109 protein-coding genes and 1 tRNA gene (1 of these 110 running past the window's edge) are annotated in these 115,343 nt (G+C 35.8%); 42 read left to right on the top strand and 68 right to left on the bottom strand.

What is annotated here, in order from left to right; all coding sequences use genetic code 11:
• Together IEW45_RS08830 and IEW45_RS08825 are read left to right on the top strand one after the other, a co-directional pair.
• A protein-coding gene (locus IEW45_RS08830) for an HU domain-containing protein (protein WP_229665927.1) crosses the window boundary here: on the top strand, positions 1–625 show its 3' portion. Its footprint begins 314 nt before the window's first position; 625 of the gene's 939 nt are visible here — the last part of the coding sequence; its start codon lies off the left edge, out of view; its stop codon occupies positions 623–625.
• A 76-nt stretch (positions 626–701) separates the two neighbouring features.
• Complete coding sequence (locus tag IEW45_RS08825; RefSeq protein ID WP_188620880.1) at positions 702–1,214, top strand: acyl-CoA thioesterase; 513 nt, start codon at positions 702–704, stop codon at positions 1,212–1,214.
• A 56-nt stretch (positions 1,215–1,270) separates the two neighbouring features.
• On the opposite strand, the gene IEW45_RS08820 is transcribed toward IEW45_RS08825, so the two are convergent.
• The 6 genes from IEW45_RS08820 to IEW45_RS08795 form a co-directional block, all read right to left on the bottom strand.
• On the bottom strand, positions 1,271–2,515 hold the full coding sequence (locus IEW45_RS08820; RefSeq protein ID WP_188620879.1) for a murein hydrolase activator EnvC family protein: 1,245 nt from the start codon (positions 2,513–2,515) through the stop codon (positions 1,271–1,273).
• A 16-nt stretch (positions 2,516–2,531) separates the two neighbouring features.
• On the bottom strand, positions 2,532–3,302 hold the full coding sequence (gene lolB1, locus IEW45_RS08815; protein WP_188620878.1) for a lipoprotein insertase outer membrane protein LolB1: 771 nt from the start codon (positions 3,300–3,302) through the stop codon (positions 2,532–2,534).
• Entirely contained in the window at positions 3,302–4,666 is a 1,365-nt protein-coding gene (locus IEW45_RS08810; RefSeq protein ID WP_188620877.1) for a tetratricopeptide repeat protein, read from the bottom strand. Before IEW45_RS08810 ends, lolB1 begins: the two co-directional genes overlap by 1 nt.
• 1 nt (position 4,667) lies before the next feature.
• Positions 4,668–5,678, bottom strand: coding sequence for a sugar phosphate nucleotidyltransferase (locus IEW45_RS08805; protein WP_188620876.1), 1,011 nt, complete (start codon positions 5,676–5,678; stop codon positions 4,668–4,670).
• 46 nt (positions 5,679–5,724) lie between these two features.
• Positions 5,725–6,159 carry a dUTP diphosphatase gene (gene dut / locus IEW45_RS08800; RefSeq protein WP_188620875.1) on the bottom strand — a complete coding sequence of 145 codons (435 nt, stop codon included), beginning with the start codon at positions 6,157–6,159 and terminating at the stop codon, positions 5,725–5,727.
• Between the two features lie 70 nt (positions 6,160–6,229).
• Positions 6,230–7,690, bottom strand: a complete 1,461-nt coding sequence (locus tag IEW45_RS08795; protein ID WP_188620874.1) for an oligosaccharide flippase family protein — start codon at positions 7,688–7,690, stop codon at positions 6,230–6,232.
• A 134-nt stretch (positions 7,691–7,824) separates the two neighbouring features.
• Here IEW45_RS08795 and IEW45_RS08790 point away from each other — a divergent pair, with 134 nt between their 5' ends.
• A complete protein-coding gene (locus IEW45_RS08790) occupies positions 7,825–9,915 on the top strand; it encodes a prolyl oligopeptidase family serine peptidase (RefSeq protein ID WP_188620873.1) in 2,091 nt (696 codons plus the stop codon).
• A 125-nt stretch (positions 9,916–10,040) separates the two neighbouring features.
• Here IEW45_RS08790 and IEW45_RS08785 read toward each other — a convergent pair whose 3' ends face one another.
• The 17 genes from IEW45_RS08785 to IEW45_RS08705 form a co-directional block, all read right to left on the bottom strand.
• Positions 10,041–11,327 (bottom strand): type II restriction enzyme, encoded by a 1,287-nt coding sequence (locus IEW45_RS08785; protein WP_188620872.1) that lies wholly within the window; start codon positions 11,325–11,327, stop codon positions 10,041–10,043.
• Complete coding sequence (locus IEW45_RS08780) at positions 11,320–12,162, bottom strand: DNA adenine methylase (protein ID WP_188620871.1); 843 nt, start codon at positions 12,160–12,162, stop codon at positions 11,320–11,322. Before IEW45_RS08780 ends, IEW45_RS08785 begins: the two co-directional genes overlap by 8 nt.
• A 144-nt stretch (positions 12,163–12,306) precedes the next feature.
• Complete coding sequence (gene atpG, locus IEW45_RS08775; protein WP_188620870.1) at positions 12,307–13,170, bottom strand: ATP synthase F1 subunit gamma; 864 nt, start codon at positions 13,168–13,170, stop codon at positions 12,307–12,309.
• Positions 13,171–13,290: 120 nt separating this feature from the next.
• Positions 13,291–14,865, bottom strand: a complete 1,575-nt coding sequence (gene atpA, locus IEW45_RS08770) for a F0F1 ATP synthase subunit alpha (RefSeq protein ID WP_188620869.1) — start codon at positions 14,863–14,865, stop codon at positions 13,291–13,293.
• Positions 14,866–14,907: 42 nt separating this feature from the next.
• Positions 14,908–15,438 (bottom strand): ATP synthase F1 subunit delta, encoded by a 531-nt coding sequence (gene atpH / locus IEW45_RS08765; protein WP_188620868.1) that lies wholly within the window; start codon positions 15,436–15,438, stop codon positions 14,908–14,910.
• Positions 15,439–15,444: 6 nt separating this feature from the next.
• Positions 15,445–15,945 (bottom strand): F0F1 ATP synthase subunit B, encoded by a 501-nt coding sequence (locus tag IEW45_RS08760; RefSeq protein ID WP_188620867.1) that lies wholly within the window; start codon positions 15,943–15,945, stop codon positions 15,445–15,447.
• A gap of 94 nt (positions 15,946–16,039) precedes the next feature.
• Positions 16,040–16,231 (bottom strand): ATP synthase F0 subunit C, encoded by a 192-nt coding sequence (atpE, locus tag IEW45_RS08755; protein ID WP_147582315.1) that lies wholly within the window; start codon positions 16,229–16,231, stop codon positions 16,040–16,042.
• 37 nt (positions 16,232–16,268) lie between these two features.
• Complete coding sequence (gene atpB / locus IEW45_RS08750; RefSeq protein WP_188620866.1) at positions 16,269–17,459, bottom strand: F0F1 ATP synthase subunit A; 1,191 nt, start codon at positions 17,457–17,459, stop codon at positions 16,269–16,271.
• Positions 17,460–17,578: 119 nt separating this feature from the next.
• The gene (locus IEW45_RS08745; RefSeq protein ID WP_188620865.1) at positions 17,579–17,968 is read right to left on the bottom strand and encodes a DUF6168 family protein; all 390 of its coding nucleotides are present in this window, start codon (positions 17,966–17,968) and stop codon (positions 17,579–17,581) included.
• A 2-nt stretch (positions 17,969–17,970) separates the two neighbouring features.
• Positions 17,971–18,192 (bottom strand): AtpZ/AtpI family protein, encoded by a 222-nt coding sequence (locus IEW45_RS08740; RefSeq protein WP_188620864.1) that lies wholly within the window; start codon positions 18,190–18,192, stop codon positions 17,971–17,973.
• Complete coding sequence (locus tag IEW45_RS08735; protein WP_188620863.1) at positions 18,173–18,580, bottom strand: bactofilin family protein; 408 nt, start codon at positions 18,578–18,580, stop codon at positions 18,173–18,175. The genes IEW45_RS08740 and IEW45_RS08735 overlap by 20 nt, the downstream gene beginning before the upstream one ends.
• 17 nt (positions 18,581–18,597) lie before the next feature.
• Positions 18,598–21,273 carry a type IX secretion system periplasmic lipoprotein PorW/SprE gene (porW, locus tag IEW45_RS08730; protein ID WP_188620862.1) on the bottom strand — a complete coding sequence of 892 codons (2,676 nt, stop codon included), beginning with the start codon at positions 21,271–21,273 and terminating at the stop codon, positions 18,598–18,600.
• A gap of 151 nt (positions 21,274–21,424) precedes the next feature.
• Complete coding sequence (locus tag IEW45_RS08725; protein ID WP_188620861.1) at positions 21,425–22,120, bottom strand: ABC transporter ATP-binding protein; 696 nt, start codon at positions 22,118–22,120, stop codon at positions 21,425–21,427.
• A gap of 13 nt (positions 22,121–22,133) precedes the next feature.
• Entirely contained in the window at positions 22,134–23,603 is a 1,470-nt protein-coding gene (locus IEW45_RS08720) for a DUF5687 family protein (RefSeq protein ID WP_188620860.1), read from the bottom strand.
• Positions 23,604–23,664: 61 nt separating this feature from the next.
• Entirely contained in the window at positions 23,665–24,375 is a 711-nt protein-coding gene (locus tag IEW45_RS08715; protein ID WP_188620859.1) for a hypothetical protein, read from the bottom strand.
• A complete protein-coding gene (locus IEW45_RS08710) occupies positions 24,368–25,009 on the bottom strand; it encodes a hypothetical protein (RefSeq protein ID WP_188620858.1) in 642 nt (213 codons plus the stop codon). The genes IEW45_RS08715 and IEW45_RS08710 overlap by 8 nt, the downstream gene beginning before the upstream one ends.
• A gap of 2 nt (positions 25,010–25,011) precedes the next feature.
• On the bottom strand, positions 25,012–25,359 hold the full coding sequence (locus tag IEW45_RS08705; protein WP_188620857.1) for a PadR family transcriptional regulator: 348 nt from the start codon (positions 25,357–25,359) through the stop codon (positions 25,012–25,014).
• A gap of 137 nt (positions 25,360–25,496) precedes the next feature.
• On the opposite strand from IEW45_RS08705, the gene IEW45_RS08700 reads away from it, so the two are divergent.
• Positions 25,497–26,549 carry a ferredoxin--NADP reductase gene (locus IEW45_RS08700; RefSeq protein ID WP_188620856.1) on the top strand — a complete coding sequence of 351 codons (1,053 nt, stop codon included), beginning with the start codon at positions 25,497–25,499 and terminating at the stop codon, positions 26,547–26,549.
• Positions 26,550–26,621: 72 nt separating this feature from the next.
• On the opposite strand, the gene IEW45_RS08695 is transcribed toward IEW45_RS08700, so the two are convergent.
• Positions 26,622–27,656, bottom strand: coding sequence for a glycosyltransferase family 9 protein (locus IEW45_RS08695; protein WP_188620855.1), 1,035 nt, complete (start codon positions 27,654–27,656; stop codon positions 26,622–26,624).
• Positions 27,657–27,662: 6 nt separating this feature from the next.
• Positions 27,663–28,268, bottom strand: a complete 606-nt coding sequence (locus IEW45_RS08690; RefSeq protein ID WP_188620854.1) for a DUF4254 domain-containing protein — start codon at positions 28,266–28,268, stop codon at positions 27,663–27,665.
• 68 nt (positions 28,269–28,336) lie between these two features.
• Between IEW45_RS08690 and upp the strand changes: the two genes are divergently transcribed.
• Positions 28,337–28,990: a uracil phosphoribosyltransferase gene (upp, locus tag IEW45_RS08685; protein ID WP_188620853.1), complete on the top strand. Its 654-nt coding sequence runs from the start codon at positions 28,337–28,339 to the stop codon at positions 28,988–28,990.
• A 4-nt stretch (positions 28,991–28,994) separates the two neighbouring features.
• Here upp and IEW45_RS08680 read toward each other — a convergent pair whose 3' ends face one another.
• Entirely contained in the window at positions 28,995–29,453 is a 459-nt protein-coding gene (locus IEW45_RS08680) for a hypothetical protein (protein ID WP_188620852.1), read from the bottom strand.
• 4 nt (positions 29,454–29,457) lie between these two features.
• The gene (locus IEW45_RS08675) at positions 29,458–30,387 is read right to left on the bottom strand and encodes a DUF6427 family protein (RefSeq protein WP_188620851.1); all 930 of its coding nucleotides are present in this window, start codon (positions 30,385–30,387) and stop codon (positions 29,458–29,460) included.
• A gap of 50 nt (positions 30,388–30,437) precedes the next feature.
• On the opposite strand from IEW45_RS08675, the gene IEW45_RS08670 reads away from it, so the two are divergent.
• Positions 30,438–30,668: a DUF6341 family protein gene (locus IEW45_RS08670; protein WP_188620850.1), complete on the top strand. Its 231-nt coding sequence runs from the start codon at positions 30,438–30,440 to the stop codon at positions 30,666–30,668.
• Here IEW45_RS08670 and purD read toward each other — a convergent pair whose 3' ends face one another.
• From purD to IEW45_RS08575, 19 genes are all read right to left on the bottom strand, one after another.
• The gene (gene purD / locus IEW45_RS08665; RefSeq protein ID WP_188620849.1) at positions 30,669–31,940 is read right to left on the bottom strand and encodes a phosphoribosylamine--glycine ligase; all 1,272 of its coding nucleotides are present in this window, start codon (positions 31,938–31,940) and stop codon (positions 30,669–30,671) included.
• 27 nt (positions 31,941–31,967) lie between these two features.
• Positions 31,968–33,335 carry an undecaprenyl-phosphate glucose phosphotransferase gene (locus IEW45_RS08660; protein WP_188620848.1) on the bottom strand — a complete coding sequence of 456 codons (1,368 nt, stop codon included), beginning with the start codon at positions 33,333–33,335 and terminating at the stop codon, positions 31,968–31,970.
• Between the two features lies 1 nt (position 33,336).
• Positions 33,337–34,320: a UDP-glucuronic acid decarboxylase family protein gene (locus IEW45_RS08655; protein WP_188620847.1), complete on the bottom strand. Its 984-nt coding sequence runs from the start codon at positions 34,318–34,320 to the stop codon at positions 33,337–33,339.
• The gene (locus tag IEW45_RS08650) at positions 34,317–35,642 is read right to left on the bottom strand and encodes an O-antigen ligase family protein (protein ID WP_188620846.1); all 1,326 of its coding nucleotides are present in this window, start codon (positions 35,640–35,642) and stop codon (positions 34,317–34,319) included. The genes IEW45_RS08655 and IEW45_RS08650 overlap by 4 nt, the downstream gene beginning before the upstream one ends.
• A 10-nt stretch (positions 35,643–35,652) precedes the next feature.
• Positions 35,653–36,774: a glycosyltransferase gene (locus IEW45_RS08645; protein WP_188620845.1), complete on the bottom strand. Its 1,122-nt coding sequence runs from the start codon at positions 36,772–36,774 to the stop codon at positions 35,653–35,655.
• Entirely contained in the window at positions 36,761–37,963 is a 1,203-nt protein-coding gene (locus IEW45_RS08640; RefSeq protein WP_188620844.1) for an O-antigen ligase family protein, read from the bottom strand. Before IEW45_RS08640 ends, IEW45_RS08645 begins: the two co-directional genes overlap by 14 nt.
• A complete protein-coding gene (locus IEW45_RS08635) occupies positions 37,960–38,760 on the bottom strand; it encodes a glycosyltransferase (protein ID WP_188620843.1) in 801 nt (266 codons plus the stop codon). The genes IEW45_RS08640 and IEW45_RS08635 overlap by 4 nt, the downstream gene beginning before the upstream one ends.
• On the bottom strand, positions 38,726–40,120 hold the full coding sequence (locus IEW45_RS08630) for an O-antigen ligase family protein (RefSeq protein WP_188620842.1): 1,395 nt from the start codon (positions 40,118–40,120) through the stop codon (positions 38,726–38,728). The genes IEW45_RS08635 and IEW45_RS08630 overlap by 35 nt, the downstream gene beginning before the upstream one ends.
• 5 nt (positions 40,121–40,125) lie before the next feature.
• Complete coding sequence (locus IEW45_RS08625; RefSeq protein ID WP_188620841.1) at positions 40,126–41,409, bottom strand: flippase; 1,284 nt, start codon at positions 41,407–41,409, stop codon at positions 40,126–40,128.
• 3 nt (positions 41,410–41,412) lie between these two features.
• Entirely contained in the window at positions 41,413–42,255 is an 843-nt protein-coding gene (rfbD, locus tag IEW45_RS08620) for a dTDP-4-dehydrorhamnose reductase (RefSeq protein ID WP_188620840.1), read from the bottom strand.
• On the bottom strand, positions 42,249–42,800 hold the full coding sequence (gene rfbC, locus IEW45_RS08615; protein ID WP_188620839.1) for a dTDP-4-dehydrorhamnose 3,5-epimerase: 552 nt from the start codon (positions 42,798–42,800) through the stop codon (positions 42,249–42,251). The genes rfbD and rfbC overlap by 7 nt, the downstream gene beginning before the upstream one ends.
• Positions 42,801–42,807: 7 nt before the next feature.
• Positions 42,808–43,668: a glucose-1-phosphate thymidylyltransferase RfbA gene (gene rfbA, locus IEW45_RS08610; RefSeq protein WP_188620838.1), complete on the bottom strand. Its 861-nt coding sequence runs from the start codon at positions 43,666–43,668 to the stop codon at positions 42,808–42,810.
• Position 43,669: 1 nt separating this feature from the next.
• Complete coding sequence (gene rfbB / locus IEW45_RS08605) at positions 43,670–44,686, bottom strand: dTDP-glucose 4,6-dehydratase (protein ID WP_188620837.1); 1,017 nt, start codon at positions 44,684–44,686, stop codon at positions 43,670–43,672.
• Between the two features lies 1 nt (position 44,687).
• Entirely contained in the window at positions 44,688–45,671 is a 984-nt protein-coding gene (locus tag IEW45_RS08600) for a hypothetical protein (protein WP_188620836.1), read from the bottom strand.
• 5 nt (positions 45,672–45,676) lie between these two features.
• On the bottom strand, positions 45,677–47,368 hold the full coding sequence (locus tag IEW45_RS08595) for a DUF6909 family protein (RefSeq protein ID WP_188620835.1): 1,692 nt from the start codon (positions 47,366–47,368) through the stop codon (positions 45,677–45,679).
• A 65-nt stretch (positions 47,369–47,433) separates the two neighbouring features.
• The gene (locus IEW45_RS08590) at positions 47,434–47,874 is read right to left on the bottom strand and encodes a DUF6508 domain-containing protein (protein ID WP_188620834.1); all 441 of its coding nucleotides are present in this window, start codon (positions 47,872–47,874) and stop codon (positions 47,434–47,436) included.
• Between the two features lie 5 nt (positions 47,875–47,879).
• Positions 47,880–49,373, bottom strand: coding sequence for a GH3 family acyl-acid amido synthetase (locus IEW45_RS08585; RefSeq protein ID WP_188620833.1), 1,494 nt, complete (start codon positions 49,371–49,373; stop codon positions 47,880–47,882).
• A 19-nt stretch (positions 49,374–49,392) separates the two neighbouring features.
• The gene (locus IEW45_RS08580) at positions 49,393–49,740 is read right to left on the bottom strand and encodes an SdpI family protein (RefSeq protein ID WP_188620832.1); all 348 of its coding nucleotides are present in this window, start codon (positions 49,738–49,740) and stop codon (positions 49,393–49,395) included.
• A gap of 1 nt (position 49,741) precedes the next feature.
• A complete protein-coding gene (locus IEW45_RS08575) occupies positions 49,742–50,617 on the bottom strand; it encodes a M23 family metallopeptidase (protein WP_188620831.1) in 876 nt (291 codons plus the stop codon).
• Positions 50,618–50,815: 198 nt separating this feature from the next.
• Here IEW45_RS08575 and IEW45_RS08570 point away from each other — a divergent pair, with 198 nt between their 5' ends.
• Positions 50,816–51,010: a Sec-independent protein translocase subunit TatA/TatB gene (locus tag IEW45_RS08570; RefSeq protein WP_188620830.1), complete on the top strand. Its 195-nt coding sequence runs from the start codon at positions 50,816–50,818 to the stop codon at positions 51,008–51,010.
• A 188-nt stretch (positions 51,011–51,198) separates the two neighbouring features.
• Here the strand turns inward: IEW45_RS08570 and IEW45_RS08565 are convergent, their stop codons facing one another.
• The 5 genes from IEW45_RS08565 to IEW45_RS08545 form a co-directional block, all read right to left on the bottom strand.
• A complete protein-coding gene (locus IEW45_RS08565) occupies positions 51,199–53,322 on the bottom strand; it encodes a Tex family protein (RefSeq protein ID WP_188620829.1) in 2,124 nt (707 codons plus the stop codon).
• 61 nt (positions 53,323–53,383) lie between these two features.
• The gene (locus IEW45_RS08560) at positions 53,384–55,945 is read right to left on the bottom strand and encodes an N-6 DNA methylase (protein ID WP_188620828.1); all 2,562 of its coding nucleotides are present in this window, start codon (positions 55,943–55,945) and stop codon (positions 53,384–53,386) included.
• A 43-nt stretch (positions 55,946–55,988) separates the two neighbouring features.
• On the bottom strand, positions 55,989–56,843 hold the full coding sequence (locus IEW45_RS08555) for a cation diffusion facilitator family transporter (protein ID WP_188620827.1): 855 nt from the start codon (positions 56,841–56,843) through the stop codon (positions 55,989–55,991).
• A 106-nt stretch (positions 56,844–56,949) separates the two neighbouring features.
• Positions 56,950–57,378 (bottom strand): ribose 5-phosphate isomerase B, encoded by a 429-nt coding sequence (rpiB, locus tag IEW45_RS08550; RefSeq protein WP_188620826.1) that lies wholly within the window; start codon positions 57,376–57,378, stop codon positions 56,950–56,952.
• A gap of 613 nt (positions 57,379–57,991) precedes the next feature.
• Complete coding sequence (locus IEW45_RS08545; protein ID WP_188620825.1) at positions 57,992–58,231, bottom strand: putative signal transducing protein; 240 nt, start codon at positions 58,229–58,231, stop codon at positions 57,992–57,994.
• 143 nt (positions 58,232–58,374) lie between these two features.
• On the opposite strand from IEW45_RS08545, the gene rnr reads away from it, so the two are divergent.
• From rnr to IEW45_RS08525, 4 genes are all read left to right on the top strand, one after another.
• Complete coding sequence (gene rnr / locus IEW45_RS08540; RefSeq protein ID WP_188620824.1) at positions 58,375–60,570, top strand: ribonuclease R; 2,196 nt, start codon at positions 58,375–58,377, stop codon at positions 60,568–60,570.
• Positions 60,571–60,640: 70 nt separating this feature from the next.
• The gene (locus IEW45_RS08535) at positions 60,641–61,309 is read left to right on the top strand and encodes a head GIN domain-containing protein (protein ID WP_188620823.1); all 669 of its coding nucleotides are present in this window, start codon (positions 60,641–60,643) and stop codon (positions 61,307–61,309) included.
• Between the two features lie 126 nt (positions 61,310–61,435).
• Positions 61,436–62,074, top strand: coding sequence for a GIN domain-containing protein (locus IEW45_RS08530; RefSeq protein ID WP_188620822.1), 639 nt, complete (start codon positions 61,436–61,438; stop codon positions 62,072–62,074).
• Between the two features lie 109 nt (positions 62,075–62,183).
• The gene (locus IEW45_RS08525; RefSeq protein ID WP_188620821.1) at positions 62,184–62,870 is read left to right on the top strand and encodes a LysE family translocator; all 687 of its coding nucleotides are present in this window, start codon (positions 62,184–62,186) and stop codon (positions 62,868–62,870) included.
• Between the two features lie 68 nt (positions 62,871–62,938).
• Here IEW45_RS08525 and IEW45_RS08520 read toward each other — a convergent pair.
• Positions 62,939–63,013: transfer RNA gene (locus tag IEW45_RS08520), tRNA-Cys, on the bottom strand.
• Between the two features lie 80 nt (positions 63,014–63,093).
• Positions 63,094–63,453 (bottom strand): dihydroneopterin aldolase, encoded by a 360-nt coding sequence (gene folB / locus IEW45_RS08515; protein ID WP_188620820.1) that lies wholly within the window; start codon positions 63,451–63,453, stop codon positions 63,094–63,096.
• Positions 63,454–63,586: 133 nt separating this feature from the next.
• Between folB and IEW45_RS08510 the strand changes: the two genes are divergently transcribed.
• The 4 genes from IEW45_RS08510 to IEW45_RS08495 all read left to right on the top strand — a co-directional run bounded on the left by IEW45_RS08510 (position 63,587) and on the right by IEW45_RS08495 (position 66,645).
• A complete protein-coding gene (locus IEW45_RS08510) occupies positions 63,587–65,272 on the top strand; it encodes a glutamine--tRNA ligase/YqeY domain fusion protein (RefSeq protein WP_188620819.1) in 1,686 nt (561 codons plus the stop codon).
• Positions 65,273–65,657: 385 nt separating this feature from the next.
• Entirely contained in the window at positions 65,658–66,029 is a 372-nt protein-coding gene (locus IEW45_RS08505) for a YtxH domain-containing protein (protein WP_188620818.1), read from the top strand.
• Positions 66,030–66,043: 14 nt separating this feature from the next.
• Positions 66,044–66,391: a phage holin family protein gene (locus tag IEW45_RS08500; protein ID WP_188620817.1), complete on the top strand. Its 348-nt coding sequence runs from the start codon at positions 66,044–66,046 to the stop codon at positions 66,389–66,391.
• Between the two features lie 14 nt (positions 66,392–66,405).
• Positions 66,406–66,645, top strand: coding sequence for a DUF6327 family protein (locus IEW45_RS08495; protein ID WP_188620816.1), 240 nt, complete (start codon positions 66,406–66,408; stop codon positions 66,643–66,645).
• 73 nt (positions 66,646–66,718) lie between these two features.
• On the opposite strand, the gene IEW45_RS08490 is transcribed toward IEW45_RS08495, so the two are convergent.
• Together IEW45_RS08490 and gltX are read right to left on the bottom strand one after the other, a co-directional pair.
• Positions 66,719–67,747 (bottom strand): SPFH domain-containing protein, encoded by a 1,029-nt coding sequence (locus IEW45_RS08490; RefSeq protein ID WP_188620815.1) that lies wholly within the window; start codon positions 67,745–67,747, stop codon positions 66,719–66,721.
• A 138-nt stretch (positions 67,748–67,885) separates the two neighbouring features.
• Complete coding sequence (gene gltX / locus IEW45_RS08485; RefSeq protein WP_188620814.1) at positions 67,886–69,403, bottom strand: glutamate--tRNA ligase; 1,518 nt, start codon at positions 69,401–69,403, stop codon at positions 67,886–67,888.
• 191 nt (positions 69,404–69,594) lie between these two features.
• Between gltX and IEW45_RS08480 the strand changes: the two genes are divergently transcribed.
• The 7 genes from IEW45_RS08480 (at position 69,595) to IEW45_RS08450 (ending at position 79,935) form a co-directional block, all read left to right on the top strand.
• Positions 69,595–72,963 carry a hypothetical protein gene (locus IEW45_RS08480; RefSeq protein ID WP_308421041.1) on the top strand — a complete coding sequence of 1,123 codons (3,369 nt, stop codon included), beginning with the start codon at positions 69,595–69,597 and terminating at the stop codon, positions 72,961–72,963.
• Positions 72,956–73,375, top strand: coding sequence for an rRNA maturation RNase YbeY (ybeY, locus tag IEW45_RS08475; RefSeq protein ID WP_188620813.1), 420 nt, complete (start codon positions 72,956–72,958; stop codon positions 73,373–73,375). The genes IEW45_RS08480 and ybeY overlap by 8 nt, the downstream gene beginning before the upstream one ends.
• Before the next feature lie 102 nt (positions 73,376–73,477).
• Complete coding sequence (mnmG, locus tag IEW45_RS08470) at positions 73,478–75,349, top strand: tRNA uridine-5-carboxymethylaminomethyl(34) synthesis enzyme MnmG (RefSeq protein WP_188620812.1); 1,872 nt, start codon at positions 73,478–73,480, stop codon at positions 75,347–75,349.
• A gap of 8 nt (positions 75,350–75,357) precedes the next feature.
• On the top strand, positions 75,358–75,855 hold the full coding sequence (locus IEW45_RS08465; RefSeq protein ID WP_188620811.1) for a hypothetical protein: 498 nt from the start codon (positions 75,358–75,360) through the stop codon (positions 75,853–75,855).
• A 1-nt stretch (position 75,856) separates the two neighbouring features.
• Complete coding sequence (locus IEW45_RS08460; RefSeq protein WP_188620810.1) at positions 75,857–76,717, top strand: class I SAM-dependent methyltransferase; 861 nt, start codon at positions 75,857–75,859, stop codon at positions 76,715–76,717.
• Positions 76,718–76,956: 239 nt separating this feature from the next.
• Positions 76,957–77,544 carry an OmpH/Skp family outer membrane protein gene (locus tag IEW45_RS08455; protein WP_188620809.1) on the top strand — a complete coding sequence of 196 codons (588 nt, stop codon included), beginning with the start codon at positions 76,957–76,959 and terminating at the stop codon, positions 77,542–77,544.
• Positions 77,545–77,655: 111 nt separating this feature from the next.
• Complete coding sequence (locus IEW45_RS08450) at positions 77,656–79,935, top strand: helix-turn-helix domain-containing protein (RefSeq protein ID WP_188620808.1); 2,280 nt, start codon at positions 77,656–77,658, stop codon at positions 79,933–79,935.
• 23 nt (positions 79,936–79,958) lie between these two features.
• On the opposite strand, the gene IEW45_RS08445 is transcribed toward IEW45_RS08450, so the two are convergent.
• On the bottom strand, positions 79,959–81,107 hold the full coding sequence (locus IEW45_RS08445) for a DNA polymerase III subunit (protein ID WP_188620807.1): 1,149 nt from the start codon (positions 81,105–81,107) through the stop codon (positions 79,959–79,961).
• A 251-nt stretch (positions 81,108–81,358) separates the two neighbouring features.
• On the opposite strand from IEW45_RS08445, the gene IEW45_RS08440 reads away from it, so the two are divergent.
• The 5 genes from IEW45_RS08440 to IEW45_RS08420 all read left to right on the top strand — a co-directional run bounded on the left by IEW45_RS08440 (position 81,359) and on the right by IEW45_RS08420 (position 86,435).
• Positions 81,359–82,546: a phosphoglycerate kinase gene (locus tag IEW45_RS08440; protein WP_188620806.1), complete on the top strand. Its 1,188-nt coding sequence runs from the start codon at positions 81,359–81,361 to the stop codon at positions 82,544–82,546.
• Positions 82,547–82,665: 119 nt separating this feature from the next.
• On the top strand, positions 82,666–84,390 hold the full coding sequence (locus tag IEW45_RS08435) for a lytic transglycosylase domain-containing protein (protein WP_188620805.1): 1,725 nt from the start codon (positions 82,666–82,668) through the stop codon (positions 84,388–84,390).
• 16 nt (positions 84,391–84,406) lie between these two features.
• Positions 84,407–85,393, top strand: coding sequence for a DUF4837 family protein (locus IEW45_RS08430; RefSeq protein WP_188620804.1), 987 nt, complete (start codon positions 84,407–84,409; stop codon positions 85,391–85,393).
• Positions 85,390–85,836 carry a GNAT family N-acetyltransferase gene (locus IEW45_RS08425; RefSeq protein ID WP_188620803.1) on the top strand — a complete coding sequence of 149 codons (447 nt, stop codon included), beginning with the start codon at positions 85,390–85,392 and terminating at the stop codon, positions 85,834–85,836. The genes IEW45_RS08430 and IEW45_RS08425 overlap by 4 nt, the downstream gene beginning before the upstream one ends.
• A 299-nt stretch (positions 85,837–86,135) precedes the next feature.
• The gene (locus tag IEW45_RS08420; RefSeq protein WP_188620802.1) at positions 86,136–86,435 is read left to right on the top strand and encodes a GIY-YIG nuclease family protein; all 300 of its coding nucleotides are present in this window, start codon (positions 86,136–86,138) and stop codon (positions 86,433–86,435) included.
• 164 nt (positions 86,436–86,599) lie between these two features.
• Here IEW45_RS08420 and IEW45_RS08415 read toward each other — a convergent pair whose 3' ends face one another.
• The 4 genes from IEW45_RS08415 to rnpA form a co-directional block, all read right to left on the bottom strand.
• Entirely contained in the window at positions 86,600–87,421 is an 822-nt protein-coding gene (locus IEW45_RS08415) for an OmpA family protein (RefSeq protein WP_188620801.1), read from the bottom strand.
• 169 nt (positions 87,422–87,590) lie between these two features.
• On the bottom strand, positions 87,591–89,231 hold the full coding sequence (locus tag IEW45_RS08410) for a S41 family peptidase (RefSeq protein WP_188620800.1): 1,641 nt from the start codon (positions 89,229–89,231) through the stop codon (positions 87,591–87,593).
• Between the two features lie 20 nt (positions 89,232–89,251).
• On the bottom strand, positions 89,252–90,091 hold the full coding sequence (locus IEW45_RS08405; RefSeq protein ID WP_188620799.1) for a DUF4349 domain-containing protein: 840 nt from the start codon (positions 90,089–90,091) through the stop codon (positions 89,252–89,254).
• A 76-nt stretch (positions 90,092–90,167) separates the two neighbouring features.
• A complete protein-coding gene (gene rnpA / locus IEW45_RS08400; RefSeq protein WP_188620798.1) occupies positions 90,168–90,551 on the bottom strand; it encodes a ribonuclease P protein component in 384 nt (127 codons plus the stop codon).
• 97 nt (positions 90,552–90,648) lie between these two features.
• Between rnpA and IEW45_RS08395 the strand changes: the two genes are divergently transcribed.
• On the top strand, positions 90,649–91,344 hold the full coding sequence (locus IEW45_RS08395; RefSeq protein ID WP_188620797.1) for a S24 family peptidase: 696 nt from the start codon (positions 90,649–90,651) through the stop codon (positions 91,342–91,344).
• 282 nt (positions 91,345–91,626) lie between these two features.
• Here IEW45_RS08395 and IEW45_RS08390 read toward each other — a convergent pair whose 3' ends face one another.
• The 4 genes from IEW45_RS08390 to IEW45_RS08375 form a co-directional block, all read right to left on the bottom strand.
• On the bottom strand, positions 91,627–92,151 hold the full coding sequence (locus tag IEW45_RS08390; RefSeq protein ID WP_188620796.1) for a hypothetical protein: 525 nt from the start codon (positions 92,149–92,151) through the stop codon (positions 91,627–91,629).
• 80 nt (positions 92,152–92,231) lie between these two features.
• Positions 92,232–94,139: a M1 family metallopeptidase gene (locus IEW45_RS08385; RefSeq protein WP_188620795.1), complete on the bottom strand. Its 1,908-nt coding sequence runs from the start codon at positions 94,137–94,139 to the stop codon at positions 92,232–92,234.
• Between the two features lie 118 nt (positions 94,140–94,257).
• Complete coding sequence (locus tag IEW45_RS08380) at positions 94,258–95,868, bottom strand: S8 family peptidase (protein ID WP_188620794.1); 1,611 nt, start codon at positions 95,866–95,868, stop codon at positions 94,258–94,260.
• A gap of 79 nt (positions 95,869–95,947) precedes the next feature.
• A complete protein-coding gene (locus IEW45_RS08375; protein ID WP_188620793.1) occupies positions 95,948–96,808 on the bottom strand; it encodes an MBL fold metallo-hydrolase in 861 nt (286 codons plus the stop codon).
• Between the two features lie 197 nt (positions 96,809–97,005).
• Between IEW45_RS08375 and IEW45_RS08370 the strand changes: the two genes are divergently transcribed.
• From IEW45_RS08370 to IEW45_RS08335, 8 genes are all read left to right on the top strand, one after another.
• On the top strand, positions 97,006–97,335 hold the full coding sequence (locus IEW45_RS08370) for a HesB/IscA family protein (RefSeq protein ID WP_188620792.1): 330 nt from the start codon (positions 97,006–97,008) through the stop codon (positions 97,333–97,335).
• Positions 97,336–97,461: 126 nt separating this feature from the next.
• Positions 97,462–98,910 carry a Fe-S cluster assembly protein SufB gene (sufB, locus tag IEW45_RS08365; protein WP_188620791.1) on the top strand — a complete coding sequence of 483 codons (1,449 nt, stop codon included), beginning with the start codon at positions 97,462–97,464 and terminating at the stop codon, positions 98,908–98,910.
• 123 nt (positions 98,911–99,033) lie between these two features.
• Positions 99,034–99,780: a Fe-S cluster assembly ATPase SufC gene (sufC, locus tag IEW45_RS08360; protein ID WP_188620790.1), complete on the top strand. Its 747-nt coding sequence runs from the start codon at positions 99,034–99,036 to the stop codon at positions 99,778–99,780.
• A 49-nt stretch (positions 99,781–99,829) separates the two neighbouring features.
• Entirely contained in the window at positions 99,830–100,192 is a 363-nt protein-coding gene (locus IEW45_RS08355) for a four helix bundle protein (RefSeq protein ID WP_188621136.1), read from the top strand.
• A gap of 57 nt (positions 100,193–100,249) precedes the next feature.
• Positions 100,250–101,569 (top strand): Fe-S cluster assembly protein SufD, encoded by a 1,320-nt coding sequence (gene sufD / locus IEW45_RS08350; protein WP_188620789.1) that lies wholly within the window; start codon positions 100,250–100,252, stop codon positions 101,567–101,569.
• Between the two features lie 171 nt (positions 101,570–101,740).
• A complete protein-coding gene (locus IEW45_RS08345) occupies positions 101,741–103,897 on the top strand; it encodes a TonB-dependent receptor plug domain-containing protein (RefSeq protein ID WP_229665925.1) in 2,157 nt (718 codons plus the stop codon).
• A gap of 3 nt (positions 103,898–103,900) precedes the next feature.
• Positions 103,901–104,977 carry an HmuY family protein gene (locus IEW45_RS08340; protein WP_188620787.1) on the top strand — a complete coding sequence of 359 codons (1,077 nt, stop codon included), beginning with the start codon at positions 103,901–103,903 and terminating at the stop codon, positions 104,975–104,977.
• A gap of 104 nt (positions 104,978–105,081) precedes the next feature.
• Positions 105,082–106,296: a hypothetical protein gene (locus IEW45_RS08335; protein ID WP_188620786.1), complete on the top strand. Its 1,215-nt coding sequence runs from the start codon at positions 105,082–105,084 to the stop codon at positions 106,294–106,296.
• Positions 106,297–107,086: 790 nt separating this feature from the next.
• Here IEW45_RS08335 and IEW45_RS08330 read toward each other — a convergent pair.
• Genes IEW45_RS08330 through IEW45_RS08315 form a run of 4 tightly spaced genes read right to left on the bottom strand, consistent with a single transcriptional unit; the run spans position 107,087 to position 110,855 of the window.
• A complete protein-coding gene (locus IEW45_RS08330) occupies positions 107,087–108,124 on the bottom strand; it encodes a hemin-degrading factor (RefSeq protein WP_188620785.1) in 1,038 nt (345 codons plus the stop codon).
• Between the two features lie 29 nt (positions 108,125–108,153).
• Positions 108,154–108,930, bottom strand: a complete 777-nt coding sequence (locus tag IEW45_RS08325) for a heme ABC transporter ATP-binding protein (RefSeq protein WP_188620784.1) — start codon at positions 108,928–108,930, stop codon at positions 108,154–108,156.
• Positions 108,931–108,937: 7 nt separating this feature from the next.
• Positions 108,938–109,972: a FecCD family ABC transporter permease gene (locus IEW45_RS08320; protein ID WP_188620783.1), complete on the bottom strand. Its 1,035-nt coding sequence runs from the start codon at positions 109,970–109,972 to the stop codon at positions 108,938–108,940.
• Positions 109,962–110,855 (bottom strand): heme/hemin ABC transporter substrate-binding protein, encoded by an 894-nt coding sequence (locus IEW45_RS08315; RefSeq protein ID WP_188620782.1) that lies wholly within the window; start codon positions 110,853–110,855, stop codon positions 109,962–109,964. The genes IEW45_RS08320 and IEW45_RS08315 overlap by 11 nt, the downstream gene beginning before the upstream one ends.
• Positions 110,856–111,075: 220 nt before the next feature.
• On the opposite strand from IEW45_RS08315, the gene IEW45_RS08310 reads away from it, so the two are divergent.
• The 6 genes from IEW45_RS08310 to IEW45_RS08285 all read left to right on the top strand — a co-directional run bounded on the left by IEW45_RS08310 (position 111,076) and on the right by IEW45_RS08285 (position 115,131).
• Entirely contained in the window at positions 111,076–112,290 is a 1,215-nt protein-coding gene (locus IEW45_RS08310; RefSeq protein ID WP_188621135.1) for an aminotransferase class V-fold PLP-dependent enzyme, read from the top strand.
• Between the two features lie 58 nt (positions 112,291–112,348).
• On the top strand, positions 112,349–112,792 hold the full coding sequence (locus tag IEW45_RS08305) for a hypothetical protein (RefSeq protein WP_188620781.1): 444 nt from the start codon (positions 112,349–112,351) through the stop codon (positions 112,790–112,792).
• A gap of 6 nt (positions 112,793–112,798) precedes the next feature.
• The gene (locus tag IEW45_RS08300; protein WP_188620780.1) at positions 112,799–113,218 is read left to right on the top strand and encodes a SufE family protein; all 420 of its coding nucleotides are present in this window, start codon (positions 112,799–112,801) and stop codon (positions 113,216–113,218) included.
• 5 nt (positions 113,219–113,223) lie between these two features.
• Positions 113,224–113,547 (top strand): SUF system Fe-S cluster assembly protein, encoded by a 324-nt coding sequence (locus tag IEW45_RS08295; protein WP_188620779.1) that lies wholly within the window; start codon positions 113,224–113,226, stop codon positions 113,545–113,547.
• 118 nt (positions 113,548–113,665) lie between these two features.
• The gene (locus IEW45_RS08290) at positions 113,666–114,181 is read left to right on the top strand and encodes a DUF2480 family protein (protein ID WP_188620778.1); all 516 of its coding nucleotides are present in this window, start codon (positions 113,666–113,668) and stop codon (positions 114,179–114,181) included.
• 65 nt (positions 114,182–114,246) lie between these two features.
• Positions 114,247–115,131 carry a DUF3078 domain-containing protein gene (locus tag IEW45_RS08285; RefSeq protein ID WP_188620777.1) on the top strand — a complete coding sequence of 295 codons (885 nt, stop codon included), beginning with the start codon at positions 114,247–114,249 and terminating at the stop codon, positions 115,129–115,131.
• The last annotated feature ends 212 nt before the right edge of the window (positions 115,132–115,343 follow it).

Below are 115,343 nucleotides of genomic sequence, written 5' to 3'. Positions count from 1 at the left end.
CAATATAAATAGTGAAGGCAGTTTAGTGTTTACGCCAGATACTCCTGTAAATTACCTTACAGATGCTTTCGGGCTAAGTTCATTTACATCGCCTGCTGTAAAGCGTGAAGAATATAAAGCCGTTGCAGAAGCTATAGAAGAAAAAGCACCTATAGTATTTACTGCTGAAAGAAAGAGAGATTATTCTTTCCTTAAATATGCTGCTATGTTTGCTGTTATTGCAACTGTAGGGGTAGGCGGTTTTAAAATTTATCACGACCAAAAAGTAGAAAACGAAACACTTATAGTACAACAAGCCGTTCAGGAAAAAGTACAACAACAAATACAACAAGCCACATTTTTTATCGGCGGCGATATGCCAACAGTAGCCCTGCCTGTAAAAGAAGAGGTTACTATAAAACCGTATCAAGTAGTTGCAGGTGCTTACAGAAGTGAAGAAAATGCACATACGGCTGTAGTACAGCTAAAAGAAAAGGGTTATGAAAATGCTGTTACCATAGAGCAGAATAAATACGGGCTGTACCCTGTTATATACAACAGCTACACCACCCATGAGGAGGCAAAACAAGCACTTAGGCAAATACGGTATAACGAAAATTACGATGCCTGGTTGCTGATAAAATAATCTTAAAAATACAATCCTCCTCAATCGGGAGGATTTTTTATTTAGTTATAATACTATCTTTGCCAAAAAATATCTTATGGAAGCTAAATACCCATCTGAGTCGGCATGCATAATGACTGACCTTGTACTACCGGGAGAAACTAATCCTTTAAACAACATGTTTGGTGGTGAGTTACTTGCCCGTATGGATCGTGCAGCCAGTATTGCCGCACGCAGACATTCGCGCAGAGTTGCAGTAACAGCATCGGTAAATCACGTGGCTTTTAACCGTGCCATACCACTGGGTAGTGTAGTAACTGTGGAAGCTAAGGTTTCACGCACTTTCAGAACGTCTATGGAGATATTTATTGATGTTTGGATTGAAGACCGTGAATCGGGTATAAGAACCAAAGCAAACGAAGCCATATATACTTTTGTGGCGGTAGATGAAACAGGTATACCTGTAGCAATACCACAAATTAAACCGGAAACAGATTTAGAAAAAGAGCGTTATGCTGCTGCACTCCGCAGAAAGCAGCTAAGTTTAGTATTAGCCGGCAAAATGAAACCCAATGATGCTACAGAGCTGAAAGCACTGTTCAGTAACTAAATAATAAAAAAGGGAAGCTAATTAGCTTCCCTTTTTTATTTATGCTTTTATATCTTCTACAATGGTGTTATCCAGGATTGAGGATTTAAACGCGTAGTGTTTTGAGATATCATGAACTTAAGTATGGTTTTACCGGTATTAGGATTGGTATATACCGTACCTATATTTTGCTTTAACGAAACCTCATCGCCAATATTTACAAAAACATTGCTCAGGTTGTGATAAATTGAAATATAGTCACCGTGCAACACAAGTATTGATTTTGTGCCGGCTATAATTTGCACATCGAGTACCGTTCCTTTAAAAATAGCTCTAACATTAGCATTCTCTTCTGTTGTTATTTCTATCCAGCTATGGTGAATTTCTAAATGGCTGTATACAGGATGCGGTTGTGTACCATATCCCATAGACATGTATCCTTTTTCTACAGGCCATGGTAACTTCCCTTTATTCGCTTTAAAACTATCCGCTACCAATTTAGCTTCTTTAGTAAGCACAATTTTATTAGGGGCAGCCGTAACACCCGAACCTCTGCTGGTAGATTCTTTATTTTCAGATGCTGCTTTTTTATTCGCCTTAGCAATAGCTTCCTTAATAATTTTATCTATTTGTCTATCAATCTCTTTCGCTTCCTGCTGCTTTTTCTTTATATCGGCAGTATATTTACCTTTATCTTTTTTTATAACAGCAATAAGTTTTTCCTGTTCTTTTTTCTCTTCCTCAAGTTCCTTTTTAACTTTAAGATTTTCAGCTATAAGTTGCTCTTTTTCTTTCTTCTGTGCATTTAGCTTTTCTTGTAATGCTTCCAGTTCTGTTTTTTTAGCTCTTATTTCCTCAGCCTGCATTTTCCTGTAATTCGCATACTGCTTCATGTACTGCATACGCTTATATGCCTGCAAAAAGTTATCAGAAGAAAGTATAAACATTATACGGCTTTGTTGTGAACGGCTTTTATAGGCTTTTACCAACATTTCGGCATAATCCTCTTTAAGCACTTTAAGCTCGCGATTTAGTTTATTTATTTTTAACTGATTGGTATAAATTTCGTCCTCCAGTATTTTAGCCTGCTTTTTAGTGTTGTTTATAAGCTTTTCACTAAGCGCTATTTTAGCTTCATTATCGGCTATTTGTGCAAGTACTGATTTCTCTTTTTTGTTTTCTTTACTTAGTAATCCTCTGTATATCTGAATTTCTTTAAGTATAGCTGCTCTTTTCTGCTCCAGTTGCTTTTTTTGGTCAACCTGCGCTGATGCAAATAATGTAACTCCTAAAAAAAGAATTGTAAAAAAAGCCCTTATCATACTTTATAAATCTTGTTTAATTAAGAAAAACCTGCTCATATCCTGCCGGCACACTGTAAGGAAATGAGAAATCTTCATCAAAGGTAACAGTATTATAGTCAATATTTATAGTTACCTTATCTTTTTGTTCCGCTTCTATATTAATACTACCAGGTAGTATAGCTTTTTCATATTCGCTGTGCTCAGGGTACTTTATATCTAGCCTTCTCGCGTCTATACCACCCTGAACAATAATCTCTCTTTTAAGCAGGTAATTACTCCCTTCAAAAAAGAATGTTTTGCTTATGCCGTTACCATTACCCTGAAGTTTATATAAACTGTTTTCTACCTGTGCGGTATATACATCATCTTTTAAGTTGTAAAGTGCCTTACCTATAAGCATATTCTGCACTTTATTATAGTCCAGCTCAGCACCAAGCCACTGGCTTAACATACCATAATCACCCTGAAAGTAAGTACCATTAATTTTTTCGTAATAGCTTACTTCATCCGGTGTTATTAAGGCTTTTGCCATAGTAATACCTAAAAACTTAACACTTACTAAAATTTTTTCATCCTTCTTTATACGAATGTCTGCCGAAAGCCTCTGCCCTGTATGGGGGTCATCATACTTTACACTAGCGCGTATATAAAGCGTTGAAAAGTCTTTTTCGTTTTTATAATGCTCTTTTATTATCTCTTTAGCTGCTTTTATGCTTCCTGCTGCACCTTCACTTAAAACTGCCTGCTTTGTCTTACATGATACTGCCAGCAGTACTATAAGTCCCATAACCATCAACTTCTTCATTATGTTTTCTTTTGTTTAAGGAGTTTTGCAGCTCTTTCCTTAAGTGAATCGCTTCTTTTACTATCGCCTAAACCTTCGCTTGCTATAGCTAACTGATTGTAAAAGCCTGCTTCAAGCTCAGGGTCTTCTACTAAAAAGTCTAAACCGTCTTCCAAGAATGCTTTAGCTTCTTTAAACTGGTTTAACTTGTTAGAAGCAAAGCCCGCAAAATAATATAAGCGGGAATGAATAGGGTATAATTCCAAGTAGTATTCTGCTTTTTCCAGTAACAGTTTATATTGCTCACTTGCTTCAAAACTATACAGTAAAAGTTCTACTGTTTCTATATCATCCGTTTCGGCTTCCAAACTTTTCTCAAAGTACGTGGCAGCACGTTCGTAGTCTTTTTTAGAGTAGAAGAACTTACCTACTTCTTTAGGCACATTTATTTCCTGTGCATCATCAAAGTAGCTTATTGCTTCTTCTAAATTATTGTTGTACTGCGGATTGTTTTTTACGTAAATTAAAAACTCATTAAAAGCGCGATGCTTTATTTTAAGATCGATTTTCTCGCTTTGTAGCACCCTAAATAACGACTCGGAGGCTTTATCGCCTTCATTATCATTAAGGTGGAATTTAAACAAACTTACCTGTGCCCAATCCGAATCAGGTATTGCTTTTTCAAGCCTCTTTGCTACTTCTTCTGCCTTTGCTTCCTGATTGCTTTCGGAATACAGGAATATTAATTCTAAGTAGTTTGATTCTTCCTGAGGATTCTTTTTAATGGCTTCCTCCAGCATCTCTTTTTTAGGCTTCCTAAAGCGCTCCTGACGCATTATTTGCAGCCTGTACATCTCTCGTTTATCTGACTGCCCAACGCTTTCGTCAAGCGAGTCTATTAAAGCTAGTGCTTTTTCAAACTGAGAGGTATACATATAAAGCGAAACAAGGTCTTCCTCGTAAAATTCCTTGCGCCACTTGGTTAGTTTTTGCACAACAGGTATAGCTCTATTCCAGTCCTGTGCGGCATAATATACATCATACAATCCCTGCCAGTACCAACGGTTTTCGGGGTCCAGCTCAGTAGCCTTTTTAAATGCTGCTTCGGCATCTGTATAATGCTTTAATGCCAGTTGGTTTTTGCCTACCTCATTATACAAAAAAGGGCTTTCAGGCTTTAGTTCCATACACTGTTGCAAAGCCTGTAAAGCCTTATCATAATTTTCAATTCCCTTTTGTTTCAGTGCTTCAAAAAAGTGTTCTTCAAACGCAACATCAGTCAACGTAATTTCGTCCGGCTCTTGTTGTTGTGCATGCATAGTTGCAGGGCAAAACACTAAGAATCCCGAAAGTACTAATCCGCTAAAAAGGAATTTAATCTTCATATTAATCTAAAACCGAATAGTCTCCTATGCTAACATTGGTAAACTTACCATTAAATATAGCATTATTACCTATCATGGCATTATCTAAATCGGCATTTTTTATTACTGTATTAGTCTGTACAAGGCTGTTTTTAATAACAGTGTCTTCTACTTTTGTATTGTCTCCCAATGATACATTAGGTCCTACTGTAGCATTTTTAAGCACTACTCCTTCGCCTATGTAACATGGTTGTATTATTTCACTGTTTTCTACCACAGCACTACTTGAAACCATATTTTCGCCATCAGCATGTAAAAAGCCCAGCATTCTGGTATTGGTTTCTACTGTAACATTTTTGTTGCCGCAGTCCATCCACTCATCTACTTTACCCGGAACAAATTTCATACCTTTTTGCTTCATGTTCTCCAAACCATCAGTAAGCTGGTATTCTCCACCCTTCATAATATTGTTATCTAAAAGGTACTGAAGTTCATCTCGCAACGTTTCACCACTCTTAAAGTAGTATATTCCTATTATAGCAAGGTCTGAAACAAATTCCTTTGGCTTTTCAACAAAGTCAACAATTTCTTTATTGTCATTAAGCTGAACAACACCGAAAGCGCTTGGGTCATCTACTTGTTTTACCCATATAACACTGTCCGCTGTAGTATCTAACGTAAAATCAGCACGGAATAGTGTATCGGCATACGCAACTACTATCGGTCCGCTCATAGATTCCTTTGCACACATAATAGCATGACCTGTCCCCAGTGGTTCATCTTGGTAGTATATAGTACCTTTTGAACCTAATTTTTCTGCAATGGCAATAAGGTCTTTTTCTACCTGTGTACCAAAACTTCTGTGAATGATAAAAGCTATTTCTTCTATATCCTGATTGATTACTCCTGCAATATCTTCTACAAGGCGGTGCACAATAGGTTTGCCTGCAATAGGGATTAATGGTTTTGGTACTGTTAGCGTATGAGGACGAAGGCGAGACCCTCTGCCTGCCATGGGGACAATGATTTTCATAATAGTTACATTATTTTCGGTTTGTTTTTGGTTCTAATTTTTTAAGTTATTTCACTCCTGTACTACCGAAGCCTCCTTCGCCACGGTCGGTTGTTGTAAGCACTTCTACTTCCTCCCACTCGGCACGCTCGTGTTTGGCTATTACAAGCTGTGCTATCCTTTCGCCATTTTCTATTACAAATGCTTCATCTGATAAATTTACTAAAATAACGCCTACTTCGCCCCTGTAGTCGGCATCAATAGTACCGGGGCTGTTCAGTACGGTTATTCCTTTTTTAGCTGCCAGTCCGCTGCGTGGGCGCACCTGAGCTTCATAACCTATAGGTAGTTCAATAAATAATCCTGTTTTTACTATAGCACGCCCCATTGGGCTTAATACTACGGGCTCGGTAAGATTTGCCCTTATATCCATTCCGGCAGATGCTATTGTTTCGTAACTTGGCAATGCATGCGCCGAACGGTTAATTATTTTAACTGTCATCCGTGATAATTTATAAACCAAATATCAAAATAGTATTACTAATAACCAAACGTTTATTTTGATTAATTTGTTACCGTTGTTTTATTATTCGTAGTAATGTAGCCTTTTCGTTTAGGTATAAAAACACAGCATAAACCGCTATGAATAAAAAGCCTACCCAATAATTTTCTCTAAAATAGTAAAAGTAAACCAAAGACAAGGTAATAGACAGCCCTAAATAACCGCCAATCTTTTTCATATCATACGGAATAGGGTAATGTTTTTTACCCATAGTGTACGAAAGCACCATCATACAACCATAAGCCGATACCGTAGCAATGGCCGACCCCATATAGCTATAAATGGGTATTAATATAAAGTTGAGTGCCAATGTTACCACTGCCCCTATTATTGAGATATAGGCACCCATTTTGGTTTGGTCAGACAGTTTATACCAAACCGAAAGGTTATGATATATACCTAAAAAGAAATTAGCAATTATAATAAGCGGTACTATTTTCATACCCTCCCAATAGGATGAGTTGTCTATAAAAATGAGTTTTAAAATATCGGCAAATACTACAACTACAATTAATATAACCGAACCGAACACCACAAAGTATTTGGTAATCATGGCATAGGTTTGCTTGGCATTTGCCTCTTTAGCATGGCTGAAAAAGAAGGGTTCTATACCCAACCTGAAAGCAGTGGCATAAAGCGTCATAAACAACGCCAGTTTATAGCAGGCGGAGTACACCCCTACTTCTCCCTTTGCAGTATCTTCGGGTAGTATGTATTCCAGTAAAATACGGTCGAATGTTTCGTTGATGGAGAACGCAATTCCCGCCACCAGTACCGGCAGGGCATAACGCATCATTTTTAACCACAAAGCCTTGTCGAATTTCCATTTGGTTTTCAGGTAGTGCGGTAACAGCACAATTAGTGTGAGTAAACTGGCTATTACATTGGAAATAAATATATACCCTATCTCAAAATTAGGGATATACATTTCGGCGATAAGGCTACCGCGGTAGGAAGCAGCCAGATTAGGCAACCACAGCAGGAAAAACAGGTTAAGCCCTAAGTTTACAGCTACATTACCTATTTTAATAGCTGAATACACCATAGGTTTACCGTCTGCCCTGAGTTTGGAAAACGGAATGATTACCAGTGCATCCAGTACTAAAATCCAGATGGTATAGGTAATATAACGGACGTTTATACCTGCCCAGTCGGCTAGGTGTTGCCGTAACAGCAATGCCACTGCTAAAAACCCTATAGACGACCAAAGCAACGATATGGTAGAGGTTCGCTCTACTTTTTTAGCATCATCCGAATTATAGAAACGAAAAAAAGCGGTTTCCATACCGTAAGCCAAAATAACATTAAACAGTACTATCCACGAGAAGATAATAGATACCTCACCATACTCATCTGTACTGGGCAACACATCCGTATACAGGCGCACTAACAGAAAGCTAAGCATACGGGGCAGCACTGTGGCTAAACCGTATATAGCTGTTTGCTGAAATAGTTTTTTATAGAGACTCAATGGCTAGGGTTACTTTTAATGTAGCACAAAAGTAGAGAATATTTTATTATACCATTAAAATTACGGTTTTACTGCACGCACTTCAAAAAAAATAGAATACCAATTTTTATATTTGCTGAAATCTAATTCATAAAATGAAGTTTTATACACTTTTCTTGCTTTTTTTACCTGTATTCTTTTTTGCGCAAAACTATCCTGAAACTAAAAAGACTCCTGAAAACATAATTTTACATGATACTACTTTCACGGATAATTATACTTGGCTTGAAGATATGAGAAGCCCCGAAGTAGTGGAGTGGATAAACGAACAAAATAAAGTTACAACGTCACATTTAAACACAGTGGTAAACGATGTTTTTCCGCTACCTACTTTACAAAAGTACGAACGCCAGACACGTTTTAGAACACCCCATAAAAAAAGAGATTATTATTACAGTCAATTTCTTTATAACGACGATGAACTTCAAACGCCCTCTTTAGGCTATAGGAAAAAACTTGACAGCCCTATTATTGAATTAGTTAATCCAAACTTCTTTTATGGAGGTAAAACAGTAAATATAGTAGGTTATGAGCCATCAGTAAACTCTAAAACACTGGCTTATAAACTTATGATAGACGGTAGTGACCGCCATGAAATACGTTTTGTTACACTACGCGGAAAAAAAAGCAATGAGGTTATAACCAATGCTAAATTCAGTGGTATGGCATGGAAAGGTGATGATGGTATTTTTTACAGTAAAAACAGTAACTCCCGTCAATTTGGAATTGACTCTACTTATCAGGTATATTATCATAAAATAGGTACTGACGTTGCCGAAGATAAAGTAATCTTTGATGCTTCTGCATTTAAAGGGCAGGTATACTACTTTACAAGCAAAGATGGCTTACGATTATTTTTAGAAGTTGCTACTAAAGATGAGAAAGAGGTAGATTTTTACTATGCTGATCTTACTAAAGATGAATTTGAATTAAAAAAATTTTTAGATGGTGCTACACCCGATTTTGACGTTTCAGGGTATAGAGAAGGTAAAATTTATTATTCTTCCAGAGAATCTAACTGGGGGGATATAAGAAGTTATAATCCGGATAATCCGGCTATAAAAAAAATAGTTGTCCCGCAGTATTATAATCAGCTACTGGAAAGTTCCTATTATTTTGAAAACCGTATTTTGTGTAAGTATCGCGATACAAACGGTAGTTATTTTATGCTGTTTGATTATAATGGTAAGTTTATAAAAAAAATACAAGCCCAAAAGGGACTGGAGGTAAAACTGGCTTCCGGTGAGTATTTTGATAAAGATGTTTTCTTCTACGTTACCTCATACACTATACCTCCTATACTATTTACTTTAAATATTGAGACCGGTAATTATAGTCGTTATGTAAGTAAAACATTCGACAAAACAACAGCCCCTTTCCCTGTGGATTACTTTGAAGTGAAAACAGGCACTTATACCAGCCGAGACGGGACAGAAGTACCTATAACTATAGTACACAAAAAAGGAGTAAATCTTGACGGTAACAACCCTACTTTACTAAAAGCCTACGGAGGGTTTGGTGTTGTAAATACACCTGCTTATGATAACGGGCTTATTTACTTTTTAGAAAAAGGAGGTGTTTATGCCTATGCCGGTGTACGTGGCGGTGGCGAAAAAGGTGTAGAGTGGCACAGAAAAGGAGCAGGAAAAAATAAAATAAATACACTGCATGATTTTATAGATGCCGCCAAATTCCTTATTGCTGAAGGGTATACTAACCCTAATCGGCTAGGTATTACAGGAGGCTCTCAAGGAGGGTTACTTATCGGGTCGGCATTAGTACAACACCCTGAGTTATTTAAAGTCGCAATACCTAAAGTTGGGGTGTATGATATGGCAAAATTCCACCGTTATACCATTGGGCGTTTTCATTATGATGAATATGGTAATCCTGAAAATAAAGAGGACTATTTTGCTATGATGAGTTACAGCCCTTATCATAACATAAAAGAGGATGTCAACTACCCTACCACTCTTATAATTACATCTGATAATGATGACCGTGTTCCGCCGGTACACAGCTATAAGTTTGCTGCACGTTTACAAAACCGCACTGCACAAACAAACCCAATATACCTGAAAACCTTACTTGATTCAGGGCATTATGGCGTTACTACAAACGAAGAAGACAAACTTAAAGATGAAGCAGAGTTTTATAGCTTCCTACTATATCACCTTATGAAATAAAATAAGGTTTAAATAGTAGTAGGCTACGCCTTATATAGCCGTTTGCTGAAAAAGTTTTTTATAGAGGCTAAGGCTAGGATTACTTTTATTGTAGTACAAGAGTAGAGAATATTTTGTTGGAGTTATTACTCCTCAACTTGATTCATAATCCAGTTTATCCAACCAACTATAGTAGATGCTCTTCTATAATAAGTAGACTCCCTATCAATATTATATAATTTCGAACCCTTCATTATTTCTACTATCTTATCTTTAATAGGTAATTCTCCCTCTTTTAAAAAAGTTATTAAAGTTTTTTTGAAAGGCTCATGGGAAACAATTAATCGTAAAAATTCCTTTTGCCTATCGCCCAAACTTATTTCAAATAATTGATAACCTTTATTCGTTAAAAAACATCCTATTTTTCCTGTTTCAGTATCTTTCTTTATTTTAATTATACCTAAGTATCTTCCAGCATTTGAGTAATAGTCAGTTTGTCTTTTATCAAAGTCATATTCTTGAGTAATTTCTTCTTTAGTCATAAAATTCCTCTGTTTTAGCAATTCACAGAGGTTTATTACTCTTTCAAAACTATCAGCTTGTGGAAAAGGCACTTCTGGTTCTTTCACTAAAGGAGTATTCTGTATAATTTCTTCAACAGTTTCGAGATTAAATGTACCCTCTCGAATGGTATATTTTTTATGCTGAACTAATACTAAAGAATTATAATGATTTATATCTTTAAACTCATATTCTCTCAAATCAAATATTCCATTTGAATAAGTCAAGAAAATAGGGCGAACTCTTTTATATATTTTGTCTTCCCATAATTTATATGGATAATAAAGTTGTCTGATTAAAAAGTCATCTGAAATATAATTTTTAGCTTCAATAAGACTTAAGGAATTATCTCCTTCATACCCTCCGTCTATTTCAATTTGTGAGTTATTAACATTAACTTGAAAATCTCCTTTTTTAGACTTTATTTGAAATTCAAATATTGATGAACTCATACGACCACTTACAGTAGGTAATAAGTTTTCCTCTCCAGTAAAGTCTTTAAATATATTAGAAACATATGCACAATTTATAGCAGTAGACTCACTGGTTATATTCTTGTAGTCAATACTTTCTAAAAAATTAGGAAACTCTATTTCAGATATTCCTGTTTGTTCTTTATTGAAATCAGCAAATGTTTCAAAGTTTCCTATTATATAGCTTCCTCGAGAATCGGGAAGAATAGATAAGTTATTATTTTTAAAAAGCTGTGGAAGTTGAGATTTGTGGTCAAATTTCGTCATTAGTCTTGCCTCACGAAATTCATTTATCTCTTTGGCAGATATATTTATATGTCCTTCGTTTTCAACATTTTCAACAATGTTATATTTATCAAAAATTTTTTGCCAAGCAATGTCATTTTTAGAATCACTCATAGTTCTTAATTAATACTTCATCTATTTCCCCTCTATTTGATGCCTTCGAATTTAATACTCGATTTGCTTTAACAATACTTATATTATAATCGCTATATTGCTCTTTAATAAAGTCTGAAGAAGAATTTGATAATAAGAACTTTATTCCTCTTCTATTTAACTCGTCACATGCTTCTCTCAATTTAATTTGATCATACATGTTCCATCCTCCCTGAATATACCCTGTAAAATTAGAACTTGCAGAAACTGGATGATATGGAGGATCTAAGTAAACAAATGATTTATTATTAAGTTCTTTTAAAGTCTCTGAATAATCCCCTGTCTTTATAATAATTTCATTAGCATTTAGATACTTATTTACTGCCTTTAATGTTGGCTCATTAACAATATTTGGATTTTTATATCTTCCGAAGGGCGAATTAAACTCTCCAGAGTTGTTAACTCTATATAAACCATTAAAGCATGTTTTATTTAGATAAATGACTCTTGAAGCTCTTTCGACATCTGTAAGTGCTGTAAACTCTTCTCTCCTATCCATTCCTCTTAATTCATAAAAGTAATCAGCTTCGTTAACATGCTTTTTAAGGTCTTGTATTAGCTCTTCAAGATCATCTTTTACAACTTTATATACATTAATTAATTCTGAATTAAAGTCATTAATAATAGCTTTTTTAGGTTGTAAATGAAATAATACCGCTCCCCCTCCAAGAAAAGGTTCTACATAATTATATTTATGAATATTGTTAGGTAAATGCTCAACTATTGAAGGCATCAATTGTCTTTTCCCTCCTACCCATTTTAGGAAAGGAGCTACTAACTTATTATTTTTAGCCATTTGAGCTTGTTTTTAGAATAAAAATATATTTAGCAAGATAATAAAACTAAACTTTTTTTCTTAGCATTAAGAAAAAAATCTTTCATCAAAAAAGGCTACCCTTTCAGGTAGCCTCTTGCATTTATGTTTGTTTGTGTACTTTGCTTAGTTATTTAAAGCCTCTGCACCACCAACAATTTCAAGTATTTCATTGGTAATGGCAGCTTGCCTTGCTTTGTTGTAGGTCAATTTAAGCTGGTTACGTAACTCGGTAGCGTTGTCGGTTGCTTTGTGCATAGCCGTCATACGGGCACCGTGTTCCGAAGCAAATGAATCGCGTATCGCTTTATACAACTGCGTTTTTAATGACAGCGGAATAAGGTTTTCCACAATCTCCACTTTCGAAGGTTCAAAAATATAGTCAAGCGGTGCGCTGCTTACATTTTCTTCTTCTATAGGAGCTAATGGCAGGAATTGCTCTGTAAGTACTTGTTGAGTGGCTGCATTTTTAAAGTGGTTGTATACCACTTCAATTTTGTCATACTCTCCGGCTGCAAACCTATCCATAAGGTCTTGTGCTATATCAGCAACATTTTCAAACGTAAGGTCATCAAAAACACCACTACGGTCGCCTGCTATAGTACAAGTTCTTTTAAGTGCATCGCCTGCTTTTTTACCTACAGCCAAAACTTCTACAGTTTTACCTGCATAAGCTGCCTGTAATGCTTTAACCTGCTTAATAATGTTAGCATTAAAAGCACCACAAAGCCCTCTGTTTGAGGTAATGGCTACAATAAGCACTTTATTCACCTCACGTTGTTCTGCAAAAACACCACCGGCATCACCCTCAAGTGTAGCGCTTAGGTTTTGCAGTAACTCAGTAAGTTTTTCAGAATAAGGTCTCATGGCAGTAATAGCATCCTGCGCCTTTTTTAGTTTCGCTGCCGATACCATTTTCATCGCACTTGTAATTTGCATTGTGGATGAAACGGAAGCAATCCTACTACGTATTTCCTTTAAGTTTGCCATTTGTTTATAGTATTGAGTAGTGAGAAATTAGTATTGAATTTCCTCAATAAACACAACTCTTGATAATTTAGTAGTGAGTAAAGAAACCCCAATACTCACTACTAAAATCTAATATCTTAATTAATACTTTGCTGCTACTTCTTTCGCTGCTTTTTCAAGTACGTCTGTAAGCTCATCGGTAAATTTACCTGCTTTAAGCTGGTCTAAAGTATCTCTGTGCTTAGCGTTTAGGTACTCTATATAGTCAACTTCAAATTCTTTTACTTTATTTACCGGTACATTTCTTAGTAAGTTTTTAGTACCTGCGTATATAATAGCAACTTGGTTTTCTACTTTAAACGGATCGTTTACCGCTTGCTTAAGTATCTCAACGTTACGCTTACCTTTCTCAATTACGTTTAAGGTAGCAGCATCAAGGTCTGAACCGAACTTAGCGAATGCTTCCAATTCACGGAACTGCGCTTGGTCTAGTTTAAGCGTACCTGATACTTTTTTCATTGACTTAATCTGAGCGTTACCACCCACACGTGATACTGATATACCCACGTTAATTGCAGGACGTACACCTGAGTTGAATAAATCAGACTCCAGGAATATCTGTCCGTCAGTAATCGAAATTACGTTTGTTGGGATATATGCAGAAACGTCACCCGCTTGTGTTTCAATGATTGGTAGTGCTGTTAATGAACCTCCACCTTTTACAATTGGCTTTAATGTTTCAGGAAGGTCGTTCATTGTTTTAGCAATATCATCATCAGCAATTACTTTTGCTGCACGCTCCAGTAATCTTGAGTGAAGGTAGAATACGTCACCAGGGTATGCCTCACGTCCCGGTGGTCTTCTTAAAAGAAGTGATACCTCACGGTATGCTACCGCCTGCTTAGATAAATCATCATAAATGATAAGTGCAGGACGACCTGTATCACGGAAGTACTCACCTATTGCAGCACCTGCAAACGGAGCGTATACCTGCATTGGCGCAGGGTCTGATGCGTTTGCCGCTACAATAACAGTATATGCCATTGCACCTTTTTCTTCAAGTGTTTTAGCAATACCTGCAACAGTAGATGCTTTTTGCCCTACCGCTACATATATACAGAATACAGGCTTACCTGCATCATAAAATTCTTTTTGGTTAAGTATGGTATCTATACAAACAGTTGTTTTACCTGTTTGACGGTCACCAATTACAAGCTCACGCTGCCCGCGTCCTACAGGAATCATGGCATCAATCGCTTTAATACCTGTTTGCATTGGCTCGGTTACCGGCTCACGGTATATTACACCCGGTGCTTTACGCTCCAACGGCATTTCATAAAGGTCTCCACCAATAGGGCCTTTACCGTCAATTGGGTTACCAAGTGTATCTACAACACGACCAACCATTTCTTCACCTACTTTAAGTGAAGCAATACGTTGTGTACGCTTAGCTGTAGAGCCTTCCTTAATACCTGTTGAAGGACCTAGCAATACTACACCCACATTGTCTTCTTCCAGGTTTAATACAATAGCCTCCAAACCATTTTCAAACTCTACTAATTCGCCGTATTGAGCATTAGAAAGTCCATAAATGCGGGCAATACCGTCACCTACATTAAGAACGGTTCCTACCTCTTCTAACGTAGCACCCGATTGAAAACCGGACAATTGTTTCTTTAATATTGCTGAAATTTCAGCAGGTTTAATTTCTGCCATAATAATTTTTATAATTTAACACTTACGTGTATGGTATAAATACTAATTACTTAACTCTCTTTTTAATGTTGTAAGACTTTGCGCTACAGATGCATTTAACTGCTTGTCGCCTATTCTTAATATAAACCCGCCTATAATTGCAGGGTCTACTATGTTTTTTAGTACTAACTCTTTGCTTGATATTACTTTTGCTTTTTCAAGCACTTTTGCTTCAAGCTCAGGTGTTATAGGGAAAGCGGTAGTTACTACTGCTTCCTCTCTGTTATTTACTTCGTCGAACAAAATACCGAATTGTACAGCAATTTGCTCTAATATCGGGAATCTTTTGTTTTCTAACAACAGTCTGAAAAGTCCTTTTGTAGTGTCTTGCGATGCAGCAAACACTTCTTCTAATGCAGATTTTTTTACTTCTGCTTTTACATCAGGACTAACAATAAAGCTTTGCAGCTCACTATTTTCGTCTATAGTTTTTGCTATCAGTGCCATATCTTCACTAACCTGGGTAGCATTACCTGCTTCCTGAGCTGTTTCCAGTATGGCTTTTGCATAGCGTATTGCGGCTCTTGAACCCATAAACTATTAGCTTAATTTTGCGTCTTCTAACATTCTCTCAACTAATTCAGTTTGAGCTGTTGTATCAGACAGTTGATTTTTAAGGATTTTTTCTGCAATCTGTAAAGAAAGACCTGATACTTGCGTTTTAAGCTCAGCCATAGCAGCGTTTTTCTCGCTTTCTATTGTAGCTTTTGCCTGCTCAATCATTTTCTCTCCCTGAGCTTCTGCCTCATGTTTAGCATCAGCAATCATTTTTTCTTTAATCTCTCTTGCATCTTTAATCATTGCATCTCTTTCCGCTCTCGCTTCCTGTAGAATTCTTTGATTATCTGCCTGTAAGTTTTGCATTTCTTTACGTGCAGCCTCAGCAGCAGCAAGTGCATCTGCAATACCAGCTTCTCTTTCGGTAATAGCTGTCATTATAGGTTTCCATGCAAACTTTACTAATAATATTATTAGTATTACAAGAATAAGTGCTTGCCAGAAGAATAATCCGAATGAAAAATCATTTATTAACTTTTCCATCTATATAGTGTGTATAAAGTATTTCTTAATTAAATCATTTTTTTAAAACAACACCTGCAGCCAACCGCTACAGGTTGTTGTCTTATTTTTTTCATTATGCTGCGAAAAGCGCTGCGAAAGCAACACCTTCAAGAAGTGCAGCAATAATAATCATTGCAGTTTGGATTTTACCTGCAGCCTCTGGCTGACGAGCAATAGCATCCATTGCAGAACCACCGATTTTACCTAGTCCTAGACCAGCACCGATTACTACTAAACCTGCTCCAATAATTCCTGGAATTGTCATAACTATTTGATTTAAATGAATTAAAAAATATTACGTTTTATATTATAATTGGTTCTTCTTCTGTATGCTTGTCATGGTCTTCTTCGTGGTGGTGTTCCTGTACTGCCATACCAATAAATAGTGCTGACAGCATTGTGAATACAAACGCCTGAAGGAAGGCAACCAAAACTTCTATAACAGAAATGAACAATGTTAATGCAAAGAATGAAGGACCAGCAATCCAGTTTTTGAAGACAAAGATTAGCCCTATAAGGCTCATTACAACTATGTGTCCTGCTGATATGTTAGCGTAAAGACGAATCATAAGTGCAAATGGCTTTGTTAGTGTTCCTAAAATTTCAATAGGTATAAGTGCTATTTTCATTAGTACAGGTACATCAGGCATCCAGAAAATGTGTGCCCAATATTCTTTATTAGCACTAAATTGTGTAATGAAATATGTAAACAGTGCTAAACAAGCTGTAATTGCTATGTTACCTGTTACGTTTATACCAAGTGGTGTTAAACCGATAAGGTTTAGTATAAGGATAAAGAAGAATACAGTAAGCAGATAACCCATAAATTTTCTGTATTTCTTTTCGCCAATATTTGGTAAAGCTACCTCATCACGAATAAATATTACAAGTGGTTCAAGTACTCTACCAAACCCGGTTGGGATAGGACCTTTTTTATATGATTTTGCAAGTCCTGTAAACAGTAAAAACATTAGTATTGCTGTAATAAGCATTGCTACTACGTTTTTAGTTATAGAAAAGTCAAGTGGTTTTGCATTTGTAGGGTGATGATGCTCATCAAAATCAAGAGTACCTTCAGCATCCGTCTTATATATCTTATCGTGGTATAGTGCGTAGTATTCTCCGCCAGCTTCTACTATTTCTTCTCCGTGTTCAAATTTAGCAGCAGAAAAAACTTTAAGTCCGTTATCAATTAAAATTACAGGAAGTGAAAAACCGTAGTGCTCTCCGGTTTCTTCGTCTGAGAAAAACACAAAGTAATGAGAGTCCTGAAGGTGATGATCAACAAAAGCCTTTATTTTACTTTTCTTGTCAGCAGGCTCATGTTCATTATGAGAATCAGAATGAGCTACTCCTTCAGCATGCTGTGCATGCGCCTCCGTTTGTGCATGCTCCTGCTGTACATCATCAGAAACATTAGCAACAGAAAGCAAAGGTAATACAGCGATAAGGGCTGTTATTGTGTTCTTAAATAATCTTGCAGGAAACACCATCTTATTAAATGTCTTAATTTTACAGTCCTAAAATTTTGTGCAAAGGTACATTTTTAATTAATATACCAAGATGATTGGTAGAAAATTTTTAGCAAAATTTCAGCCTCTGTTTAAGTTTGTTATTTATTATTTAATAAACGTGCTGTATAATAGGCCTCTATTACTAAAAATAAAATAAACACTACAAAAAAGTTCATTTTCTCTGTAGGGTTTTCTATCGTTTTCGTTAGGATTGGTCTTGCAAACAAATAGCTAAAACCCATTTTGGCTGCGGTTAAAAAAAGAAAAACGTACCCTAGCTGCTCTTTTTTTTTCTTACTTATTACTATAAGTACTGCTAATATTACTACTGTAAAAATGTAAAAGAAAAGATATACTACCGGTAACGGATATATAAAAGAATCTGTCTCGCCCTTAAGATCGGGCATTTGGTACAATACTATATTTAAAACTAAAAGTACTGCGGCTATAAATGTGGTGGTTATAAAAATACCAAGATTTTTTTTCATGGTTATTTGTTGAGTTGGTTTACCTGCCTTATTACATTATATAAAGCGATGAAAACCCCCAGAAGTGTAAAAATTATACGATTAGTGTTTTTTATGTTGGAATATTCGTCATCCAGCCATCCGCCAAACCATGAAAATAAAAATATAATTATCCCCATTTGTAACGGAATGTTTATGAGCGCTATCCACTTATTGCGGTTATTATTATCCCGCTTGCTGCTCATTTATTTTGGAATTAGAAATTTGCTTTACAGCGTTTTTCATAGCACATGTAGCGGTAAACTCAGCGCCTTGCTCTACAGATAATGTACCTGTCACAACTTCGCCTGTAACATTGGCGGTGCTTTTTAGAGTTAACAACTCTTCCACCAACATTTTTCCTTTAAACTTACCTTCTATATCTGCATTTTTACATTTAACATCTCCACTAACTGTACCTGTAGTACCTATAACCAGTTTACCCTCGCATTGCAGGTTTCCTTCCAGTTTACCATCAAGGCGAAAGTCCGCTTTAGAAGTAATATCACCCGTAATAACGGTTCCTTCTACAATACGGTTTGTTTTACCGGGATCAGAATTTGTTTTTGTTTTAGGTGTCTTTTTTTCAAACATAGTATTGGTATTTATGTTTATTCGATAGCTTTAAATTCAGTAAAATTCTTTTTAATCTGAACTACCTTATAATCTTGATTAGATATAATATATGGGGTTTCTTTTATCTTATAGGTTTTATAGTCTTTAAGTACCGATACAGCGTCTTCGGCAGCAAGGTCGCTGTGGAAACCGTGTACTACCAAAAAGGCCTTAGTGTTTGTATATACATCCTGAGTAAGGGTTATTTTATTATTCAGGGCATCTTTAATATACTGCTGTATTTTTTCTTTTAACGGTTTTATTCTCTCGTCATTTGGGTCATCAAACTCAAAAACTATTTTCCATGAATCCGCAGGCTGACCAAACTCTTGCTTTTCTAAATACGGAACATTTGTTTTAAGTAATGTTTCTGCCTCTTTACCCTCTTCGCTGTTAGGGTAAGTAAGTGCCACAAAGTTTAGTGCTCTTTTATAACCGCTAACACCTTGTAGCCTACCAATAATTCTGGCTTTTAAAAGCTCGAATTTAGATACTATTTCTTCTCCGGTATAACGGTCTATATATTCATCTGCCAATATACTTGCCTCGCGTAAATCGCCTTGCTCATATTTTTTAAATAAGGAAGCATATATCGCTTCAGGGCTTTTACTGTTATCTGTTGCAAGAGATGGGTTTCTTATAATCTCCGCATATCGGCTATCAGGATATTCATCCAGTATTTGCTGTTTGTATATTTCAGCTTTAGCAGGGTCTATAATTTGATATATTTTATACAGATTATATTTAGAAGGTAATATTAAACGCTCTTCAGGTTCATTTTGTAATAATGCTTCCAGCTTATCAACCGCTCGTTGATATTCTTTAAACTTCTCCTTATATATAATACCTAACTGGTAATAGGCGAAGTTTCGTTCTTTTGCAAGGCTGTCTAACACCGTTTGAGAAGTGGGTAATTGATCTATATAAAACTCAGGTTTATAACGCTCATCCTCTTCCATATTTTCAGCCATAGCTACACCTAAACTATCTGCAGGCATATCATCATCTCCTAAAACAGATGCATTTCTAACTTCCGAAGCCCAACGCCAGTTATCCGCTAAAGGACGGTCTCCCCATCGTTTTTTAAACTCCAGCTTACCATAGGAAACTGTAGATGTGGTATAGAAGTAAAACTTACCTCCGCTTGCAGGATTACTTACCGCAGAAGCTCTGTCATTACCACGTGACGGTGATGATATTCCTGCATTTTTCTTAAATGCATCTATGCCACCTGTTGCACTTCTATTTCCTTGATTAAATGTTCCTGACTGATTAATATTATTTAACGCTCCTTGAGGTGACGATGAACCCGACATGTTTTTTTGCTTTCTGGCTTCTATTTCCAGTCTTTCCCTTTCGGCTTCATCTCTTTCTTTCAGCTTAACAATATAATCTTCGTAATATGTAATCTTACCATCCTGAGGTAGTGATGTTACATATAAAATACTATCGTTAGTTTTAGCTATAGCTTCATACTTAATTACATCAGCAAGGTTATCTCTTTTCTTTTTAAACTTTTTATACTCACGAGATCTTTTATCAAGATACGTCATGGTACTGTCATAATACATACCTGCTTTTGCATATACAGCATCTTCAAAATAAATTTCTCCTATATTTCTGTAGCCCGACGCTCTCAGGTAATTGTCTTTTGATTCTTGTCGTAACGATTTATTATAGTACGCTATTGCTTTATCATCAATGTCCTGCTTATCATAAAAAAGTCCTACCTGATAGTTAAGTACATCAAGGAAAGGTCTGTTTTCTCTGTCTTCCAACAAGTCTCTGTACTTCTCCATAAAAGCAAGCGTATCGCCACTTTTATAATCAAACTGACCTGCCTGCATAGCGTGCGACTGTATTACATAGCGTCTTGGTGATTTACGCTTCATTTCAATCACCTTTTGGAAGTATGCGTAAGCACTGTCCGGCTCATTTTGCTTCTCGTAAAGCTGACCTATTATAAAACGGTATCTTGCTTTTTCTTCTTTAAGTTCGGTATATTTTGCTGCTGTTTTTAAAACAGTAATAGCACTATCAGGATAGTCAATTTTAAGGTAGGCTTCTGCCATAATAGCATGTGCATCTGCATATACCTGGTCATCAAGTTCTGTAGTTCCTTCCAGTAAATCTTTAAGGTTTTTAAGTGCTATAGCCTCATTTTCTAAACGAATATTTGTTTTTGCACGCCATACTTTAGCCTGACCTATTTTATCACTTGTTGGGTATTTGTATAAAATATAGTTGAAAGCCTCCAGTGCAGGTACAAAACGGTTATCGTAATAACGCGCTTGCCCAAGCAGTAAGTGCGCCTCATCTATTTGAGGGTTTTTTTCGCTACCCCCTATATACATAGAGTGTTTTTGTATTGCTTTTGTTGCTTTAGTTTCGGCTCTTTCAAAGCTTGGATTTTTCTTTTCGGTAGGTTCCATTTCTTCCTCTGTAGGCTGCATACGCTCTACAGGAAGTACTTCCCAAAAATTATCCGTATAAGTAGTTTTCAACTCATTAACTCCTTTATCGAGAGCAATATTACCGTTGTATAAAACATTATACTCTGTTGTAACCGCATGATAGTTACGGTTAACAAAATTGTTTTTTTTGGTGGAACAGGCAGCTAAAAACCCGAACAATCCCAAAAAGAAAAAGTATTTATAGGTACTGGTTTTCAAATGTATAGATTTTACTCCTTTAAACTCTTAAAATCAAATTTTAGTATAAAGAGTGGTAAAAATACATTTCTTTTTTATAAGAGGGAAATTCTTTTAAGTTAAAAAGGAAACATGCAAAAAAATACCCCGCTACAGCGGGGTAAAATATAAATTATACTGCAAAAAACTCCTCGAGTTCTTTTAACGTTTCTTCTGATGTTTTTATGTCTTTTACTACAGAGCCTTTGTCTAATGCTACAATACGGGTACTCACTTCTATAGTGTGTGCCAAATCGTGGCTGGATACCAGTATGGTTACATTAGGGTCATCTGCTATTTCCCTTATAATTTTCTTTAACCTAAACTGTGTAGTAGGATCCAGGTTCGCAAAAGGCTCATCAAGTATTATTACTTCAGGGTTACCTATTAGTGCTGCTATAATACCTACCTTTTTTTGGTTTCCTTTAGAAAGGTCTCTTAAATACTTTTTCTTACCCAGTATTTCATCATTAAAGAAGTCTGCGTGTTTTGCCAATAAAGCATCAACATCTGCTTTATTAAACCCGCGAAGGTCTCCTATAAAATAAAAATACTCTTCAGGAGTAAGGTAGCCTATAAGGAAGGTTTCATCAATAAAAGCAGAGGTAAAAGGTTTCCAGTCTTCGCTTTCGTTTATTTTTATATTATTAGATGTTATGTATCCTTCTGATGGTTGAATAAGGTCTAACAGTAAACTGAAAAAAGTTGTTTTACCGGCTCCGTTATTACCTACAAGCCCGAAACTTTCTCCTTTTGGTATTTCAAGTGATTCTATATTTAATACAACTGTACCGTTGTATGCTTTTTTAAGGTTATGAACTTTTATCATGGTATACGTAACTTTAGTTTTTTTGTTTGTATGAGTGTAGTGTAGAATATTTCTCTGTTTTATACACTTTTTCTATCATTTTAAATACTGTGTTGCGGAAGGCAAAACCAAGTACTCCGGTAGCTATTACCAGTATTACTCCCCAGTGTTTTCCTATTAAGCCTTCGCCGATAGCGTACAGCGCCATAGGTAACAGCATTTTAGGTAAAGAAAGCAGCATGGTTTTTACATTAAATGCTTTTTTATCGCCAAATGCCTGTTTGGCAGAACCTAAATCAATAGGGGTTTTAACGTATGCCCCACCCAGTAAAACCAAATGTGAGTTCACGCCTATGTTGAATACTGCTGCTGCAATTATCATTAAATAAATATCTGCACCAAAATATAAATAGAAGGTTGCCAATATTGTACTTATTATTGTACCTATTACTACCAGCCACCATTTTGCCGAAATATATTCTTTGTATTTTATATTCTGGCTCATCATAAGCGGGTAGTAAGCACTGTCCCAGCTTGGCACAAACTGCCCAAACGTAAACATAAAACCTCCGGTTACAAATATGGCTGCAAACATGTGCATAAAGGTATTATCATACATTTCTAAAGCTCCGGTAAAGAAAAGTAAACCATAAAAAACGAATACAAAACTCATTATTACTGATGACCTTGAACGCTTATTACGCTTTATCATTCGTATATCGTTTTTAAGGAACGTTCCTAATACTCCGTAGCGGTTAAGCCAATTATAGTTTTCGGTACGTGCTTCTTCGTGTTTTTTAGAAAGCCCTGTGTCCAGATATAAATGGTTGCGGAAGTACTTAAAGGTTATTACCCATAATACAATTAATAAAACAGCAGGTATAGCTACCATATAGTTTGTACTGTATAAGCTATAAAAGAAAGTACCTGTATACTCCGTAACATCAAAAACACCGTAATACTGTAACCCAATAATAGCACCTACAATAACAACAAACCCTACTAAAAGGTTTGTTTTACTGTCTAACAACAAGTTGATGAAGTTATTACAGTATATAAAAAACAGTATGCCTAAAAACCATAGTAATGAACTAATGCCACCGTGACCTTGAGCTACTAAAATAATAGTAAAGGGTACTAAGAAAAACAGGTGAATAGTATTAAAAAACGATACCAGCGTTTTACCTATGGCAAAGTTTACTATTGTACTCCGTTTTATATTTAGGGTTAATAACGGCTTAACATTTATTACCGGTATTTTTTGCAGGAGTAATTTTAAAGTTAAATCGGCAATAAGGTAATATAGTACATACTTATTAACTGCTACAAGAGGCTCTGATCCGGAATCTTCTGCACCAAAATAGGCTATAAAACTCATGCCGACGAAAAGCAACATAAAGTATAGTGCCCCTATTATTTTAAGTATTGTAATAACTAAATTTCCTGTAAGTGCCGATGACCTGAAAAAGGCTTTCCACTCTAAGGATATGAATTTTTTAAACATTGTACTGTAAGTTGGTTTACATAGTTAGTAGCAAAATTTTTAAAATGTTACACTACGTGTATTATTCTTCAATAATACTATATTCAGGATATGTTTCTAAAAGGTGCTTTTGTGCTTTGTTTGGCAAAATATATAATGCGACATATTCAAATAAAATAATAGCAACTATAAGTATTGCTAGCACCGGAGTAAGTAAGGCAGACATTTCTCTTTCTTCGTATATATGAAGGCTTAGCTGAATGGGCAGGTATAACATGGAGCCAAAGCCTCCACAGCTAAAAATAATATCTTCTAACAACCACCGATGCCCTGATTGTTTTACTTTTTTGTTGTATCCCTTTTTTAGCTTAAACAGTTTTATTATGCTAACAACCATAATACTGAAAAGAAACAGGATATAAATATATGGCGATAATTGCAGCAAAACATATACTGCTGCTACAGCAGTAAAAGTACCTAAAAACTGTGGCAGGTGTAAAAAGTTTTTAAAATAACCCCAAAGCAATTTGTAGTATTTTTTTGTGAGCGCATTTTGTCTTTTCTCTACAATATCCGAGAAACCAAAAACACCAAACTTTTTAAATTCAGCCTGTAGTGCTTCCTCAAAGTCCAGTCCAGAGTTTTGCACCCAACGCTCCTCTATAGCATTAGCAAGGTGGTCGGCAAGTTCTGCCTGCAAGTCATAATGCTCTACAAAATGCTCGCGGGTAAACCGGAACAGCCTTTCCATTTGTGCTGCTGTTATTTTTTTAGGCGCTTTATTTTTATTCATATTGCTTTTTGTATTTTGCTGATAGTAATAATAACGTAATTGCACCTGTAGTTATAAAAGCTATAAACAGAGTATAGTATACTGATAACCAAAGCGAGTCACTTATTATTTTATCGGGTCTTATAAATACAAAAACAACATAAATACCTATCAAGCAACCCGATATCATTTTATCGACAACCGAGAACTTTTCCGTTTTTGTTTTGTAATTAATCTTATCAAAAAGTACTACTGCAATCAATAAAACAGTATAAGTTATGTGAAGTATATCTTTTACTGTTTCCAGTCCTGCCATAGCTATAGCTTTATACAAAATAATAAACAAAAGTGGCGTAAGCAGTAAACTTGTTGGTCGTACTATATTTTTAAGTATTAATTTAAAAGCACGCATACGGGCTGTTTTTGCAAACTGCTTGTTAGATGTTAAAAACTGTGCTTTGTTTTTAGCCATATACACTTTAAAATAGTTTTGGAAATCTTCGTCCTGTAAAACACTTTTTTCGCAATCAGCAAATTTAGTTTCCAAATCTGTGGCAATATGGTCTACCATTTCATAGCGAATATCAATATAGTTAATCCCCGAATTTTTCAGGTAATTATCTATAAAACCTATTTGTGCTGCAGTCAGTTTCATAATTAAAATTGTAAATCAGGGTTAGTCTTTGGGTTTACCAGTGTTTGCATATTACGTATAAACTCTTCCAGCTCTTCCAGTCGGTTTACCGTTTCTTTTTTACCGCTTTCGGTAAGTTTATAATACTTGCGCATACGGTTATCTACCTTAGCAACTTCCACATCCAGCAGCCCTTCTGCCTCCAGTTTGTGTAGTGCGGGGTATAGCGCACCTTCGGTAATATTTAGCTCTCCGTTAGTTGTTTTCTTTACTTTCTGGGTTATTTCATAACCATACATTCTGCCGTTTTCCTCCAGTAATTTCATAATTATTGTGGTAAGGCTTCCTTTATATAATGGTGAGTTTTTCATTATTCCGCTATTAAAATATCAAAACAAATATATACATAATTTTCTTATGCATAATAAACTTATGTATAAATAATTTATAAGAATTATGTGTTACCAGTATGTAATGTTTAATTTTGCAGATAAATGCATTATAAACTATGTCAACATTCAATAAACTAACTATAAAAGATATCAGGAGAGAAACTCCGGGAGCTGTATCTATAGCTTTTGAAGTTCCTGATAACTTAAAAGACGACTATAAGTATATAGCCGGACAATACATAAACCTTAAAACAGAATACGAAGGTGAAGAAGTGCGTAAAGCATACTCTATATGTTCTTCCCCTAACTGCGGTGAACTTCGTGTTGCTATAAAAGCGACACAATCAGGAGGGTTTTCAGCCTATGCAAATGAGTCGCTTACTGTAGGTGATGTTATGGAAGTAGGTACTCCCGAAGGCAAGTTTGTTTTTGAACCTAAAGCAGACAGGCAACGTAACTATGCAGCCTTTGCTGCTGGTAGCGGTATTACACCGGTACTTTCTATAATACATGCTGTGCTGGAAGGCGAGCCTAAAAGTACATTTGTGTTAGTATACGGTAACAAAACACCTGAAGATACTATTTTCCATCAACTGTTACATGATTTACAACTGGAATATGTAGGTCGTTTCTTTGTACATTTTGTGTACAGTAAAGCCCGCGCGGAAGATGCTCTTTTTGGCAGAATAGAACGCTCTACTGTAAATTTTGTCATTAAAAATAAGCATAAAGAAAAAGAGTTTTCTAAGTTTTACCTGTGCGGACCTGAAGAAATGATTAAAACGGTAAACGAGGTACTTATAGAAAATAATATTCCCGAAAAGAAAATTAAGTTTGAATTATTTTCTACTCCTAAAGCAGAGAAGGAAATAGAAGGAAACCTTGAGGGACACTCTAAAATTACAGTGTTGGTAGATGACGAGGAAACTACTTTTGATATGTCGCAAAAGATGACAATACTGGATGCTGCTTTAAAACAAGGTGTAGATGCTCCTTATTCTTGCCAGGGTGGTATATGCAGTAGCTGTATGGCACGCATTACAGGCGGTACTGCCGAAATGAAAAAGAATGCTATACTTACTGACAGTGAAATTGCTGAAGGTTTAATACTTACATGCCAGGCGCACCCTACATCTCCTGAGATATATGTAGATTATGATGATGTGTAAAAACATCTGAAACGTATATTAAAAAGGGCGGTTATTAAACCGCCCTTTTTATATTTCTTTACACCCTGAATATTACAGATACTTATTTACAGTATTAACAACATCCAAAGGTTTTATAGTACGCATGGCATCTTCATAACCGTCTACTTTTTTATTCCCGTATATAGATGTTGGTATTTTAGGGTATTTTTTCCTATCAACCGTTAAGGCATTACCCGCCGGCTGGTTAAAAGGTGCAAAACCAGCATAAGGGTGTGTTGCTCCCCAAAGCGTTACTACATTTACACCATACATAGCTGCAATATGGGCGTTACCGCTATCCATACTTATCATCACATCAAGGTTGCTTATTAGTTGCAACTCTTGTTTTAACGCCATTTTACCTGCAATAACCACTACATTACCATGCTTTTGGGCAAATTTATTAAGCCTGCTTATTTCGGCTTTGCCTGCTCCGAACAAAAACAGTTTATTGTTTTTATTTAACGCTAAAGAAGTTATTACTTCCTGCATTAAATCTTTCGGGTATACTTTTGCTCTGTGTTTTGCAAAAGGCGCAACGCCTATCCATTTTTGGTTGTGTTCCCCTGTAACAGATAATACATCCTGAGTTAGTTCCTGCTTTTCGGGAAATTCAATAGTATTTAAATCTACCGGTACGCCAAGTTTTTCAAAAACCTCGGCATAACGCTGTACAACAGGAATTAAAGGCTCAAAAACTTTGTCTTCAGAGCGTACTAAAGCAGCTCTTTTGTCTCGGGCTTTATCAAGCGTGGCTATAGGCTTGCCCTTCATTTTAAAAAGTTTTGTAAGTAATTTGCTGCGCAATACATTGTGTAAATCAGCAACAGCATATATGCGTAGTTCTTTAAGCTCAGAATATAATTTAAAAATGCCCAGCAACCCTTTATGTCTGCCTTTAGGTTCGGCTGCAAAAAAATCTAAGCGGGGTATACCGTTGAAAAAGGGCTTAAAAAAAGCCCTTGATACAACTGTTACTTTTACATTTTTATGTTGCGAGATAAGTGCTCTTATTACAGGTACTGTTATAGCAACATCTCCCATGGCCGATAACCTTATAACAAGAATATGCTTTTTTCTCGCCATATAGTACTATTTTTTGTTTTGGTATAATACCGGGTTTAGTTCCTCGTCATTATACATTTTCATCTGCTTGTATACTTTCATATACTTCTCTCCGCTTTCAATATCAGCAATAAGCTCATCTATAGCAGTAGAAAGATCTTTTTTCTGTTCAAGAAGTACATTTAGTTTTTCGGTACACTTAAGTTTGTGTTCCGCAGAAGCATCTTCTCTGGTTGCTTCTTCATTCATGTGGTATATTTTCAGTGCCAGTATAGACAATCTGTCTATAGCCCAGGCAGGACTTTCGGTATTTATCTTAGCCCCATCTTTCACCTCAACATCTTTATATTTATCTAAAAAGTAGCTGTCTATATACTCTACCATATCCGTACGCTCCTGGTTAGAAGCATCGATACGTCTTTTTAGTTTAAGTGCTTCAACAGGGTCTATTTCAGGATTACGAATAATGTCTTCCAAGTGCCACTGCACCGTATCAATCCAGTTTTTAGCATATAATAAATGCTCAATTTTATCTTTACGGAAAGGGTTATTTATGGGTTGGTCTACATTATCAAACTGATGATAATCTTTAATACTCTGTTCAAAAACAGGAAATGCTATTTTAGAAAACATATTTAAAGTTTTATTTACAAATATAGTTTTAATACTTTTATCCTGCTAACACAAATATTTTTTCACCTATGCAGGTACACCATATATCCCGTAACAACAGTATTCTCAATCATTTCATGGCACAGTTACGCGATGTGGATATACAAAAAGACAGTATGCGTTTCCGGAAAAATATAGAGCGAATAGGCGAAATTATGGCTTATGAACTTAGCAAAACACTGGACTATACCACTACAAATGTTACTACACCGCTGGGTGTTAAACAAACTTCACTTTTAAAAGATGGTGTTGTGCTATGCTCTATATTAAGGGCAGGTTTAGCTTTACATACAGGTTTTATGAACTTTTTTGATGATGCTGAAAACGGATTTGTTTCGGCATACAGGCATCATCCTGATGGCGGAGATGATTTTGAAATACTGGTCGAGTACAGGGCTGCGCCTTCTTTTAAAGATAAAACCCTTATACTGGTAGACCCTATGTTGGCAACAGGGCAATCGTTAGTGGCGGTATTTAATCAGCTTATGGAAAAAGAATCGCCTAAAGAGATACATATTGCTGTAGTTATTGCCGCTCCTGAGGGTGTAGCCCTACTGGAAAAAGAACTACCTGACCATTGCCACCTTTGGATAGCCGCACTTGATGAAAAACTTAACGACAAAAAATATATAGTTCCCGGTTTGGGCGATGCAGGTGACCTTGCCTATGGCAGTAAGTTATAGAAATTTAACCTTCATTGGTTTTAAGCAATCCTTCTGTTAAATACTCAATTTCAATATCAAAAGGATAATAATGATCAATAATCCATTTGTCACTTTTATAAATAAAAGACATATAAGGACTTAAATCCTCATTTTGTCTTATTAGTAAATTATCTCCTTCTTTTGGGGTATAATCAAAATCAAAACAGTTTTCAATATTTAAATTAAGTACTACCCATTCATCATTTAAACCTTTACCAATATCATCCTGAGGCATTTTATAAGAACCCATCTCAAAACAGTCTTTCTTTTTGCCCTTATACCTAAATAACTGCCAAATATAGATTAGTGGAATTTTATCATTCTTTTTATTATGAATTTTTATCAACTCTCCTTTTACCTTACGATAATATTCCTTTTCGCGAAATTTTATGGTTTCACTTTCACAAGTACATAATCTAATCCCTTTTGAAAAATCGCACATATAACTATAGTTGCATTACAAATAACACTATTACAATAAGTACTACTGTAATAAGCGCCAACTCTTTAAGCCAGTCTTTCTTTTGGTTTTCAAGGTAGCTTGTACCCATAACGGCAAGCGGAAAAAAACTGTACATAAATACTCCGTTATTTTTATTATCTGACAGCACATAAATGGCTACCCCTATTAAAAAGGAGAGTATTATTTTCCTACCTGCAAACTTCTTTTTTAAAGACTTATTATTTAATGAGCCTATATAAGGAAACAGGAATAATACCGATAGTAATCCTAAAAAGAATACTGCAATTCGCTGAAAAAGGTTATCAAAATATAAAAAGTCAAAACTTGTTGTCGCCTGTTCTATAATATGAGAAATATAGTCCTGATTAAATAGCAAAGATGCCATTGCTAATAAAATACCTACCCCGAAAAGCGCAATAAATGGTATAAGCCAGTTTTTGTAATCGCCGGAAACGTGAAATACTATCGACACGTATACCAGCAGTATAAATCCTATACTCCAAAAGTGGAATATGGCTGCAATAAATATCCAGAAACAGGCATCAAATATTTTTTGCTTGGGTGCTATTAAGGACTGTAATGATATTAACCGCCTTAATGCCAAAAGTATAAAAAAGTTAGCCATAATTATATTACTATTACCCAAAGCAGTAGGGAACAGTATTATAAAAGACAGGAAAAACAGCATGGTATAGGCGTTGTTTTCGCTCAGGTTGTTTTTTTGCGTTATAAAATTTACCCAAAATAATGAGAGCAGTAAAACAAACAGCAACCCTAACTTTTGAAATAAAAAAGTAGTGCTGTTTTCCGAATCAAAACTGCGGAAAATGTGTAAAAAATAGACCAATACAAGTGCAATGCCTACTATTACATGGTTTATAGGCCTCGATTTATTAAAAACACTTGCTAACATGTGGAAAAATTATATACTTTTGTGGATGTAAATATAATACTTGTTTAAAAATGAGAGCATTTTTTGAAGCTATAGGCTATCTTTTTACTGATATACTTTTTGTACCACTAGATTATATTCGCGCTCTTGAGCTTGAAACATGGTACGGAGCGAACCTAATTACCTGGATTTTCATCCTTATATGTTGCGCAGCTACTGTATATTGGATACAGCAACTACGCATATTTAAATCTAATAACGAAGACGAGCAAGATACTACGGCGCACTCGTTCCTTTCTTAATTAAAGGTCGAAACCGATATCTTTTCTATAATACATCTTATCAAAATGTAGATTTTCTATATTTTGATAAGATTTTTTTATGGCATCATCCCAAGTATCTCCGTAAGAGGTAACAGCTATTACACGCCCTCCGCTAGTTACTACATTATCACCCTGCTTTTTAGTACCGGCATGAAATACTATAGAATCTTCTATACTCTCAATTCCTGATATTACTTTTCCTTTTTCATACGCTTCAGGATACCCGCCTGATACTACCATTACTGTCGTAGCGCTTCTTTCGTCAATTTCCAGTATGGCATCTTCAAGTTTTTCTGCTGCTACTGCTTCAAAAAGGGTAACTATATCGCTTTTTAACCTTGGTATTACTACTTCCGTTTCAGGGTCGCCCATTCTTACGTTATATTCTATAACATAAGGGTCATCTCCTACTTTTATAAGCCCTATAAACACAAAGCCTTTATAGTCTATATTATCATTTTTAAGTCCTTCAATAGTTGGTTTTACAATACGGTTCTCTATTTTTTGCATTAGTGCTTCATCTGCAAACGGCACCGGCGATATTGCTCCCATACCTCCTGTATTTAAACCTGTATCGCCTTCGCCAATACGTTTGTAATCTTTAGCGGTTGGTAAAAGTTTGTAACTCTTACCATCAGTAAGTACAAAGCAACTTAGCTCTATACCATCAAGAAATTCCTCTATTACTACTTTGGCACTTGCATCACCAAACTTAGCGTCTACAAGCATGTTTTTAAGCTCCTGTTGCGCTTCTTTAAGGTTTTCCAGTATCAATACTCCTTTTCCTGCTGCAAGTCCGTCAGCTTTTAATACATAAGGTGCTTTAAGAGTTTCTAAAAACTTACATCCTTCTTCAACTGTATCTTTTGTAAAGCTGTTATAAGCCGCGGTTGGTATCTTATTTTTTATAAGGAATTTTTTAGCAAACTCTTTACTTCCTTCTAACTGCGCACCATGCTCTGATGGCCCTATTACAGCAACTCCTATAAGTGCTATATCATTTTTAAAGAAATCTGCAATTCCTTTTACTAAAGGGTCTTCCGGTCCTACTACTACCATTGCTACCTCATTAGCCAATACAAAATCTTTTACTGCCTCAAAATCGGTAGGGTTAACATTTACGTTCTCGGCAATAGCATCTGTTCCCGCATTTCCGGGTGCAACAAATAGTTTACTGCACTTTGGGCTTTGTGTTATTTTCCAAGCCAGTGCGTGCTCTCTTCCTCCTGATCCTAATAATAATATATTCATTGTGTGTTGTTTGTTATCTGTAGTTTATTAGTATGCTTTTTCGTCTCCGGTTATCATGTTTACAACCGTTTGAATAATAATTTTAATATCCAGTAGCATAGACCAGTTTTCAATATAAAAAACATCATATTTAATACGGTTTATCATATCTACATCTTCTGTTATTTCGCCTCTTGCTCCTCTTACCTGAGCCAGTCCCGTTATCCCCGGCTTAACGCTATGCCTAAAAAAATACTTCTTAATTTTACTTGTGTATAGCTCATTTATACTACCTATATGCGGTCGTGGTCCTACAACTGACATTTCTCCTTTGAATACATTTAAAAACTGGGGCATTTCATCAATACTGGTTTTTCTTATAAAACGCCCTATGCGTGTTACTCTGGGGTCATTTCTTACGGCAAGTTGCTCGGTAGTATCATTAACCTGCATGGAACGAAACTTATAGCAATAAAAATGTTCTCCGTTCATACCTGCCCTGCTTTGTTTAAAAAACACCGGCCCTTTTGACTCTAATTTTATCAATATTGCTAAAAGTGGTATTAACCACGACATAAGCAACAAAATAACCAATGATGAAAATAGAATATCAAAAACCCTTTTACTTAAATAAGCTACAGGTTCGTACAAAGGTGTTTTCCTTAGTGACAATAAAGGGAATACTTCATAATAATCTATTCTTAGATTTTTAGAAAATATCTCTTTAGTATCAGGTATAAATTTAATCGTTTTATTGTTTAGTTCGGCAAAGGCTATTAATTCTTTAAGTTGAGCATTGTTCAGTTCATTTATAGAGCAATAAATATCATTTACTCCATTTTTTTCAGAAAATTGTTTAATATCATTCAGTTTACCTACTATGTTTTCATTTTTATAATTGTCCGAAAAATATCCGAGAAAATTATAGCCATAGTCAATTCTGGAATCAAAAAGTTCTTTTAGGTTAATAGCCTGAGGTGTATAGCCTACTATTATAACATTACGCCTATTGCTGCCGGTAGTAATTCGATAACGTTTAAGGTATAAGAAAATTAAAAGTTTAAAAGAAGTTATGATAGTAAAAGCTACTACCATATACTCCGCTATTTTTTGCCCGCTAAATGTGGTTTGCTTAGCAAACGGAAAAAATGCTATTACTACTAATAAAAACAAAATACCCTGTCGGAATATTTTTGAGAGTATCTGAATTATTGTAGAGTAGCGGTAAACTTCGTAAAATCCTGAAAAATATGATATTATTGACCAACTAAGTATTTGATAAACTGTAAAATGTAAGTTATTTACATTTAGTTCATTCAAAAAAAAGCGATATAGTGTACTGATTATAAGTAAGTCGAACAGTATACTTATTGGTCTTAAATATTTTGAGTATCTCCCTCTTCCAGCTAAACTCATTTTAGTGTATAAATCCTGAAAAATCTTTATGTTCTTCTTTTTGAAGTTCTTCTTTTGATAGTGATTTGAAGTAATTGTAGGTTAACTTCATACCTTCTGTCCTGTCTATTTTTGGTTCCCAGCCAAGCAGTTCTTTTGCCTTAGTTATATCGGGCTGACGCTGTAATGGGTCATTTTCCGGTAATTCTTTGTATATAATTTTTTGTTTTGTCCCTGTAAGCTTTATAATTTCTTCTGCAAAATCTTTTATTGTTATTTCATCAGGATTACCAATATTTACAGGATAGTTATAATCTGAATGCAGCAGCCTGTATATACCTTCTACCTGATCATCTACATAGCAAAATGAACGGGTTTGCATTCCGTCACCAAAAACAGTTAAGTCCTCTCCACGAAGTGCCTGTCCTATAAATGCAGGTATTACACGACCATCGTTAAGGCGCATGCGAGGGCCGTATGTATTAAATATTCGCACTATTCTTACCTCAACACCATGAAAGGTATGATATGCCATAGTTATTGACTCCTGAAAGCGTTTTGCCTCATCATAGACGCCTCTGGGACCTATAGTATTTACATTGCCATAGTAATCTTCGGTTTGTGGGTGTACTAAAGGGTCTCCATATACTTCAGATGTTGAAGCTATTAATATTCTTGCTCCTTTTACTCTTGCCAAACCTAAGAGGTTATGCGTTCCTAATGAACCTACCTTTAGCGTTTGTATTGGTATTTTTAAGTAATCTATAGGGCTGGCAGGAGAAGCAAAATGCAATATATAGTCTAGCTTACCGGGTATGTTTACAAACTTGGTTACATCATGATGGTAAAACTCAAAGTTTTCTAACTTAAAAAGGTGCTCTATGTTTTTAAGATTTCCTGTAATAAGGTTATCCATCCCAATAACATAAAATCCTTCTTTTATAAACCTGTCGCATAGGTGAGAACCTAAAAAACCGGCAGCCCCTGTTATGAGTATTTTTTTCATAATGTTTTTTTATCTGTAACTATACCGGATGGTAAACCGGTATTAAATAGACAATAAAATATAGCAAAGAAAACTACACCTCTTTGTCTCCATAAAAAAGATTCCGTCAAAAATAAACTTATCATTAATACCGAGAAAGCAATATGAACAAAATCTTTTCTTTTTAAAGCATTTACAAAACTAATAATAAGCATTATTACCAATAATAAAAAGCCTATAACTCCCAGTTCGGCAAAGGTTTGAATGTACTGGTTATGAAAGTTTAATTGATTATAGGGTACGCCTGATTCATCTGCATGGGTTAAGTTATGCTCTATTCCCTTCTCTTCTATTTTATCACTCGATGCATTCATACCATAGCCTGTAAAGAATATATTATCATCTTCGAGCATTTCTGTAAATATTCTTGCCTGATATAATCTGAACGAAGCTCCTGTAAAGTTTTGATTTTTATTAAAGGTATCAGTATTCCATGCTTCATTCATATTTATTACCTGTACACCATAGTCCGAAAGGGGGGTTGATGTTTTATTATAGACAAATTCATTGGCTATTACATTATTTATTTTTGTAAAATAACCTACCGAAAATGAAATTAATAAAAATAAGGCTGTTGCTGTATAGCGTCCTCTTTTAGTAAGTTTAGAAAAGAAAAGAAGATACACTCCTATTATTATCATAATAGTGAGAATAATAATTTTTGAAGATAGTAAAAACAGAAAACCTATAAGAAAAGCCAGTGTTACATAGCCCCAAAATGTTTTACTCTTTTTGGCTAAAAAGTAGAAGGCGGCTACTGACACTAATGCTGAAAGATAAATTGCATTAATATCATTAGTTGCTAACTCGTGGTAAAAAAACACATTTATATTACCTGTATTTTTATATCTGTATATTGCTCTTGCTATAAGGAAAACTGCTACTAAGCAAAGCCCTAAACTGTAATTTTCCAGAACTTTACCTATAGATTTTTTAGTTAACTCTTTATTGAAAAAAAAGATAATGGGTATAAATAATAAAGGTGCTTCTCTGGGTAACATCCTTAAAGTGTCTTTAGTACTTACAGTCCATAGTAACGATAGTACCATTAAACAAAAAAGCAGTAGGGGTGGTAACAAAGCCTTGTGTAGCTTTACATTCCTTTCATTGTACGAAAGGAAAGAATATAAAACAAAAAGTATTATACTGGCACTATTATAAGCATAACCCAACGGTATAGTTAAAAGGCATGCCGAAATAAAAAATATTAAGGTTTTCCTGCTTGGGGTTAAACCTATTCTTTTTAATAAAGTAGTTCGCGAAAAGGTATGGCGATCTTGCATTATAATACTGTTACTTAAATTTTCTATACGTTTCCTCTAACAATGTTATGGTATTATGTATATTATAGTTTTTATTAAAAAGCTGCTTTGCATTTACTCCCATCTGTGCTCTCAAATCATTATCTCTAAGTAATAAAATAACTTTGTCTTTATAATTCTCAACATCTTCATTATCTATAACATATCCGTTATAATTATTTTGTACTAAGTCTTTATTACCATCGCAATTACTTACTACACATGGCTTTCCCAATGATAGTGTTTCAATAACGGAATATGGTAACCCTTCGTACCTTGAAGTAGATATATATAATTTTGATTTACTTATTATAGAAAAAACATCGCTACGGGAAGTCCATTCCAGTAATGTTATATTTTCGGTAAGATCCAGCTTTTGTATTAAATCCTGTACTTTTTGTAAGTCTTCACAATAATGCCCAACACCCATAATTACTAAGTGTATCGGTACATGTTTTTTTATTTCGTGTATAACTCTTATAAGTAAAAGTGTATTTTTTTGATAGCTTGGTCTGCCAACTGTACAAATATAGTTATCCGGCCAGGTTTGTTTTATAGAAAGTGGTGCAAGGTTATTTACTGGTTCTACACTATTACTAAATAATAACACCTTTTCTTTTTTAAAACCAACCTCATTAACAGCCCTCTCTACTTCTGATTGTGAAGTTGCCAATACAGCTGTATTGGTACGGGTAAAAAACCTTTCTATATTAAAAAATGCTTTGTTTTTAACAGTGTTAGATGCGCTTAAATACGAAAAAGCATGAGGTGTATATAAAACCCGTATTCCTGCCATAATACCTGCAAGCCTACCTACTATACCTCCCTTAGCGCTATGAGCATGCACTACATCCGGTTTAATTTTTTTAAGCAGTTTGTATGTCTTTATAACAGATGATAAATCTTTAATAATAGAAATTTCTCTAAAAATGGGTATTTTATAATCCTCTATTAATCTCCCTGATTTATCTCTAAAGGGTTCTTTAGCATCATTTATACTATGTATAACTATGCTTTCAAATTCATCATCATTTATATTATTCAAAAGTAACCTCAGGTAAACGTCTACACCACCTACAGCATTAAGAACATGTGCTACTTTAAGTTTCCTCATTATACCTGTAATTATTCATGGATAAGAATGCGGCAAATATACTAAAAATGTAACAGCCCACTTGGCGGTGAAACACATTCTCAACCATCAGAAACATTGCAAAGGCAATTATAATAGAAACATAAAAAAAGTTGTGTTTTATATGCTTTAAAAGCAATAGTAAAAAGCTAACAAAAAGTAAAAGACCTATAATACCCTGAGATAACAAAATATCCAGATATTGATTATGGGTATTAAATTTTTCTGACAGGTAATATTCTTTTTTAGAGGGGTTATTAGATATTACTGTACCATAACAGTCAAGAAGATTATTTTCTATTTCTTTATTGGTTTGAAAACCAGTAGCCCAACTAAATGAACTTTGATTTACCATACCTGCTGCACAAGGCCATATTATAAGTCTTGGCTCATAATCAGATGCTACTTCTATTGATTTTTCCAGGTTTTCTTTAATAAAAAAACGTTCTGAGATATTACTATTAAATATAAATAAGAAAACAAGAAATACTAATGAACCGATAACTATAAGTACTTTTTTCCCTATTCCTAAAGTTGAATAAAATAAAATATATATGCCTAATATTCCTATTAAGCTTAAAAGGGAAAGCCTTGCTGCTATAATAACTATAAAACCTACTGCCAAAGTTGCACTTAATAATAAAGCAGTACGGTAAGGTGGGTAATATTTAATAAGGTTGAGAGAAAGTACAGTACCCAAAACAGCAAAAAAACCGGCATAAGGTCTTTCCATTATTAATAGCTCATTTACTATACTACCACTGTTAAACGGTAGTTCTCCATAACTTAAATAATGCATTACAATAAAAACTATACTGGTCAGTATTGTTATGTTTACTATTGCTACAGAGGCTATTTTTATAAGTTTAAAATTTTTGACTTTTAAAGAAAGTAATGGTATAAAAAGTAATATAATATACTTTTTGAAATAAGAACTTTCAGCAATAATAGTTTGATTTATAGTTGCTTTTATAAATATGAAAAATAAAAAAGCATATAATATTACTATTGGTGTTTTTAAAAGCTTTTTAAAATTTACTTCTTTATATGTTATTATAAAGAATAGCCCTAATATAGGCAACAGTATATTGGGTAATGCTTTAGAAAATGGTAAACCCAAAAGCAACAGCGCAAAAATATAGTCGTAACTGTTATCTATTATTTTTTTCATTTTTTGACTTTACTTTTAACGTATAAAAGCAGCTTATTTGGCATAAAGTAAAGCACAAAACTTCTTAATAAGCCATATATAGGGTAAAAGCCAAAATAAAAGTTATCCCATATTACCTTTATCCTGCTTGCAACTTGTTGTTTCCTTTTTTGCATAGATATTCCATTAGGATTTACTTCATATTGCACAAGAAACTGTTGCAAATTAGCTACTTTATATTTTCGGGTTATTGCAATAAAATAACCGTAGTCTTCTGCTGAAGGATACTTAAGCGGATAAAACCCTATCTCGTCAATTACTTCTTTACTAAACATTACGGTAGGGTGAATAAACAAGCAATTGAGATACATTTTCTTCTTTAAATCTTTATCATTCGCAGGCAATACATTATTAAATAATTTTTTACCTTTCATGTCAACTGCTATAACATTACTGCCTAAAAGTTTAACATCCGGGTGTTCTTTCATGTACTTTTCCTGAATTGCGAACCTATTACCTATACATATATCTCCACAATCTAAACGGGCTACATATTTATATTGCTCTTGGGTATTTATAAATTCTAGTCCTTTATTTAATGCATGTTCTATACCTAAATTTTTTGGCAAATAAATAAAATGAATATCTCCATTGGCTTTAAAAGCACCTTTAACATCTGATTCATTAAATTTTTTCTCTATACTACCATCATCAACAATAACAACATCAACATTTTCTGTCTTATTAATTGATTCCAAAGACTTTATAAGACCTTCAGGGCTATTATAGTGCGGTATCAGTACTATTATTGTGTTCATTATTTTTATTTGTTGCTCCTGATAGTTTTATTAATATAGCTAAACAGAGCCAAAAGCCATACATGCGAAAAGTATCTGTTTGCATCCAATTAATTGCAAGTCCTATAAATGTTATAAAAAGGGTTATTGCTAATATTTTTTCTTCATCTTTTAAGGTGCGTAGCAGCTTCCAGGATTTAAATATTAATAAAGTAATAAATGTCAAAAACAATACTATGCCAATAGTTCCTGTTTCTGCCATAAGTCTGGTATACATATTAAAGCCTGGTGGGAAAGATTTTTCTTTTTGATTTTTATAAAATATCCTAAACTCATAATTGTCTTTCGTTGCCCACATAGGGTATTCATACCTCGAGTGATAGGATTGCTGTCCAAAACCTACACCTATAATGGGGTTTTTTTTATATACTTGAAGTGAAGCGTATTGAATACCAAACCTTGATTTATTCGAGATGCTTTCTGTAAGGTTATCACTAAAATTAAGCGACTCCAGTTTTGTTTCTACCGATTTTATAACTTTTTCTGCGTTAATTGCTAAAAGTAATACTACAGCAATAGCCGAAAAGCTAAAGAAATAAATAATATACCTTTTATACTTAGGGTTATTAAACAATATAACCATAAATATAAATAACTGTAATGTTATAATAATAAGTGCAGTACGCGACCCTGAAAAATACGTTAGGAATAAAACCATAAGTATTGGGACAAACCTTGTAACCTTCTTTTCGGTAATAATATAACTAAACATCCAACCTGCTATAGTAATAAGAAAAATTGCTAAAAAAGGAGGTTCGTATGCTACAGATGAAATCCTTTGATAGTGTATATGCACATCTATAAAAGGGAAATAGTTAAAAAGCTTAAGTATATTATAGGCAGGATAAAAATTAAATACTACTACCAATGTTTCTAAAAACCCATATATAAAGGCTACTATAAGAGTGTATAAAAATACACGTCGTATTTTTATAAGTATTTCACGGATTTCCATTTCACGGATTACATTCCAGTACAAAGCAAAGAAGATACCCGATGAAAGTATAATTGAAAAATATTGCCTTATAAAACGGTTTATTCCTCCTGTCTGCTTAAAATAGTTACTATAAACAGTATCAATATTTAAAATAGTCGCTATTATACACCACAGTAAAAAAAGTATAAAAACCTGAAGGTAAGGGTTTTTTAGGGGTATTTTTATAGATCCGCTAAACAATAATACTCCAAAACCTGCCATTAAAAATAAAGCTCCCGCCTCGCTACTATATTCCCCAAGCGCAGGTATACCCTCATACGTATTAAAGGGAAAGAAGAATATCCCTATAAAGAAAAGTATGGTATAAAGTTGTTTAAAGCTCATTTAAGTTACCCTGTAATCTTTTTATTAATTTCTCTTCTTGCATACCAATACATACCTATATTTATAAATATATGTGTAAGCAATAATGCAACGGCAGTACCTTTATAATCATATTTAAATGTTAGAAACAAATTAAGCATAATATTTAATACTACTGCCGCAGAGATTACTTTAAAATATAAATTATCCTTACCAAGTGTAAGTAATATCTGCTTACCAAACATATTATCTATAAAAGTTGATATAGGTATAAATAAAAGTATACGGAAAATTAATACGCTGTTTTGCATTTTATCTCCGTATATAATATCTATAATCCAATCAGCAAAAATAAAGGTTGGTATAAGTATCGCTAAAAACAATAATGTACCTACTTTACTTATTTTTACAATATCTTTATAAGTACCTTCTTTATCTTTCAAAATATTTTTAGATATGTGCGGAAATAACGCCAAACTAAGCGGTACACAAATGTTACCGATAGCTCTTGCCAGTTTTTCGGCAGAAACAAAATACCCTACCGTTACCTTACCCGATATAAAGCCTAATAAAAGTGTATTGGTATTTGTAAAAAGAGATATTTTAAGCTCCGAAAGAAATAAATACCTACCCAATATTATTTGTTTTTTTATCTTTTTAAACGGCTGTCTTTTAAAAGGTATTTTAAATAACTTTCTTACATATATTAATGATATTATTCCTGCCAGTATATAACCGCAAGCTGTAAATAATGGTGCCAGCCAATAGTCTTCAGGTTGCTTTACAAATAAAAATATAGCACCCGTAAACACTATTTTAGAAAAGAAATTAATATAAGTAATGTACTTCATTTTTTGTATGCCCTGAAAAAACCATACGGGAAATAGTGCCAAACCTACCACATTACCAAAAGTAAGCATGTAAACCAGCCAGTTTTCATTAAAAAACGGCACTAAATACAGCATTAAACAAAATGCTATAAAACTTACTACTAAGAGAAATATTTTGGTAGAAAAAACATCATTAAAAATTTCATGCAGTTTTTGTTCATTATCTGCATTTAAAGAAATTTCCTTTGTTGCCGTCATATTAAAACTGTACTCTGTAAATATCTGAAAATAGTAAATTACTACAGCTGCCAATAATATTAACCCATACTCTTCTTCATTTAAAACTCTTACCAAATACGGATAAGTAAATAAAGGCAATAGGAGATTTAAACCTTGTAAAACAGATAATGAAAAAAAGTTTTTTACAACTGTTTTCTTATCCTCTGAATTTATTAGTTTATGGATTAGCTTTTTTATCATTATTTATTCTGTAAAACTATCTAAAGCTTTTTCCCAATCTGATATCTGTAAATTAAATGTAGTTTTAATTTTACTTTTATCCAGTACACTATAAACAGGTCTTTTAGCAGGTGTCGGATAGTCCGTAGTAGTTATTGGTTTAACGTCAACTGATATAGTGTTGAATTCAAATATTTTTTTGGCAAAATCATACCAAGTAGCAACACCTTCGTTACTGTAATGGTATGTACCGTACTCTTTTTTACCGCTTTCTATAATCTGCAATATTGCTTCGGCAAGGTTATTAGCATTAGTAGGTGTACCTGTCTGATCATTCACTACACTTAACGCATCTCTTTCTTTACCCAGCCTAATCATGGTTTTCATAAAGTTATTCCCATATTCCGAGTATAACCATGATGTCCTAATGATGTAATGCGCTGCAAGTATCTTTTCTATCTCCTGCTCGCCTTCGCGCTTGGTCTTGCCATACACTCCCTGAGGGTTGGTTTCATCTTCCTCCGTATAAGGCATATTCTTGTTGCCATCAAATACAAAATCCGTTGAAACATGTACCAAGGTAGTATTATATTCTTTGCAAACCTCGGCAAGATTTTTAGCTCCGGTTACATTTACTAAATGTGCTTTTTCAGGCTCGCTTTCGGCTTTATCGACAGCGGTATAGGCTGCAGCATTAATGCAAAAATCAGGCTTAAGCCTGTTAAATACCTCCTGTAGATTTTCCTTGTTGGTTATATCAGCTTCCGCAGAAGAAGCAAAATGGAACTGTAATGTACTATGCTTTGGTGCTATTGCCTGTAATGCCTGCCCTAACTGTCCCGATGCTCCTGTTACTAATACTACCATACAGGTCTTGCATTTTCAAAGTTAGGCAATACAGTATCTTTTGCCGAAATGATAAATTCCGACGCATCCATACCCCAATCGATACCAATAGTAGGGTCATTATACCTAATACCGCCTTCCGATTCTTTATTGTAAAAATTATCGCATTTATAGAAAAATGTAGCTGTTTCGCTTACTACCAAAAAGCCGTGTGCAAAACCACGCGGTACAAAAAGCTGTCTTTTATTTTCTGCTGTAAGCATTACTGCTACGTGCTCGCCGTACGTAGGCGAACCGGGACGTATATCTACCGCTACATCCAGCACTTCGCCCTGCAATACTCTTACCAATTTTGCCTGCGCATGCTCTCCTGTTTGGTAATGCAGCCCACGCAACACCCCGCGTGTAGAAAACGACTGGTTATCCTGCACAAAATGTACTTTTAAGCCTGTTTCCTGCTCAAAGCGTTTCTCATTATAGCTTTCCATAAAGTAGCCACGCTCATCGGGTATTACATTGGGTTCAATAATAAAACATCCTTCCAGTGGGGTAGGTATTGCTGCCATTTTTTATTTATTCTATTATGCTTAGCAAATGCGTTCCGTAACCGCTCTTTAAAAGCGGTTGTGCAAGTGCTGTAAGTTCTTCTTTTGTTATATAACCCATTTTATAGGCTGCCTCTTCTATTGCGCCTATTTTAAGCCCTTGTCGTTCCTCTATAACCTGTACAAACTGCCCTGCCTGCATTAGTGAGTTAAATGTACCAGTATCCAGCCACGCAGTGCCCCTGTCAAGGATGCTCACTTTAAGATTACCGCGTTTCAGGTATTCCTTATTCACATCGGTAATTTCAAGTTCGCCACGGTGGCTTGGTTGTATATTGGCGGCTATTTCCAGCACATCATTATTATAGAAATAAATGCCCGGTACGGCAAAGTTCGATTTTGGTTTTTCAGGCTTTTCTTCAATAGAGAGGGCATTGCCGTTTTTGTCAAAATCTACCACGCCGTAACGCTCAGGGTCATGTACATGATAAGCATAAATAATACCACCTTCGGGATCGTTGTTAGACTGTAATAAATCAGCGAGACCTGTTCCATAAAATATATTATCACCCAGTATCAATGCTACTTTATCATCTCCCACAAATTCTTTTCCTATAATGAATGCCTCTGCAAGCCCGTTAGGGTGCTCCTGAACGGCATATTCGAAACGGCAGCCCAACTTGCTTCCATCGCCTAACAGGTGCTGGAAAAGCGGTAAATCGTGCGGAGTAGATATAATAAGTATTTCCCTGATACCTGCCCACATAAGAGTAGATAACGGGTAGTATATCATCGGTTTATCATAAATAGGCATAAGCTGTTTGCTTACGGCAAGCGTAAGTGGGTGCAGCCTTGTACCTGAACCTCCGGCTAATATTATTCCTTTCATGCTATTTTGTTAGTTTCTGTAAATACCATTCTATGGTTTTTACAATTCCTGTTTCAAAATTTTCATTGGCTTCCCAACCGAGTTCATTCTCTATCTTATCAGCATCTATAGCATAGCGCAGGTCGTGCCCCGGTCTGTCAGTAACAAAAGTAATCTGGTCTTTGTAGCTTCCTTCTGTCTTTGGGTACATTGTATCAAGCAGTTCACATATCTTATTAGCGATATATAAATTATTGCGCTCATTTCTCCCCCCTATATTATAGGTTTCGCCTGCCCTGCCTTTTTTATATGCCAGTTCTATACCTGTACAATGGTCTAACACATATAACCAATCGCGGATGTTTTTACCATCGCCATAAATAGGAATATTTTCTCCAGAAACGGCTTTTCTTATAATGGTAGGTATCAGTTTTTCCTGATGCTGTTTTGGTCCGTAATTATTAGAACAATTGGTAGTAACTACATTCATACCATAGGTGTGAAAATAGCTTCGCACAACCATGTCCGATGATGCCTTAGAGGCACTATACGGGCTGTTTGGCGCATACGGAGTTTGCTCTGTAAACAAGCCTGTTTCGCCCAATGTACCGTATACCTCATCGGTAGAGATATGATGGAAACGACAACCTTCGTACCCTGCTCTATATTTATTAGGTGCATCCATCCAATGCTGCCTTGCGGTTTCCAACAGATTGAAAGTACCCAATACATTGGTTTTTATAAAGGCTTCCGGTCCTGAAATGGAATTATCCACATGCGACTCTGCAGCAAAGTGTATTACGCCTTTAAAATCGTATTCTCTAAACAACTCTTGTAAAAAAGCCCTATCACAGATGTCGCCTTTTACAAATTTATAATTCGGGTTATTCTCAATTTCTGTAAGGTTATCCAATGTACCTGCATATGTAAGCAGGTCAAGGTTTACCACAAAATAATCAGGGTTTTCGGCAAGAAAATGCACTATAAAGTTTGCTCCTATAAAGCCTGCTCCTCCTGTTATTAATATTGTTTTGTTCATATTAGGCAGTAAACTGTTTTCTCTTATTCGTTTGTCTTTTATAATAAGATATAAACATAGTAATGCCAACAAATAGGAAGAAAAATAGTATCGGAATTATAATTTTCATTCTTCCCGCAGTAAGCGATTTTTTCTTACCATTGATTGTTGTTCCTATATTTTTTATGATGTCAGAATAGTTAACTAAGTTTACCATATTTTCATTTTGCTTTTCCAGCAACCTGTTCTTAGCTTTTACTAATTCATCCAACTCTGTATTATTATTATAATATACTAACTTATTAGCTCCTTCTATTTTATTTGAAAGCCCTTCGAAAACGCCATCTATATGCTCAATAGAAACTTTATTTGCAGCTATTTCAGCATTAAGTCTCTCTTTATATTTCGTCTGAATTTCTTTAAAATAACTATCTGAATTTAAATAATTTAATATTGGTTCTGTAACGTTTTCTTTTGTAGAAGTTCCTCTGGTTGTAATTGTAATAGTGTGTCTGCCGTAATTACGGGCAGTAGGCATATCTTCAAGAGTTTCTTCCATTTTCCCATTTTCAGCTATTACACGAAATACCTCAAATTTTATTCTGTTTCTGTCATCTTCATCATCAATAAAATCATATATCTCTACTACAGGCTCTACCTCTATCTCAACTATTTTTTTATCTATTCCTACCTCATTTAAAAATTCACGATCTCCTTCTTGAACTTTTTTATTTAAAAGGTCTACCGTTTCGTATAAATAATCTACACTCTGAAAGTTAGGAACAACTATTAGCTTATGCTCATAAGGCTTTTCTCCTTGATCCATATAGTAACCAAGTGCCCCACCTGCTACTAAAATAATAAGCAACCATATTATGTTACGCTTAAGGAAAAGTATACCGTCAAAAAAAGAATCGTTTACACGAGAGATGTATTTTTTTATTTTCACTGATATTATAGCTAAATCTACCTCCTGATTTTGACTATTATTTCTTTGGTTTTCCATATGGTTTATATACAGTTAAAAATTTGTTCCAGTATTTTTATTGTTATTAAATAGGTAGGTTTAACTCCTGTTGTACCCAAGCCACCTGATGCCAGTGTACTGCCTGTTTCCAGTGGGTTATCCGACGCATAGTAAGCATAGCGTACTTTTACATCCGGGTGTATACTTTTACGTATTTTAGAAGCTGATTGTATTGCTTTTTGATAATAAGCTCCCTCCATTTCGAGACCTATTACACCCCAAGTAGAATCATGGAAAAATTTAAGTAAATCTTTATTTTGTAATGATGTACCTAATACCGTAATCATAGAGCCACTGTATACCGGTATGCCCTCCCCGTCAAACATTTTGGCGTTCAATTCATTTTCAAAAGGGTAATTATCTCCTGTACCTTCGTTTATGTGTGCTGAAGGTATCATTATATCGCCTTTATTACCTTCCAGTATTCCTGCTTTACCCATAATGGAAACTGACTCTACATTTACGTATGTTTCGCCACTTTCTTCTTTATATGGTTTTAGTAACTCATCTATAGTTTCATAAGCCTGCTCACCAAAAGCATAATCCATAACTATGATTACAGGCTGATTTTCCTGTGGGATATTAGCTTTAAGAAAAGCTGTTTTAGAGAAGTCTATTTTAGCGGTATCAAATATCTGAACATCAATATTTGTCCCTGAAGTATCAGGCATGGCAATCATACCGTTTTTCATAGCAAACTCTTCTACCTTACCTCTGTCTTTTCCATTACCCGATTTACTCAGGTCTTCGTAAATAGCGAAATCAGGTTTACCTTTATATTTTATCTTAAGCACATGTGATGCAAAAATCGAGTTCATTACACTGTGCATATTGGCACTAATTACGTGTATGGGTCTTTTTAAAAGTCCATTTTGTTTTAAAACTGCCTTTATATTATTTGCCCATATCTCCCCGTGTATATGGTGCCCCAGTCTTTCCCTAAGTATAGGGCTAAACGTTATTGCACGTTTAGGACCACCAAGAGCCTCATCTATTGCCAGTCTGCCCAACCAATATATTACATTTAAAAATCTGTCCGGTACGCTTTCTGTGCCAAAAGCATCATATATATCGGTTACTTCGGCAAAAGTTCTTCCTAAAATATTAGAAACGTGCGATATTGCTTTCTCACGTTCTATTAAATTCAGTTTTTTCTCCTGTAGTATAACCTGCTCCAGCTTTTGCCAGTCGCGTGTTAACTCTCCGCTTTCATCTATTAATACCCTGTCTTTTATTTTATGCGATTCTATAAATATAAAAGTAAGGTGTGTAAGTATGTCATATATATCCGAACGTCCGCGGGTTATCTCCACGTTCATTTGCTCGTCATCTATACGATAACAGTTACGTCTTCTTTTAGGCGGTACTATTGCCTGAAAATGGGATTTTGAATAGCCTTCATCAGAAGTAAGGTTAATGAAACGACATTGTTCTATACCAATAGGCAAACGCTCTATAACGTACAGTAAACCATTAAGTTCTGCTTTTTCATCAGCTATAGATCCATATATTTCAGGTCGAAGCTGTAAAAGAGCCTCTCGTAATGTTTCACCCGAAACACCCATAGGCTTATAAAACCCTCGGTTAAATAAATGCCTCATGGTTATATATAAACGCTCTATAGCCGCAGAAGATTCCTGCGAACGTGTGCGTGATATATTTTTAGTACTACTCATTCTTTTTCCTTAATTTTTACCCACAAATGTAGGATTTTATTTTTTAGAACTTTTTTAAACCCAAACTAATAATCTCTGTTATTGACTTTATATTTTATGGCTTTTACTATATTCAGCATTGTACCGTCTTTAAAACGGGATATTAAATAACCTTCATTAAACCTGTCCATCCTAATAAGGATAGTCAGGAATTTACATAGCGTAATAATATCTAAATCTTTATATACTATAGTATTTGAATTCAACATTCTACTGCCCTCTTTCCATTTCATCCAATTATAAGCAGGTGCAATATTTAAATCAGAAATCAAATCAAAAACTTTATCTACAATTTCTGCCGAACTCCAATAAGGAAATGTAATACTTCCATCTTCCAGTAAATCTCCTCCTTGTACTTTTCCAAACTCTTCTGTCTGTTCAATAACAGGGATTGTATCAAATAGTAATTGCCATTTCTCATACTTAATACTATTTAGATGTTTCGAAAAATCTTTAAGCTCAATCACGAGTGTTATAATTTTTTATTGTTCAGGGCATCCGCTATTTTCCTGTTATCACTAAGGCGGGGCAGCTTGTTTTGCCCGCCCAGCTTACCAATAGATTTCATATACTTCTGGAAACCATTTACAGCAACTTTAGTAATTACCACGGTGCGCAGTATATTACCGCTTATTAAGTCATCATAATATATGTTTTGCTTTCGCATTGCAGCATCTATTTTCAAAGCAAAGGCATCTATATCATCCGGTTCGTTTTCAAATTCTATAAACCACTCATGGTATGGTAAACCCTCCTTTGGGTTTATTTGCGGTGCAACGGTAAACTCGTTAACCCTTACGTTTGTACCCTGCATAGCTTCGTTAAGAGCGCTTTCTACCTCTTTGCCTATAACATGTTCCCCAAACGCCGAAATATAGTGTTTTATCCTTCCTGTTACTATTACCCGGTAAGGATCTTTACTTGTAAACTGAATAACATCTCCGGTATTGTATGCCCATAGCCCTGCATTAGTAGAAATAATCAAAACATAATTTATACCTATTTCAACTTCGCCTATGGTATAGCGTTTTGGGCTTTCGGTAAAAAACTCATCCGATTTTATAAACTCATAGAAAATACCTGAGTTTAGCAGTAACAGCATCCCTTTTTCGCCTTGCTTATCCTGATAAGCAAAGAAACCTTCGGAAGCAGGGAAAAGTTCTATACTGTCTACTTTTCTGCCTATTAAGTTTTCAAATTTAGCGCGATAGGGTTCATAATTTACCCCTCCGTATATAAACAGACTGAAATTCTTGAATAAATCGCCTACTTTTTTCTTGCTCTTTTGCTGTAAACGCTCAAAATACATTTGCACCCACGAAGGTATACCAGATATAACACTCATATCTTCCTTCATCGTTTCATCTACTATAGCATCTACTTTGGTTTCCCAATCGTCTATAATATTGGTTTCCCAGCTTGGCATACGGTTACGTTGCAGGTATTTAGGCACATAGTGTGCCACTATACCACTAAGACGACCAAATTTAATTCCGTTTTTTTCCTGTAGCACAGGGCTGCCTTGAAGGAAAATCATTTTACCATTTACAAAATCGGCTTTGCCCGTTTCATAAATATATAATAGTATGGCATTTCGGGCTGCCTGTATGTGGTAAGGCATTGACTCCTTTGTTAGAGGGATAAACTTAGCCCCGGATGTTGTACCAGATGTTTTGGCAAAATAAATAGGTTTTCCTTCCCACAATACATCTTCTTCTCCTGCTACTGCTCTGTCTACATATTGTTTTAACCCTTCGTAATCTCTTACAGGTACATGCTTGGCAAAATCAGCATAGTTATTTATTTCGCTAAAATTATGGTCTTTACCAAAAGCAGTATCTGCTGCCTGCGTAATCAGGTTATTAAAAACCTTTTTTTGGGTAGATAATGGATTTGCTGACCATTTTTTAGTGTCGTTATATACCTTTTGGGCAAATAATTTAGCAGCAAATGATTTTATTGACATGACTGGTGAAATTACAGGATTAAAATCTTTTTTTAAGCTCCCTTTCGGTGGTAATAATAATGTAAATAAAGCCCAATATCATTAAAGCTAAACCAACATACATAGTAATTTCATAACCCTCTAGGTAGAAAAGGTCTATTATACCAAATAATATCAGGACTATACTTAGCCATACCATTCTAATGGCTGAATATCGCTGGGCAAAATACCAGGACTCTTGTGACTTCATTGACCTGGAAGTCCTGTAACCATATAAATGATTTATATCTTTTGGTGGAAACTTGAATAGTATTAAAGCAGTTATTAAAAAGATTATACCTACTAAAAGCGATATATTGGAGGTAATAATAGTAAAAATATTTTCCATATTACTCGAAATCTATGTATTGTGTTGGGTTTATAGGATAACCGTCTTTCCAAAGTTCAAAATGCAAATGCACTCCTGTAGACTGTGCTCCTGTAGAACCTGCTAAAGCTATTACCTCTCCCGAACGTACTACATCACCCTGCTCTTTGGTTAAACTGGCTGCATGCTTGTAAACTGATATAATACCATCGTTATGGCGTACTATTATTACGTTACCATTAGTTGGTGTCCAGTCTGCAAAAAGAATAGTTCCTGATGCTACTGATTTTATAGGCGTATCTTTCGCCAACGCTACATCAACCGCGAAATGTTTGTTTTTAGAACTGTATGGTTCTGTAATATGCCCTTTAACAGGAGCAAAAAGCACTAAGTTTACTTTTGGCTTGGCTCCTTCAAAAAGATTATATTTATCTTCAAGGGCTACCTCTTCACGCAATTTTATTTCTGCTTCCGATGGTTTCGACTCTATTACTACCTCATCTTTATTATCCGGCACGTATACCGAATCGCGACTAAGGTTGGTTTCATCTAAATCTCCCGTAAGTACTTTTCTTATGGAGGCTATATAAGCCTCATTAGCTGCCATTTCCTGCTTTAAAGAATCGGTTTCTATAGCATTTTCCTTAGCTTCACGCTTTAATTGTGTAGAGGAATATCCCGGTATGTACTCCCTTAGCGGTGTAAATGCCACTACCGAAATGGTAAGCGCTATCATTATAATACTTACCGATGTAAGTACTACAAACACATTCATAAGGTTAAGTTTGAGCGAAAATTTTTCCTCAAAATTATCCTCATCCAGTATAACAAGCCTGCTTTTATTAAAAAGCTTTTTCTTAATTACCTGTCTTTTAGCTTTAAGTTTCTTTTTAGGCATCGCAACTATTTAATTGAACAAATATAATAATACCCCAAAGGAGAATGAAATTTTAATAGCATGTAAAGCTCATGTTTACCAATTAAGTGTAATTTAACGAAACCGTAAGCAAATAATTGCCGTAAATAATTGTAACGAATCATTTTATAGTTACATTTGTATAATTAAATACTTTTAAGTTTATAAAAATTTTTAGCCATGGGAAGAATGGGTTTTACAGAATGGGCAATTATTATTGCAGTAGTACTTTTATTATTCGGCGGTAAAAAAATACCTGAATTAATGAAAGGACTTGGCTCGGGGATTAAAGAATTTAAAAATGCCGCGAAAGATGAAGAAGGTCAGCCTAGTTCTAGCAAAAAACAACAAAGCCAAGAAGACAATAAACTGTAATTTTATATAACAGCCTAACGATACTATAAAACCCTGTAGCAAAAGCTATGGGGTTTTTTGATTTAATTTACTTTCAGTTTTTAATATTAAACTGTCATTGCGAGGAAGCATGACGAAGCAATCTAAAAAAGATTGCCACGCTCCATTTCATTACGCTCGCAATGACACGTAACCCATAACCTGTGTAACTATATTATCATACTCAACGCTACCCGTTTGCGGGCTTCATCAACTTCTATCACTTTTACCTGAACATGTTGGTGTAGTTTAACCACTTCGTTTACATCGCTTACAAAACCTTCTTTTAGTTGCGATATGTGTACCAATCCGCTTTCTTTAATGCCCACATCTACAAAACAGCCAAAGTTGGTAATGTTATTTACAATACCCGGTAATATCATACCTGTATGCAAATCGGTAATTGATTTTACATTTGGGTCGAATTCAAACATTTTAGCCGACTTTCGCGGGTCAAGTCCCGGTTTTTCAAGTTCTTTTAGTATATCTTTCAGTACCAAAACCCCTACCTGTTCGGTAGCATAAGTTGATGGGTTTATTTTAGCAATGGCTTCCTTATTCGAAATTAAATCTGAAGTTTTTAGTTTCAAATCCTTTGCCATTTTTTCAACAATAGCGTAGGCTTCGGGGTGTACCGCACTATTATCTAACGGATTTTTAGCATTGGGTATGCGCACAAATGCTGCTGCCTGCTGATAGGCTTTTTCGCCCAGTCGGGGTACTTTTTTCAGTTGTTTTCTATCTTCAAAAGCACCGTTTTCACTACGGTAGTTTACTATGTTTTCGGCGAGCTTCTCCCCTATTCCCGATACATAACTGAGCAATGCTGTACTGGCAGTATTCAGGTTTACCCCTACCGAATTAACGCAACGCATCACTACGGTATCCAGTTCTTCTTTAAGTTTAGTTTGATCAACATCGTGCTGATACTGCCCTACGCCTATGGCTTTGGGTTCTATTTTTACGAGCTCGGCAAGGGGGTCGCTAAGCCTGCGCCCAATAGATACCGCTCCCCTAACGGTAACATCATAATTCGGGAACTCGGCACGGGCAATTTTTGATGCGGAATATACCGATGCCCCCGCTTCGCTTACCACAAATACTTCCGGTGGCGTATCCCACGCTATTTTTTTAATAAAATGCTCGGTTTCGCGGCTTGCCGTGCCGTTGCCAATGGATATCGCCTCTATTTTATAGGCATTAACCATACTGCGGATTTTTTTCATGGCAACAGCCGACTCTTTTTGCGGCGGGTGCGGAAATATGGTTTCGTTATACAGCAAGTCGCCTTTTTCGTCGAGGCAGACTACTTTACACCCCGAACGATAGCCGGGATCTATTGCCATTATGCGCTTTTCGCCCAACGGTGGTGCAAGCAGTAACTGCCCTAAATTATCAGCAAATACTTGTATTGCTACGGCATCGGCTTTGGCTTTTGCCTCCTGCAATACTTCATTGCTAATGGCGGGTGCAAGCAGGCGTTTATAACTGTCGGCTATGGCTTTTTGCAGGTGTGCTGTGGTTGCTGCATTCGGTTTTTTGATGATTGACTGCTCCATAAGGTCGAGCACCTCATCGTTATCCACTTCTATTTTGAATTTGATGATACCCTCTGCTTCGGCACGGAGTATTGCCAGCAGACGGTGCGATGGTGCTTTGGCCAGGTTTTCGCTCCAGTCAAGGTATTGCGAAAATTTCTGCGCTTTTTCAGGGTCGGCATCTTTAACGGGTTTGGTAGTAATTGCCGCTTTGCGGCCGAAAATACGGCGCAAGTTTTTACGGATGTACATATTTTCGTTAATCCACTCGGCTATAATATCGCGTGCGCCTTGCAGTGCCTCGTCTTCGTTGGCAACTTTATCGTTCAGGTACTTGCCTGCTATATAGTCGATATCATCGGCGTTTTGTGCCATGATTATTTTTGCCAACGGTTCCAATCCGTTTTCGCGGGCGGTGTCGGCTTTGGTTTTTCGGCGTTTTTTATAGGGCAAGTACAAGTCTTCCAGCTCCGTAAGGTCGAAACTGTTATTGATTTTATCCTGTAATTCGGGTGTAAGGGCATTTTGCTCCTCAATGCTTTTTAATATGGCTTCTTTACGCTTTATAATTGCCTCATAGGCTTGGTTGAGCTTCGCTATCTGCTCTATTACTACCTCATCTAAGTTACCGGTTTTGTCTTTACGGTAACGGGCTATAAAGGGTATGGTGCAGTCCTCATTAAGGAGTTGTAAAGTGCTTTGTATACTTTTGGCTGATGCTGCTACCTGAGCAGCTATATATTGGGTATGGGTCATGCTTTGTTATTATAATGCACAAAGATAACGGGATATTATGAAAGCAATGAATAATGATTCTCTATGAAATAAGAATCGAATGTAATTTCTCCATTATTTTATCTTTATTATGATTAATATTATTTCTTAATTTTTTTTGTTTAGAAGTTAAATTTAAAACCTCATCTAAAATTTCTTTTTGTCCGTTTTTATTTATTTTTGGAAATTTTAGCTTTTTTAATAAATCTAAACTCAAATTATCTCTAATTGAACCTGTAGTAACTATATCTATATACATTTTGTAAAAAGGACTCTTTATAAGTTGTATAAAAAACTCAGAATCCATTCCTATAATATCAAAAACTATATAGGCAGGACTTACATAACTATTATCTAATTCATCTGTAACTATACCTATACTCCCTACATTAATTCTATATGGATTGTAAACAATATTTCCTTTTTTAACAACTTTATAAGCACTCGTAAACTCCTCTCCTTTTCTAAACTCATTAAATATTACTCCTTCATTATTTGTTACAGAAAGTATTCTATATTCAATATCTAATTCTTCATCCGTTTTAGGAAGAAATCTTTGACTCCTATCAATAATTTTATTTTCAAGACTTTCAAATTTATTTAATAAATTTTGAGAATTATTCTTGAAAAAATAATAACTAGTATCTAATCTGCTTTCTATGTCCTTAAAATCGATAATAAAAGAATTTTTAAGATTTCTATTTTTTCCTCTTATATTGGAATTATCAATTCTAAATGATTCTTTATCTCTATAATATTTAGAAGAAAAATCTATCAAATTTATTAATTTATTATCTATATCTGAACGATTATTGTAATCTTTTATTAATAAATCTAAATCTGTATCTAATCCATCATTTATAATTCTACCATTAGGTTCAAAACCAATATATTCAGCTTTTCCCATAAAAATAGAATAATTGAATTCTTCATATTCCTTTATAATATCTGAACTTTTTACTGATATAAATTCTTCATCATATTTTTTTTTCTTTTCAGAAGTAAATTTTTGTAAATATAAAATACTTGTCTTTATAGTTGGAACGCCAGATTGAACAAAAGTATGTGTAGGTAAATCAATTATAGCCCTAATCTCTGCTTCACTATGTAAATAATCTCTAACATATTTATAGCTTTCATTACTAAGTATTCCAGAAGGAATTACAATTAACATTTTTCCTTCTGGTTTTAATAATTTTAGACCCTTTTCTAAAAATAAAATTTCTGTTCTTTGAGATTTTCTTTTAACTAATTTACTTCCAAGAATATAATTTTTTAATATAGATTCTTTTTTTTCTTTACTTCCAAACGGAGGATTAGCTAATATAACTGTGCATCCCGAACTTTTATCATTTGAATTATATTCTTTCAAAAAATATTCCTTGCCATCTTCATCTTTCGTATCAAGAGAATTACCTCTAACAATTCTTTTTCCATCCCCCCACATCATCATATTTATTTTAGCCGTTCTTGCGGCTCTAGGTTCTGCATCAATTCCAAAAATTTGTTCTGTTTTTAGAATCTCTATAAATTCATTTTTGCTTACACCAATTTTTGACCACATACCACTTGGCATTTGATTAGTCAAATCAATCATTCGTTCAAAAGCCTTAATTAAAAAACCCCCGCTACCACATGCAAAATCTCCGACTATATCATAAATAGATATATCTGCAAGATTAGTCATAAAATTAACAATAGATCTAGGAGTAAAAAATTGCCCTAAACCTTTACCTCTAAGTTGAGTGGGTAAAAATTCTTCAAATGCTCTACCTTTAATATCAATATCAGTCTTTAATTGAAAATTTTCAAGTCTTTCCCATACTGCATAAAAAGTTTCAAAAGATAAATTTATTTTAGAATCTGCATCAAAAATTTCACTATAATTTTCTTCTATAGATTTTTTAAACCACTTATTTATGTATGATATTCCACCTTGCTCCAGATAATTTTGCTCTTCTATCAATTTATTTAAATTTAATGGATTATTTAAATTTTTTAAAATCCATTCTTCTTGATAAAATTTCAAACATAATATTTTACTAAATTCATCAAATGAAGCTCCAGGATCTAATTTGTCTCCATCACGAATTATATTATGTATATTTCTAAAATATCTTCTATAATCTTTTATCTTCTCATAATTAACCTCTGTCGATTGATTAGCCCTTAATGATAAAGAATTTAAAACTTCATAGTAAGATATCAATTGTCTGACTCTATTCCAATTGCTAGAATCAAGTTCATCTATATTACTCTCAATTATATTTACTTTGGAATTTCCATAATACCCTCTTAGTACAAATGCTTTACCATTAGTAAGTACACTATATCTTGATTCAAGAAAAAATGCGTAACTATCAACCTGCGAAATTCCTGATTGTATGGTTTCAGTTGGCTTTTTTGCTTCAACAACAATTAATGGCTTTTTATGTTCAGAATGTGTAACTACTAAATCAGCATATTTAATTTTCTTTTCCCTTCCAAAATTCATTTTTACTGGATAATCCCAACTCAAACAGCTTTCAGGATACAAAAGAATATCTTTAAATAGCTTATTTATTAGATTTACCTCGACATCTCTTTCTGTTTTATAATTACTCATATTTATGTTAAAAATATCTATTTGGTAAATTTATGATATTATTTTAATCCTGAACAATAAAATCTTTAGGATCTTCTTTTTTGTATTCGGGTTGTATGTTCACGTGGTTAATATGGAACTTTTCGAACAGTACTTTTTCTATTTTATGTAACAGCTCGTTAAACTGCGATAGGGTTATATCCTCGGTGCAATCTAAATGGGCTTCAAGGTGCAGTTCTTCCTCATTTAAATGCCACACGTGTATGTGGTGCAGTTTGTTGGCTCCGGGTATTTTGTGTACTTCGTGTACAATATCTTTAATATTTATGGAATCAGGCGTAAAAAGCATTAGCATTTTAGTAGAATCGCCCAACAGCTTCACTCCTACTATTATCAGGTAAATGGCTATTAACAGTGTTAATAAACTATCTACCCAGTATATCTGGAAGTACATCATTAACAACCCGCCTATTAATACGGCTACCGATGCCATCATATCGGTAAGCAGGTGCAAATACGCCGATTTCATATTCAGATTATGGTTGGCATCGTCTTTTAATAGTAGTACTGATATTCCGTTGGCTACTATACCCAGTACTGCCAGCCATATTACAAGTCCCGGCTTTATAGTTACAGGGTCTATAAAGCGTTCTATAGCTTCGTAAACTAAATATATGGCTACACCTACTAGTGTTATGGCGTTTATAAAGGCTGCTATAAGTTCCGAGCGTTTAAAACCGAAAGTTTGGGAAATAGTTGCCTTGCGCCTGGATAGCTTATGCCCTATATAACTTATTACCAGCGACAATACATCGCTAAAGTTATGCAGCGCATCGGATAGCAGCGCAAGGCTTCCCGAAATTATGCCTCCTACTACTTGTGCGACTGTTATAAGCACATTTAGCAATATGGAATACATAAGCTTGTTTCCACTAACATTATGTTTATGTATATGATGGTGGTGTCCGCCCAAAATTTAGTTTTTTAGCGTTTTTATTTTCGTTTCAGTAGGTAATTATGAGTTATTAACAAGGTATCTTGTTCACTCTGTTTTGGTGTCTTCCGCCTTCAAACTCGGTATTTAAAAAGGCATCTACCATACCTATTGCCTGCTGTACAGAGGTATAACGTGCCGGTATGCTTATAATATTAGCATCGTTATGCTGGCGTGCCAGCTCGGCAATTTCTTTAATCCAGCATAGTGCAGCTCTAATACCTTTATGTTTATTAGCCGTCATTGCTACTCCGTTACCGCTACCGCAGATGATTATACCAAAATCGGCAGTACCATTAGCAACGTCTTCCGCTACCGGATGTACAAAGTCAGGATAGTCTACACTATCAAAAGAATCGGTACCGTGGTTAATAACTTCAATTCCTTTTTCTTCAAGGTGTTTTACAATGGCTTTTTTGTAGTCAGGACCTGCATGGTCATTACCAATAGCTATTTTCATTTTTACTGTAGTGTTGTGTTGTTTATTCGGGCAAAGTTACCAAACAATATTAAATGGTTGGCTGTCAATATTCTAATATTTTTTAAATAATTGTAAAGCTAAAAATATAGCAATAAATATGTTAATATGGTGAATTGTTAATACTTTTTGTAAGTATCTGTAAATAAATAAGTTGAAAATACACTATTATTGTTGATAAGTAAACCATTAAAAAGTATAAAAAAATTAGGGTTCTTAACATTATTTTTACATAGAGAAAGGGAATTTAAAAATGCAAGCAGAGTTATTATTTTTTTGTAGTTTTTTTTGAAACAGTTTCACACAGTTATTAACAATAATTAACAAGTGAACTTATCAAAAAAGTAAATCTAAAAATGTATTTCAACAGTTGTTGATAACATTAAATTAAAATTGGAATGGCATTATTTTACAATGCTTTACATTTAACTAACATTGTTAATTACTCTTTATAAGTTGATGAAAACGATATAAGCAAAAAAATATCAGAAAGTTTTACCGCATATTAACAAGCTATAATAACCATCATTAATTTTTAAATTTTTAAAAAAAGCTTTTATAGTTTTTAATATATGTTGATAACTAATAAGTCTGTTTAAACGATTCTGAGATTATTTTGTTCTTCGAAGTCTTTTAGTATTTCCTTTACGGTGTCTAAATCGTTTGGGTGTACTTTTAGTTTTATGCCGCCAAGTGCCAGGGAATAAAGCGGAGTTATAGAGGTTATTGTTTCATTCTCGAAAAAGAAACTGATGCCTGCCTCGGTAAGAATATGTTTCAGTATAGTTATTTCGTGCGGATAATTAAATACCGCTGCAGTTATAAAGTGTTTCATTATAGCGTGTTATAGTAACTAAAGATAGTGATTTTTTGGGTTTATTGTAAAATTAATTCTTAGCCTGAAAAGTTATTATTTCATTAAATAGCAGTGTATATTTAATAGTTATTCGTAATTTTCAGCAATTATTAAATGATTATATGAGTAGAAAGAACGGCAAACCGTCGAAGAAGAAAACGAAAGATTTTTCACGAAAAATTTTTAAAATACTATCCAAAGAACCAACTAAATCATTCAACTACAAACAAATAGCTGCAATACTGGATGTTAATGATACCCAGAGCAGAAATGATATTATTAAAGAACTTAAATTCCTGGCAGCTAAAAAAGATATTGAAGAAGTTGAAAGAGGAAAGTATAAAGTTTCAGCCACTAATGACTATTATATTGAGGGAATAATTGATATGACAAGCCAAAAAACTGCCTATTTGGTATCTGATGAGCTTGAAAATGATGTTTTTATTCCTACCAATAATCTTAATAAAGCATTAGACGGCGATAAAGTAAAAGTATATATATATAACAGAAGAAAAGGTCGCAGACCCGAAGGTGAAGTTGTAGAAATAGTAGAAAGACATTCTACTGATTTTGTAGGTGTTATAGATATACAAAAGAATTTTGCATTTGTATCTACCGCTAACCCTAAAATGTATACTGATATTTTTATACCGAAAGATAAAATTGGTGATGCTGAAAATGGTGATGTAGTGTTGGTTAAAATAGCTGACTGGCCTAAAAAAGCCGATAGCCCTTTTGGAGAAGTAACTAAAGTACTGGGTAAACCGGGAGAGCATGATACTGAAATACATGCTATACTGGCAGAATATGGTTTACCATCAGATTTTCCTGTTGAAGTAGAAGTATATGCACAAAAGCTGGATACCAGTATTCAGGAAGAAGAAATAGCACGACGCAGGGATATGCGCGAAACACTTACATTTACTATAGACCCCCGTGATGCTAAGGATTTTGATGATGCATTATCATTTAAAGTACTGGAAAATGGTAATTATGAGATAGGTATTCATATTGCCGATGTATCGCATTACTTGCAGGAAGGAACTATACTTGATGAGGAAGCGTATAACAGAGCAACATCGGTTTATTTGGTAGATAGGGTAGTGCCTATGTTGCCGGAAGTATTATCAAACTTTGCGTGTTCGTTACGACCCAACGAAGAAAAATATACATTCTCAGCTGTATTTCAGTTAAATGATAAGGCAGAGGTAGTAGACAAGTGGTTTGGGCGCACTGTAATCTATTCTGATCAACGTTTTGCTTATGAAGAAGCACAACATATGATAGAAACCGAAAGCGCCACTATACCGGCTGAATTATCGCTTACAGGGGAAGATTATACTGTATCGCATGAAATAAGAGATGCTGTTGTTAAACTAAACCAGTTAGCCAAAATAATGCGTGGTATGCGTATGGCAAAAGGTGCCATATCGTTTGATAAAGTAGAAGTGAAGTTTAACCTGGATGAAAATTCAGAGCCGGTAGGCGTATATTTTAAAGAACAAAAAGAATCCAATCACCTGATAGAGGAATTCATGCTTTTAGCAAACCGTAAAGTAGCAGAGTTTATAGGCAAACAAAAGAAAACATTTGTATACCGTATTCACGATGAACCGGATATGGATAAATTAATGAATCTGCAAACGGTAATATCAAAATTTGGTTATAATTTAAATTTTAAAACCAAAAGTTCTATTTCACAGTCATTAAACCAGTTAATGGTTGATGCACATGGTAAAAAAGAACAAAACCTTGTAGATACGCTGGCAATTAGGAGTATGAGTAAAGCAGTATATTCTACTGATAATATAGGGCATTATGGTCTTGCTTTCGATTATTATTCGCACTTTACATCACCCATAAGGCGTTATCCTGATGTTATGGCACATAGGCTATTACAACATTATCTGGATGGTGGTAAATCAGTAAGTGAAGAAGAATATGAAGACAAATGCCAACACTGTTCTAACATGGAATATCTTGCTGTAAATGCCGAGCGCGACAGCATTAAATACATGCAGGTTAAGTACATGCTGGATCATAAAGATGAAGAGTTTTTAGGTGTAATATCCGGCGTAACAGAGTGGGGTATATACGTAGAAATTGAATCTAATAAATGTGAGGGTATGTGCCGCATACGCGAAATAAAAGATGATTATTACACTTTTGATGACAAGCAATATGCTTTGGTAGGTGAAACTACAGGTAAATTGCTTCAGCTGGGAGATGAGGTTTATGTAAAAGTTAAAAATGCTGATTTAGTTAAAAAGCAATTGGATTTTCAGTTTTTAAGTAAAGCATCAGAAAGACCTGTTTAACTAAAAACTGTAACATTTTATTTTTGTGAAAGTCTTTAAATGTATAAAACATTTAATAATAGAAAATAACATGAAAAAATTAATAGTAATTGCATTTATAGTGCTGTCTCAGGCTATTAATGCACAGGTAACTAAAAATATTGGCGATTTTACTGAGGTAAGAGTGTACGATTTAATCAATCTTACCATGATAAAATCAGATGAAAATAAATTAGTAATTACAGGACACAGGGCTGATGAAGTAGAAGTTGTAAACAAAAATGGTAAACTTAAAATACGCATGCAGTTTACTAAACTACTTCAGGGTGAAGATATTGAAGCTATATTATATTACACTAATACTATAGACCATATTGAAGCCAGTGAAGGCTCTTTTGTAGGTTCTGCAGATGTTTTTAAAGCAACAGCATTTGAACTGAATGCTAAAGAAGGTGCTACTATAAAAATTAAACTTGATGTTGACCGTTTAAAATCAAAAGCAGCTTCGGGAGGTATACTAGAACTTTCAGGTACAACAGCTAATCATGATGTGTTATTAACATCGGGCGCAATAATGAAAGCAAAAGGTTTAGAAACCAAGCAAACCGAAATCACTATAAATGCAGGTGGCGAGGCAGAAATATTTGCTACTGATTATGTAACTGCTAAAACCCGTGCAGGTGGTGAAATAGATATTTATGGTAAACCTAAACAAGTTGATAAAAAAGAAGTTATAGCTGGCGATATTACTATAATGTAATAGCCGTAAAAAAATAAAAAAACTCCAAAATATATTACTAAAATATATTTTGGAGTTTTTTTATGGCTAACTGTAACAATAGGGTATAGGGTACTGTCTTTATTATTAAACTAAACATTATCAATCATGAAAAAAATATTTTTACTAGTTACGTTAAGTGCTTTCAGCCTTTCTTTTTCTCAGGAAACTATTAAACTTAAAAAATTTAAAAACTTAGTTATAGCATCTGATTCCGAAGTTACTATAATAAAATCTAACAGAAACGAACTTATAATAAATGATGCTGAAGAAACAAATGTTGTTAACGAAAGTGGTACGTTAGTATTAGGTAGCGATAGCAATTTTATGTTATATTATAATGGTGATATAGAAACTATTACCATAGCTTCGGATGCAGTATTAACAGGTAATGACGAAATAAAGGTTAATAAACTTAGTATTATAGCTGATTCTGATGCCGAAGTAACACTTAAAGTAAAAGTAAAATACTTAGAAACTACAGCGAGTTCCGATGCTGAAATTACACTTTCAGGAAAAGCGGTAAATCATGCTGCATTTTTTAGTTCAGATGCTGAATTACATGCTAAAAACCTTATAGCCGAAAATACTGATATTGTATTATCATCAGATGCTGAAGCAGTAATTTATACTAAAAAAACCGTAAACGTTCAAGCCAGTTCCGATGCTGAAATTACAATATACGGTAACCCTGAAAAAGTAAATAGATCTATAAGTGGTGATGCTGAAATTACAGTAGTTAACTAACACAAACAGTATAAAACTATAAGTACGATTAACGTCAATATATTCATACTATTAAATTTTCTGCTTTAAGAATATAAATAGTAACTTGCAGCTACTTATTATAAACTGAATGATTGACGATATTTTCGCGGCACTTCCACTCGGTTTTATGCTAAGTTTCATGCCGGGTGCAGTATTTTTTGTGCTTTTAGAAACAAGTGTAATAAAAGGTTTTAGAGCAGCCATTGCTTTTGATTTTGGTGTGCTGCTTGCCGATATAGTATTTATATGTATTGCTTATTTTAGTAGTTACAGGCTTTTACAAAGTATAAAAGATGAGCCTGCACTATTTATATTCGGTGGGCTTATTTTGCTTACTTATGGTATTATATCGTTTATAAAACAAAAACGAGACAGTAAAAAGGAAAAGGTACTAAAAAGTGAGTCGAAAGACATTATTAAAAACAACTATTTCGGGCTGTTTGTAAAAGGTTTCTTTCTCAATTTTATTAATGTAGGTGTACTGGGTTTTTGGTTGGCTATTATTATAGCAGTAGGACCAAAGCTGGATATGGACCAAAGCAGAATAGTAATCTTTTTTGCTTCGGTACTGGGAGGTTATTTATTAACTGATATAGGTAAAATACTATTGGCAAAACAATTACGTAAAAGACTTACTAAAACCAATATTTTAAAAATAAAACAGGTTATAAGCGTAATACTTATGATTTTTGGTATAGTACTGTTAATGCAGGGTTGGTCACCATCCGACAGGGAATTTGTAAATTCTGCTATAGAAACACTGGAAAAAGAATAAGTGAATAAACCCACTTTAAAATATATAGAAATAAAAAAAGCTGTTACTCAAGTAACAGCTTTTTTTTGTGGAGGCATCGAGCGGATTCGAACCGCTGTAGCAGGTTTTGCAGACCTGTGCCTAAGCCCCTCGGCCACGATGCCATTTTCATAATGTGGAAGGCAAATTTACATATATTTTAGAGTAACACAAGTAATTTGCTTTAATTTTTTCTATTTCTTAATCAGGTTCTGTATTCCTCAATTTGTACCGTTACTCTTTCAACATCACCACCAATAGGGGGGTTAACTTTAGAAACTGCAATTAATATTCTTGATACTGAGGCAATTTCATCAAAAATACGTTTTATAATGCGTTCTGCTACGTGTTCTAACAGTTTAGAGCGTATAGCCATTTCCTCACGTACAATTTTATTTAAATGCACATAGTCTACCGTATCATGTAGCTCATCAGTATCTCTTGCCTTGCGTAAATCGGTTTTAACCTCAAGGTTTACTAAATAATCCGAACCTATTTTACCCTCTTCTGTAAGGCAACCATGGTACGAAAACGTGCGTATATTTTCTAATTTAATTACTCCCATTGCATAAAATTATTTCCAACTGTAAAAATACACATTTTATCTGCCACAGCATCTACTTTAAAACTTTATTAGGCTTGGTTTATATCGGTTTTTTTTGAATAACTTTGCACCACTTCATAATACAGTACTATATATGGCCAGCGAAGAAAGATCACTTAATTTTATTGAACTTATCATAGAAGAAGACCTTAAAAACGGTCTTGAAAAAGATAAGCTTCGTTTTCGTTTCCCACCGGAACCAAATGGGTATTTGCACATAGGGCATGCCAGCTCTATATGTTTAAATTTCGGGTTAGGGTTAAGGTATAACGCCCCTGTAAACCTGCGTTTTGATGATACAAACCCTGTAAAAGAAGAGCAGGAGTATGTTGATGCTATTAAGCGCGATGTAGAATGGTTAGGTTTTGAGTGGGATAAAGAATGTTACGCATCTGATTATTTCCAGCAGCTTTACGATTGGGCTGTTGATTTAATAAAACGTGACCTTGCTTATGTTGACAGCCAGAGCAGCGAAGCAATGGCACAGCAAAAAGGTACACCTACACAGCCGGGTACTAACAGCCCGTACAGAAACCGTACAGTACAAGAGAACCTGGAGCTTTTTGAGCAAATGAAAAATGGTGAAGCTGCCGAAGGTAGCCATGTACTGCGTGCTAAAATTGATATGGCATCGCCAAACATGCTTATGCGTGACCCACTTATGTACAGAGTACTGCACAAAAGCCACCACCGTACCGGTAGTGATTGGCATATATACCCAATGTATGACTGGGCACATGGTGAAAGTGATTACATAGAACAAGTATCACATTCATTCTGTACGCTTGAATTTGCTATGCACAGAGAGCTTTACGAATGGTTTGTAGATAAAATATATACCGAAGGTACATTACCGCCTAAACAGCGCGAATTTGCACGACGTAACCTAAGCCACACTATTGTTAGTAAGCGTAAATTACTGCAATTAGTTCAGGAAGGTCATGTTACCGGGTGGGACGACCCGCGTATGCCTACTATTTCAGGATTAAGAAGAAGAGGGTACACGCCAATGTCTATCCGTAATTTTGCCGATACTATTGGTATTGCAAAACGTACCAACCTTATAGATGTTTCGTTACTGGAGTTTTGTGTAAGAGAAGACCTTAACAAAACGGCACCACGTGTTATGGCAGTTTTAGACCCTGTTAAACTGGTTATAGATAACTATCCGGAAGTGGAGGAGGAATGGCTTGATGCTGAAAACAACCCTGAAGATGAAGCAGCAGGACAAAGAAAAGTACCATTCTCTAAAGAGCTTTATATAGAGCGTGAGGATTTTAAAGAAGAAGCAAATCGTAAATTCTTCCGTTTAAGTATAGGGAAGGAAGTACGTCTTAAAAATGCTTATATAATAAAAGGGGAGAGCGTAGTAAAAGATGAAAATGGTACTATTACCGAAATTCATTGTACTTATGATGCTGACAGCCGTAGTGGTAGTGGTACCGAAGCCAGTATGCGAAAAGTAAAAGGTACACTGCACTGGGTATCTGTAAAACATGCTATTGAAGCCGAAGTACGTGTTTACGACCGTTTATTTACACACGAAAATCCTGATGGTAATAAAGAAATAGACTTTATGAGTTACATTAACCCTGATTCGCTTAACGTGATAAAAGGATATATGGAACCAAGTTTAAAAGATGCTAAAGTTGGAGAGAATTATCAGTTCCAGCGTTTAGGATATTATTGTGTGGATAAAGACAGTACTGCTGAAAATATTGTTTTCAATAAAACAGTTGGTCTTAGAGACACATGGGCAAAGCTTGCCGATAAAGAATAAAAAAGTTACATAACTAATATTTATAAAACCCCTGCATTTGCAGGGGTTTTATTTATTATATATAATAGTAATATCAATTTTATAAATTATAGTATTTAATTATTGAAAATAGATTATTTAAAAGCTGTTTCAGCTATTTAAAATTTCAGCCTTATAGTTTGTATATTTTTACCTTAAAAAGCAGTTTTAAAGCCTTTATTTTAAGTTTTTCGGTTAGTAATGCAATTGTTGTTGAACAAAGAGCTACTATTAGTTTTTAAATTGTTATATTTAATTTTTATGCTTCCTTTACATATCTCTTAACTACCTGTTAACAGCATAAAGGTGTTAATTTTTCTTACCTTTATATAAAGTATAAATTACTAACTTTTAAAAAAGCTAAATTATGGCAGGTAAAGCAGGAACACTAGCTGCAGTAGTTGCGGGAGCAGCTATAGGTGCAGCACTCGGAATACTATTTGCACCCGATGAAGGTAAAAAAACAAGAAAGAAAATAAAAGAAGGTTATGATACCAAAAAAGATGAATTAAAAGATAAAATTCATGATATTGGTGATCAGGTAAAAAGTAGGTTTACCAGCTCCAAAGAAGATTTAGAATCAGGATTTGACAGATTGGTAGCAAATGTAGAGGAAAAGACAGATGATGTTATTAACACACTGGAAAGAAAACTGGAGGAGTTAAAATCAACTTCAGCTAAAACAGATTCAGTTAAAACAGAAAGTACTGTCGGTTCCGGTTCAGCTAAAACTAAGTAATACAAAACGCTATTATGGCATTTGAAGAGGTTAAAGAAAACTTTGAAGACTTAAAAGACCAAGCCAAAACATTATATGATGCCAATATAAGGTATTATAAACTTATGGGCTTTAAAATAGCTATGAAGGCAGGAGCCAAAATAGCTAAAATTATAATGTTTTTGTTTTTGTTGCTTTTGGTAGTGTTATTTTTATCACTGGCATTAGCATTAGGAATAGGGTATGCATTAAATAATTTTGCCTATGGTTTTTTAATAGTAGGGGTTTTATACCTTATTGTTTTAGGGATAGTTTATGCTAACAGGAACAGTATTATAGAAGGCAGAATGCTATCTAAATATTCAAAAAAGTTTTTTAAATAATTAACTGACTGATTATGCCGGGGAAAGAATATAAATCGTTTGATCAAATAGAGAAAGACCTTGAAATACTTAGGGTAGAAAAAGACCTTGCGTATTACAGGCTTAAAAAAGACCTTGATGAAACGAAGGACAGTTTACAACTTAAAAATATAGTGGGAGATACACCAAAAAAGGTATTTAACGTAGCTAAAATGCTTTCAGGACCTTTTAAAAGTGCTTTTCTTACCTATGTTTTTAAAAAGATATTTAAGTAATTACCCAAACCAAACTATAAATAAAAAAGTCCGAAGTATTTAGCTTCGGGCTTTTTTTCTTTCTTATCGTTTTTTATTTGTTGCTTTTACGATTGTTTTTATCCTGAGTTTTTTCTTTTTGTTCTGTTTCATCTTCATCATAGTTTTCAGGAACAATTATTTCAGGCTTTTTTTCTTCTTTTTTCTTCTTCTTATCTTCCTCTTTATTTTGTTGCATTAATTGGTTCGATGCCATAAAAGAAGCCGTCATATTAGTAAGCATATCAGTAGCAGCATGTGGCGAGTTAGGCATCATAATAAGGTTACTCTTCGTTTCGCTACCTACAGCCTGTAAGGTATCATAGTGCTGTGTTACTACAATAAGTGCGGATGCTTCTTGGCTGTTTATACCTACATTATTCAGTATATCAACGCTTTCTACTAAACCTCTTGCAATTTCTCTACGCTGGTCGGCAATACCCTGTCCTTGCAGTCTTTTACTTTCTGCTTCTGCTTTCGCTTTCGCTACAATTCTAATACGTTGTGCTTCTGCTTCATATTCCGCAGCCGATTTCTCTCTATCCGCAGCATTAATACGGTTCATAGCATTTTTAACCTGTGGGTCAGGGTCAATATCCGTAATAAGAGTATTAATAATGTCATAACCATAAGTAGACATTGCTTCGTTAAGTTCACGCTTTACCGCTATTGCAATATCATCTTTACGCTCAAAAACATCATCAAGGCGCAGTTTTGGTACTTCGGCACGCACCACGTCAAATACATAAGAGGTTATCTGATCATGCGGAAATTCCAGTTTATAAAAAGCCTCATATACTTTTTCCGGTATTACTTTAAACTGTACCGATACTTTAATTTTTACGAATACATTTTCTTTTGTTTTCGTTTCAATAAGTACATCAAGCTGCTGTATCTTCAGGTTAAGTCGTCCTGCTATTTTATCTATTACGGGAATTTTAAGGTGTAGTCCCGCACCGCGTATACTGTGAAATTTACCAAATCGTTCTACAATACCTGCCGTTTGTTGTTTAATGGTAAAAAAGGAAAGAATAAAAATGATAAAGGCAATAAATAATATAAAATAAATGCCAAGATTTTCCATAATCAGTGTATTTAAGGTTGAATGTTATAAAGTTAAGTATTACTATGCTATATGTATACAAATGTTTAAAAATGTTACACATTGCAACTATAGCAGGGGATAGGTAATAAAAAACCTCCCGTTTGGGAGGCTTATTATTTATGATAGTGTTTCAACGGCTTTATTAATTCGGCTGATGGTTTCTTCCTTACCAATCAGCTCCATAATATCAAACAGGTGAGGGCCTTTAAGTTCGCCTACAACGCTTAATCGTAACGGCGCCATAACTTTACCCATACCCAGTTCTTTTTCAGCTATCCAGTCTTTAGTAACCTTTTCAGTATTTTCAGAAGAGAAATCAAGTGTATTTTGCAGTACTGTAGCCAGTTCTGCCATTATTTCGCCTGTATTTTCCTTCCATTGTTTTTTAGCAGCCTTTTCATCATAGCTTTCAGGAGCTACAAAAAAGTAATCGCTTAAACTCCATAGCTCAGTAGTAAAATGAGCACGCTCTTTTACCAATCCCACTATTTTAGTTACATCTTCAATAGGAGTATTAATACCTTTTTCAAGTAGTGTATGCGATAGTTCTTTAGCCAGTACTTCGTTATCCTGACGTTGTAAATACTGGTGGTTAAACCATTTATTCTTTTCAGGGTCAAATTTAGCACCGCCTTTATGAACTTTATTAATATCGAAAAGCTTAATTAGCTCATCCATTGTAAATAGCTCTTCGTCATTACCCGGATTCCAACCCAGTAGTGCAAGGAAGTTAACTACAGCTTCCGGTAAAAATCCGTTCTCTCTGTACCCTGATGATATTTCTCCTGTTTTAGGGTCTTTCCATTCTAACGGGAATACAGGGAAGCCTAACTTATCGCCATCACGCTTGCTTAGTTTACCGTTACCTACAGGTTTTAATATTAATGGCAGGTGTGCAAACTCAGGAGCATCCCAACCAAAAGCACGGTATAACAATACATGCAGGGGTAGGGAAGGTAACCACTCTTCACCACGTATTACATGGCTGGTTTTCATTAAGTGGTCATCTACTATATTCGCTAAGTGGTAGGTAGGCATACCATCTTTTTTAAATAGTATTTTATCATCCAGTAGCGACGTTTCAAACTTAACCTCACCACGAACCATATCATGTAAAACCAGTGTTTCACCTACAGGCATTTTAAAACGCACTACATAATCCTCTCCGCTGTCAATTCTTTTCTGAACTTCTTCAGCCGATAGGTTAAGTGAGTTATCCAGTTTTTCACGGTTGCTGTGGTTGTATATAAAGGTATTGCCTTTAGCTTCTTCTTCTTTACGTAATGTATCAAGCGACTCCGGAGTATCAAAAGCATAGTATGCCCAGTTGCTGTCCAGTAGCTGCTGTGCATATTGTTTATACATATCCTTACGCTCACTTTGCCTGTAAGGGCCATATTCTCCTTCTTTACCAATACCTTCATCATACGGTATACCGCACCATTCCAAGGCTTCTTTTATATATTCTTCTGCACCCGGCACATAGCGGTTTTGGTCGGTATCTTCTATTCGTAAATAAAATACACCATTGTTTTGTTTGGCAAATAAATAATTAAAAAGAGCGGTGCGCACTCCACCTATGTGTAGTGGACCTGTTGGGCTTGGCGCAAAGCGAACACGTACTTGGTTTTGCATTGTTAATAAGTTTTTGCACAAAGATACAATTATGAATTTTCCTGATGCGTGAATTTGTGGCAGATATTTTGCTGCATTTTGCAAGTAGTTATAAATCAATTTATTTTGTTGCTTGTACAGCATAGGGATAAACTTGTTATAAATGTTTATCAATCCGATATAAATTGTAATTTTATCAGTTACTAACAATTGTGAATAATTTGGAGGCTAAAAACATCATATATAAAAAGCTGGAAGGCTTTATAAAGAAGTATTACACTAACGAACTTATTAAAGGAAGCATCCTTTTTACGGGGCTGGGTTTACTGTATTTTATGGTTACCCTTTTGGTTGAATATTTTTTATGGTTACCACAGGGCGGGCGTACCGCGCTGTTTTGGGTTTTTATTGTAGTGGAGACTTTCCTGTTGCTTCGTTTTATATTATTTCCGCTTTTTAAATTGTTCAAATTACAAAAGGGTATAGACTACAATCAGGCATCAAAAATAATTGGTAATCATTTCCCCGAAGTTTCCGATAAGTTGATTAACTTTTTGCAATTAAGCGGGCAATCACACCAATCAGAATTATTAGCCGCTTCTATAGAACAAAAAGCAAATAACCTGCAACCTGTTCCTTTTGCTAATGCCGTTAATTTTAAAAAGAATGTAAAATACATTCCCTATGCGGCTGTGCCTTTATTATTACTTGCCTTATTTTTTATTAGTGGTAACAGTGGTGTAATTACACAAAGTTTAGATAGGGTAGTGCATTATGAAAAACATTATAACCCGCCGGCACCGTTCCGGTTTGTAATGCTGAATAAAAACCTGAATGCACAACAGGGAACCGATTATACTTTGCAGGTGCAAACACAGGGTAATGTAGTTCCTGAAAATGTAATGATTACCATTGGCGATGAAAACTATTATATGGAATCATCTAAAGCGGGAGTGTTTGAATACCGTTTTGAAAACCTTACCAAAAATGTAGATTTCCAGTTAAAGGCAAATGAAGTTACCTCGCAACTGTATCAGTTAAGTGTAGTGGAAGTACCTACTATTGCTAACTTCGAAATGCAGTTAAACTATCCTGCTTATTTGCGAAAGCAAAACGAAGTTGTACGTGGAACAGGGAATGCTATAGTACCCGAAGGAACAAAAGTTACCTGGAAAGTTGATGCACTTGCCACTACAGGTATAGAGTGGGTATCGGGTGATGAGGTGGAACCGTTTACTACTGAAAATGAAGGCTTTATATTAGCTAAGAATATTTATAACAATACAGATTATCAGGTACTTACGTCTAATAAAAACGTGAAACACCATGAAAAACTGCAATATCACATTACAACGGTTAAAGACCAAAGCCCAACCATTAGTATAGGTGCTGCACCGGATAGCTTAAAGCTGGAACAAAACGTATTAGTAGGGCAGGTGTCCGATGATTACGGGCTTACCAAACTGCAAGTGGTGTATTACCCTAAGAACAATCCTGAGTCAATTAAGAAGCATAGCTTACCGGTACAAAAAGATACGTATGACCGATTTATATATACCTTCCCGAAAGGTTTAGACATACATGCAGGAGTAGCGTATGAATACTACTTTGAGATTTTTGATAACGATGCTATTCATGGGTATAAGAGTACAAAATCTTCAGTATTTTCTGATAGAGAATTAACTACTGATGAGAAGGAAGAAAAAGTATTACAGGAGCAAAATAACAATATAAAAAGTCTTCAAAAATCAATTAAAAATCAAGATAAACAAATAGACGAACTGGATAAACTCCAGAAGATGGGCAAGGAGAAAACCGATCTTGATTTTAAAGACCAAAAGAAGATTGAAGATTTTATAAAGCGACAGAAACAACAGGAAGAAATGATGAAAGAGTTCTCTAAAAAATTAGAGAAAAATCTTGAAGAGTTTAATCCTGAAAAGAAAGATGAGTATAAAGAAGAACTTTTAAAACGTCTTGAAAAGAATCAGGAAGAATCAGAAAAGAATAAAAAGCTACTGGACGAATTAAAAAAGCTTAACGATAAAATCAACAACGAAGAACTGTTTGATAAGATAGATAAGTTTAAACAGAAAGCTAAAAATCAAACCAAAAGTTTAGAGCAGTTGGTAGAACTTACCAAGCGTTTTTATGTAGAGAAAAAAGCAAAACAAATTGCTGATAAATTAGACAAGCTCGGAGAGAAACAAGAGAAGCTTGCCGACAGTAAAGAAAACTCAGAAGAGAAACAAGAGGAAATAAATAAAGCGTTTGATAAGCTACAGGAAGAAATGCGTGACCTTGAAAAGGAAAACGAGGAGCTTAAAAAACCTATGGATATACCAAGCGATGAAGAGCAGGAGGAGAGTATAGAGCAGGATATGGATGATGCCAAACAAGAACTTCAAAAAGAGAATAAAAGTAATGCCGGTAAAAAGCAAAAGTCGGCAGGAAAGAAAATGAAGAAAATGGGTGGCAAAATGATGCAGATGATGATGGCAGGCAGTATGGAAATGATGGAAGAAGATGTAAAAATGCTGCGCCAAATACTGGATAACCTTTTAGCCTATTCATTCTCTCAGGAAAATATAATGGATAAGTTTAACGGTACAACAACACGTTCTGCTTCGTTTAGTACGTACCTTAAAAAGCAACAGGATTTAAAACAACAGTTCCGCCATGTTGATGATAGTATATTTGCCCTTTCGTTACGTAACCCCAAAATAAGTGAAGAGGTAACTACAGAGGTTGGAAATGTACATTATTACGTTGATAAAGCACTGGAAGATTTAGCCGAAAACAGAATAAATCGTGGGGTAGGTAACCAGCAGTATGCGGTTACGGCTGCCAATAAACTTGCCGATATGTTAAGTGATATGCTTAATAGTATGCAGATGCAAATGCAGATGCAGGGCTCCGGTATGGGTAAACCACAACAGGGGCAGGGGCAAGGTATGCAACTCCCTGATATCATTAAAAAACAGGAAGGACTATCCGAAGAGATGCAAAAAGGCATGAAGGAAGGCGGAAAGGAAGAAGGACAAAAGCCAGGTAAAGAAGGCGACCAACCAGGCGACCAGCAAGGTGGTGAACAGGGCGGAAATAAAGGTGACCAGAAAGGTAGTAAAAGTGGCTCAGGTGGCGAGGGTGAAGGTGACCAAATGAGTGAGCAGCAAGCACAGCAATTACTGGAAATTTATAAAGAGCAAAAGCAACTTCGTGAAGCACTGCAAAAGAAATTGAGTGAAAAAGGAATGGGCGGAGCAGGACAAAATGCTATGCGCCAAATGAAGGAGATAGAAAAGCAGTTGCTTAATAAAGGGTTTAAAAATGAAACGCTGCAACGCATGCTACAATTAAAGCATGAATTATTAAAGCTTGAAAAAGCAATGCAACAACAAGGCGAAGACAACAAAAGGGAGTCGCGCACCAGTGGTAAAGAAGCTAATGGGCAAAATGGCGAAATGCCTGATGCACTGAAAGATTATTTAAATAGTGTTGAAATATTAAACAGACAGAGCTTACCTTTGCGCCCTGATTATAAAAAGAAGGTACAACAATATTTCAGGAAAGATGATTAGCTTTAATTATGAAACCGATTTTGAACTGGAAAATGAGTCGGTTTACGAAGACTGGATTTCCCGTGTAATAGAATCGGAAGATAAAACAGAGGGAGAAATAAACTATATATTTTGCGATGATGAATATCTTTTACAGAAGAATATAGAGTTCCTAAACCATGATACGTTAACCGATATTATCAGCTTTGATTATACCATGGGTAACCTTATAAGTGGAGATATATTTATTTCTGTTGAAAGAGTAAAGGATAACGCTGCTGACTTTAATGTTCCTTTTCAGGAAGAATTAAAGCGCGTTATGGCACATGGAGTATTACACTACTGTGGTTATAAAGATAAAACAGAAGAGGACTCTGCTTTAATGCGCAGTAAAGAAGAAGAGAAAATTAAGATGTTCCACGTGGAACTATAATGTAAGGTTAAGTATAAAACGTTCCACGTGGAACGTTATTTTTTATAAATTGATTGTATCTGTTCCACGTGGAACAGTAACTATAAATAAGGAGAATATATAATGTTTCAGGATGTGTATGATGTAATAGTAGTAGGGGGCGGGCACGCCGGTTCGGAAGCTGCCGCTGCTGCTGCCAACATGGGTTCTAAAACTTTGTTGGTTACAATGAGCTTGCAAAACATTGCACAAATGTCTTGTAATCCTGCTATGGGCGGTATTGCAAAAGGGCAAATTGTGCGCGAGATAGATGCGTTAGGCGGGTATTCCGGTATAGTGTCCGACAGGACTGCTATACAGTTTAAAATGCTTAACAAGTCTAAAGGTCCTGCCATGTGGAGTCCACGTGTGCAAAGTGACCGTATGCGTTTTGCAGAAGAGTGGCGATTGATGTTGGAGCAAACACTAAATCTTGATTTCTATCAGGAAATGGTTTCCGGTCTTATAATAGAAAACGGAAAAGTAAAAGGAGTTAGGACTTCGCTTGGTTTAGAAATTAAAGCCAAATCGGTAGTACTAACAAACGGTACTTTCCTTAACGGATTAATCCATATTGGCGAAAAACAATTTGGTGGTGGTAGAGCAGGCGAAGGTGCTTCTTTTGGTATTACTGAAGATTTGGTTAAGGTAGGTTTTGAAGCCGGAAGAATGAAAACCGGAACACCTCCGCGTGTTGATGGTCGTTCGTTAGATTATTCTAAAATGATTGAACAGCCGGGAGATGAAAACCCCGAAAAATTCTCGTATTTAGATATAACAAAACCATTAGCCGAACAGCGTTCGTGCCACATGACGTATACTTCTAATTTGGTACACGATCAACTTCGTGAAGGTTTTGACCGTTCGCCAATGTTTAATGGCAGGATAAAAAGTCTTGGACCGCGATATTGCCCTTCTATTGAAGATAAAATAAATCGTTTTGCAGATAAAGACAGGCATCAGCTTTTTATAGAACCTGAAGGGTGGAATACCGTTGAGGTGTATGTAAATGGTTTCTCTACTTCCTTGCCGGAGGATATTCAGTTTAAAGCATTACGCTCGGTAGTAGGTTTTGAGAATGTAAAATTCTTCCGTCCGGGTTATGCAATAGAGTATGATTATTTCCCGCCTACACAGTTAAAACATACGCTTGAAACTAAATTAGTGGAAGGTTTATACTTTGCCGGGCAAATAAATGGTACTACAGGTTATGAAGAAGCAGCCTCTCAAGGCTTAATGGCGGGTATTAATGCCCATTTAAAGATAAATGGTAACGATCCGCTAATATTAAAACGAAATGAAGCCTATATAGGCGTTTTAATAGACGATTTAATTACAAAAGGCACAGAAGAGCCATACAGGATGTTTACATCGCGTGCAGAGTACAGAACGTTGTTAAGACAGGATAATGCAGATTTCAGGTTAACGCCTTTATCATATGAGATAGGATTGGCAAAAGAAGACCGTATGCGTAAAATGGAGAAGAAAAAGACGGAAAGCGATGCTTTTGTAAACTTCTTTAAAGAAACCAGTGTTACGGTAGCGGAAACAAACCCGATATTGGAAGAGAAAAACTCTTCACTAATATCGCAGCCCGATAAAATGTTTAAAGTATTCTCACGTCCGCAATTGGAATTGGATGATATTTTAAAGTTTGAAAAAGTAAAAGAATATATTGCGGAACATAACTTAGACAGAGAAGTTATAGAGCAAGCTGAAATTCAGGTTAAGTATTCCGGTTATATAGAAAAGGAAAAAAATAATGCCGATAAGCTAAACAGGCTTGAGGATGTAAAAATTCCTGAGAACTTTGATTTCGATAAAATCAAGTCTATTTCTATAGAAGCACGTCAAAAATTAAAGAAAATTAAGCCGGTTACTATATCGCAGGCTTCACGTATAAGTGGGGTTTCTCCAAGCGATGTTTCGGTACTTTTAATACACATGGGTAGATAATGTTTCACGTGGAACGTATAAAAAATATATTTTTTACAGTTGTTTTTCTGCTGTTTGGTGCTGTTTCGTGTATTACACCACGCCACACAGTAGAAATTAACGACTATATTTTATTGCCTAACGGAATGGAAATTTTAGGGAAGGAGCAAGGCTTAACCGCTTTTATGTTTGAGAACGACCCTACCAAAATTCCGTTTCAGCAATTTGTAGGTGATAAATACAATATTGGCAATTATGTTGATGTGAGCTATTGGGTTACTGTAGACGGACATCGATTTAAGGTTTTTGTATATGCTCCTTCGGATATTGAAAAGTATTTTGATACTTCGGAGTTTATGGTAACCAATGTAGAAACCGAAGCCAATATAGTAGGTTCTACAACTAAATTTTTAGCACTTTCTATGGTAAGTAGTGCAAATGAAGATTGTTTACGCCAAAATTCGCTGTACTATAATATTGCCATTACCTATTTACAACAACTAAAAGACGAATACCTGAGAAGTTAAAATGGAGCCTACCGCAACCAAAGCCTATTTAAAAGTAAAAGACCATTCTGTATCAGGAGAGGTTTTTGAGTTAGTTTTAGACCAGGAACTGCACCTTTTAAAAACAGAGCCGCAACCCAGTCCTGAAAATTTAGGGCGTTATTACGAAAGCGAAGACTATATTTCGCATACCGATGGTAAACGTTCTCTTTTCGAAAAAATGTATCATGCAGTTAAGGAAAGGGCTTTAAAAAATAAAGTAAAACTATTATCCCGATTTCAACCTGCAAAAGGTAAACTTTTAGATATTGGTGCCGGTACTGGCGATTTTTTAGTTGCTGCAAAAAGAGCAGGCTGGCAAACCGAAGGTATAGAACCTAACGAAAAAGCAAAAACTATAGCTGCTGAAAAAGGAGTGGACTTTGCAGAAAATTTAAGCTCTGTTGCAGACCATACGTATGATGCTATTACCATGTGGCATGTACTGGAGCATGTTCCTGATGTGGAGAAACAAATTACAGAATTAAAGCGTATTTTAAAACCTGATGGGGTTTTAATTGTTGCCGTGCCCAATTACAGGTCGTACGATGCACAATATTACGGAAGCTATTGGGCAGCGTATGATGTGCCGAGACATTTATGGCATTTTAGCAAAACAGCCATAAAAAAGTTATTTAATGCCGAAGCAATGGAAGTAATAAAAATCTTACCCATGCTTTTTGATAGTTTTTATGTGAGTTTACTCTCTGAAAAATACAAAACCGGTAAAATGAATTTTATAAAAGGTTTTTGGATAGGATTAAAGTCAAATGCCAAGGCGAGCAGTACTTTGGAGTACTCATCGCACATTTATGTGATAAAAAACGACGAAAACTTAAAATAAAGCGATTTTAGCGCGTTTTAAGGGCTTAAATATCTATTTCCTTTACTTTAAAAAGAAATGCGCTTATTTAAAATGTAATAAAGCCTGTTTTAATCGGTATGAGTTATATATAAAACAATAACTATAAATAATATTTATAATAATTAATTTACAATAAAAATTCCTTAAAAGCGGTTATTGTTGCACATTAATCAGTAATTAGTACTTTTGTCGGAAATTTTAAAATAACTATTTCTAAAATGAAAAAATCACTTTTAATACTAGGTCTTGCTGTAACAGTATTATCATGCAACAAACAACAATCGTCGTCAGATTTTAAAACTGCTTATATTGATACTGCCAAATTGGTTGAGGAATATGAAGAGTTAAAAGACCTTGAATCTAAAGGTAAAGTGAAATCTGAAGAAATGGGAAGAGAGCTTCAGGAAAAAGCTAAAGACCTTGAACTTGATTTTGCAAGTTTTCAAAATGAAATGAAATCTAAAGGAAGACAGTGGGCAGAGCTTAAATATCAGGAACTTCAAAAAAGAGAAAGAGATCTTAATATTGAGCAGGAAACAATGATGCGCCAACTTCAGGAAGAATTTGGAGTAAAAAGAGATACCATTGTAGCACAAATGAAGCGTTACATTAAAGATTACGGAAAGAAAGAAGGCTACGACTACATATACGGTACAGGAGATGCTGCCAGCGTACTGTATGCTAAAGAGCAGTATGATATTACTGAAGAAGTGCTAAAATCACTTAACAAAAAGTACAAAGGAGAAGATACTGAAACAACAGAAACTCCCGAAGCTAAGGAAGAAGATTCAGTTGCAACGAAATAAACAATCCTGAAAAAAATATATAAAATGCTCCCAAAAACGGGAGCATTTTTTTTACAATCTTAATTACCTGTAGCCTAAAAAATTCTTATTTTTCGGCTTTATTATATGCCTATGCAATCCCTTTCTACCACAGCCCAATATGCCCTTCGTTTTATTAATCAAACAAACAAATCCATATTCCTTACGGGTAAGGCAGGTACAGGGAAAACCACATTGTTAAAGGAAATTATCAAGACCACGCATAAAAATGTGGTAGTAGTAGCACCAACAGGTATTGCAGCACTAAACGCAGGCGGAGTTACCATACACTCCATGTTTCAACTGCCATTTGCGGGTTTTATACCGGAATTTAACCATCCGCCACAATTTTCGGAAAGGGTAAAGTTTGAAACCAAAGACACACTGCGCAGGCATTTCAGGATGCGAGCCGATAAGCAAACTGTGTTACAAAACCTGCAACTGCTTGTTATAGATGAAGTTAGTATGCTTCGCGCGGATTTATTAGACGCTATAGACTTCATGCTGAGGAGTGTACGTAAAAAAGATATGCCTTTTGGTGGCGTACAAGTATTATACATAGGCGACCTTTTACAATTACCACCCGTAATACGTAATGAAGAGTGGGAGGTACTGCGACAGTTTTACGCAGGTAAGTTTTTCTTCCATTCGCATGTGGTACAGCAAAACCCGCCCTTGTATATTGAGTTGGATAAAATATACCGCCAAACGGATGAGCAGTTTATAGGTGTACTCAACAACCTGAGAAACAATATTATAACTAAAAATGATTTGCAGGTATTAAATCAGTTTGTAAAACCTGATTTTGATATTAAAAACAACCCAGGTTATATTACTTTAACCACGCATAATGCTAAGGCAGATACCATGAATGCCAATGCGCTTAAAGACCTTAAAGGCAAAGCGCACACCTACCTGCCTGAAATTGTAGATGATTTTCCCGAAAAAATATATCCGGTAGAGGAGGAGCTAAAGCTAAAAGTAGGGGCACAAGTAATGTTTATTAAAAACGACCCCTCGCCGGAGAAGAATTACTTTAACGGAAAAATAGGGGTAATCGAATCCTTATCAGAGGGTGAAATAATGGTACACTTCCCCGAAGAAGACCTTACCATTGAAGCCGAAAAATACGAATGGCAAAACATTCGCTACTATGTAGATGAGCAAACCAAAGAGATAAAAGAAGAAATACTGGGCACATTTGTGCAGTATCCGTTAAAGTTGGCTTGGGCAATAACGGTGCATAAAAGTCAAGGATTGACTTTTGACAAAGCTGTGCTCGATGTATCGCGCGTTTTCATGCCGGGACAGGCATACGTTGCTTTGTCGCGTTTACGTTCGCTGGAGGGGCTTGTTTTGCTTTCTCCGATGCAAATGAACGGTATTCTTAATGATGCCGATGTAATGCAGTATGCTTCGGAAAAAGCCAAAGCCGATGACCTCGAAGCCTCATTACAACAGGAAACCAAAGTGTTTATAGGCAACTTCCTGATAAACAGTTTCGACTGGAAAGACTTGGCTACCCAATGGCAAAAGCACAAAATGAGCTATTTGCAGGAAAGTGACAGAGCATTAAAAGGCAAGTACAGGCAATGGGCACAACAGCAGGAAGACAAAATACACAAACTGCTTGACCCTGCGGGTAAATTTATCAATCAGCTTAATAGTTTGTTCTATAAGCCCGATACCGACATGACTTTTGTAAAAGAAAGGGTAGTGGCGGCATATAATTACTTTTTCTCGGTAATGGATGGGTTAACAGGCGAGATATTGGCAAAAATGGAAGAAATAAAACGCCTGCGCAAAGCCAAAGGTTTTTATGAGGAACTTGCCGAACTGGAGGAGCTGCAAACCAATGCCGTACTGCAACTGATGAAAGCAAAACTGCTAATGCAAGCCGTAGTAGCAGGAGTAGAGATAAACAGAGAAAATTTAACCTCGCCCGAAATACGGTCGTATAAAAAAGACAAACTTACTGCTATTCGCAAGAAAATGCCTGCTGCACCAACCATCTTGGATGACTACGAAGAAGATTATTCAGAGCGGTATGCTCCCAAAAAGAAAAAGAGCAAAACGCCTAAAAAATCAACCCTTGAAGAAACCTTTGAGTTATGGGAGCAAAAAATGTCGATTGCTGAAATTGCAGCCAAACGTAAGCTAACCGAAACCACCATACAAAGCCATTTTGCAGGACTCATACAAAAAGGAAAAGTAAAGGTAACCGATGTGTTACCGCAAGATAAAATAGATGCCCTTAAAGTTGCATTTACTGATTTTGATGGGCAATCGTTAACCGAAATAAAACAAAAAAGCGGTGACCAATTTTCTTGGGGCGAATTAAGGCTCTATAGAGCGAGTTTAACAGATGAATAAGTAGAAAGGCGAAACTAACGTAGTTACTTTTTATGTATTAAACGCGTAAGTTTTATAGATAAATCGGTTAGAATAATTTTGGCGTTACCGTTACGCTCTATATGGTAACTGGCATCGGCTAATTCTTTAAAAATATCGTTGATATTATTACCGTTTACAAACGGGGCAAAGTTTTCCAGTTTAAATTTATCTACCGTGGGTTCCATGTACACCAGCTCTTTAGCTTGGTAGTTAAGCAATAATGCTTGTCGGAACATATTAATACAAAAATCTAAAAACTGCTTTTGCGCTTCGCGACCTATACCCGCTATTTGTTCACTCCAACTAATAAGGTCTAAAATAGCAGCAGCGTTCCCTTTCGCCCTGAAAGCAGCACGCACCCATTGTACAAACCACTCTTCAAACGGATAATCGTTCTCTTTTTTATACAGTAAATGCAAGGCTTTATTATAGTTACCCTGCGCTTGATGTGCTATTTTTAGTGCTGCGGCAGCATCGGCATTTTCACGTGAAACAAGTGCGTCGGCTATAGCCTGTTCGCTAAGTCCGCCAAAATGTAATACCTGGCAACGGGAGTGTATGGTTTGCAGTATATCATCCTCATCTTCGGTTATAAGTATAAAAACCGTTTTTTGAGGTGGTTCTTCCAGTAGTTTCAGTAGCTTGTTGGCTGTAGCAATGTTCATTTTATCTGCCATCCAGATAATCATTACTTTATAACCGCCTTCGTATGCTTTTAACGATAGTGCTTTTACAGTTTCCTCTGCCTCATCAACACCAATTTGCCCTTGCTTGTTAGCAATATCTATTTTCTTATACCAGTCAAAAAGGCTGCCGTAGGGGTTCTCGGTAATAAACTCGCGCCACTGCTTTAAAAAATTAGCACTTACAGGTTTACTTTTTACCTCTTTGTTAGGCGCAACCGGAAAAACAAAATGCAAATCAGGGTGCGAAAAGTTTTTGAATTTCAGGTTACAGGCTTCGTTACCGGTGTTGTTTTCGCCATTGGTATTACTGCACAAAATATATTGCGCATAAGCAATAGCCATAGGGAGTGTTCCGCTGCCTTCAGCTCCTACAAAAAGCTGAGCATGCGGTATACGCCCGCTGTTAGTACTTTGCGTTAAGTGGCTTTTAATGTGTTCCTGCCCTAAAATATCTGAGAAAAGCATAGGGCAAATATAGGGGAATCTATCCAGTTAACAGTAGCAGTTTTCAGTTTCGGATTTTGCGTTATGTGATTGTCATTGTAATTTCAGAATACTTCTTTCTTCAAGGTAGTCATTGCGAGGAACGAAGCAATCTTTTTTACCTACATCGATTGATTGATTTATCCACTCATTTTTCAATATCTAGTTAACAGTTTATTATGAGAAAAAACTATATTTGCTTTTCTTCATATTAAACCAAAATAACACATATTATGAAAACGCTATCAACTATTGATTTTAAAGATAAGAAGGCTGTAATAAGGGTAGACTTTAATGTACCGCTTGATGATAATTTTAATGTAACCGATACTACTCGTATTGAGGCTGCAAAACCAACTATCGATAAAATACTAAATGATGGCGGAAGCGTAATCCTTATGAGCCACTTAGGGCGACCAAAAGGAAAAGAAGAAAAATACTCGTTAAAGCATATTGTAGCTAAAACAAGTGAAATTTTAGGCAAAGAAGTAAAATTTGTTGACGATTGCATTGGTGAGGCTGTAGAAAAAGCTGCTGCCGACTTAAAACCGGGCGAAATACTATTACTGGAAAACTTACGTTTTTACGATGAGGAAACAGCAGGAGATGAGGACTTTGCTAAGAAATTGGCAAGCCTTGGCGATGTTTACGTAAACGATGCTTTTGGTACGGCACACCGTGCGCATGCATCAACAACAATAATTGCGAAGTTTTTCCCTCAAAACAAAGTTTTTGGCGCACTTCTTGCTAAGGAGATTGAAAGCTTAAACAAAGTTCTTAAAGATAGCGAGAAACCTGTAACGGCTGTTTTGGGTGGTAGTAAAGTATCATCTAAAATTACGGTTATAGAAAACATACTGGATAAAGTAGACCACCTGATTATTGGCGGAGGTATGACATTTACCTTTATTAAAGCACAGGGCGGTAAAATAGGCGATTCTATTTGTGAAGATGATAAGCAGGAGCTGGCTCTTGAAATACTGGAGAAAGCAAAAGCTAAAAACGTACAAATACACTTGCCTGTAGATGTTATTGCAGCTGATGGTTTTAAAAATGATGCTAACACTCAGGTAACACCTGTTGATGCAATTCCTGATGGATGGCAGGGGCTTGATGCAGGACCAAAATCGCTAGAGAACTTTAAAGAAGTAATTTTAGCTTCTAGAACTATTCTTTGGAATGGACCGTTAGGCGTTTTTGAAATGGAATCGTTTGCCAAAGGTACAATTGCACTTGGCGAATATATAGGGGAGGCTACCGAAAAAGGAGCTTTCTCGCTTGTAGGGGGTGGCGACTCTGTTGCGGCAGTAAAACAGTTTGGGTTAGAGCCTAAAATGAGCTACGTTTCTACAGGTGGTGGTGCTATGCTGGAAATGCTGGAAGGGAAAACCTTACCGGGTATAGCAGCCATACAGGAATAGGAAATAAAGAAACATAAATTTATACTGTATAGGTAAACTATACAGGAGAAGAAAAAAACTACCAACTGTGTTACATAACACAGTTGGTAGTATATAGTATTAATTCATAACACTTTTATATGAATAGAAAAGGGGCATTGTCATTGATTTTTGCAGTATGTTCTTTTGTGGCAACTGCGCAGGAGATAGCAGAAAACGAAATTGAAGCACCGAAAGTTAAACTTTCATACTTAGATTCAGTTAAGAATACGTTTATACGACATGAAGTACTATCCGACATAGACAGCATGTGGATGAAAGAGCTTGCTAATACCGAGCTTTTTGATGCTATGCAGGAGGATATAGAAAATGTAAATCCTGATGAGAGTGTAGATTTTAACCTATCAACGGATGTTTTAAAAGAAAGGCTTGCCAAGCTCGATGCCACTTCACCGTTCCATATAGAATACAACCCCGCACTTGAAAATGTAATCAAGTCCTACTTAAAACGCAGGTCTAAGTCCTTTGAAAGGCTTATGGCAATATCACAATACTACTTCCCGATGTTTGAAGAGTATCTGGATAAGTATGACTTACCTATAGAAATAAAATACCTTGCAGTAGTAGAATCGGCACTTAACCCAAGAGCACGATCAAGAGTAGGAGCAACAGGACTATGGCAATTTATGTACCGTACCGGTAAGCAATATAACCTGGAGGTAAACTCGTATGTTGATGAAAGACAAGACCCTTTAAAAGCCACCGAAGCAGCTTGCCAATACCTTTCGGCTATGTATAAAGTTTTTGGCGACTGGGATTTGGTACTGGCATCGTACAATGCAGGACCTGGTAATGTTACCAAAGCAATACGCCGTTCAGGCGATTATAAAAACTACTGGAACATAAGGCATAAATTACCAAAAGAAACAAGAGGTTATGTACCTGCTTTTATGGCAACTATGTATGTGTATGAGTATGCTAAAGAGCATGGTATAATAGCAAAGCAGCCAACTACTACCTATTTTGAAACCGATACGGTAATGGTAAAAAGAGAAATGTCGTTCGCGCAAATTTCAAGTTTACTGGATGTTCCTGTGCAGCAATTACAATTTTTAAATCCTATATATAAACGCGATGTAGTTCCTTATACTAAAGAGAAAGCGCACTATATAAGGCTGCCTAAAAGTAAAGTAGGTTTATTTACCTCAAACGAAAATGCTATCTATGCCTATATAGACCATGAGTTTGAAAAGCGTGAAAAGCCACATTTCATCAGAGAGCAGCAGGAAGCCCTTGCCCTTTCGGAACAAATGGATGGTAAAAAAGTTATTATTACTACTCAGTCTTACCGCATTAAAAAAGGTGATAACCTAGGTGCTATTGCCAATAAGTACGGGGTTTCGGTTAGAGATATTAAAAACTGGAACGGTTTAAGAAGTAATATGATTAGAGCAGGACAACAATTACATATAAAAGTAAAAACTATTGTTGATATTCCTGAAGAAGAACTGGTTGTTGAAAAACCTGAGCCTGTAGCACCTGTAAAAATAAAAGAGGCGGATGTAATTCCTGTTACTGTTGAACCTGAAGTGCAAAGTATTGCTGTTAATGGTATGGTATTGGATAGTAAGAAGGAAGATGCTGAAAGTGAAGAAGACCTGGTTGCTGCTTATAAGAAAGATAATAGCAGTGCTATAAACTATGAGCAGGAACACTTGTATATAGTACAAAAAGGTGATTCGTTGTTTAGCATAGCAAAAAAATTACCCGGTGTAACTGTAGACCACCTGAAACGCTGGAATAAATTAAATAAAAACGTTATTAAGCCCGGAATGAAACTAAAAGTGGGTGAAGAAACGAACTAAAAACACTTAACCTGATATGAAAAGAATAAAACAAATACTATTTTTTGCTTTTGTTCTTTCCCTTACTGTTTTAGCCTGTAACACCAAGCATGATGATGAGCATGCAGAATCTATAGGGAATATTAATGAAATTTCTATAGTTATAAACGATGGGCTATGGAGTGGGGATGTAGGGGACAGTGTGCGCCGAAAGTTTGCTGCTCCTGTAGAAGGGCTTACTCAGGAAGAACCGCTTTTTACCCTTAACCAATATCATGAAGATACTTTTGATGAAGCCCTTAAAAAAGGGAGAAACATCATTATAATTAATAAGGGAGAAGAAAGGAATTTTACCAGCAAGAAAAACAGTTATTGTTCTCCGCAAAATGTATTTAGCATATCAGGACAAACTATAGACGATTTGCTTGAACTTATTGATATGCATTCGGATGAGATTATACGTAAAATTAAGCAAACCGAAATAACAGAACACCAAGAGCGTAATATAGAAGCAGGCTTGCTTGATGACAGCCGATTTAAAGAACAGTTCGGGGTATCTATCATGATTCCCGAAACGTACAATTATGCTGTAGAGCGCGATAGTTTTATATGGCTTAAAAAAGACATTCCAAGCGGTAATACCAACATATTGCTGTATAAAGTGCCTTACTGCACTATAGAGCACGATAAAACCATATTAATGAATATTATAAGCATGCGCGATTCTATTGGGTCTATGTACATACACGGGCAAGACCCCGGCACGTATATGAAAACCGAAGAAGCCTATGCTCCCTATTTATTTATGACTAGTTTTAAAGACAAGCGTGCTTTTGAAACCCGTGGAAACTGGGAAATGGAAAACGATTACATGATGGGACCTTTCCTTAACTATGCCATACGTAATGATGCGTATAAATGTTATACTGTTGTTGAAGGTTTTATTTACAGCCCTTCATCACCTAAACGCGATTTAATTATAGAACTGGAGTCTATTATTAAATCCCTTCAATTTGAAGAATGAACTTACAATTCAAAATAAAGCGATTTAACGAGCTTTCATTACACGAGCTATATTACACCTTACAATTACGCAGCGAAGTGTTTGTAGTAGAACAAAACTGCGTATATCAGGATATAGATGGTAAGGATGAAAAAGCATTACACGTTCTTGGTATTTATAATGATGAGGTTGTAGCCTATGCTCGACTATTTTCGCCCGGAGATTACTTTGATGACGCCTCAATAGGCAGGGTAGTGATCAGTGAAAAATACCGAGAAAGAAAGTGGGGGCATAGCCTTATTCAGGCATCAATTGATGCGATTAAGGAACACCACAATACAGGAGTTATTACAATATCAGCACAGTTATACCTGAAAAAGTTTTACGAAACACATGGCTTTCAGCAAGTAGGAGATGGGTATTTAGAAGACGGCATACCACATATACAAATGAAAAAACAGTAAAGCTTTGAGAACTGTTAGCTATTAAAAAGATTGCCACGCTCCGTTATCACTCCGCTCGCAATGACGAGTTGTGTGTAGTTTTGCGTTATGTCATTGCGAGGAGGCACGACGAAGCAATCTAAAAACATACATTTATTGATTGAAAAATTATTATAGATTGCCGCGCTCCGTTATCACTTCGCTCGCAATGACGGGCTGTGTGTGGCTTTTTAGGTCATGTCATTGTGAGGAGGCACGACGAAGCAATCTTTTTGTAAAGTAATTATTATATTGCTAACCCAACTAATTACAATTTTTCCGTGAAAACAGGTTATGTATATATAATTACTAATCACACTAATACTACACTTTATACAGGGGTTACTTCCGATTTATACCAATGTATTAAAGAACATAGAAACAAGCGTTATTCAGCTTCATTCTCATCAAGATATAATCTATATAAACTTGTTTATATAGAAGGGTTTTTAATGATTGAAGATGCTATTGCAAGAGAAAAACAGATAAAAGCAGGTTCGAGAAGTAAGAAAGTTAAACTAATTGAAAGTATAAACCCGAATTGGAAAGATTTATATTTTGAAATTGAGGAATACTTGTAATGAATTAAGATTGCCACGCTCCATTATCATTCCGCTCGCAATGACGAGTTGCGTGTAGTTTTGAGCTATGTCATTGCGAGGAGGCATGACGAAGCAATCTTAAACTTAAAAAGTAGTAAAAGTTTTGAGAACTGTTAGCTGTGACTGAAAACTGTCACTGAAAGCTATATTTTAGTAATAACAAGTTCCACACGGCGGTCGTATTCAGAGCCTTTTCCTAAAGGTTGGGTATTACCATACCCTTTATATGTCATTCTATCAGCATTTACTCTTTTGGAAACTAAAAACTTATAAACCTTTTTAGCCCTGTTTACAGATAGTTCCCTTTTACGGGTATCTTTATCTATAGCCTCTTTTTGGTATGTTGGTGTGCAGCATACATGCCCCTGAATTTCAAATTCAAGGTTTTTATACTTGTGTAGCAAACGGGCTATTTTTTCCAGTTCTTTACGGGAACTGTATGTTAACTGACTGCTGCCTCTTTCAAACAAAATATCTTTTAAGAAAACACGGTCGCCCACAACCATATCTTTCTTTATATGGTCGTACATGCCCGGTTCTTTTAGTTCGGGTGGGGGTAGCGGTTTAAAGTTAACCATAACATCTACCCTGCGGTTTTTAGAGCGCGCTTCCGATACGTCGTTAATATCATCTTCAAGCAGTATGCGCCCTTTACCCTCTATAGTAACAATAATTTTGTTTTTAACCCCGTTTTCTATCAGTTTGTCTTTTATGGTGTTAGCACGATTGTTAGAGAGTTTATAGTTGTACTCATCTTTACCTCTGTCATCACAGTAACCGAATATTTGTATACTTTCAATTCGGGTAGTATCTATAGCTTTTATAAAGGCTACAACGTTTTTACCCTGCTTATCATCTAACGCATATTTATCGAACTCAAAATAAATGGAAAAAACGGTTTCTTCCTGAGCTACAGCGATATGCGTAATCAGTAGTACTAGCAATATGTTTAAAACCTTCTTCATCCGTATTGCTAATTTAATGATTTTTTTGCTTTTAGACGTTTTTTGGGGGAGAAGTAATAATGCATAAAACTGTAGTGTTTAGTACTGTTTACTGATTATTTTAACGCATATTTCCTGTTTATAGTGCATAAAAATCCCCGCTTTTTGAGTAGCGGGGATTTAGTAACTATTAGTTTAATAGTATTTTGTTGTATTCGACACTATTATTAAGTAGTGTTTTAGCTTTTAGTATTTCGGGATTACTGGTAGTGTAGTATTCATATAATCCCTCTTTATACTGGTAGCGTTTAATAATTTCATCAAGAATAAGCTGCTTAATTTCTTCTTTATGCTGCGTTAGTTCTTTCTCTTCGCTTTCTGCCAGTGCAGCCATAAGGTTGTTATATTCTTTGGCTATAGTTTCGTTTACTTTTTCTTTTACCGCTACTTCGTAGGCTTCTTTTAATGCTTTTTCAGTTTCAGTATCAAAGTCAAACTTTTCTTTTTTCAGGAACTTTCTAAAGTCCTCAAAATCACTATCGGTAAACTTAGGTATAGTATTCCCCAAATTAGGGTGTTGATAGTAATATTCTGTTACATAGTTAAAAATAGCATCGTTACGCTCCAATGCATCAGCTATGGTACTTTGTTTTGATTCTTCCAGTACTAAATCAGGTAATATACCGCCACCATCATACACCGTACGCCCTTTGCGGGTTTTAAAAGCATTATAGTCTTTTTCATCTATACGGATTGCTTTACCGTCTACGTCTTTATGGGTATAATCCAGTGCCTGTATACCACGACCGGAAGGCGTGTAGTAGCGCGAAATAGTTACTTTCACCTGAGTGCCGTAAGTAAGCTCCAACGGGCGTTGTACCAACCCTTTACCAAAGCTACGGCTCCCTATAATAACAGCACGGTCTAAATCCTGTAACGCTCCTGATACAATTTCAGATGCTGAGGCGCTTTTACCATTTACTAAAATAGCAAGCGGAATTTCAGTATCAACCGGTGCTCTTTGTGTTCTGTAAGTATTGTTATACTTTTCGTTTTTAGATTTTGTAGTTACAATAACCTCTCCCTGTGGTACAAAGAGGTTACAAATGTTTACAGCCTCGTTTAGTAATCCGCCCGGGTTATCTCTAAGGTCTAATATTATTTTTTTAGCACCTTTACTTTTAAGTTCTTTAAGAGCTTCTTTAGTCTCGCTGGATGCTTTTGCATTAAACTGAGAAAGTACAATGTAACCTGTATCATTGCCTACCATGCTATAGTATGGTACCGCCCTAAGGTCTACCTCATCCAAAACTAACTCTGTGGTTAACACTTTTCCCTGGCGTTTGTATTTTATAGTAAACTTGGTGTTGCGTGTACCTTTTAAAAGCTCGCGGGCATCTTCTTTAAATTCGGCAAGGTTAACATCGCCTATTTGTATAATTTCATCACCGGCTTTAAGTCCTGCTTTGTCGGCAGCATAGCCTTTGTAGGCCTCTTTTACTATAAGTTTACCCTCTTTACGGGTTATAAGTGCACCAATACCGGTGTACTGCCCTGTGTTGTTTATTTTAAACTTGGCTACATCGGCTTCGTTAAAGTAAACAGTATACGGGTCTAAATCATCAAGCATGCTTTTTATGGCTTTATCCATAAGTTCGCCCGGATTTGTTTCGTCTACATAGTTTACATTAACCGTTTTATATAGCGTGGTAAAGATTTCTATTTGTTTTGCAATTTCAAAGAAATCGTTTTTAAAGCTTGAGCCAATAAACAGAAAGACAACCGCAACAATCGTCAAAACATATCTTTTCTTTTTTAGTTTGGTAAGCATAATGTAGTATAAGGTTTATATTATTTTTTTCTCTTTAATCTTCTGCGTATTAAGATGAACACAATTACGAAAATAAGGATAAAAGGCCAAAGATGGAGTAAACGGATAAAGAAACTTGAAATACTGTTAAAGCCTGACTTTACAGCATTCCACATTTTTGAGCCGTATGATACTGTTGCACCTTGTTTTGCTTCTATAGTTTTATAATATTCAAGGTTTATGGTACTCATACTAACCCTGTTTTGCAGGTAGCGTAAACGCCCTTGTTTTACCTCTATTTCTTCGCGTATGTTAGAGAGTTCACGCTCAATTTCCAGCATTTCCTTTACTTGGTTGGCTTTTTTAAGCAGCTCCAAATAACGCTCTTCCAGTTTCTGTTTTGCTTTAATGCGTGCCTCGACATCTATATACTCTTCGGTTACATCTTGTGAACTTATTTCTTTCTGGTCAAAGTAGTTTACCCCTTTGCTTATCTCGGTAATAAAAGCATCAAAGTTTGATGAAGGTACACGTACCGTCATAGTATGCTTTAAAGCATAATTGGTTTTATATTCGTTATCGTTTTGTATTTGCCCGTTTAGCTTTTTTACAATTTGCTGTATTGTTGAGGTTGTTGTGCTAAGGTCATCTGTTTCAAAACGTAAATTGGCAGTTTTGATGATTTTTGGCTCGTAGGTTTCAGCATCACTTAAAGCCTGTAGCGTGGTTTGTGAACGATCATACTCTCCGGCAGGCGCAGAAACTTCCAAAGCTACTTCTTCAACAGCTTCCATATTATAATCTGCTGAAGGCTTAGGAGCCGGATTATTACACCCAATGCAAATCAGCAGTAAAAACAGAGGGATAACTATTTTGTTCATAAAGTGGTGTTTTAGGATTATCACTTTAAAACGCAAAAAACCTGAAAATTAGTACAGTAAATAACAAACTGTTACATTATAGTTCTTCCTGTTTCAGGAATTTTTCAAAAAGTTGTACTGTTTTGGTGTTTATTTCTTCAAAGGTAAGGCGGTCTTTTGTCTGGTAAAAAAACATAAATGCTGTAGGCTGGGTAATTTTTTCGGTAAGCAGGTGTTTGTTTAGCCTGTAGGTTTCCCGCAATAAACGCTTAAAGTAATTGCGGTCGGTAGCGTTTTTAAAGTTCCTTTTAGATACCGAAACCCCCATTTTTATAATCCCTTCTTCACCTTCCGGCAGCGGTACATATACCAGTCGCAGCGGATATTTAGCCACTGTTTTACCTTCACTAAACATTTGGGTAATAGTGGTTCGGCTTTTCAGCTTTTCGTGCTTTGGGTAGTTGTATTGCTTTTTTTCCATCAGGGCGCAAAGTTACACTATTTTAAAATCAATAGTGATAAAATTACTACTATATCAGATTATTTTCTTAATATTGCTTTGTAAAACAGATAATAATATGGTATCAGAAAGGGTAGGAAAATATATAGAGGCGAAAGGAATAAGCTTTTATGCCTTTGAAAACAGCTTGGAAGCGAGTAGAGGGAGTATATCAAAAGCAGTGAAAGACAGAAAGAGTATAGGCTCTAATATGTTGGAAAAAATTCTTGCTAAGTATACCGACCTTAACCCTACATGGTTGTTAACAGGTGAGGGTGATATGCTGATTGATGACCAGGCATGGCAAGGGAGTCATGTTAAAGCCTATATGCTTAAAACCGATAATAATGTGGAAAGCCAGCAAATTCCGCTATATGATTTGGAAGCTGTTGCGGGTTTAGTGCCATTATTTAGCGATAATAAAGCATTCCAACCGGTAGACCATATAATGATACCCCACTTACCAAAATGTGATGGTGCCGTTTATGTAACAGGCGATAGTATGTATCCCCTATTAAAAAGTGGTGATATAGTTATGTATAAAGAGATAAACGATATTGCCAACGGCATTTTTTGGGGTGAAATGTACCTTTTAAGTATTGATTTGGCAGGGGAGGAGTATATAACTGTAAAATACATACAAAAAGCGCAGGAGGAAGGCCATATAAGGCTGGTAAGCGAAAACAGGCATCATCAGGATAAGGAAATACGGTTAGACCATGTAAAAGCACTGGCACTGGTTAAAGCCAGTATTCGTATTAATGCGATGCACTAAAAATAAAAAAACGCTAAACTTTACATTTAGCGTTTTTTATTGCTCAAAGTGAGCTACATCCAACTAATTTACTATTCTACCGTGTCTATCTATTTACGATATATTGTTATGCTTATTTGTGTCTTACTGTGTTTTGATACTACAAAGCTAGCGTGCAAAACCAAAATATTATATTAAAGGCAACACAAAATTCTGTTAAACCCCGTTAGTATTGGGGTTTCCCTTAACATTTTACCTAAATATTGATGTTTACACTTAAAATTACAGGGTAGTAAGCTCTGCTTATTTTAAAAAATTGAAGTCAGTTGAAACTATAAATTCATTTTCATCTAAAACAATGGTAACCTCTTTTTGCAGGTAAAGTGCTATTTGTATGGCATCAAGACTTTTGGTGGTATTAAAACTATATTTCTTCAGTATACCGTCTATAGGTATTTCCATTACAACACTATTAATTTCTTCTTTTTCAAGTTTTCCGGCTTTGGTAGTATAGTAGCTAATATCCTTGCCATTGTATTTAATAAGCTTTATACTTTTTGGGTTTACAGTTTTTTTGGTAAGTATTCTTTTTTTATCTGCTAAGGCTTTTCTTCTTCTGTACTTTATGGTTGTAATTATATAGTAGGTAACAAAAGGAAGTAAAATTATAAGTGCAGCAGTTATTACAATTATATTTGCTTCTCCGGCAGGTTGATATTTTCCTCTATAGCCTAAGCCTGCTAATAAAGATACTATACCGGTATAAAAAATGTATACCAATACGAGTGTGGTAATACTTGCTATAATATTGCGGAATTTTCTTTTCATAAACCTATAGTGCAATTTAAATAAAAAAGGCTTTCAAACATGAAAGCCTTTTTGAGATATAACTAGTTTATAGCCCTTAATTATTTAGCCGTTTCATCAATATAAAAGTTGTTGTCCCTGTCTACATCTGCCATTAGTTCCGATGGGTCTATAACAATAGCTTTAATATCGCTTTTAGGCTTGTTAATAGTAAACTCATAGGTTTGGTGTGCCCAACCCCATGCTTCCTCTACAGTACGATCCATTTGCGGGTAAGGGTTATCTTTAGTATAGCGCATCATTTTTAGCGGTACATAAAAACTCTCCTGTCTGCCATCTTTATAAATTACTACAATATCAAGCGGCATTGGCATTAACCCTTTGCGCTCCAGTGTTACTTTGGTAGAAATACCGTCAACTTTTGCTACATCAGCAATGGCGTAATCAATAGTATTGGTAGTTTGCGTCCAATCCGTTAAATACCAGTCTAATTCCGCACCGCTTACACGTTCTGCTGTTCTTTTAATGTCATTTGGTGTAGGGTGGCTAAACTTAAAGTCGCTGTAAAACCTTTTTAGTGTTTTGGATACATTTTCCTGACCGATTAAATAATTAAGCTGTGCAAGGAAAATTTCCCCTTTACTGTATGCTGAAATGCCGTATAAAACATTTTGGTCATAACGGTCGGCATGGGTAGAAAGTGGTTGCTCTTTACCCGATTTAACCATATAATTGTAGTTAGCGTATGCGCTTGAAAAAGGGTTAGCATTTTCCTCTGCTGTTTCGGGCATAATAAACTTCATTGCTAAATCAGAGATATACGAAGTAAATCCTTCATCCATCCATTCGTGTTTCGACTCGTTACTTGCTAAAATATGCTGGAACCAGGAGTGTGCAAATTCATGTGCTGTAACCCCCACAAGGCTTGGATAACTGCGGTTACCGGTAATAAGGGTACACATAGCATACTCCATACCGCCATCACCACCCTGTATTACAGAGTATTGCTTGTATGGGTAAGGGCCTATTTGCATGTTATAGTACTCTAAAAGCTGGACTACTTTAGGCTGAAATTTTTTCCAGTTCTCGTTATACTCTTTATTGTCTTTATAGAAGAAGTGAAGTTCCGTTTCGTTAGGACCCATCACTTTATCGTGAATGTAATCTTTATCGGCACCCCAGGCAAAATCGTGAACCATTGGTGCAACAAAATGCCATGTTAGCGTTTTGGTTTTGCGTGGGTATTTTACTTTTACACCTTCATCTTCATACCCTTTACCAATTTCGTTTTTGTTTTGCAGGTAGCCTGTACTGCCTATGGTATAGTCTTTATCAATGGTAATTTTTACATCAAAATCTCCCCACACACCGTGAAACTCACGTCCTATATATGGGTCCGCGTGCCAGCCTTCAAAATCATATTCCGCTAATTTAGGATACCATTGTGTCATAGAAAGTGCTACGCCTTCGGCACTGTTCCTGCCCGAGCGACGTACCATTAAAGGAACCTGCCCTTTAAAATCAAGCGTGAAGGTAGTAGAAGCCCCCGGCAGTATTGGTTTTGCCAAGGCAACCTCCATAACAGTACCCGAAACAGTGTTGTTTAACATTGCACCGTCTTGTTTCAGGTTTTCTATTTCTAAATATCCTATCTCGTCAGGCTTCAACGTTTTAATACGGCTCTCTTTAATAGTTTGGTCGCCTCTTTTAAAACTTTTTACCATACGGCTGTCAGGGTCTGCAATAGATTGTAAACGAGCATCCATTTCACTACCCGGCTGAAAGGCGTTAAAATACAGATGGTAATATACCTTCTTTAGTGTATCGGCAGAGTTGTTGGTATATACCAACTCCTGCGTACCAGTATATTGGTAGGAGTCTACATCCATAGTAACCTCCATTTTATAGTTTACATGTTGTTGCCAGTAACCCGGGTTAGGGTTATTGGGCTGATTTTGTGCAAATAAGCCTGTTGCCGATAGTATGGCGATGTACAATATTTTCTTCATGCGTTAAAAATAAATAAAGTTTTTAAAGTGGAGAAGTTAGGCTTGATAGTTTTTTAAAAACAAGAACCCCCACAAAAGCTTGTAGGGGTTCTCTTCAAAATATAGTAAACCTAATTAACTATTTCATTCTTGACATTTTATCCGCAAGGATAATTGCGTTGTATGCATTTACAACTTTTCCTGTTATAGAAACATCGCTAAATGCTCTCATATCGTTAGCATCTCCTCCTGCAGCTACTTCCATATCAATAGAAAGACCAGACTGCATAATTACCTGCTTCACTTCGGCAGCTGATAATTTAGGGAAGTAAGCACGGATAAGTGCTGCTACACCTGCTGCGTTTGGCGATGCCATAGAAGTTCCCTGTAGGAATTCATAATTATTATCAGGAGTTGTAGCATAAATACGTACCCCCGGGCTAAATACATCTACATCCTTTTTACCATAGTTAGAGAAGCTTGCAATTAGACCTTCGTCTAAATTATAAGCTAATGCACCAACTGAAAGGAAGTTGTTAGAAATTTCCGGACCTCCGTTCATGTTATCGTTAGGGTAACGTTCTACACCACCCGGCTGGTTAAGGTCTGTACCTTCGTTACCTGCCGCACACACAATAAGAACGTCTTTTTCAGCAGCATATTTTATAGCATCGTACACCCAGTCGCTGTGTGTAGCATAGTATTTACCAAAACTACCGTTTATTACTTTAGCACCGTTATCTACAGCATAACGTATAGCAAGCGCTACATCTTTATCATACTCATCACCATCCGGCACGGCGCGTACAGGCATAATTTCTACCACTTCGCTGGCAACACCGTCTCCACCTATACCATTACCACGTAATTGTGCAATGATACCTGCTACGTGTGTACCGTGTTTTGCGCCATCTTTATCTGGACCAATAACGTTACCATTACCATAACCACGAGCATTAAAGTCATCTTCATCATCACCTAATATATCGGCACGTGGGTTATATTTTAAGTTTAAGTGGTAGTTAAGTTTGCTGTTAAAATGATCAACACCGCTTTGTACCTGACTAATAAACTCATCTCTTTCTACTTGGCTAAGTATCCTTTTAAATACATCTTTTACAGAGTTTACCATTGCGTCCTCAGTTTCAAGTGATTCTAAGTCTTCAACAGTATAATCTTCTTTACCAAGAGCATCTTGTATTGCTTTGTCTGCTTTTAAAAAGAATTCCATTCTTTGTTTACCGGACATTGCCTCGCCATACTCAGCATCATATTCTTCTTTTGCTTTTTTGTATAATTCAGAACCGTCGTCTCCTTTTTTAAGGATACGTACAAACTCCATGTTTTCATGGTTAATGTCACCTAAAAAGTTCCATCCGTGCACGTCATCTATAAAACCGTTATTGTCATCATCTTTTCCATTTCCGGCTACTTCATCTTCATTAGTCCATATCTGTCCTTGTAAATCAGGATGCTCAATATCTACACCAGAGTCTATTACACCAACAATTACTTTTTCAGCTTTTCTGCCTTCCAGTAATTTGTAAGCACGATCTACACTCATACCCGGTATAGTATCCATTAAAATATCAAGATGGCTCCATCTTTCCTCTTCTCTATCAGTAAGCTCTGCTTGCTTAGGCGTTATATTAGTAACGCTAATAGGCTCTGCTGTAATTTTTTTAGTACTGCTACAGCTCGCTAGAAATAACGCTAGTGCTGCTGACAGGTAAATTGATTTAAATTTCATATTTAATTTAGTTTAATACATTGTTTTGACAATTGGTCTAAAATATTATGCTTTTGTTACAAGTTTTACGAAATTAACATTATGTTAGCAAATCCTGCCATTTAAAAGTGTCTTTCAGGCGAACTCCTTTTTCGGTATGCTGAACGGTAATTATTTCGTTATGAGCATCGTGCTCTAATATAAGGTAGTAACCATTATCAGCCGCTTCATTTAAAAATTTCGATTTTTCGTCTAAGGTTAATAACGGGCGGGTATCGTAACCCATTACGTATGGTAATGGTATATGTCCTGCTGTAGGCAATAAATCTGCCATGAAAACAAATGTTTTTCCATCAATATGAATAGTAGGAAGCATTTGTTTTTCGGTATGCCCATCAGCAAATAAAATATCAAATCCCAGTTCGCTGTTCTTTTTAAAATCACCTTCAGGACGTTCTATAAATTTTAGCTGACCGCTTTCCTGCATTGGCATTATGTTTTCTGTAAGAAACGATGCTTTTTCGCGGGCATTGGGTTTTGTAGCCCACTCCCAGTGGTTATCGTTCGTCCAGAAATGCGCGTTTTTAAAAGCAGGTTGATAGCCTGTTCGATCTTTATTCCATTTAATGGCTCCGCCCACGTGATCAAAATGCAGGTGCGTTAAAAATACATCGGTAATATCGTCACGATGAAAACCGTATTTTTCTAGTGATTTATCTATAGAGTTATCGCCCCACAATGAATAATAGCCAAAAAACTTATCCGATTGCTTATCGCCCATTCCGGTATCAACAAGTATCAGTTTTTTACCGTCTTCAATAAGCATACAGCGTGCAGCCATATCTATCTGGTTATTTTCATCGGCAGGGTTGGTGCGGTTCCAAATGGTTTTGGGTACTACTCCAAACATTGCACCTCCATCCAGCTTAAAATTTCCGCTTTCTATAGGGTATAATTTCATGTATATTGTTCGTTTATGTGTAGTTTAAGGCAGCAAGTTACACATTTTGGTACAAAAAAGAGAATATATGGCATAGGGCAGGAGGTTGGTATAACTATTGTTTATATACCTATAGGAATAAAAAAGATACCTTTGGTTGGAAAGTGTAAAATTGTGGGTATCTTTGCACTAAATAGAGATTAATTTTAGGTTGAGCTATGATAAAAGTATCTGATACAGCAAAAAAGAGAGCTATCATGCTTATGGAAGATGATGGCTTTGATACAACTACCGGTTTTATACGAGTAGGTGTAAAGAGTGGCGGATGTTCAGGCCTATCATACGAGTTGAAGTTTGATAATGAGCTTGGAGAGAACGATAAGGTTTTTGAAGACAATGGTATAAAAATAGCCGTAGATAAAAAAAGTTTCCTTTACCTGGCAGGTACAACATTGGAGTACTCGGGCGGACTTAATGGTAAAGGCTTTGTATTCAATAACCCTAACGCACAAAGAACGTGCGGTTGCGGTGAGAGTTTTTCACTTTAAAAATTTTAGTTTCGGGTTTAACGTTTCGAGTTGCCTGTTTCCCGTAGATGTTTATAGATACAGTTGGTTTTGGGGATGATTATGGACCCGAAACTCTGAACCTGAAACCTGAATAAATAAAAAGGTATGAGTAAATACACAGAAGAAGAATTAAAAGTTGAACTCGAGAATAAAGAATATGAGTACGGCTTTTATACAGATATAGAATCGGATACATTTCCTAACGGACTTAATGAGGACATCATCCGTGCGCTTTCTGCAAAGAAAGAAGAGCCGGAATGGATGACTGAATGGAGACTGGAAGCTTTTAGGGCTTGGAAAGAAATGGCCGAGCCGGAGTGGGCAAATGTGCATTATGAAAAACCTGACTTTCAGGCTATATCATATTACTCTGCACCAATGAAAAAACCGAAATATGACAGTCTTGATGAGGTAGACCCGGAGTTACTGGATACCTTTAAAAAACTGGGTATTTCTGTTGATGAGCAAAAAAGGCTTGCAGGTGTAGCGGTTGATATTGTAATGGACTCTGTTTCGGTAACCACTACATTTAAAAAGACACTTGCCGAGAAAGGCATTATATTCTGCTCTATTTCCGAAGCGATTAAAGAACACCCTGAACTGGTAAAGAAATACTTAGGTACAGTTGTGCCGCAGAAGGATAACTTTTATGCAGCATTAAACTCAGCAGTATTTTCAGATGGTTCTTTCTGTTATATCCCGAAAGGAGTACGTTGCCCAATGGAGCTAAGTACTTACTTCCGAATTAACCAGGCAGGAACAGGTCAGTTTGAGCGTACGCTTGTAGTGGCTGATGAAGGAAGTTATGTAAGTTACCTTGAAGGGTGTACAGCACCAAGCCGTGACGAAAACCAATTGCACGCTGCGGTGGTAGAACTTATTGCACTTGATGATGCTGAAATAAAATACAGTACCGTACAAAACTGGTTCCCCGGTAATAAAGAGGGGAAAGGTGGTGTATATAACTTTGTAACCAAGCGCGGACTTTGCGAAAAGAATGCAAAAATATCTTGGACGCAGGTAGAAACAGGTTCGGCAGTTACATGGAAATACCCAAGCTGTGTGCTTAAAGGTGATAACTCAGTAGGGGAATTTTACTCTATTGCAGTTACCAATAACTTCCAGCAGGCAGATACCGGTACTAAAATGATTCACTTAGGTAAAAATACCAAGAGTACTATTATATCAAAAGGTATTTCGGCAGGTAAATCGCAAAACAGTTACAGAGGGTTAGTACAGGTTAACAGCCGTGCGGAAAATGCCCGTAACTTTTCACAATGTGACTCATTATTAATGGGTAACGAGTGTGGTGCGCATACCTTCCCGTATATAGAATCTAAAAATGCATCAGCAAAAATAGAACACGAGGCTACTACCAGTAAAATTGGAGAAGACCAAGTATTCTATTGTAACCAGAGAGGTATACCTACAGAAAAGGCTATTGCACTTATTGTAAACGGCTTTAGTAAAGAGGTTCTTAACAAACTACCTATGGAGTTTGCTGTAGAAGCACAAAAGCTTTTAGAAATAAGCCTTGAAGGCTCAGTAGGTTAATAAACGGTTACAGGTTCTGAGTTTTGAGTTGAACCTAATGGAATTAGTAAGTTAAAAACAGTAAAATAAAGGGTTTAGAGGATGATTAACTCGAAACTTTAAATCCGAAACTTTGAAAAAACAATGTTAACAATAAAAGATTTACACGCAAGTGTTGAAGATAAAGAAATACTAAAGGGTATTAACCTTGAAGTTAAACCGGGAGAGGTACACGCAATAATGGGGCCTAACGGTTCGGGTAAAAGTACCCTTTCATCGGTTATTGCAGGTAAGGAAGAATATGAAATGACGGATGGTTTAATAGCGCTTGAAGGTGAAGATATAAGCGAATTAGCTCCTGAAGAAAGAGCGCATAAAGGTATTTTTCTTTCTTTCCAGTATCCTGTAGAGATTCCGGGAGTGTCGGTAACCAACTTTATGAAAACGGCTATTAATGAAAGCCGTAAAGCAAAAGGACTGGAAGAGATGCCGGCTAATGAAATGCTGAAACTAATTCGCGAAAAAAGTGAATTACTGGAAATAGATCGTAAGTTTCTTTCGCGTTCGTTAAACGAAGGTTTCTCGGGAGGTGAGAAAAAACGTAATGAAATTTTCCAGATGGCAATGCTTGAGCCTAAACTGGCAATATTGGATGAAACCGATTCAGGGCTGGATATTGATGCTTTACGTATTGTGGCTAATGGTGTAAACAAACTACGCAGTAAGGATAATGCTGTAATTGTAATTACACACTACCAAAGGCTTTTAGACTATATTGTTCCTGATTTTGTACACGTGCTTTACAATGGTAAAATTGTAAAATCGGGCGGTAAAGAACTGGCTTACGAGCTGGAAGAAAAAGGTTACGATTGGGTTAAGGCTCAAAATTAAATCAGTCTAAAGTCGAATGTCATAAAGTCTAAAAGAGGTAAGCTGATACATAGGTAAGTTTAATTCTTTTGAGGAAATTAATTCTTGGCAAAAAGCAAGAATTCTGAATAAGAAAATATACCTGATTACAGATGCAGTTTCTTTTAATAAAGACTTTGATTTGGCTAGACAGATGAGAAGGTGTTCTGTTTCTATATCTTCTAATATAGCAGAAGGTTTTGAGCGAAACACAGACAAAGAATTTATACATTTTTTATATATAGCTAAAGGTTCGGCAGCAGAACTACGTTCGCAGCTTTATTTAGCATTAGACTTAAATTATATCTCTACAGAGGTATTTGATGAGTTGATAACAGAGATTACTGAAATATCAAAGTTGCTTAGTGGATTCATTAAGTACCTTAGTAAATAAGTTTATAGAGTTTTTCTTTCTTTAAGACTTTATGACTTTAAAAACTTTTGACCAAAAATGGATTTAAAAGAAAAACTATTATCTTCTTTTATGGCTTTTGAGGAGCGTGTAGACAATGTAGATTCTGATTTACATAATATGCGCACAGAGTCAATAAAAAACTTTGAAAATAAAGGCTTCCCTACCAAAAAAGAGGAGGCGTGGAAATATACATCGCTTAACAGTGTGCTTAAAAATGATTTTAGCGTATTCCCTAAATCAGACAGTGCACTGCATTATGCAGATGTAAAGAAATATTTCCTTCATGATATAGATACTTACAAACTGGTTTTTATTGATGGTGTATTCAGTTCATACCTGTCTTCTACCACGCACGATGGGGTGGACGTATGCCTTATGTCATCGGCACTTACAAAACCAAAGTATAAAGAAATAATTGACACCTATTTTAATAAAATAGCTAATACAGAGGAAAGCCTTACATCGCTTAACACTGCATTTGCTGTAGAAGGTGCTTTTATAAACATACCAAACAACAAAGTAGCCGATAAGCCTATTGAAATAATGTACCTTTCTACAGGTAACGAAGCAGCACTTATGGTGCAGCCGCGTAACTTGGTAATAGTCGGCAGAAATGCTCAGGTACAAATAATAGAGCGTCACCAGAGCCTTAATAGTAATCCTGTGCTTACCAACTCGGTAACCGAGATATACGCACACGAAAGGGCTATGGCAGACTATTATAAAATTCAGAATGATGTACCTACTGCCAACCTGATAGATAATACCTACATCAAGCAGGAAAAAGACAGTATAGCATCAGTACATACATTCTCTTTCGGCGGAAATATTACCCGTAATAACCTTAACTTCTCTCAAAACGGAGAGCATATAGAAAGTATTCTTAAAGGTATTACTATTATTACCGATAAGCAGCACGTAGATCACTATACACAAGTAAGACACATAGAACCTAACTGTACCAGTCACCAAAATTATAAGGGTATTTATAATGAAAAGTCTACAGGGGTATTTAATGGTAAAATATACGTAGAGAAAGAAGCACAAAAAACAGATGCTTTCCAGCAGAATAACAATATACTGTTAAGCGATAAAGCAACTATAAATGCTAAGCCACAGTTGGAAATTTTTGCAGATGATGTTAAGTGTTCGCACGGGTGTACAATAGGGCAGTTGGACGAAAGTGCCATGTTCTACATGCAGTCGCGTGGTATACCTAAAAAAGAGGCAAAAGCATTATTAATGTATGCCTTTAGTGATGAAGTAATAGACAGCATTAAAATACCACAGCTAAAGCACCGTATTACAAAACTTATAGCAAGTAAACTGGGAGTTAATATAGGTTTTAACCTGTAAGTCCAAATACAATAAAACTATTAAAAAGCCGACTTTAAAGTCGGCTTTTTTGTTTTTGTAAGTCGATTAATTTTACAAAACACATTCCTTTTATTTAGAATTAATAAAAATAATTTGCATATATAAACCCCTACACGTAGATTTGCACCCATATTTAATCTAAGATTAATAATGCGAATTTCTATCAGGGCTATTTTGCCCGCATTCATACTTTTATATACGGGTGTAAAAGCACAGGAAACCCAACATGACACTATTTTTACAGAAATGGATGAACTGGTGGTTACCGGGCAAATAGAGCCGCAATCCATAAAAAAATCAGTATTTAATGTACAGGTTATTACCGAAGAAGATATAAAAAGGCAGGCTGCTAATAACATGGCCGATGTACTAAACCAATATCTTAATATAACAGTACAGCCAAGTAGTGGAGAAGGGCGTTCTACAGTATCAATGTTCGGGCTGGACGGGCAGTATCTTAAAATACTTGTAGACAATGTTCCTTTAGTAAGCGATACCGGTTTAGGGAATAATATAGACCTTACCCAAATAAACCTTGACGATATACAACAAATAGAGATTATAGAAGGCTCTATGGGCGTTACACATGGCGCAAATGCCGTGAGCGGTATAATTAATATAATCACTAAAAAATCTACCCGAAATAAGTGGGAAATAACTGCTACAGTACAGGAAGAAAGTGTGGGTGATGAATATGCCCCGCTATATGATGAAGGGAGGCATATACAATCGCTTAGAATAGCGCACAGTATAAACAAAAACTGGTTTGTAGCAGTAGGGGGCAACCGTAACGATTTTGAGGGTTATAAAGGTGAGTTTGGCGGTAAAGAATTTACCAACAATCCAAATGATCCGGGCCAATTACGGGGCTATAGCTGGCAGCCTAAAGAACAATACTTTGGTAATGCTTTAGTACGTTACCAAAAAAACAATACCAGAATTTTTTATAAGTTCGATTATTTTGATGAAAAAATAGATAGTTACAACAGAATTGTAAATAACGAAAGACAAACCGATGGCAGAGAGTTGCGTTACTCTAATGATCGTCGTTATTTTACCAATAAACTGTATAATCATTTAAATGCTGTGGGTAAGCTGCTGGGGCTGGATTATAACGCATCTGTTTCCTACCAAAAACAACAGCGTGATGTAGAAGATTTCAGGTACTACATACAATTAGATGCCGAGCGAGGTAATGAAAAAGAACCCTATCAGGAAACCGAAGTATTATACTCAACAGGTACATTAAGCAACTTCTTTAAAACAGGTAAAGCAGACCTTCAGTTAGGGTACGAGTTTGTTAATACAAATGGGTACAGTTCTTCACTTTCAGGTAATTTTAATGGTGAAGACCAGGAAGCAGTTAACTTAAAGAAACGATTAGAAAACTATGACTTCTTTACAGCAGCTGAAATAAAGGTAACCGATAAATTTTCGGTACGTCCGGGGTTCCGTTATTCTTTCCAGTCAAAATTCGAAGACCAGTGGGCAGCCTCTATGGGGTTACGTCAAATATTAAGCAACGGCTTTGAGGCAAGACTAAGTTATGGCAGGTCGTACCGCACACCAAATTATGATGAGCTGTATACCTATTTTGTAGATGTTAACCATAACGTACAAGGTAATCCTGATTTAACTCCGGAAAGCGGACACTCTGTAGAAGGGAGCATTAAAAAGTTTACCTATTTTGAGTCGGGCTTGCACATGAAAAATACTCTTGGAGCTAACTATAACACGGTTGATGACCGAATAGAAGATGTTATAGTTGCCTTTAACCCCCAGTTAACAACTCGATATATAAATATAAACTCCTATAAACGATGGACAGTGACCACAACTCACGATGTAATGTATAAAAACTTAAAAGCAAAAGCAGGAGTTTCGGTTATGGGTATTTCAAGGGCTATAGATAGTGGTTTAGCGCAATCTGATGATGATTTTCTGGTAAACTACCAATTTAATGCAAACGTTGCTTACAACGTACCAAAATGGAACACGCTGTTTTCAGTATACTACAAACATAACGGTAAGGTAAAACAATATATACAGGAAAATACATTAGACAATCCGGAATTTGTACTATCGGAAGTAGAATCATTCGGTCTTATGGATGCCTCTGTACGCAAAGATTTTTTCAAGAATAAATTAAGTCTAACTGTGGGAGCAAGAAACCTGCTTGATGTAGTTAGTATTCGTTCCAGCCAAGCTACAGGCGGAGATGCACACTCAGCGGGAACAACTAATATATTAATGGGCTACGGTCGCTCATACTTTATGAAATTAACCTATAATTTAAACTTTAATTAAACCATGAAAAAGATATTTTTATTCTCATTAGCAATGCTTGCAATGGTTAGCTGCTCTGATGATGACAGTAATGCAAACATAGCACCTATTGAAGCACCTTCTGAAGGAACTGTTTTTGGTACTGCCGAAAACCCGCTTAATATAGGTGGTCCTAACGAACAGAATCAAGTATATGTAGACCTTAGTGGCGAATCAACACATGAAGTTTTTCGCGGAGGCTGGGATTTAGGTTTCTATTCGGGAGATGATTTCAAAGTTGTAATAAACGGTTCGCTTGCTATGGCTGCAAAACAATTGGAAACTACCGATATTACACTTCCGCAGGAAGAAGATGCTTCCGTTGCAGTAGGTACTTTTCAAGCAGAAAATTTAAATTATGTTGATAACCCAAACGGGTCGTTAGATGATACAGCATTTGGTACTATTGCCGAGAGCGAAGCAGAGGCTAAAGTATATTTAGTAAACTTAGGTTATAGTGTACCAACAGCTGCTCCTGAAGCAGGTTCTGTAAATGCAGCGGGCGACCCGAGGGGTTGGAGAAAAGTAAAAGTATTTAAAAACGATTCAGGCGGGTACACGCTTCAATATGCTAAATTAAGCGTTACAAGCTATCAGGAAATAGTGATTACTAAAAATCCGCAGTATAACCATACTTTCTTTAGTTTTACAGCTAATGATGTTGTAATGGTAGAACCTGCCAAAACAGAGTGGGATATGAACTTTACCACTTTCACTAATGAGGTTTTTGATAACGGAGGCGCATCAGCCGGGGCATATTTTTACTCTGATTTTATTGTAACCAATACCAAAGCGGGTGTAACGGCTGTAGCTGTAGCTGGTGATACTGCCGCTTATAATGGATTTACAATGGAAACATATACATCCGGTAACTATGAACTAAGTGCAGACCAAAGAGCTATTGGCGCAAACTGGAGAAGTGTAATACCTGTTGAAGTATTTGATAATGTTTTCTTCCTGCTTAAAGATGGAGCCGGAAATATGTATAAAATACGTTTTATATCAATGCTGGATACCGATGGCGTAAGAGGCTTCCCTGTATTCCAGTACGAGCTGTTATAGGCTTTATATAAATTAGTAAGTTTTGTTTTTTAGTTATTCCCGGCTGCTTTTAGTGGTCGGGTTTTTTTATTGCTATATTTGGTATAACACCCACCTAACTAATTATGAAACAACTTGTAGTAATACTATATACCATTTGTGTTATTCCCTGCACATTGGCACAAACAGCTTTGTCAACTAACGAAAAAACGAAATTAACAGCTTATGCCGATTTTTATATGCAGGGTTCAAGGCTGTATGGACTTACCGTAACGGACACACTTACCGTTTGGGACACTATTAGCCCTAAACCTATACAATACCATAAAAATGTACAAACAATAGCGCAAAACCGAAAAAATGAGCTTTGCTATATTAAAAATAATGAGCTGTATAATTATGTAACGGGAGTTAAACAACCATTAAGTCGTAGCAAAGGTAAAGTATATAATTTGTTTTTTGATGAAGCCAATAATCCTATAGTATATACTTCGACAGGAATATTAATTTATGGAGATTACTATTTGCCAAATAAAGACGATGGTTATAGTATATGGTCGTATAACGAAGATGGCAAGGATGATATTGTAAACAAACCTAAAGCATGCTATTTAGATGAAAAAAGCCGATTATGGTTAGGTTTTGACAATGGGGAATCGGGGGGAGCGTTGGTTTTTTTCGATTTAAAACTAAGAAAGTTTATAGCGCCAAACAGTTTGTTTTCAATGTATATTGAGAAGTATAGAGGTACTGAAAAGGTACGCACAAACTATTTATTAAGTTATGATTTTAATGAACTAGTAACCGAATTTCCTGAAGAGGTAAAAATTATAGAAAAAGATACATTATATAAATTTCCTACAAATATAACGGCAGGTCATCCTAAAGGAATAACAGGAAACAGGAACGGAACACTGTATATTAGCCAAAGTTCAATTAACTTTTTTATAATGGGTACAGGTATTATAAAAGTAAGCCCTACCGCTTATAAAGATTTTTATAAAATAACCTTTTTAAATGATATTTTGGAACATGAGGAAATATCTAATGAAATGGTGGTCGCTGAATATGTAGGTTCTGTAACCTATAATACTTTTGACAGGCACGCTTACTATTATAGTGATCTTGGGTTTTTTAAAATTACCGAAAATACTGATGGCTCTTTTGCTAAAGAATTTATTGCAAAGCCGGAAATATCATGGTCGGGGCAACCCAATGCAGTAGGCTCAGGTATGAATGTAAAGAAGTTTAGGTTTACTGCACCTGATAAATTCTTTTTCCTAACTACTAACAATGGCATAGGCTATTATAACGGAAAGACATTTAAGTATTTTAAGTAGAAGATTACTCTTACGCTCATACAAACCCACCTTGTCATTGCGAGGAGGCACGACGAAGCAATCTTATATTAAGATTACCATGTTAAGTCTCTCTACGCTCACAATGACGAAATGGTTGAAAAATTAAAGTATAAAAAATGCTGCTTCTATAATCTTATAATAGGAGCGATTTTTATTGTAATAAATAATATAAAAGTTGTAGTTGCATATAATTTTGTTGCAACAAATGCAACAAGTGTTGCAAATGTTATAACATTTATTATTACTTTTGTATCTATTAATATATACAAAACGTATATACGAAAGATATATGCTAATGTAAAAAGGAAACCGCCGCAACCTCTGCAAAGGTCTTGGCGGATTTGATTAATCGAAGAAATCGAAAAAATCAGCAATTCGCAGAGAATAATAACACGTTTTCAATACTGCGAATGCCCTGTCTACGAGAGTCTTGTCATCCCGACAAGACTTCCCTGTTTCGGGTTTTCTGCCCATATTTTTAATTTACTATCCGAGCAGAAATTAATAGTAAATCGTATTCTCTAAAATGGATGAATACAAATATACTATTTTGCAAGTAAAATTTTCTACTACATTTGCTTTTAATCTATTGAATGTTGATAACTCATTTTTTCTTAGCTTAAATATGTCAAAAAACACCAAGAATCACCAAAATATACAGATAGAATGGTAGATTGTGTTAATAACTTTTTTAAGCAATATTAATATATACTTATTAAAAAGCCACTTCTGTAATAGGAGCGGCTTTTTAATAAGTATATAACACAATTTATAATGAAGCAACAAGCTCTCTCCATTCTTCAAGTTCCGGTATGCCCGGTTTTCTTTTCCCGAAGAATTGAACTATAATTTCTCCCATTTCGTTAAACACTTCAATAGCGGTAACCGTACCGTCTTCGGTTGGCTTACGTACTATCCATGTTTGGGCTATTTTATCCATGTTCAGGTGCATGTTAAAGTCAGGATCCATAACATTATACCACTCATTGTGCCACATGGTTTTACGCACCGGTCCTGTGTGTATTTGTATGTTACCTCTGTTACCTGTAAACACCATAATAGGCAGTTTTCTTTCGGCAGCACCTTCCAGCATTTTTACAATGCCTTCTTTGTCTATTTTTTGTGCATATTCGCCCTCAGGAGCTAAGCGTAATGCCTGCGTACGGGTAACACCAAATTTCTTAAGCATAGCAAAGAAATCGTGTGTATCTTTAAGGTTTACCCATGCATCACGGAAACCTGCCACATCAATATCTTCATCCGGCTTTTCTTCTACGTTAAACGGAACTTCTACAGTAGTTTCAGCAGTGCTTTGGTTATCTGATTTGTATTTTGCTACCAGTTTTTCAAATTCCGCTTCGTTACTGTCCGGTGTCAGGTATATTTTGTGAATAGCTAAACCATCTTTCCCGAAGAACTGAAGGCTTTTTCTGTCGCCACGCTCTGTTTTTTCTTCAACGGCAAAAGCTTTATCCCAATGCATTAAAAATATTCTTAAATCAATGTCCTCACCAACAAAAAGCCCTGCAAATTTACTGCTAAAGTCAGGGTTAAGGTAAATTCCTTTACGTTCGTGCACGCACTCTTCGTTGCGTGTAAGTGCCATTACTTTACCAAGTTCTTTTACATCGGTAAGTATGTTTGCAAAATCAGGGTTTAAACGGGTAACAGTATCCCCCATCTGAGTTGCTAAAAGTTCAGCTTCGCTAACGCCAAGTTGCTCGGCGGCGTTACGTATACGTAAATGCGGGTTTTCAGCTTTTAGCTCACCCCACTGTGCTTTAAGGCTATTTGTTGTGGTATCCATATTATTAAGTATTATGCTATGATTATTATTTATGTTCCGAAAATTATTAATGGGTTTTGGTTTACCGGGTTAGGGCAAATTATACACGGGAAGTTGTACGCCTTGCTTATGGTTTCGCGGGTAAATACTTCATCCGGTATGCCATGGCTTACAATTTCTCCGTTTTTAAGCAATAAAACCTTATCGGCAAATTGTGCCGCAAGGTTAAGGTCGTGCAATACCATTATAGCGGTATTACCACGACCTGTAAAGTTTTTTATGGTGTGCAGTATGCGGTGCTGATGTAACACATCAAGGTTGTTAAGCGGTTCATCAAGAAATACTAGCCTGTGCGCTACATTATTATCTAATTGCGCCAGTACACGTGCTAAGTGAACCCTTTGCTTTTCTCCACCCGATAGTGAGTTGTAATTACGCTGTGCCAATGGTGCCACATCAGTTTCTTCCATGGCTTTTTGTACAGCATCCATATCTTCCTTGTGCGGGGTAGAATTAAAGTAAGGGTAACGCCCCATTATAACTACATCTTTCACCAATAGGGGTATATCCTGGTTGTTGCTTTGGGAGAATTTGGCTTTATGGTGCGCCAGTTCTTTTTCGTCCCATTGCTCAAAGGTTTTGTTTTTAAACAGTACGCTTTCATCCTTATGTTTCACCTCGTTAGCCAACAGGTTTAAAAGGGTAGATTTACCCGCCCCGTTAGGACCTACAATAACCAAAAGTTCGCCATAGTCTACCGAAAAGTTGATGTTTTCCAGTATGGTAAACTTTCGTTGTGCGTATGATATTTTGTGGGCTTCCAGCATGGTCGTACTACATTGATTTTTTATTCTTTATAAGTATAATGATGAATATGGGTGCACCCATAAACGCGGTAAGTATACCAATAGGCACTTCGGTAGGTGGTGCTATAGTACGGCTTATGGTATCGGCAGAGAGTAACAAAACACTACCCAGCACTGCTGAAAGTGGCAGAATAATGTTGTAATTCGATTTGAATATCAACCGCAGTATATACGGCACTATAAGCCCTACAAAACCTATATTTCCTGCAAAGGCTACCGATGCACCTACCATAAGTGCGGTAAACAGTACAATTTGCTTTTTAATGCGCTCTACAGGTATGCCCAAATGCTCGGCATCTTTCTCACCCAACATCATGGCATTTAATGCCTTCCCTTTGTTGATAAGGAAGAAATACGATATTGTTATAATTACAGCCAGTATTGCGTTTTTAGTCCACGAAGCATCGCTAAGGCTACCTAAGTTCCAAAAGGCTAAATCGCGCAGTTGGTCATCATCTGATATGTAAGTTAAAAAGCCGGTTACTGCAAACCCCATAGCTGTAATGGCAACCCCCGAAAGTAACATGATTATTACATTGGTTTTACCCTTATTGGTAGAAATGCGGTACACCATTATCATAGTGAGTAATGCCCCGATAAAAGACATAATACTAAGCAATGAAAAGTGTAATAATTGCGGGATATAAGGTTTTATTGAACTACCCAATACTATAGTAATAGCAGCGAACATTAATGCCCCTGATGTAATACCAATCAAGTCAGGAGTGGCAAGTGGGTTTTTAAACATACCCTGCAAGCACGTACCCGATACTGCCAGTGCGCTACCAATAAGTATTGCCATAGCAATACGCGGTAAGCGTAGCCCAAGCAGTACAAAGCGGTCGCTTTCGGTAATAGTACCGTCATTACTGAATAAACCTCTTACTAATTCGGTAAAAGAATACTTTTCAAAAGCATACACACCAACGTACAGTGATATTGCCGCTAAACCTATCAGCAGTAAAACACTTGTAAGCATGTATATTGAAAGTTTATTTTGCATTCGCTCTCAACTTTTTATTCAGTTGAAGGGTTGCTTCACCAAGGCGTGGCCCAAAACCTGCAAGCAGTGCGCCATCCATAGCGATAATGTTTTTGTTTTTTCCGGCATTGGTTTTTTCTATGCCTTGTATTTTTAATACACCCTCTTCGCCGTTAAGGCTTGCTAAACCTGAGTGGAACATCAGGATAACATCAGGGTTTGCTTTTATAAGTGCTTCTGGTGTTAGTGGTTTGTAACCGTCTATGTCTTCTACTGCATTTTCAGCACCTGCCAGCGTAATCACTTCGTTAACAGGCGTATTTATTCCGCCTACCATCATCATTCCTGCGCCACGGGCATATATAAACAGCACCTTTTGTGTTTTATCAAGCTCCTTAACTTTTGCTAAGTCAGCATCAATTTTATCCTGTAGTTTTTGTGCGTTGTCACTCTGTAAAACAGTAGCAATCTGCCCTATAAGTGTTTTAGTTCCTTCCGGTGTGTACTCTTGGTCAAAAAAGTGTGCTTTAGTACCCGAAAGCTCTATTTTTTCTTTTAGTTCAGGGCTAATATCTTCGTTACTGCCCAGTATTAGGGTTGGTTGTAGTGCCATTACAGCCTCTATTGATATTTTGCTGGAATGCCCTAAATCCTGCGCCGACTCTTTAATGCCTTCCGGGTAAGTACTGGTTACATCTACCCCCACTATATCACTTTCGTGCCCAAGTGCGCTTACTATTTCGGTAATGGCACCGCTAAGGGTAACAATTTTAGGAGATTCGGTTTGTGCAACAGAATCAGTTGCAGTAGCAGCTTCTTCTTCGGTTGTTTTTTGTTCTTTCTTACAAGAAATAATTGCGAAAGCTAAAAAGGCAATCAGGGAAAATTTGGCTATATGATTCATTGGTAGCGATTTGTTATTTTTAATAAATCTAAATTGATGCAAATCTATTGATTTTATTTAGAATGAGAAAAAATAAGATGCTAAAATTGGGTTTTGTTTTAGCCCTAAAACCCACTCAAAAAAAGGTTATTACAAAAACATGCCTTAACTTTGCAACTTAAAATGCAGATGAGGGTATGTTTTGCCCTGTAAAGGAATTAATAATACAGAGATAAGAGCAATGCTTGATATAAATAAAGTAAGAGCCGATTTCCCGATACTTCACCAAAAAGTAAACGGAAAACCGTTAGTATATTTTGATAATGCAGCAACATCGCAAAAACCACAGGTGGTTATTGATGCTATTGCTGATTATTACGAAACTATAAACGCTAACATTCACAGAGGGGTACACACGCTTAGCCAGTTAGCTACTGATGCTTACGAAATTTCCAGAAAAAAAATACAAAAGCATATTAATGCCAAGCATAGCCACGAAGTACTGTTTACTACAGGTACTACTTATGGTATAAACCTTGTAGCAAGCGGATTTTCACAATTTGTGAAAGAGGGCGATGCGGTTATGATTTCGGCAATGGAACACCACAGCAACATAGTGCCGTGGCAAATGCTTTGCGAAAGAGTAGGGGCGGAGTTACTGGTTATCCCTATGAATGAAAAGGGAGAACTGATTATGGAGGAGTTTGAAAAACTACTATCTAATAAAGTTAAAATAATAGCGGTAAACCACATATCGAATTCACTGGGGACTATAAACCCTGTAAAACATATTATTGATAAAGCACACAGTGTAGGAGCAGCTGTTATCATTGACGGAGCGCAATCGGCACCACACCTGCATATAGATATGCAGGAGTTAGACTGTGATTTTTATACGTTTTCGGGGCATAAGGCATGTGGTCCTACAGGTAGCGGAATACTATACGGTAAAGAAGAGTGGTTAAATAAATTACCACCCTACCAAGGTGGTGGCGAGATGATTAAAGAAGTTACCTTCGAAAAAACCACTTACGCCGAACTGCCTCATAAATTTGAAGCAGGAACACCCAATATTGAAGGAGGTATTGTAATGGGCACCGCTATAGATTACCTGAACAGCATAGGGCTGGATAACATACAGGCGTATGAGCAGGAACTGCTGGAATACGGTACGCAAAAATTACAGGAAATAGAAGGTTTAAAAATCTTCGGTACAGCTCAACATAAAACATCAGTAATATCATTTAATATCGAAGGGATACACCCATATGACATTGGAGCGATTGTAGACAAGATGGGTATAGCCGTACGTACTGGTCACCACTGTACACAACCCGTAATGGACTTTTTTGATGTTCCGGGTACGGTAAGAGCTTCATTCTCTTTCTATAACACTAAAGAAGAGATTAATGCACTTGTGGAGGCAGTTGTTAAAGCTAAGCGAATGTTAAGCTAGGAGTCGGTCAAAAATTGTACTTTTATATAAAACTATAAATGCAGTAAGCTGTATAACTATGAAGAAATTTTTGCCTTTATTGGCTGTTGTTGTATTATTCGCTACAGGCTGTGCTTCTACAGCGTTAAAAAAGCAAAGTGCCGATGTTGCACTGGAGTATGAAGCTGTTACGCGTGGTACGTATAAAAAAGTAATTGTAAAACAGGATACGGTAATTACCCTAAACGAAAACAATGTTAACAAAGCAATTACTACTGTACTACCCAAAAAGGATTGGAACAGCATACTAAAAATGCTCAGCAAAATAGATTATAAAAAACTGAATACAATAGCGCCGCCAAGCACTAAACACCAAGTTGATGCTGCTTTGGCTGCGGGATTAAAAGTAATTACTAAAGACAGAACATACCATAGTCATACTTTTGACCATGGTAACCCACCGGAGGCATTACAACCACTGGTTGAAAAAATATTGGAAGTTTCGGCATTGAAAGAGAAATAAGTATACATGGAAATAAAAGCAATACAGGAAGAAATAGTAGATGAATTTGCAATGTTTGAAGAGTGGGATGAGCGTTACCAATATGTAATAGACTTAGGTAAAACGTTACCACTTGTTGATGAACAGTATAAAACCGACGAGAACATTATTAAAGGCTGCCAGAGCAAGGTTTGGCTGCACGGTGAGGAAAAGGACGGCAAAGTAGTTTTTACGGCAGATAGCGACGCTATTTTAACCAAAGGTATTATTGCCATACTTATAAGGGTATTTTCTAACCAAAGCCCAGAAGCGATACTACAGGCAGATACTGCTTTTATAGATGAAATAGGTTTAAAAGAACACCTTTCGCCTACTAGGGCAAACGGGTTGGTTTCTATGGTAAAACAGATTAAAATGTATGCCCTGGCATTCCAGGCAAAAAACTAAATATTATGGATGCTCAAATAGATACAGCAAAACTGGGAGAAGAAATTGTAAAAGTGCTTAAAACAATATATGACCCGGAAATTCCCGTTGATATTTACGAACTGGGATTAATTTACGATGTAATGGTAAATACCGATAATGAGGTAAAAATATTAATGACACTTACATCGCCAAACTGCCCTGTTGCCGAAAGTTTACCACAGGAAGTACAGGATAAGGTTAAAAATATAGAAGGTGTAAAAGATGCTGAGGTTGAAATTACTTTCGATCCGCCTTGGACACGCGACTTAATGAGTGAAGAAGCAAAACTGGAACTGGGAATGTTATAATCATTTTCAGCAGATAAAGAATAGAAAACCTCTTGTGAAAGCAAGAGGTTTTTATTTAGCTGTCATTGAAAAATGTAGTAATTTTGTTTAATTCTTAATTAAAGAAAGAAGAAAGTTTATGGAGCAGGAAAAAGAAATAGTAAACAGAGTCGCTAACAGCGTACTTCAGGTATTTGATTTAGAAGATTATTACCAAGAAGGGGAACGCGTAGCATTAGATATATCACAATGGCTTTTAGAAGGTTTTGTACTGCGCGAAAAAGACTTTCGCCAAGCCTTAAAAGACTATAACTGGGAACAATATCAAGATAAATTTGTAGCACTGCATTGCAGTACCGATGCCATAGTGCCGGCATGGGCATATATGTTAGTTACAATTTACTTACAGCCCTATGCGAAATTAATAGTACAAGGAACTATTAATGATATTGATATTCAGCTTTACCAACAAACGCTGCAAAAACTGGATTATACACAGTATGCTGATAAGCCTGTTATTGTAAAAGGCTGTTCGCGTAAACCTGTACCTGAGCAGGCGTATGTAATGGCGGTAAATAAACTAATGCCTGTTGCTAAAAGTTTAATGTTCGGCGAAGCATGTTCATCTGTACCGTTGTATAAAAAGAAGCGTTAGGTCTTTCATAACTGTTTCGTTGCAAAATCGGTTAAATAGCTATATTTGCAGCAAACAGTAAAAATATGAAAAACAAATTCTTACTATTATTTTCAAGCTTAACTATCCTGACAGCTAATGCACAGGATAATGAAGCAAAAGCGGATAATGATACTATTGGTCCCTGGAAGAAAAAAGGAAATGCTTCTTTCCTGTTCAATCAATCTACATTCGATAACTGGCTTGCCGGTGGTGAAAATAACATTTCGGGCAGCGCAGGACTTAATTACGACATTAATTATGCGAAAGGAGACTGGACATGGGATAACAAGTTTATCGCGTCCTACGGTATTGTAAAAACGCGTACAAGCTCTTTTGCAAAGAAAACCGACGACAGGTTAGAGATAAACTCTGTAGTGGGCAAAAAAGCTACCGAGCGTTGGTCTTATTCGGCATTTCTTAATTTTAAAACGCAGTTTACGAAAGGATATAATTACGACAAGGACGAAAACGGTGCGGAAGTTCGTGAAGAATATACAAATTTCCTTTCTCCGGGTTATATATTAGTAGGTCCCGGTATGCTGTATAAAAAAGATGAGAATTTAAAATTCAACCTTTCTCCCGCTACTTCAAAAATTACTTTAGTAGATAAATCATTTACATTACCTGATGAAGCCTATTTCGGGGTTAAAGAAGGGGAGTCAATGCGATATGAGCTTGGTTTTAATGCATCAGCATACTATAAGCTGGATGTTATTGCAAATGTTTCCTTTGAGAATATTTTAAACCTTTATTCTAACTACTTAGAAGATCCTCAAAATGTAGATATTGATTATCAGCTAAACATAGTAATGAAAATCAATCGTTATTTAACCACAAACCTGTCTTTCCAAACTATATATGATGATAATGCTTACCAAGGCTTCCAGATACGTCAGGTATTTGGTGTAGCTGCTAACTATGGTTTTTAAGAGATAGCTTTATAAGAGAATAAATATAAATATCATGTATAAAAAAATCCCGCTCACTGAGCGGGACTTTTTTATATGCTTTATACTTTAAAGCTATGTTTCATTACTGCTTTACAATAATAAACTCCGATCTTCTGTTTTGCGCATGTTGCTCTTCAGTACAATTCGGCGCACAATCCACAGCCGGTTCCTTCTCACCGTAACCCTCACCG

This window comes from Flavobacterium suaedae, assembly GCF_014642915.1.
Lineage (GTDB): Bacteria > Bacteroidota > Bacteroidia > Flavobacteriales > Flavobacteriaceae > Flavobacterium > Flavobacterium suaedae.
The sequence above is the reverse complement of the archived record's forward strand: the minus strand, read 5'-3'. Positions and strand labels throughout refer to the sequence as shown.

Excerpts from the sequence above, each read along its gene's own strand:
- IEW45_RS08785 (WP_188620872.1), bottom strand. The coding sequence starts at position 11,327 with ATGAGTGATTCTAAAAATGACATTGCTTGGCAAAAAATTTTTGATAAA.
- IEW45_RS08655 (WP_188620847.1), bottom strand. The coding sequence starts at position 34,320 with ATGAAAAAAATACTCATAACAGGGGCTGCCGGTTTTTTAGGTTCTCAC.
- IEW45_RS08495 (WP_188620816.1), top strand. The coding sequence starts at position 66,406 with ATGCCGGGGAAAGAATATAAATCGTTTGATCAAATAGAGAAAGACCTT.
- rfbA (WP_188620838.1), bottom strand. The coding sequence starts at position 43,668 with ATGAAAGGAATAATATTAGCCGGAGGTTCAGGTACAAGGCTGCACCCA.
- IEW45_RS08595 (WP_188620835.1), bottom strand. The coding sequence starts at position 47,368 with ATGAGTAGTACTAAAAATATATCACGCACACGTTCGCAGGAATCTTCT.
- IEW45_RS08295 (WP_188620779.1), top strand. The coding sequence starts at position 113,224 with ATGGATGCTCAAATAGATACAGCAAAACTGGGAGAAGAAATTGTAAAA.
- IEW45_RS08735 (WP_188620863.1), bottom strand. The coding sequence starts at position 18,580 with ATGTTTGAAAAAAAGACACCTAAAACAAAAACAAATTCTGATCCCGGT.
- IEW45_RS08625 (WP_188620841.1), bottom strand. The coding sequence starts at position 41,409 with ATGATAAAAAAGCTAATCCATAAACTAATAAATTCAGAGGATAAGAAA.
- IEW45_RS08460 (WP_188620810.1), top strand. The coding sequence starts at position 75,857 with ATGGAGCCTACCGCAACCAAAGCCTATTTAAAAGTAAAAGACCATTCT.
- IEW45_RS08320 (WP_188620783.1), bottom strand. The coding sequence starts at position 109,972 with ATGCAAAATAAACTTTCAATATACATGCTTACAAGTGTTTTACTGCTG.
- IEW45_RS08600 (WP_188620836.1), bottom strand. The coding sequence starts at position 45,671 with ATGGAAAACCAAAGAAATAATAGTCAAAATCAGGAGGTAGATTTAGCT.
- IEW45_RS08300 (WP_188620780.1), top strand. The coding sequence starts at position 112,799 with ATGGAAATAAAAGCAATACAGGAAGAAATAGTAGATGAATTTGCAATG.
- IEW45_RS08725 (WP_188620861.1), bottom strand. The coding sequence starts at position 22,120 with ATGATAAAAGTTCATAACCTTAAAAAAGCATACAACGGTACAGTTGTA.
- IEW45_RS08580 (WP_188620832.1), bottom strand. The coding sequence starts at position 49,740 with ATGGAAAATATTTTTACTATTATTACCTCCAATATATCGCTTTTAGTA.
- IEW45_RS08510 (WP_188620819.1), top strand. The coding sequence starts at position 63,587 with ATGGCCAGCGAAGAAAGATCACTTAATTTTATTGAACTTATCATAGAA.
- IEW45_RS08555 (WP_188620827.1), bottom strand. The coding sequence starts at position 56,843 with ATGTATTCCATATTGCTAAATGTGCTTATAACAGTCGCACAAGTAGTA.
- IEW45_RS08330 (WP_188620785.1), bottom strand. The coding sequence starts at position 108,124 with ATGGATACCACAACAAATAGCCTTAAAGCACAGTGGGGTGAGCTAAAA.
- IEW45_RS08345 (WP_229665925.1), top strand. The coding sequence starts at position 101,741 with ATGCGAATTTCTATCAGGGCTATTTTGCCCGCATTCATACTTTTATAT.
- IEW45_RS08790 (WP_188620873.1), top strand. The coding sequence starts at position 7,825 with ATGAAGTTTTATACACTTTTCTTGCTTTTTTTACCTGTATTCTTTTTT.
- IEW45_RS08690 (WP_188620854.1), bottom strand. The coding sequence starts at position 28,268 with ATGTTTTCTAAAATAGCATTTCCTGTTTTTGAACAGAGTATTAAAGAT.
- mnmG (WP_188620812.1), top strand. The coding sequence starts at position 73,478 with ATGTTTCAGGATGTGTATGATGTAATAGTAGTAGGGGGCGGGCACGCC.
- IEW45_RS08575 (WP_188620831.1), bottom strand. The coding sequence starts at position 50,617 with ATGCCTAAAAAGAAACTTAAAGCTAAAAGACAGGTAATTAAGAAAAAG.
- IEW45_RS08455 (WP_188620809.1), top strand. The coding sequence starts at position 76,957 with ATGAAAAAATCACTTTTAATACTAGGTCTTGCTGTAACAGTATTATCA.
- IEW45_RS08560 (WP_188620828.1), bottom strand. The coding sequence starts at position 55,945 with ATGAGTAATTATAAAACAGAAAGAGATGTCGAGGTAAATCTAATAAAT.
- IEW45_RS08370 (WP_188620792.1), top strand. The coding sequence starts at position 97,006 with ATGATAAAAGTATCTGATACAGCAAAAAAGAGAGCTATCATGCTTATG.
- folB (WP_188620820.1), bottom strand. The coding sequence starts at position 63,453 with ATGGGAGTAATTAAATTAGAAAATATACGCACGTTTTCGTACCATGGT.
- IEW45_RS08710 (WP_188620858.1), bottom strand. The coding sequence starts at position 25,009 with ATGAAACTGACTGCAGCACAAATAGGTTTTATAGATAATTACCTGAAA.
- IEW45_RS08660 (WP_188620848.1), bottom strand. The coding sequence starts at position 33,335 with ATGAGTTTAGCTGGAAGAGGGAGATACTCAAAATATTTAAGACCAATA.
- atpA (WP_188620869.1), bottom strand. The coding sequence starts at position 14,865 with ATGGCAGAAATTAAACCTGCTGAAATTTCAGCAATATTAAAGAAACAA.
- IEW45_RS08380 (WP_188620794.1), bottom strand. The coding sequence starts at position 95,868 with ATGAAATTTAAATCAATTTACCTGTCAGCAGCACTAGCGTTATTTCTA.
- IEW45_RS08705 (WP_188620857.1), bottom strand. The coding sequence starts at position 25,359 with ATGAAAAACTCACCATTATATAAAGGAAGCCTTACCACAATAATTATG.
- IEW45_RS08505 (WP_188620818.1), top strand. The coding sequence starts at position 65,658 with ATGGCAGGTAAAGCAGGAACACTAGCTGCAGTAGTTGCGGGAGCAGCT.
- IEW45_RS08635 (WP_188620843.1), bottom strand. The coding sequence starts at position 38,760 with ATGAACACAATAATAGTACTGATACCGCACTATAATAGCCCTGAAGGT.
- IEW45_RS08535 (WP_188620823.1), top strand. The coding sequence starts at position 60,641 with ATGAAAAAATTAATAGTAATTGCATTTATAGTGCTGTCTCAGGCTATT.
- sufD (WP_188620789.1), top strand. The coding sequence starts at position 100,250 with ATGGATTTAAAAGAAAAACTATTATCTTCTTTTATGGCTTTTGAGGAG.
- IEW45_RS08545 (WP_188620825.1), bottom strand. The coding sequence starts at position 58,231 with ATGAAACACTTTATAACTGCAGCGGTATTTAATTATCCGCACGAAATA.
- IEW45_RS08670 (WP_188620850.1), top strand. The coding sequence starts at position 30,438 with ATGAGAGCATTTTTTGAAGCTATAGGCTATCTTTTTACTGATATACTT.
- IEW45_RS08325 (WP_188620784.1), bottom strand. The coding sequence starts at position 108,930 with ATGCTGGAAGCCCACAAAATATCATACGCACAACGAAAGTTTACCATA.
- IEW45_RS08675 (WP_188620851.1), bottom strand. The coding sequence starts at position 30,387 with ATGTTAGCAAGTGTTTTTAATAAATCGAGGCCTATAAACCATGTAATA.
- atpG (WP_188620870.1), bottom strand. The coding sequence starts at position 13,170 with ATGGCAAACTTAAAGGAAATACGTAGTAGGATTGCTTCCGTTTCATCC.
- IEW45_RS08820 (WP_188620879.1), bottom strand. The coding sequence starts at position 2,515 with ATGATAAGGGCTTTTTTTACAATTCTTTTTTTAGGAGTTACATTATTT.
- rfbB (WP_188620837.1), bottom strand. The coding sequence starts at position 44,686 with ATGAACAAAACAATATTAATAACAGGAGGAGCAGGCTTTATAGGAGCA.
- IEW45_RS08425 (WP_188620803.1), top strand. The coding sequence starts at position 85,390 with ATGAACTTACAATTCAAAATAAAGCGATTTAACGAGCTTTCATTACAC.
- upp (WP_188620853.1), top strand. The coding sequence starts at position 28,337 with ATGCAGGTACACCATATATCCCGTAACAACAGTATTCTCAATCATTTC.
- IEW45_RS08810 (WP_188620877.1), bottom strand. The coding sequence starts at position 4,666 with ATGAAGATTAAATTCCTTTTTAGCGGATTAGTACTTTCGGGATTCTTA.
- IEW45_RS08570 (WP_188620830.1), top strand. The coding sequence starts at position 50,816 with ATGGGAAGAATGGGTTTTACAGAATGGGCAATTATTATTGCAGTAGTA.
- IEW45_RS08335 (WP_188620786.1), top strand. The coding sequence starts at position 105,082 with ATGAAACAACTTGTAGTAATACTATATACCATTTGTGTTATTCCCTGC.
- IEW45_RS08490 (WP_188620815.1), bottom strand. The coding sequence starts at position 67,747 with ATGGAAAATCTTGGCATTTATTTTATATTATTTATTGCCTTTATCATT.
- IEW45_RS08530 (WP_188620822.1), top strand. The coding sequence starts at position 61,436 with ATGAAAAAAATATTTTTACTAGTTACGTTAAGTGCTTTCAGCCTTTCT.
- IEW45_RS08680 (WP_188620852.1), bottom strand. The coding sequence starts at position 29,453 with ATGTGCGATTTTTCAAAAGGGATTAGATTATGTACTTGTGAAAGTGAA.
- IEW45_RS08780 (WP_188620871.1), bottom strand. The coding sequence starts at position 12,162 with ATGGCTAAAAATAATAAGTTAGTAGCTCCTTTCCTAAAATGGGTAGGA.
- IEW45_RS08645 (WP_188620845.1), bottom strand. The coding sequence starts at position 36,774 with ATGAGGAAACTTAAAGTAGCACATGTTCTTAATGCTGTAGGTGGTGTA.
- IEW45_RS08640 (WP_188620844.1), bottom strand. The coding sequence starts at position 37,963 with ATGAAAAAAATAATAGATAACAGTTACGACTATATTTTTGCGCTGTTG.
- IEW45_RS08410 (WP_188620800.1), bottom strand. The coding sequence starts at position 89,231 with ATGCTTACCAAACTAAAAAAGAAAAGATATGTTTTGACGATTGTTGCG.
- ybeY (WP_188620813.1), top strand. The coding sequence starts at position 72,956 with ATGATTAGCTTTAATTATGAAACCGATTTTGAACTGGAAAATGAGTCG.
- rnpA (WP_188620798.1), bottom strand. The coding sequence starts at position 90,551 with ATGGAAAAAAAGCAATACAACTACCCAAAGCACGAAAAGCTGAAAAGC.
- IEW45_RS08290 (WP_188620778.1), top strand. The coding sequence starts at position 113,666 with ATGGAGCAGGAAAAAGAAATAGTAAACAGAGTCGCTAACAGCGTACTT.
- IEW45_RS08565 (WP_188620829.1), bottom strand. The coding sequence starts at position 53,322 with ATGACCCATACCCAATATATAGCTGCTCAGGTAGCAGCATCAGCCAAA.
- rfbD (WP_188620840.1), bottom strand. The coding sequence starts at position 42,255 with ATGGTAGTATTAGTAACAGGAGCATCGGGACAGTTAGGGCAGGCATTA.
- dut (WP_188620875.1), bottom strand. The coding sequence starts at position 6,159 with ATGACAGTTAAAATAATTAACCGTTCGGCGCATGCATTGCCAAGTTAC.
- IEW45_RS08435 (WP_188620805.1), top strand. The coding sequence starts at position 82,666 with ATGAATAGAAAAGGGGCATTGTCATTGATTTTTGCAGTATGTTCTTTT.
- atpB (WP_188620866.1), bottom strand. The coding sequence starts at position 17,459 with ATGGTGTTTCCTGCAAGATTATTTAAGAACACAATAACAGCCCTTATC.
- IEW45_RS08500 (WP_188620817.1), top strand. The coding sequence starts at position 66,044 with ATGGCATTTGAAGAGGTTAAAGAAAACTTTGAAGACTTAAAAGACCAA.
- IEW45_RS08430 (WP_188620804.1), top strand. The coding sequence starts at position 84,407 with ATGAAAAGAATAAAACAAATACTATTTTTTGCTTTTGTTCTTTCCCTT.
- IEW45_RS08825 (WP_188620880.1), top strand. The coding sequence starts at position 702 with ATGGAAGCTAAATACCCATCTGAGTCGGCATGCATAATGACTGACCTT.
- IEW45_RS08700 (WP_188620856.1), top strand. The coding sequence starts at position 25,497 with ATGTCAACATTCAATAAACTAACTATAAAAGATATCAGGAGAGAAACT.
- IEW45_RS08715 (WP_188620859.1), bottom strand. The coding sequence starts at position 24,375 with ATGAATAAAAATAAAGCGCCTAAAAAAATAACAGCAGCACAAATGGAA.
- sufC (WP_188620790.1), top strand. The coding sequence starts at position 99,034 with ATGTTAACAATAAAAGATTTACACGCAAGTGTTGAAGATAAAGAAATA.
- IEW45_RS08805 (WP_188620876.1), bottom strand. The coding sequence starts at position 5,678 with ATGAAAATCATTGTCCCCATGGCAGGCAGAGGGTCTCGCCTTCGTCCT.
- IEW45_RS08315 (WP_188620782.1), bottom strand. The coding sequence starts at position 110,855 with ATGAATCATATAGCCAAATTTTCCCTGATTGCCTTTTTAGCTTTCGCA.
- IEW45_RS08720 (WP_188620860.1), bottom strand. The coding sequence starts at position 23,603 with ATGTTTAAAAAATTCATATCCTTAGAGTGGAAAGCCTTTTTCAGGTCA.
- IEW45_RS08525 (WP_188620821.1), top strand. The coding sequence starts at position 62,184 with ATGATTGACGATATTTTCGCGGCACTTCCACTCGGTTTTATGCTAAGT.
- purD (WP_188620849.1), bottom strand. The coding sequence starts at position 31,940 with ATGAATATATTATTATTAGGATCAGGAGGAAGAGAGCACGCACTGGCT.
- atpH (WP_188620868.1), bottom strand. The coding sequence starts at position 15,438 with ATGGGTTCAAGAGCCGCAATACGCTATGCAAAAGCCATACTGGAAACA.
- rfbC (WP_188620839.1), bottom strand. The coding sequence starts at position 42,800 with ATGGCAGCAATACCTACCCCACTGGAAGGATGTTTTATTATTGAACCC.
- IEW45_RS08405 (WP_188620799.1), bottom strand. The coding sequence starts at position 90,091 with ATGAACAAAATAGTTATCCCTCTGTTTTTACTGCTGATTTGCATTGGG.
- IEW45_RS08385 (WP_188620795.1), bottom strand. The coding sequence starts at position 94,139 with ATGAAGAAAATATTGTACATCGCCATACTATCGGCAACAGGCTTATTT.
- IEW45_RS08440 (WP_188620806.1), top strand. The coding sequence starts at position 81,359 with ATGAAAACGCTATCAACTATTGATTTTAAAGATAAGAAGGCTGTAATA.
- IEW45_RS08450 (WP_188620808.1), top strand. The coding sequence starts at position 77,656 with ATGCAATCCCTTTCTACCACAGCCCAATATGCCCTTCGTTTTATTAAT.
- IEW45_RS08745 (WP_188620865.1), bottom strand. The coding sequence starts at position 17,968 with ATGAAAAAAAATCTTGGTATTTTTATAACCACCACATTTATAGCCGCA.
- rnr (WP_188620824.1), top strand. The coding sequence starts at position 58,375 with ATGAGTAGAAAGAACGGCAAACCGTCGAAGAAGAAAACGAAAGATTTT.
- IEW45_RS08305 (WP_188620781.1), top strand. The coding sequence starts at position 112,349 with ATGAAGAAATTTTTGCCTTTATTGGCTGTTGTTGTATTATTCGCTACA.
- sufB (WP_188620791.1), top strand. The coding sequence starts at position 97,462 with ATGAGTAAATACACAGAAGAAGAATTAAAAGTTGAACTCGAGAATAAA.
- IEW45_RS08630 (WP_188620842.1), bottom strand. The coding sequence starts at position 40,120 with ATGAGCTTTAAACAACTTTATACCATACTTTTCTTTATAGGGATATTC.
- atpE (WP_147582315.1), bottom strand. The coding sequence starts at position 16,231 with ATGACAATTCCAGGAATTATTGGAGCAGGTTTAGTAGTAATCGGTGCT.
- IEW45_RS08760 (WP_188620867.1), bottom strand. The coding sequence starts at position 15,945 with ATGGAAAAGTTAATAAATGATTTTTCATTCGGATTATTCTTCTGGCAA.
- IEW45_RS08395 (WP_188620797.1), top strand. The coding sequence starts at position 90,649 with ATGGTATCAGAAAGGGTAGGAAAATATATAGAGGCGAAAGGAATAAGC.
- lolB1 (WP_188620878.1), bottom strand. The coding sequence starts at position 3,302 with ATGAAGAAGTTGATGGTTATGGGACTTATAGTACTGCTGGCAGTATCA.
- IEW45_RS08285 (WP_188620777.1), top strand. The coding sequence starts at position 114,247 with ATGAAAAACAAATTCTTACTATTATTTTCAAGCTTAACTATCCTGACA.
- IEW45_RS08585 (WP_188620833.1), bottom strand. The coding sequence starts at position 49,373 with ATGTCAATAAAATCATTTGCTGCTAAATTATTTGCCCAAAAGGTATAT.
- IEW45_RS08340 (WP_188620787.1), top strand. The coding sequence starts at position 103,901 with ATGAAAAAGATATTTTTATTCTCATTAGCAATGCTTGCAATGGTTAGC.
- IEW45_RS08740 (WP_188620864.1), bottom strand. The coding sequence starts at position 18,192 with ATGAGCAGCAAGCGGGATAATAATAACCGCAATAAGTGGATAGCGCTC.
- IEW45_RS08695 (WP_188620855.1), bottom strand. The coding sequence starts at position 27,656 with ATGGCGAGAAAAAAGCATATTCTTGTTATAAGGTTATCGGCCATGGGA.
- IEW45_RS08445 (WP_188620807.1), bottom strand. The coding sequence starts at position 81,107 with ATGCTTTTCTCAGATATTTTAGGGCAGGAACACATTAAAAGCCACTTA.
- gltX (WP_188620814.1), bottom strand. The coding sequence starts at position 69,403 with ATGCAAAACCAAGTACGTGTTCGCTTTGCGCCAAGCCCAACAGGTCCA.
- IEW45_RS08650 (WP_188620846.1), bottom strand. The coding sequence starts at position 35,642 with ATGCAAGATCGCCATACCTTTTCGCGAACTACTTTATTAAAAAGAATA.
- IEW45_RS08390 (WP_188620796.1), bottom strand. The coding sequence starts at position 92,151 with ATGAAAAGAAAATTCCGCAATATTATAGCAAGTATTACCACACTCGTA.
- IEW45_RS08415 (WP_188620801.1), bottom strand. The coding sequence starts at position 87,421 with ATGAAGAAGGTTTTAAACATATTGCTAGTACTACTGATTACGCATATC.
- IEW45_RS08310 (WP_188621135.1), top strand. The coding sequence starts at position 111,076 with ATGCTTGATATAAATAAAGTAAGAGCCGATTTCCCGATACTTCACCAA.
- rpiB (WP_188620826.1), bottom strand. The coding sequence starts at position 57,378 with ATGAAAATAGCTATTGGTAATGACCATGCAGGTCCTGACTACAAAAAA.
- IEW45_RS08375 (WP_188620793.1), bottom strand. The coding sequence starts at position 96,808 with ATGAAATTATACCCTATAGAAAGCGGAAATTTTAAGCTGGATGGAGGT.